Source organism: Desulfurococcus sp. (assembly GCA_026626905.1).
Taxonomy (GTDB): domain Archaea; phylum Thermoproteota; class Thermoprotei_A; order Sulfolobales; family Desulfurococcaceae; genus Desulfurococcus.
This window is the reverse complement of sequence record JAPNUX010000006.1, coordinates 57,672-140,980: the sequence shown is the minus strand read 5'-3', so window position 1 is coordinate 140,980 and position 83,309 is coordinate 57,672. Positions and strand designations below refer to the sequence as shown.

Annotated in this window: 86 protein-coding genes, 2 tRNA genes and 1 pseudogene (1 of these 89 only partly in view); 43 read left to right on the top strand and 46 right to left on the bottom strand. The window is 46.7% G+C overall.

The window, feature by feature from the left end; genetic code table 11:
- Positions 1-138: 138 nt before the first annotated feature.
- Together OWQ48_05820 and hypA are read right to left on the bottom strand one after the other, a co-directional pair.
- Entirely contained in the window at positions 139-864 is a 726-nt protein-coding gene (locus tag OWQ48_05820; protein MCY0868726.1) for a P-loop NTPase, read from the bottom strand.
- A 2-nt stretch (positions 865-866) separates the two neighbouring features.
- Positions 867-1,253, bottom strand: a complete 387-nt coding sequence (gene hypA / locus OWQ48_05815; GenBank protein MCY0868725.1) for a hydrogenase nickel incorporation protein HypA — start codon at positions 1,251-1,253, stop codon at positions 867-869.
- A gap of 88 nt (positions 1,254-1,341) precedes the next feature.
- Here hypA and OWQ48_05810 point away from each other — a divergent pair, with 88 nt between their 5' ends.
- Entirely contained in the window at positions 1,342-2,628 is a 1,287-nt protein-coding gene (locus tag OWQ48_05810) for a hydroxymethylglutaryl-CoA reductase, degradative (GenBank protein MCY0868724.1), read from the top strand.
- A 60-nt stretch (positions 2,629-2,688) separates the two neighbouring features.
- Here the strand turns inward: OWQ48_05810 and OWQ48_05805 are convergent, their stop codons facing one another.
- Positions 2,689-4,050, bottom strand: a complete 1,362-nt coding sequence (locus OWQ48_05805; GenBank protein ID MCY0868723.1) for a bifunctional hydroxymethylpyrimidine kinase/phosphomethylpyrimidine kinase — start codon at positions 4,048-4,050, stop codon at positions 2,689-2,691.
- 66 nt (positions 4,051-4,116) lie between these two features.
- Between OWQ48_05805 and OWQ48_05800 the strand changes: the two genes are divergently transcribed.
- Both OWQ48_05800 and OWQ48_05795 read left to right on the top strand, forming a co-directional pair.
- Entirely contained in the window at positions 4,117-4,908 is a 792-nt protein-coding gene (locus tag OWQ48_05800) for a sulfide-dependent adenosine diphosphate thiazole synthase (GenBank protein MCY0868722.1), read from the top strand.
- Positions 4,909-4,962: 54 nt separating this feature from the next.
- Positions 4,963-5,277 carry a hypothetical protein gene (locus OWQ48_05795; GenBank protein ID MCY0868721.1) on the top strand — a complete coding sequence of 105 codons (315 nt, stop codon included), beginning with the start codon at positions 4,963-4,965 and terminating at the stop codon, positions 5,275-5,277.
- A 10-nt stretch (positions 5,278-5,287) separates the two neighbouring features.
- Here OWQ48_05795 and OWQ48_05790 read toward each other — a convergent pair whose 3' ends face one another.
- A complete protein-coding gene (locus tag OWQ48_05790; GenBank protein MCY0868720.1) occupies positions 5,288-6,808 on the bottom strand; it encodes a PKD domain-containing protein in 1,521 nt (506 codons plus the stop codon).
- A gap of 115 nt (positions 6,809-6,923) precedes the next feature.
- Here OWQ48_05790 and OWQ48_05785 point away from each other — a divergent pair, with 115 nt between their 5' ends.
- Positions 6,924-7,508, top strand: a complete 585-nt coding sequence (locus OWQ48_05785) for a DUF996 domain-containing protein (protein ID MCY0868719.1) — start codon at positions 6,924-6,926, stop codon at positions 7,506-7,508.
- A gap of 246 nt (positions 7,509-7,754) precedes the next feature.
- Here OWQ48_05785 and OWQ48_05780 read toward each other — a convergent pair whose 3' ends face one another.
- On the bottom strand, positions 7,755-9,353 hold the full coding sequence (locus OWQ48_05780) for a CTP synthase (protein ID MCY0868718.1): 1,599 nt from the start codon (positions 9,351-9,353) through the stop codon (positions 7,755-7,757).
- A gap of 60 nt (positions 9,354-9,413) precedes the next feature.
- Here OWQ48_05780 and OWQ48_05775 point away from each other — a divergent pair, with 60 nt between their 5' ends.
- From OWQ48_05775 to OWQ48_05760, 4 genes are all read left to right on the top strand, one after another.
- Entirely contained in the window at positions 9,414-9,947 is a 534-nt protein-coding gene (locus tag OWQ48_05775; protein ID MCY0868717.1) for a phosphoribosyltransferase, read from the top strand.
- A 144-nt stretch (positions 9,948-10,091) separates the two neighbouring features.
- A tRNA-Leu gene (locus OWQ48_05770) sits at positions 10,092-10,176 on the top strand.
- Between the two features lie 42 nt (positions 10,177-10,218).
- A complete protein-coding gene (locus tag OWQ48_05765) occupies positions 10,219-11,043 on the top strand; it encodes a BtpA/SgcQ family protein (protein ID MCY0868716.1) in 825 nt (274 codons plus the stop codon).
- Between the two features lie 272 nt (positions 11,044-11,315).
- Entirely contained in the window at positions 11,316-12,251 is a 936-nt protein-coding gene (locus tag OWQ48_05760) for a transcription initiation factor IIB (protein ID MCY0868715.1), read from the top strand.
- Positions 12,252-12,399: 148 nt separating this feature from the next.
- Here OWQ48_05760 and yciH read toward each other — a convergent pair whose 3' ends face one another.
- Positions 12,400-12,705 carry a stress response translation initiation inhibitor YciH gene (gene yciH, locus OWQ48_05755; GenBank protein ID MCY0868714.1) on the bottom strand — a complete coding sequence of 102 codons (306 nt, stop codon included), beginning with the start codon at positions 12,703-12,705 and terminating at the stop codon, positions 12,400-12,402.
- Positions 12,706-12,795: 90 nt separating this feature from the next.
- Between yciH and OWQ48_05750 the strand changes: the two genes are divergently transcribed.
- The gene (locus OWQ48_05750; GenBank protein ID MCY0868713.1) at positions 12,796-12,945 is read left to right on the top strand and encodes a DNA-directed RNA polymerase subunit P; all 150 of its coding nucleotides are present in this window, start codon (positions 12,796-12,798) and stop codon (positions 12,943-12,945) included.
- Here OWQ48_05750 and speB read toward each other — a convergent pair.
- Positions 12,942-13,799 carry an agmatinase gene (speB, locus tag OWQ48_05745; protein ID MCY0868712.1) on the bottom strand — a complete coding sequence of 286 codons (858 nt, stop codon included), beginning with the start codon at positions 13,797-13,799 and terminating at the stop codon, positions 12,942-12,944. The two genes, OWQ48_05750 and speB, sit on opposite strands and share 4 nt — an antisense overlap.
- Before the next feature lie 148 nt (positions 13,800-13,947).
- Here speB and glyS point away from each other — a divergent pair, with 148 nt between their 5' ends.
- Genes glyS through OWQ48_05730 form a run of 3 tightly spaced genes read left to right on the top strand, consistent with a single transcriptional unit; the run spans position 13,948 to position 16,537 of the window.
- A complete protein-coding gene (gene glyS, locus OWQ48_05740; protein ID MCY0868711.1) occupies positions 13,948-15,702 on the top strand; it encodes a glycine--tRNA ligase in 1,755 nt (584 codons plus the stop codon).
- 58 nt (positions 15,703-15,760) lie between these two features.
- Positions 15,761-16,153: a hypothetical protein gene (locus OWQ48_05735; protein MCY0868710.1), complete on the top strand. Its 393-nt coding sequence runs from the start codon at positions 15,761-15,763 to the stop codon at positions 16,151-16,153.
- 12 nt (positions 16,154-16,165) lie between these two features.
- Positions 16,166-16,537, top strand: a complete 372-nt coding sequence (locus tag OWQ48_05730; protein ID MCY0868709.1) for a hypothetical protein — start codon at positions 16,166-16,168, stop codon at positions 16,535-16,537.
- Here the strand turns inward: OWQ48_05730 and OWQ48_05725 are convergent.
- Genes OWQ48_05725 through OWQ48_05715 form a run of 3 tightly spaced genes read right to left on the bottom strand, consistent with a single transcriptional unit; the run spans position 16,521 to position 19,358 of the window.
- Complete coding sequence (locus OWQ48_05725; protein MCY0868708.1) at positions 16,521-18,110, bottom strand: radical SAM protein; 1,590 nt, start codon at positions 18,108-18,110, stop codon at positions 16,521-16,523. The genes OWQ48_05730 and OWQ48_05725 overlap by 17 nt on opposite strands.
- Positions 18,111-18,144: 34 nt before the next feature.
- The gene (gene endA / locus OWQ48_05720; protein MCY0868707.1) at positions 18,145-18,723 is read right to left on the bottom strand and encodes a tRNA-intron lyase; all 579 of its coding nucleotides are present in this window, start codon (positions 18,721-18,723) and stop codon (positions 18,145-18,147) included.
- A complete protein-coding gene (locus OWQ48_05715) occupies positions 18,690-19,358 on the bottom strand; it encodes a DUF47 domain-containing protein (GenBank protein ID MCY0868706.1) in 669 nt (222 codons plus the stop codon). The genes endA and OWQ48_05715 overlap by 34 nt, the downstream gene beginning before the upstream one ends.
- A gap of 202 nt (positions 19,359-19,560) precedes the next feature.
- On the opposite strand from OWQ48_05715, the gene OWQ48_05710 reads away from it, so the two are divergent.
- A complete protein-coding gene (locus OWQ48_05710; protein ID MCY0868705.1) occupies positions 19,561-19,995 on the top strand; it encodes a hypothetical protein in 435 nt (144 codons plus the stop codon).
- Here the strand turns inward: OWQ48_05710 and OWQ48_05705 are convergent.
- Positions 19,988-20,581: a UbiX family flavin prenyltransferase gene (locus tag OWQ48_05705; protein ID MCY0868704.1), complete on the bottom strand. Its 594-nt coding sequence runs from the start codon at positions 20,579-20,581 to the stop codon at positions 19,988-19,990. The genes OWQ48_05710 and OWQ48_05705 overlap by 8 nt on opposite strands.
- A gap of 115 nt (positions 20,582-20,696) precedes the next feature.
- Here OWQ48_05705 and OWQ48_05700 point away from each other — a divergent pair, with 115 nt between their 5' ends.
- The gene (locus OWQ48_05700) at positions 20,697-20,981 is read left to right on the top strand and encodes a hypothetical protein (protein MCY0868703.1); all 285 of its coding nucleotides are present in this window, start codon (positions 20,697-20,699) and stop codon (positions 20,979-20,981) included.
- An 18-nt stretch (positions 20,982-20,999) separates the two neighbouring features.
- Here OWQ48_05700 and OWQ48_05695 read toward each other — a convergent pair whose 3' ends face one another.
- The 3 genes from OWQ48_05695 to OWQ48_05685 form a co-directional block, all read right to left on the bottom strand.
- A complete protein-coding gene (locus OWQ48_05695) occupies positions 21,000-22,073 on the bottom strand; it encodes an L-threonylcarbamoyladenylate synthase (protein MCY0868702.1) in 1,074 nt (357 codons plus the stop codon).
- Between the two features lie 15 nt (positions 22,074-22,088).
- Positions 22,089-24,536, bottom strand: a complete 2,448-nt coding sequence (locus OWQ48_05690) for a tRNA(Met) cytidine acetyltransferase TmcA (GenBank protein MCY0868701.1) — start codon at positions 24,534-24,536, stop codon at positions 22,089-22,091.
- Between the two features lie 106 nt (positions 24,537-24,642).
- The gene (locus OWQ48_05685) at positions 24,643-26,883 is read right to left on the bottom strand and encodes a CDC48 family AAA ATPase (protein MCY0868700.1); all 2,241 of its coding nucleotides are present in this window, start codon (positions 26,881-26,883) and stop codon (positions 24,643-24,645) included.
- 105 nt (positions 26,884-26,988) lie between these two features.
- Between OWQ48_05685 and OWQ48_05680 the strand changes: the two genes are divergently transcribed.
- From OWQ48_05680 to OWQ48_05665, 4 genes and pseudogenes are all read left to right on the top strand, one after another.
- Positions 26,989-27,735 (top strand): KaiC domain-containing protein, encoded by a 747-nt coding sequence (locus OWQ48_05680; GenBank protein MCY0868699.1) that lies wholly within the window; start codon positions 26,989-26,991, stop codon positions 27,733-27,735.
- 216 nt (positions 27,736-27,951) lie between these two features.
- Positions 27,952-28,449, top strand: a complete 498-nt coding sequence (locus OWQ48_05675) for a transcriptional regulator (GenBank protein MCY0868698.1) — start codon at positions 27,952-27,954, stop codon at positions 28,447-28,449.
- A 21-nt stretch (positions 28,450-28,470) separates the two neighbouring features.
- Positions 28,471-28,668, top strand: a pseudogene (locus OWQ48_05670) (hypothetical protein).
- Between the two features lie 82 nt (positions 28,669-28,750).
- Positions 28,751-29,023 (top strand): hypothetical protein, encoded by a 273-nt coding sequence (locus OWQ48_05665; protein MCY0868697.1) that lies wholly within the window; start codon positions 28,751-28,753, stop codon positions 29,021-29,023.
- A 1-nt stretch (position 29,024) separates the two neighbouring features.
- Here the strand turns inward: OWQ48_05665 and OWQ48_05660 are convergent, their stop codons facing one another.
- Complete coding sequence (locus OWQ48_05660) at positions 29,025-29,741, bottom strand: TatD family hydrolase (protein ID MCY0868696.1); 717 nt, start codon at positions 29,739-29,741, stop codon at positions 29,025-29,027.
- The gene (locus tag OWQ48_05655) at positions 29,738-30,277 is read right to left on the bottom strand and encodes a hypothetical protein (GenBank protein ID MCY0868695.1); all 540 of its coding nucleotides are present in this window, start codon (positions 30,275-30,277) and stop codon (positions 29,738-29,740) included. The genes OWQ48_05660 and OWQ48_05655 overlap by 4 nt, the downstream gene beginning before the upstream one ends.
- Before the next feature lie 216 nt (positions 30,278-30,493).
- On the opposite strand from OWQ48_05655, the gene OWQ48_05650 reads away from it, so the two are divergent.
- Positions 30,494-31,168 (top strand): HAD hydrolase-like protein, encoded by a 675-nt coding sequence (locus OWQ48_05650; protein ID MCY0868694.1) that lies wholly within the window; start codon positions 30,494-30,496, stop codon positions 31,166-31,168.
- On the opposite strand, the gene OWQ48_05645 is transcribed toward OWQ48_05650, so the two are convergent.
- From OWQ48_05645 to OWQ48_05635, 3 genes are all read right to left on the bottom strand, one after another.
- Positions 31,158-31,460: an ArsR family transcriptional regulator gene (locus OWQ48_05645; protein MCY0868693.1), complete on the bottom strand. Its 303-nt coding sequence runs from the start codon at positions 31,458-31,460 to the stop codon at positions 31,158-31,160. The two genes, OWQ48_05650 and OWQ48_05645, sit on opposite strands and share 11 nt — an antisense overlap.
- Positions 31,461-31,599: 139 nt before the next feature.
- Entirely contained in the window at positions 31,600-31,959 is a 360-nt protein-coding gene (locus tag OWQ48_05640) for a hypothetical protein (protein ID MCY0868692.1), read from the bottom strand.
- 28 nt (positions 31,960-31,987) lie between these two features.
- Positions 31,988-32,941: an iron-sulfur cluster loop gene (locus tag OWQ48_05635; protein MCY0868691.1), complete on the bottom strand. Its 954-nt coding sequence runs from the start codon at positions 32,939-32,941 to the stop codon at positions 31,988-31,990.
- Between the two features lie 209 nt (positions 32,942-33,150).
- Between OWQ48_05635 and OWQ48_05630 the strand changes: the two genes are divergently transcribed.
- The gene (locus OWQ48_05630; GenBank protein MCY0868690.1) at positions 33,151-33,630 is read left to right on the top strand and encodes a hypothetical protein; all 480 of its coding nucleotides are present in this window, start codon (positions 33,151-33,153) and stop codon (positions 33,628-33,630) included.
- Here OWQ48_05630 and OWQ48_05625 read toward each other — a convergent pair.
- The 3 genes from OWQ48_05625 to iorA are packed head-to-tail and all read right to left on the bottom strand — an operon-like array spanning position 33,627 to position 36,336.
- Positions 33,627-33,827 (bottom strand): hypothetical protein, encoded by a 201-nt coding sequence (locus tag OWQ48_05625; protein MCY0868689.1) that lies wholly within the window; start codon positions 33,825-33,827, stop codon positions 33,627-33,629. The two genes, OWQ48_05630 and OWQ48_05625, sit on opposite strands and share 4 nt — an antisense overlap.
- On the bottom strand, positions 33,814-34,416 hold the full coding sequence (locus tag OWQ48_05620) for an indolepyruvate oxidoreductase subunit beta (GenBank protein MCY0868688.1): 603 nt from the start codon (positions 34,414-34,416) through the stop codon (positions 33,814-33,816). The genes OWQ48_05625 and OWQ48_05620 overlap by 14 nt, the downstream gene beginning before the upstream one ends.
- A 6-nt stretch (positions 34,417-34,422) precedes the next feature.
- Positions 34,423-36,336, bottom strand: coding sequence for an indolepyruvate ferredoxin oxidoreductase subunit alpha (iorA, locus tag OWQ48_05615; GenBank protein MCY0868687.1), 1,914 nt, complete (start codon positions 36,334-36,336; stop codon positions 34,423-34,425).
- Between the two features lie 150 nt (positions 36,337-36,486).
- Between iorA and OWQ48_05610 the strand changes: the two genes are divergently transcribed.
- Positions 36,487-36,831, top strand: coding sequence for a hypothetical protein (locus tag OWQ48_05610; protein ID MCY0868686.1), 345 nt, complete (start codon positions 36,487-36,489; stop codon positions 36,829-36,831).
- A gap of 5 nt (positions 36,832-36,836) precedes the next feature.
- On the opposite strand, the gene OWQ48_05605 is transcribed toward OWQ48_05610, so the two are convergent.
- Positions 36,837-37,520, bottom strand: coding sequence for a hypothetical protein (locus tag OWQ48_05605; protein MCY0868685.1), 684 nt, complete (start codon positions 37,518-37,520; stop codon positions 36,837-36,839).
- 124 nt (positions 37,521-37,644) lie between these two features.
- On the opposite strand from OWQ48_05605, the gene OWQ48_05600 reads away from it, so the two are divergent.
- The 6 genes from OWQ48_05600 (at position 37,645) to OWQ48_05575 (ending at position 43,683) form a co-directional block, all read left to right on the top strand.
- A tRNA-Lys gene (locus tag OWQ48_05600) sits at positions 37,645-37,718 on the top strand.
- 234 nt (positions 37,719-37,952) lie between these two features.
- Positions 37,953-38,834, top strand: coding sequence for a metallophosphoesterase (locus tag OWQ48_05595; GenBank protein ID MCY0868684.1), 882 nt, complete (start codon positions 37,953-37,955; stop codon positions 38,832-38,834).
- Between the two features lie 219 nt (positions 38,835-39,053).
- Positions 39,054-41,012, top strand: a complete 1,959-nt coding sequence (locus OWQ48_05590; GenBank protein MCY0868683.1) for a serine protease — start codon at positions 39,054-39,056, stop codon at positions 41,010-41,012.
- 86 nt (positions 41,013-41,098) lie between these two features.
- On the top strand, positions 41,099-42,235 hold the full coding sequence (locus tag OWQ48_05585) for a zinc metalloprotease HtpX (GenBank protein ID MCY0868682.1): 1,137 nt from the start codon (positions 41,099-41,101) through the stop codon (positions 42,233-42,235).
- A 48-nt stretch (positions 42,236-42,283) separates the two neighbouring features.
- Positions 42,284-43,000, top strand: coding sequence for a transmembrane electron transporter (locus OWQ48_05580; protein ID MCY0868681.1), 717 nt, complete (start codon positions 42,284-42,286; stop codon positions 42,998-43,000).
- 80 nt (positions 43,001-43,080) lie between these two features.
- A complete protein-coding gene (locus OWQ48_05575; protein MCY0868680.1) occupies positions 43,081-43,683 on the top strand; it encodes a hypothetical protein in 603 nt (200 codons plus the stop codon).
- Between the two features lie 13 nt (positions 43,684-43,696).
- Here the strand turns inward: OWQ48_05575 and OWQ48_05570 are convergent, their stop codons facing one another.
- Genes OWQ48_05570 through OWQ48_05535 form a run of 8 tightly spaced genes read right to left on the bottom strand, consistent with a single transcriptional unit; the run spans position 43,697 to position 54,626 of the window.
- Positions 43,697-45,571, bottom strand: a complete 1,875-nt coding sequence (locus OWQ48_05570; protein ID MCY0868679.1) for a glycoside hydrolase family 57 protein — start codon at positions 45,569-45,571, stop codon at positions 43,697-43,699.
- A 44-nt stretch (positions 45,572-45,615) separates the two neighbouring features.
- Complete coding sequence (locus OWQ48_05565; protein ID MCY0868678.1) at positions 45,616-47,127, bottom strand: glycogen/starch synthase; 1,512 nt, start codon at positions 47,125-47,127, stop codon at positions 45,616-45,618.
- A gap of 25 nt (positions 47,128-47,152) precedes the next feature.
- On the bottom strand, positions 47,153-49,087 hold the full coding sequence (locus OWQ48_05560) for a DUF1925 domain-containing protein (protein ID MCY0868677.1): 1,935 nt from the start codon (positions 49,085-49,087) through the stop codon (positions 47,153-47,155).
- Positions 49,088-49,098: 11 nt separating this feature from the next.
- Entirely contained in the window at positions 49,099-50,643 is a 1,545-nt protein-coding gene (locus OWQ48_05555; protein MCY0868676.1) for an alpha-amylase, read from the bottom strand.
- Positions 50,640-52,073: an alpha-amylase gene (locus OWQ48_05550; protein MCY0868675.1), complete on the bottom strand. Its 1,434-nt coding sequence runs from the start codon at positions 52,071-52,073 to the stop codon at positions 50,640-50,642. The genes OWQ48_05555 and OWQ48_05550 overlap by 4 nt, the downstream gene beginning before the upstream one ends.
- A 4-nt stretch (positions 52,074-52,077) precedes the next feature.
- Positions 52,078-52,563, bottom strand: a complete 486-nt coding sequence (locus OWQ48_05545) for a winged helix-turn-helix transcriptional regulator (protein ID MCY0868674.1) — start codon at positions 52,561-52,563, stop codon at positions 52,078-52,080.
- Positions 52,564-52,622: 59 nt separating this feature from the next.
- A complete protein-coding gene (locus OWQ48_05540; protein MCY0868673.1) occupies positions 52,623-53,885 on the bottom strand; it encodes an ABC transporter permease in 1,263 nt (420 codons plus the stop codon).
- 15 nt (positions 53,886-53,900) lie between these two features.
- Entirely contained in the window at positions 53,901-54,626 is a 726-nt protein-coding gene (locus OWQ48_05535; protein MCY0868672.1) for an ABC transporter ATP-binding protein, read from the bottom strand.
- 79 nt (positions 54,627-54,705) lie between these two features.
- Between OWQ48_05535 and OWQ48_05530 the strand changes: the two genes are divergently transcribed.
- The 4 genes from OWQ48_05530 (at position 54,706) to panB (ending at position 58,043) form a co-directional block, all read left to right on the top strand.
- Positions 54,706-55,383, top strand: coding sequence for a hypothetical protein (locus OWQ48_05530; protein MCY0868671.1), 678 nt, complete (start codon positions 54,706-54,708; stop codon positions 55,381-55,383).
- Positions 55,358-56,251, top strand: coding sequence for a Fis family transcriptional regulator (locus tag OWQ48_05525; protein MCY0868670.1), 894 nt, complete (start codon positions 55,358-55,360; stop codon positions 56,249-56,251). Before OWQ48_05530 ends, OWQ48_05525 begins: the two co-directional genes overlap by 26 nt.
- On the top strand, positions 56,244-57,176 hold the full coding sequence (locus OWQ48_05520) for a 2-dehydropantoate 2-reductase (GenBank protein ID MCY0868669.1): 933 nt from the start codon (positions 56,244-56,246) through the stop codon (positions 57,174-57,176). The genes OWQ48_05525 and OWQ48_05520 overlap by 8 nt, the downstream gene beginning before the upstream one ends.
- Before the next feature lie 63 nt (positions 57,177-57,239).
- Positions 57,240-58,043: a 3-methyl-2-oxobutanoate hydroxymethyltransferase gene (gene panB, locus OWQ48_05515; GenBank protein ID MCY0868668.1), complete on the top strand. Its 804-nt coding sequence runs from the start codon at positions 57,240-57,242 to the stop codon at positions 58,041-58,043.
- Here panB and OWQ48_05510 read toward each other — a convergent pair.
- Together OWQ48_05510 and OWQ48_05505 are read right to left on the bottom strand one after the other, a co-directional pair.
- On the bottom strand, positions 58,030-59,292 hold the full coding sequence (locus OWQ48_05510) for an ABC transporter permease (protein ID MCY0868667.1): 1,263 nt from the start codon (positions 59,290-59,292) through the stop codon (positions 58,030-58,032). The two genes, panB and OWQ48_05510, sit on opposite strands and share 14 nt — an antisense overlap.
- Before the next feature lie 5 nt (positions 59,293-59,297).
- Positions 59,298-60,032: an ABC transporter ATP-binding protein gene (locus OWQ48_05505; GenBank protein ID MCY0868666.1), complete on the bottom strand. Its 735-nt coding sequence runs from the start codon at positions 60,030-60,032 to the stop codon at positions 59,298-59,300.
- Positions 60,033-60,119: 87 nt separating this feature from the next.
- On the opposite strand from OWQ48_05505, the gene apgM reads away from it, so the two are divergent.
- From apgM to OWQ48_05485, 4 genes are all read left to right on the top strand, one after another.
- Positions 60,120-61,397, top strand: a complete 1,278-nt coding sequence (gene apgM, locus OWQ48_05500) for a 2,3-bisphosphoglycerate-independent phosphoglycerate mutase (protein MCY0868665.1) — start codon at positions 60,120-60,122, stop codon at positions 61,395-61,397.
- Between the two features lie 15 nt (positions 61,398-61,412).
- Complete coding sequence (locus OWQ48_05495) at positions 61,413-62,300, top strand: kinase (protein MCY0868664.1); 888 nt, start codon at positions 61,413-61,415, stop codon at positions 62,298-62,300.
- Entirely contained in the window at positions 62,239-63,015 is a 777-nt protein-coding gene (locus tag OWQ48_05490; protein ID MCY0868663.1) for a 4-phosphopantoate--beta-alanine ligase, read from the top strand. Before OWQ48_05495 ends, OWQ48_05490 begins: the two co-directional genes overlap by 62 nt.
- Before the next feature lie 75 nt (positions 63,016-63,090).
- Entirely contained in the window at positions 63,091-64,041 is a 951-nt protein-coding gene (locus OWQ48_05485) for a hypothetical protein (GenBank protein MCY0868662.1), read from the top strand.
- Here OWQ48_05485 and coaBC read toward each other — a convergent pair.
- Entirely contained in the window at positions 64,013-65,242 is a 1,230-nt protein-coding gene (coaBC, locus tag OWQ48_05480) for a bifunctional phosphopantothenoylcysteine decarboxylase/phosphopantothenate--cysteine ligase CoaBC (protein MCY0868661.1), read from the bottom strand. The two genes, OWQ48_05485 and coaBC, sit on opposite strands and share 29 nt — an antisense overlap.
- A gap of 84 nt (positions 65,243-65,326) precedes the next feature.
- On the opposite strand from coaBC, the gene rimI reads away from it, so the two are divergent.
- The 5 genes from rimI (at position 65,327) to OWQ48_05455 (ending at position 70,289) form a co-directional block, all read left to right on the top strand.
- Positions 65,327-65,902 (top strand): ribosomal protein S18-alanine N-acetyltransferase, encoded by a 576-nt coding sequence (gene rimI / locus OWQ48_05475; protein MCY0868660.1) that lies wholly within the window; start codon positions 65,327-65,329, stop codon positions 65,900-65,902.
- Between the two features lie 36 nt (positions 65,903-65,938).
- Entirely contained in the window at positions 65,939-67,234 is a 1,296-nt protein-coding gene (gene asnS, locus OWQ48_05470; protein MCY0868659.1) for an asparagine--tRNA ligase, read from the top strand.
- 76 nt (positions 67,235-67,310) lie between these two features.
- Entirely contained in the window at positions 67,311-67,940 is a 630-nt protein-coding gene (locus tag OWQ48_05465) for an endonuclease III (GenBank protein MCY0868658.1), read from the top strand.
- Positions 67,941-68,038: 98 nt separating this feature from the next.
- Entirely contained in the window at positions 68,039-68,899 is an 861-nt protein-coding gene (locus OWQ48_05460) for a class I SAM-dependent methyltransferase family protein (protein MCY0868657.1), read from the top strand.
- Positions 68,883-70,289, top strand: coding sequence for a transglutaminase-like domain-containing protein (locus OWQ48_05455; GenBank protein MCY0868656.1), 1,407 nt, complete (start codon positions 68,883-68,885; stop codon positions 70,287-70,289). Before OWQ48_05460 ends, OWQ48_05455 begins: the two co-directional genes overlap by 17 nt.
- On the opposite strand, the gene OWQ48_05450 is transcribed toward OWQ48_05455, so the two are convergent.
- From OWQ48_05450 to OWQ48_05415, 8 genes are all read right to left on the bottom strand, one after another.
- Positions 70,231-71,388 carry a PhoH family protein gene (locus OWQ48_05450; protein MCY0868655.1) on the bottom strand — a complete coding sequence of 386 codons (1,158 nt, stop codon included), beginning with the start codon at positions 71,386-71,388 and terminating at the stop codon, positions 70,231-70,233. The two genes, OWQ48_05455 and OWQ48_05450, sit on opposite strands and share 59 nt — an antisense overlap.
- A gap of 275 nt (positions 71,389-71,663) precedes the next feature.
- Positions 71,664-72,035: a thioredoxin family protein gene (locus OWQ48_05445; GenBank protein MCY0868654.1), complete on the bottom strand. Its 372-nt coding sequence runs from the start codon at positions 72,033-72,035 to the stop codon at positions 71,664-71,666.
- A 52-nt stretch (positions 72,036-72,087) separates the two neighbouring features.
- On the bottom strand, positions 72,088-73,467 hold the full coding sequence (gene serS, locus OWQ48_05440) for a serine--tRNA ligase (protein MCY0868653.1): 1,380 nt from the start codon (positions 73,465-73,467) through the stop codon (positions 72,088-72,090).
- Positions 73,468-73,538: 71 nt separating this feature from the next.
- Positions 73,539-73,898, bottom strand: coding sequence for an iron-sulfur cluster assembly protein (locus OWQ48_05435; protein ID MCY0868652.1), 360 nt, complete (start codon positions 73,896-73,898; stop codon positions 73,539-73,541).
- Positions 73,891-74,193 (bottom strand): hypothetical protein, encoded by a 303-nt coding sequence (locus tag OWQ48_05430; protein MCY0868651.1) that lies wholly within the window; start codon positions 74,191-74,193, stop codon positions 73,891-73,893. The genes OWQ48_05435 and OWQ48_05430 overlap by 8 nt, the downstream gene beginning before the upstream one ends.
- A 7-nt stretch (positions 74,194-74,200) precedes the next feature.
- Entirely contained in the window at positions 74,201-75,205 is a 1,005-nt protein-coding gene (locus tag OWQ48_05425) for a ribose 1,5-bisphosphate isomerase (protein MCY0868650.1), read from the bottom strand.
- Positions 75,202-76,146: an initiation factor 2B gene (locus tag OWQ48_05420; protein MCY0868649.1), complete on the bottom strand. Its 945-nt coding sequence runs from the start codon at positions 76,144-76,146 to the stop codon at positions 75,202-75,204. The genes OWQ48_05425 and OWQ48_05420 overlap by 4 nt, the downstream gene beginning before the upstream one ends.
- Positions 76,147-76,178: 32 nt before the next feature.
- On the bottom strand, positions 76,179-77,036 hold the full coding sequence (locus OWQ48_05415) for an ATPase (GenBank protein ID MCY0868648.1): 858 nt from the start codon (positions 77,034-77,036) through the stop codon (positions 76,179-76,181).
- Between the two features lie 298 nt (positions 77,037-77,334).
- Between OWQ48_05415 and OWQ48_05410 the strand changes: the two genes are divergently transcribed.
- The gene (locus tag OWQ48_05410) at positions 77,335-78,795 is read left to right on the top strand and encodes a hypothetical protein (GenBank protein ID MCY0868647.1); all 1,461 of its coding nucleotides are present in this window, start codon (positions 77,335-77,337) and stop codon (positions 78,793-78,795) included.
- Between the two features lie 12 nt (positions 78,796-78,807).
- Here the strand turns inward: OWQ48_05410 and OWQ48_05405 are convergent, their stop codons facing one another.
- From OWQ48_05405 to OWQ48_05390, 4 genes are all read right to left on the bottom strand, one after another.
- Positions 78,808-79,254, bottom strand: coding sequence for a metal-dependent hydrolase (locus OWQ48_05405; protein ID MCY0868646.1), 447 nt, complete (start codon positions 79,252-79,254; stop codon positions 78,808-78,810).
- A complete protein-coding gene (gene rpiA, locus OWQ48_05400; GenBank protein ID MCY0868645.1) occupies positions 79,255-80,001 on the bottom strand; it encodes a ribose 5-phosphate isomerase A in 747 nt (248 codons plus the stop codon).
- Between the two features lie 69 nt (positions 80,002-80,070).
- A complete protein-coding gene (locus tag OWQ48_05395) occupies positions 80,071-80,811 on the bottom strand; it encodes a DNA polymerase sliding clamp (protein ID MCY0868644.1) in 741 nt (246 codons plus the stop codon).
- Positions 80,812-80,946: 135 nt separating this feature from the next.
- Positions 80,947-81,621 (bottom strand): hypothetical protein, encoded by a 675-nt coding sequence (locus OWQ48_05390; GenBank protein MCY0868643.1) that lies wholly within the window; start codon positions 81,619-81,621, stop codon positions 80,947-80,949.
- A gap of 118 nt (positions 81,622-81,739) precedes the next feature.
- On the opposite strand from OWQ48_05390, the gene OWQ48_05385 reads away from it, so the two are divergent.
- Positions 81,740-82,699, top strand: a complete 960-nt coding sequence (locus OWQ48_05385; GenBank protein MCY0868642.1) for a deoxyhypusine synthase — start codon at positions 81,740-81,742, stop codon at positions 82,697-82,699.
- Positions 82,696-83,309, top strand: the start of a protein-coding gene (locus OWQ48_05380) for a tRNA(Ile)(2)-agmatinylcytidine synthase (protein ID MCY0868641.1). It continues 742 nt past the right edge of the window; only the first 614 of its 1,356 coding nucleotides appear in the window; the start codon lies at positions 82,696-82,698; its stop codon lies off the right edge, out of view. Before OWQ48_05385 ends, OWQ48_05380 begins: the two co-directional genes overlap by 4 nt.

The following is an 83,309-nucleotide window of genomic DNA, read 5'->3' as shown; positions in this document are numbered from 1 at the left end:
AAAACCTTAAAGATCTAGCTGAGAAGCCTGCTTCCTGGATTGCATCTCTACCTAAATTCGGCCCTCGCATAGCAGAGGAGATCGAAAGACAGTTAAGAGAAATAGGGTTGAAAACTAACTCCGTTATACATGAGACAGCTAAGAAGCAGTGAGGAGGGCTTGAATGATGCCATCGAGGATTCTTTGATCCATGCACTCGCCGACCCTTCTCGAAGCAATACACTCCTCGATGCCTGGGATGAAAGGTATATAGCCTAAGTAGCTCGCTTTCTTCAGCATAGGGTTGCCTCGGAGCCCTCCATAACCCATATTCTCCACTAAGCCAATCCAGTTGTAGCCGGCTTCATCTAGTAAAGTGATTAACCTCGAAACACTTCTAAGAGCCAGTTTACTTGGGGTTGCAACAATGATTGGTTTAATGTAGCTTCTCAGAGAATACAATAGATCCAGGTGTTCATCACTGATGCCAGGCGGGGTGTCTATGAAGAGGATGTCGAGATCACCCCATTTAACTATAGCTAGAAGCTCTCTCAATACATCTCCAGTTTCACCGCCCCGCAATGGTAGAGGCTTCTCGCCGGTGAAAGCTGCAATGCTAACATACCTCATACTATCCACGTTGTACGGCTCTATACCTTTCTCCTCCCGGTATCTTATCTCCTCTGGCTTCAAGCCAAGGAGTACATGGGTTGATGGATTCACTATATCTGCGTCAAGGAGGCCCACGCTAAGCTTTCTTGAAGCGTAGAGTGCTAGGAGAGTTGAAACTGTCGTCTTACCGACACCACCCTTGATGCTTAGAACAGCGTAGGCTCTTCTAACCCGCGATATATTCCTTGATATACTGTGAAGCCGTGGATCCACGCTCAACCCGGTACCACCTCAGCTATAGAGACTCCTCTACCCTTGATTATCGTGAAGTCTCTGCTCCCGCATTTAGGGCACCTCGTAAATGCATGGATGGACTCAGGGATGAAGTGTACTGCCTCCCGCTCAGCATCACTCAACTGGTTTAACTCAATTCTCCAAGTATACCCGCATGTATTACACTTTAACTCAGGTTCCTCCTCCTCTATAACAAGCTCGCCGAGCTCCAGATTACTCATTGAAGCTATCTCCTTTAAGCTAAATGTCAAAACCTCTCTATCAATACTCTGGAGTACTCCAAGCTTGAGCCTCAGCCTTCTAACAGTCTTAAAGCCTTGGTCGAGAATATAGTATACTATTGACTCTGCTAAAGCCCACTCGTGCACCAAGACTACACCACCTCACAACTTATTTACATTACCAGGTGACACTATAATAATTGTTGCAAGATATCAATGTATAGGTGTACTAGGCATGAGTGAGAAAACCAGTAGGATCCCGGGGTTTTACAAGCTACCCATGCATGAGAGAAGGAGAATTATAGGAGAGTGGGCCGGGCTCTCTAAAGAGGAGTTGGAGGCTCTAGGCAACCTTGGAAATCTACCTGAGAAGATAGCTGACAGCATGATAGAGAATGTTGTAGGAGGCATGACCTACCCCTTCGCTATTGCAACAAACTTCCTGATTAACAATAAAGAGTACTTGATTCCAATGGTTATTGAGGAGACTAGTGTTGTAGCAGCAGCAAGCAATGCTGCCAGAATGCTCAGGTATAACGGGGGAATTAAGGCTTCAGCTGAAAGGCAGGAAATGATCGGTCAAATACACTTAGTTAAAGTGAGCTCACCTAAGCTGAAAGCAATGAGAATTCTCGAAGCTAAGAAGGAGATATTAGACTATGCTTCACAGCAGGATCCAACACTCTTAAAATATGGCGGCGGGCCACGGGACCTTGAAGTGAGAGTTGTAGAACACCCTCTACTAGGAGGAGTAATAATAGTGCACTTAATCGTGGATGTAAGAGACGCTATGGGAGCTAATACCGTGAACACTATGGCTGAGGCTGTAGCTCCTCTTCTAGAGAAGCTTACAGGAGGCGAGGCAAGACTGAGAATTATCTCAAACTATGCTGTCTACAGGATTGCGAGAGCCTGGGTTGAAACACCAGTAGAGGAGGTTGGAGGCTTAGATGTAGCAGTAAGGATTATGGAGGCGTCAATACTAGCTGAGATAGATCCTTACAGAGCTGTAACACATAACAAGGGTATAATGAACGGCGTGATAGCCGTAGCCCTCGCTACAGGACAGGATCACAGGGCGATCGAGGCTGGAGCACACGCGTACGCAGCTCGCTCAGGAGTATACAAGCCCCTCAGCCACTGGGAGGTCACAGGAGATAAACTACTAGCTGGCACTCTCGAGATACCACTACAGGTAGGCGTGGTTGGAGGAGCAACAAGAGTACACCCAGTGGCTAGAATAGCCTTAAAAATACTTGGAGTTTCAACTGCAAGAGAACTAGCTGAAGTCATGGCTGCAGTCGGCTTAGCCCAGAATCTCGCAGCTTTACGAGCGCTGGTCACAGAGGGAATACAGAAAGGTCACATGAGGCTTCACGCTAGAAACCTAGCTATAACGGCCGGGGCTACAGGAGACCTGATAGACAAGATTGCTGAGAAAATGATTAGAGAGGGAAAGATTAAATACGACTACGCAAAAGAACTCGTGGAGAAAGCCGCTAGAGGCGAGCCCCTGGACTAGAAGAAGGGGGAATTTACACTAGATTTCATCGTAATCCATCGCGGAGCAATGAGAGGCGGTTTAAGATAGTATGTCAAGTATTTTTCTAACTACTTCTACAGCACTCTCCCCGAGAATCCTTGCCATAGCCTCCTTCCCAATATCCCCGGTATCGTAGATTATATCAGGCTTCTCACTTATTCTAAAGGCCTCCCTGATGATCCAGGGTATTGAAGCCCCTTCTCTAGCCTTAATATCAGGGGGTTCTCTACTTCTATCCACATATACTACTCTATACCCCTTCCTGATAGCTCTTTCAATGAATCCTTTATCATGAGCGATGTTCACGGCTGCTCTCACAGAGGGATTATACTTTACTGCCTCTAAGATGGCTCTTGCGAGATGGCTTGAAGCACCTGGTTTAACAGGCCCTATAGGCTTAATGGTATCACCGTATCTGACTATTCTTCCTGCTACTGCTATAACATCACTTGTACTCCTAGCGTATCTGGGAGCTATTATTCTAGCTATATTCATTCCCACCTCAGGTACCAGGGGTTTTATCACGCTGGCGTTTGCTACTACGATCTCTACGGCTTCCTCAACGTCTACTATTGCCCAGTACTTCTCTGCCGGTATTTCAATCCATGCTGCAGGATTAATGGGACAGTATCCCCCACCAATCTTAAGTCCGTAATCTATTGCTACTGTTATAAACTTCTTTGCTAACTCCACTGACTCAGGAATACTCAGCCCTTTAGCTAACCCGGCTGCTATAGCAGCTGAGTAACCGCATCCACCGCCGTGAGTACATCCTTCTCTAATCCTCGGCGCCCTGTACTCTCTGAAATCTCCCCTCCAGTAGAGAATGTCCACTGATTCATCTCCCTCGAGATGACCGCCTTTGACAACTACGGCTTCAACACCGGTCTCAACAGATATTTTTCTCGCGGCTTTTCTAGCATCCTCGAGACTTTTGATTTCAAATCCAGCTAGAACTTCAGCTTCAAGCTTATTTGGCGTGACAACTCTAGCCAAGGGTAGTAGCTTGTCGACTAATGCTTCCACTGCATCCTCCTTAAGAAGTCTAGCCCCGCTCTTAGCCACCATGACTGGATCCACAACCAGGGGAAACCTGTACCTCCCCACAGCTCTTGCTACAGCCTCAATGATCTCCTTGTTGCTCAGCATTCCTGTCTTACCTGCATCTATCCCTATATCCTCCGCTACAGCCTCAATCTGCTTGTAGACTATATCAGGTGGTATATCGTGTATAGCTGTTACCTCACGAGTGTTCTGTGCTGTAACACTAGTTAAAGCGACTACTCCGTAGACTCCTAGCGCAGTGAAGGTCTTAAGATCCGCTTCTATCCCGGCTCCACCGCCGGAGTCGCTTCCAGCGATTGTTATAGCAATAGGAATAGGCTTAGTTCCTCCTGGCATACACGATAACCCTATAATTCATAATTTAATAAAAGACTTATAAGGGAAACAGCATGGTCAGAGTATATGGTGAACTACGTGGACCTCGAGAGTAGTATAACTAGAGTTATATGGGAGGAGGTATCGAGAGATTGGGTCGACTTCGCTAGAAGTGATGTCATAGTAGTTGGAGCCGGACCATCCGGGCTAGTAGCCGCTAAGTACCTGGCTGATAATGGATTGAAGACCCTCGTGGTTGAAAAGCGTTTAAGCTTCGGGGGAGGAATAGGCGGTGGAGGAATGCTCCTTCACAAGGTAGTCGTGGATGAGAGAGGATTAAGTATACTAGAAGACTTCAAGGTTAAGTATAAGCCGTCGAGTGTTAAAGGGCTATACATTATTGATTCAACTGAACTTATCGCTAAGCTATCCACAGGGGCTTTGGATGCAGGTGCTAGAATAATACTCGGGGTTTCAGTTGAAGACTTAATTGTAAGGTATAATCCTTTTAGAATCCAGGGAGTAGTACTCCAGTGGAGTGCAGTGCAGCTGGCAGGGCTACACGTGGATCCATTATTCATAGAATCCAGTGCTGTAATAGATGCTACAGGACATGATGCCGAAGTACTTAGAATTACGGCTAGAAAGAACCCTGAAGCTGGCTTGAGAATACCGGGTGAGAAATCAGCTTACACGGAGCTAGCAGAAAGAAACGTAGTTGAATACACGGGTAAAGTACTCCCAGGATTGTATGCTACAGGCATGGCTGTTGCATCACTACACGGATTGAATAGAATGGGACCTATATTTACAGGCATGCTACTCTCAGGGAGAAGAGTAGCTGAACTCGTAGTTAAAGACTTAGCAAGACTACCCTAAGTAGCCTGTAAGACTAAAATAAGCCGGCATTAAAGTATACAGACGGTGGAGTCTTTGAGCCAGGAGGATTTAGAGACAGCACGCTTCTATATTCAATCTAAGACCGGGTCTATGGTGACCAGGATACGTAACATTGTGAATCAATCAATGGATCTAAGATGCCGCTTACTAGCTGTCGGCTGCATTGTAGAAAGCCATCCCGAGGATACTGCACTCTTAGAGCGAGAGCTAACGGAGATGTACCGTGAGCTCGAGTTTCTCCGGGAGATACTGAGGCATCTAGAGCTAGATATGGAGGAGCTAGTAGTGCACGCCAGAAGACTTATTGAAATAGTAGAAGGTAGTAAACGTAAAGGGAGTATAGAGTAGCTTACCTCAATTAGATTTTTAACGAGGTTGCACCACGCTTCGCTTCCCTGCTTCTATCTACGGCACCCACCAGCTTCAGTGATACTATCTGCAGAGGGAGGCTAACCCTCCACGCTGCACCACCTATCATGCCTCCACCCAGGAATCCAATGATATTTGGGAGTATAGCGTATACGAAGATTCCCGTGAGAGCCTGCCCCACGCTTCCGACCTGGCTGGTCCACACTCTGAGGAATACTGCTGTTAGTGGTCCTGATAGCAGTATTCCACTCCATAAGCCTAGAAGCCATTTAACTGTGCCTCTAAACCCTGGGTGAAGGTATGCTACTGCGAGAAGAGGGGTTGAAGCTGCTAGAGTTAGCGTAAGCCAGTGTCTTAAAGCTATAAGGGCTCCGGCTACCGCGATTATCACGGTGATCAATGCTGCCAGATGGGCGGCGAGGGGTACGAAGAAACCTAGTCCCAGCCCTGCCGCGATGAGTGTTAGAGTTGAGGCTACCACCGGTGTTGGATTCACGCCTTCTATAATCCCTGCTGAAATAGTATTCAGTACATCCACGGTTGCATTGTACACGTAGGGTCCTGTGAAGGCTAGAAGTAAAGCTACAAGAGCTTCCCTAACTGAGTCTACAAGTCCCCTGGCATCCCCTGCCACTGCTGCATGGAAGAGTCTGAATGCAAGGAATAATCCAAGACCACTCATAGATACATTTAATACGGCTTCATATAGACTCCACGCCTCGCTATTCTCTTCGAGTCTAGGTGATGTTGTAAGAAGCTGGAGATTAAACGGCATTGTAAGAGCCTGCCAGAATGAGCTGGAGAAGTCCGCTACAGGTTTAACTATCACGTTGAACGGCCACGGGGGCTCCCACGGTGGCTCGGAGACGCTGACCGCGATACTGTTAACTCCCCTCTTATTTCCGCTAGATGCTTCGACTGTAACAGTGTAAACACCACTCGAGCTGTAAGAATGCTCTACTCTTATAGACGGGCCTCCAGTATAATTCTCTACTACCCCATCACCCCATGAAACAGTGTACTCGACTTCCACAGGGGCAGGGTAAACCGTGATATTCAAGTAGACTGCTTCACCAGTATAGAACCCTTGCTTCGGCAGGTCTAAATGCACATAGAGGATACTGCCGGGAGTCCAGGTTTTAAATCCAGCTAGATAGAGGCTTGCCAGCCCCAGGCCTATTATGAGAAGGCCGCTTAAAACCTGCAGAGACCCTTCCTCTATTCTTCCCGACACCACGTATAATCCTCCCACCATCATTAATCCTAGCGAGATAGCAGAGTAAACCCAGCCGTAGGGCTGCGCTAGCAGTAGAGTAATATTGTCGCCGTAGAGTCCGCTTAACAATACCTCAGAGAACCCAGCTATGAGGAACCCTGTTAAACCTGCTAGAAACCATCTCCCTGCATCCCTATGCCCGAGCACCCGTTTAACAATAGAATACACTATAACTGTAGAGCTTGAAGCCCATAGAATCCACTCGAGGTAGCCTAGAATCGTGGCTGTATTCATCTAAAGCACCCTTCAAGAAGTGGGGGTTCGTGTTTAATAATCAGGGCTCCACAAGCATATACGATCATACTTATATACCTAAGTTAAGGAAGAATATTTAGTGAAGGTGGAATTCTTGGAGTTCGACACGAGCAAGATACTTGCTGGTATAGGGTCAATACTACTAGCTATATCCTTCATTCAACCACTAATCCTCTTAATAATAGGCGCAGTACTACTACTCATAGGATTAAAGGGGCTCTCCGAAGCCTACGGGGAGAAGAAGATATACGATAACTCTCTCTATGCAGTCATAATAGCTATAGTAGGATTAGTTGTAGCAATAGCAGTACTAGTGGTATTCTACGCTGGATTAATTGGCGCAATGTTCCTCGGTGGAATGATGCATCCCGGCGCAGCATTAATAGGGGGTGGCTTAGGAGCTATTATGGGTATCATCCTAGTTTTAGTAGTTCTCTGGGTATTCTCAATAGTTGCTGGAATATACTTTAAGAAAACAATGGATCTCCTCAAAGAGAAAAGTGGTGAAAAACTCTTCGGCACAGCTGGGCTTCTCATCCTTATAGGAGTTATACTCATGATACTTATAGTGGGCACAATAATACTGCTAATAGCGTGGATTCTAGCCGCGATAGCATTCTTCACGTTGAAACCACCAGCAAAACAGGAGGCACCGCAAGCTCTCCCACAGATAGCTTAGATTATTTTCAACTTTTATCTCTCCTCCTTTACTATTTTGCAGTTCTAAAGCAAGTTAACCCTTAATAGAAAAACGTAATCTTCAAGTCGCACTACTTAGAGGCTACTAAAAGAGTATTCAACTGTGTATTGGGTTTCAGGCTGAAATTATTAAATGAATATTACTATATCTCTAGAAGTACTACGGATATAAGCACTATGATCACCAAACATGTTAAAGTAGGTTTCCTCATGTACATTAGAGTCGTCAAGTGGCTTTTAGTAATGACTTAACGAAGTACATGTAGACTGGGCTTGGATTTAACGGTGTGCTTTTGAACTCCGGGTGTGCTTGTGTACCGAAGTAGAATACCCTGCTGTTCTTTAACTCTACTATCTCAGGGTAGCCTTCTTCACTCCACCCTGATATCCTTAACCCGGCTTTCTCGAGTATATCAATGTATCTAGGGTTTACCTCGTATCTATGCCTATGCCTCTCGTAGACTTCTCTTCTACCGTAGATCTCCCATGCAAGGCTGCCTTCTTCAACTATTATCTTTCTAGCTCCAAGCTTTAATGTCCCGCCTAACTGGCTTATACTCTTCTGCTCTGGAAGGAGATCTACTACAGGGTGTGGTGTACTGGGGTCTATCTCGGTGCTGTTAGCGTTCTCGAGTCCAGCCATGTTTCTTGCTGCTTCAACAACCATGAGCTGCATTCCAAAGCATATGCCTAGAAGCGGCTTGCCGGCTTCACGAGTAGTTTTAATAGCTTTTATTTTCCCCTCACTTCCCCTTCGCCCGAATCCAGGTAGTACTACTACGCCGTCGGCATTTAGAATGCTCTCCACTGGGGTTAACATGGCTTCTATCTCCGATGCCTCGAACCACTCTAGTTCAATACGGGTATTGCTCCATATCCCTGCGTGCCTTAGGGCTTCAACTATACTGATATAGCTGTCTCTAACCTTAGTGTACTTGCCTACCATTGCTACTCTCACTCTACGGGTAGCCTTAGAGTACTTCTCTACCATGTTTTTCCATGCTTCTAGATCAGGCTCCTTGTACTCGAAGCCTAGCTTAGATGCAAGGTACCTTGTTAAGCCTTCACTGTGGAGTATTAGTGGAACCTTGTAAACTAAATCCACGTCTGGATTACTGAAGACTGCCTGCGGAGGGATGTTCCCGAATAAAGCGATCTTGTATCGGGCTTCATCATCAAGTATTCTCGTCGACCTAGCTATCACGATATCCGGCTGTATACCTATACGCCTCAACTCCTGTATACTATGTTGTATAGGCTTAGTCTTAACCTCGCCGCTAGGTAGCACTGGGGCTAGAGCAACATGCACGTAGAGGGTGTTGGAGGCTCCCTCCTCGAATCTCATCTGTCTTGCAGCCTCGAGGAATGGGAGGCCTTCTATATCTCCTACCGTTCCCCCGATCTCAACGATCGCTACATCAGCTCCTAGATCTTTCACGGTACTCCTGATCCTCTCCTTTATCTCATTGGTTATATGGGGTATTATCTGAACGCATTGCCCGAGGTAGTCTCCTCTTCTCTCTTTTGTTATAACACTATAGTATACTTGTCCTGAAGTAATATTATTCCTCTTTGAGAGCTCGACGCCGAGAAATCTCTCGTAGTGCCCTATATCCAGGTCTGTTTCACCACCATCCTCTGTCACGTAGACTTCGCCATGCATATAGGGGTTCATGGTACCTGCGTCAACGTTCAGATAGGGATCTATCTTAATAGCTGTAACCCTGTAGCCAAGGGATTTTAAGAGAAGGCCTATTGAAGCTGATACAATACCTTTACCTAGGCCTGAGAGCACGCCACCAGTCACAAATATGTATTTAACCACTGTGCCCTTCCTAACATTAACTATAAGTATAGTTTAAAAATCTACTTGAGGTGCTATAGCTTGACTCGGAAGGTTAAAGTAATGTATGTATCCTGGATTACAGTTCACAGAGAGATACTGAAGCTTGCTGCAAGCATCTCTAGATCCTACAAGCCTGATACCATTATAGCTATAGCTAAAGGAGGGTTAATACCAGCGAGAATACTAGCAGACCTACTAGATGTCAGAGAGATAGGGTTTATTGAAGTTAAGTTCTACAAGAGGGTTGGAGAGGCACGGGAGAAACCCTACATAACGTTTACAGCTTTCCCGCCGCTAGATGGTAAGAGAATACTTGTCGTCGACGATATAGTTGACTCTGGTAGAACCCTTCAGGTTGTAGCAGACCTGCTAAGCAGATTCAAGTATGCTGACTTGAAGTTTGCTTCACTATACGCTAAACCTTGGAGCACGCTCCTACCAGACTACTATGGGAGGATAGTTGAAGAGTGGATTGTATTCCCCTGGGAGATATGCGAGACAGTGAAAGAAGGGTTGAGCCTTGAGGGAGTAGATGTAGTAGAAGTACTCGAGTACTGCGAGAGCATGAAGTAGAAGATGCAGCGGAGACCTCTGCCATGAGTTGCTCAAGTAGCATACAGGCTTTAGAAGTACTCTAATCCACGCTGCCATTGGTTTAGGTTGAGAATAGCTCTTAAACTGTTTTAAAGCCCTCGTGTAGATTCTAGATTATGGCTTGCGGGGGTGCCCGAGCTTGGTCAAAGGGGTCGGGCTTAGGACCCGATGGCGTAGGCCTGCGTGGGTTCAAATCCCACCCCCCGCACCTCGCTAGTCTTAAATTATGATGAAGCAGAGGGTCTCGGCCGTGGTGGACTACATGTTTCCTGGTAAGTTTGCTATTGGAGTAGTACACCTTCCTCGTCTTCCTTCTACTGTATTCAGGGTTGAAGGACTCGGGGATATAATTGATGGCGCTGTACGCGAGGCTAGACTGCTTGAGGAGGCTGGATTCCATGGGGTGATCATTGAGAACTTCGGGGATCACCCGTACGATAAAAGGGTGACCGACCCGTTGACTATATCATTCATGAGCGTGCTTGTAAGAGAGGTTGTTAGAGCAGTATCCATACCTGTAGGCGTTAACCTGCTGAGAAACTCTGGTAGGGAAGCCTACGCTATTGCTACTGCATCAGGCGCTAAGTTCATTAGAGTAAACGCTTTAATCGAGGTCTTAGTAACGGATTCAGGGGTAATAGAGCCTGAGGCCCCTCTTCTCAAACCACTAAGATTAAACTATCCTGGTATAGCGGTTTTCGGAGACGTAGTCTGTAAGCATGCTGCAAGCATGAATGCATCACTCTTAAAGAATCTCTCCGAGGACCCAGTGAAAACACTAGTCGAGGATCTCGTTGAGAGAGGTGGCGCAGACTACGTGGTTGTAACTGGTGCTAGAACAGGAGAGCCACCGGATCTCCAGCTGCTTAAATCTGTTAGAGAGTACTCTAGTAAACCAGTTGTTGTTGGAAGTGGCAGCAACCCAAGCAATCTTAAAGCTCTTATGTCTATTGCAGACGGTGTTATAGTCGGCTCCTACCTGAGGATTAATGGGAAAGCTGGTGCTCAACTAGACCCAGCTAGAGTTAAAGCCTACATGGATGCTTTTAAAGATGTTACTACCGGGACTACCTGAGAGAAATTTTTATCGCAGCTGACTTCTTCTATAGCTTCACTAGGCAGCTTTCAGCTGGAACTTTACAGCACGTATGTAGGGGTAAGCCTGGATGAGTAGTGGAGGCAAGGCTAGTCGTGTAAACCTTTACATCACCATGATAAAAGATGGCTGTGAAAGCAGGTGTTATCTAGGGAATAACATTACGCTTGGAGTACTACATGGAAACGTAAGGTTTATAAACAGGTATTCATAAATTATGCAAATACAACTAGGTGCGGGTGTTTTTAAACATGTTTACAGACTCCTCTACTCAGACTTCTGAAACATCCCATAAGGATAAGATTAAGTGTCCTCAAGATAAGATAGTATATGATGCAGTCCACGGCGAATACGTGTGCCAGGAGGATGGTGTTGTAATAGAGGAGAGAGTCATAGATGAGAGACCAGAGTGGAGGGCCTTCACTCCCGAGGAGAGAGGAAGACGCTCTAGAACAGGAGGCCCTGTAACAGCTGCTGTACACGACATGGGGTTTGCGACCTCAATAGACTACACGGACCGCGATGCTGCCGGTAGAAGTCTAACAGAGAAGAGACGCGAGCTAGTTAAACTAAGGAAGTGGCAGGCGAGGACGAGAATACTCACGAGTGTCGAGAGAAATCTTGCTCAAGCAATGAACGAGCTGGATAGGCTATCCGACCTGTTAAACCTGCCTTCATACGTGAAAGAAGAGTCTGCTAGACTATACCGTGAAGCTGTTGAAAAAGGCCTGGTTAGAGGTAGAAGTATTGAGAGCGTTATAGCGGCGACAATATACCTGGCTTGCAGAGAGATGAAGGTTCCACGCTCTCTAGATGAAATAGCTAAGCATACAAGAGTGAGTAGGAAAGAGATCGCTAGATGCTACCGTCTTCTCCTCAGAGAGCTGGGAATAAAGGTGTCAACAACAGACCCCTCAGACTACGTTCCGAGAATAGTTCACGGGCTAGGCCTCCCCGGCCAGGTAGTCAAGATAGCTATCGAGGTGCTAGGAAAAGCTAGAGAACGAGGTGTAACAGGAGGGAAGGATCCAGCAGGTCTTGCTGCAGCAGCCGTGTACATTGCATCCGAGAAGCTGGGGATTAAGAAGACCCAGAAGGATATAGCTGTGGTAGCAGGAGTCACAGAGGTCACTGTGAGAAACAGGTACAAGGAGCTCAGTGAAGTCCTAGGATTAGAATACGAGTAACCACTCTATTCCCACCTTTTTAATTCTTAGCAGGGCTCGAAGAATCCTTCAATGTGTAGAGAAATACGAGCAGAGGGTTAATTAAACCAGGTGATTTAAATTATATTAAAAACCGTAAAAACTGTTTTTCGTGCAGCTGATTAAACTCCTAATCTACAACTAGAATGCTCTCTACAGGTATTCCTAAATCCTCTGTTAATATCTGTTTTACTCTATGCCTGTGGTCTCCTTGAAGCTCTATCCTCCCCTCCTTAAATGTCCCGCCTGTAGCCAGCTTAGTCTTAAGGATTCTCGCGATCTGCTTGAGGAGCTCTTTGTTGTCTGGTAAGCCCTCTATAACTGTGACGGCTTTACCGAACTTCCTGGTGTCAAGCCTTATCTTTACGAGATTCTGCTCTAAGCTCAACTGCTCGAGGAGTTCTGAAGGTATATCTTCACCCATATACTCACTCATCCTCTACTCTATCACCAGTCTAAACTAATATTTATATTTGAGGTTTTAAACCTTATGAGCGATTAAGGTGTTGTATTGGGGTGTAAGCTTATGGCGAAGTATAAGTGTGGTAGGTGCGGCTACGTCTTCAGCGAGGAGGAGATGAGAAGGATCTTTGGTAAGAGAGTTAAATGCCCTAACTGCACGTACGAGATAGTATACAAGGTGGCAAGGCCGTACAGGCTTGTAAGAGCAATCTAGCCTAGCTTAGAGGAGAGTGCTGCAATCTCAAGTACCAGCTTGCCTGCAAGGATGCTTGTGACATCGTTAATATCTACTAGCGGGTTTACTTCGACTACATCGAATCCCACTATCTTCTCCGACGCCCTGGCAACCTCTTCTAGTAGTTTAAGCAGCGTGAGAGGTGTAAGGCCGAATGGCTCTGGGTTCCCGACACCGGGAGCGTAGGATGGGTCGATGACATCCATGTCTATACTAATGTAGACTCTACCCAGCTCTCTAAGCTTCGATGGTAGCTGTGTCACCGGGTGGATCTCCAGGTTGCCGTTTTTACTCGCATAATCTAGCTCCTCCTTGCTATATGCTCGTGAGCCGATATGGACTACTCTAACCCCTTTCTCTACGAGTCTTCGGAGAAAAGTGGCGTGGTTCACTCTAGAGCCCAGGTACTCGTCTCTCAAGTCGAGGTGAGCGTCGAAGACTACAAGTGTATCAAGTGAATTCATTAAGGCTTCAACAATAGGGTACGTCACCAAGTGCTCGCCTCCAAGGAACCCGAGAAGTAAGTCAGGGTATTCTCCTCTAACACCTTCAACAATAGATTTCACTACTCTGAGAGAGGCTTCAGTATCACCTGGTGGAAGCACCATGTTGCCTAGATCCTTGAAGCCGGTATCCTCGAGTACTTTGCCGGTGGATAGGCTGTAGAACTCTATATTGCAGGCTGCACTCCTGATGGCATCAGGCGCGAACCTTGATCCAGGCTTGTATGTCGACGTGTAATCCATTGGAACACCGAGTAGCACTCCAATAGTGTGCTCGGGCTCTATGCAAGCGAACTTCACTGAATTCTGCACCATGAGCCTCCACTCCAATTCTAAGCCACCTCCACGGTGGAGTGACCTAGGAGAGTAAACTTATTAAATCACGCTTTAATCTTACCCTCTAATTCTAGAGTCAGCTGTGAAAGCATCTAAATACTCGCTAAGCCACTAAAGATATCTTTGATTAAAGGGGGTTGCTTTGAGCAGTACTGGTGGAAGAGACATCTACGATAGTATAGTAGAGTTAGCTAAGAAGCGGGGGATATTCTGGGGTAGCTTTGAAATCTACGGTGGAGTCGCCGGCTTCTATGATCTAGGCCCTATTGGAGTCCTATTGAAGAGAAACCTGGAGAACACTTGGCTTAGACTCTTCGCGTATTCAAATGACCTTGTTGTCGAAGTTGAAACACCAATAATCAACCCGAGAGTAGTCTTCAAGGCAAGCGGGCATGAAGAAAGCTTCACAGACCCTGTGGTTGAATGCCTTAAATGCGGTAGAATCTATAGAGCTGACCACTTAATTAAGGAAGTAGCAGGCTTGGAGGTAGAAGGGTTAAGCCTTGAAGAAATACATAGAATAATTGTTGAGAAAAACATCAAGTGCCCTGAATGCGGTGGAGAGCTAAGCAGGCCTTCAAGCACACTACTACTATTTAAAACTGAGATCGGCCCCTATAAGGGTGAAGTAGGCTATCTGAGACCCGAGAACGCTCAAGGAATGTTCATAAACTTCCAGAATATTCTCAGAGTCGTGAGATACAGGCTTCCAGTAGGTGTAGCTCAGGTAGGCAGAGTAGCTAGAAACGAGATCTCCCCGAGACAAGGCCTCTTAAGGCTCAGAGAGTTCACTATAATGGAGATAGAGTTCTTCTTCGACCCCCAGGAGGCTTCAAGAGAGGCATCCGAGTACATAGAGAGCTTGGCTAACATAGAGCTGAGAGTACTGACAAGCGAGGCGAGATTAAGAGGGGAGGAAGAGCCAGCAAGACTTACAGTGAGAGAACTAGTGGAGAAGAACATTGTCAAGACACCCTGGCTAGCCTACTGGATGGGGCTTGGAGAGATATTCCTAGAGAACCTAGGTATACCCAGTGATAAAGTGAGATTTGTTGAGAAGCATCCTCACGAGAGAGCACACTACTCAGCTCAAACATTCGATCAAGAAGTCTACACAAGTAAGTACGGGTGGGTTGAAGTAGCAGGGTATGCTTATAGAACAGACTATGATTTAACTAGGCACATGCAGTATAGTAAAGCAGACTTAACAGTTTTCAAGAAGTACGAGAAGCCCATTGAGAAAACTGTTCTAAAAGCATATCCGAATCCAGCTAGGATATCTGAGCTCTACAGTGATATTAAAGGAAGAATCCTAGAAGCCCTCAGCAAAATGAGCCCGGAGGCTATTTACAGAGAGCTAGAGGAGAAAGGCTATGTAGAGGTAGAGGGGTTAAAGATACCTGGCGATGCATTCATAGTTAAGCGGGAAGTAGAGAAAATCCATGGGGAAAGGATTACTCCGCATGTTGTTGAACCCTCCTTCGGCGTCGAAAGACTCCTCTACGTGGTTCTAGAGAACAGCTATACTGTAAGAGAAGGGAAAACAGTCTTAAGGCTTCCACTAAACATAGCACCCTACCATGTAGCTGTCTTCCCGCTTGTATCAGGCAGTAAGCCGGAGCATGCTAAGATCACTGAGATTGCTAGAGAAATATACAGGAAGCTTGTAAGAAAAGGCTTTAGGGTAGTATACGATGAAGAGGGTAGTATAGGTCGAAGGTACGCTAGGATTGATGAGATAGGTGTCCCCTTCGCGATCACAGTAGACTATCAGACACTAGAGGATGGAAGTGTAACAGTAAGGGATCGTGATACAACACTCCAGGAGAGAGTTAAAATAGAGAAGCTTGAAGAATACCTTCTAAGCAAGTATACTTCTGCAGTCAGCCTACCTTAACTTGAACCCGCTTCTCTCATTTTTAAGCCAGCTAGCCTAATAGTATTCATGAATAGTGATGGCTATGAGCCAGGGTAGTGGAGCAGAGGGAAAGGAAGAGAAGAAAGTTGATATATCCAAGCTAGTCTCCATAATCCCCCCGGCTTCGGAACTGATGAAAAAAGAGAAGAAGCTGAGCGAGAAAAGAGTTAGAGTCAGGATCGATCAGTCTCTTAAGGACCCGGTAGCCCGCATACCCTCAGCACTGACCTCAATGCTCGGGATAAGAGAGGGAGATGTAGTAGAGGTAGTTGTAGCAGGCAGGCGGAAGTTCACTTTCAAGGCTACAGTATTCGAATCCCAGGATGAAAACGTGGTTCACGTAGCTCCCAGAGACCTTAACAACATTGAAGTACTAAGGAGCGGGGTTGCAGACAACAGTATTGCAACAGTGAGGAGATCCTCTAGTTAGGAGTGAACAGTAATGGATCTCGCCAGGCTTGCAACATCAATGAAAAAGCTTGTCGACGACTACGAGAAGCTAATAGACAAGGCTATAGCTCTTAAGGGAGCAGACAGAGGAAGGTACGAGGTATTCATTAGTGAAGCTACTACTCTGCTGCAGGCATCAAAGAGCATTCTACCTGAAGCTAAAGCTGTTGCTGGCTCCTATAGCTCTAGCGATGTACTCGTAAAACACATCTCAACATACTACAGGATGATAAAGTATGTTAGCATCAGGTACCTCATCGACCTTATGAAGGAGACACTGCAGGATTCGAACCTAGAGCAGGGGGTTTCAGCGAGAATGCATGTTCTTCTAGCAGGCTTCGAGAACCTTAAGGACACTCTTTAATCCTTACAATCTTCCCCTTCACGTATCTCTCGCCTGTACCTATCACCTCAACCACGGCCAGACACCCATTCAAGCCCGGTCTTCTCGCCGGCCCGAGGAAGACCACAGGGCCGTGTCTTACAGGATACCCGTAGAGCCTGCCTTCACTTAACATGATGTATGCTTCAATATGAGCTCCCAGCATCTTCTCTTTAGTTCTCCTGTTTAGTCTAGCTACAACCTCCTTCAATCTCTCAATGTATTCTTCAACACCCCTAGTACTAGGCGGGATACCTGAGAACGCTGTATGCGGTAGTGGCGTATACTTGTAGAGTGTCACCTTCTCAACACCGCTCTCTTCGAGCTCCCCGACAACCTTAATTGTATCCTCGTAAACCTTCCTGCTAGCTAGAGGTAGGCTGTGCATTAAGTATACGTATGGTCTTAGACCGTGTCTCCTTAGAAGTCTAACAGCGTTTAGTACGTGTGCTACACTTATAGGCTTTCCTAGCACCCTGGAGTTATAGACATCATTACCTGTCTCTAAGCCTATATGTACTGTGGTATCCTTCAAATACCTGCCTAATACTTCGGCAACCTCCTCACTGACAAGGCAAGCTTTAATGTTCTCGATCATGACTACAGCTCTACCCTCAGAGACCTTCTTCAATCCTTGAAGACTCGAGAGTAGATCCTCGATAGCTTCTACATTAGCTGGCGGGTTGCAAGGATTAGTGAGCGGTTCTTTCACCAGCAGGTCTCTTCCATAGTCCAGGAAGTCAGGGGCACTCAAAACTATTCTTCGCGCGCCATGCTCTAGGAGTTCTTCAATCTCCTCTACAATGCTAGAGATGCTTCTGGATCTAGCTGGCCCGAACATTGATGGAACACTACAGAACCCGCATCCAGGTGGTATGTTCGCAGGGCACTCTAAGCGCTTTAAGTTATCGGTGCTCCTGCAGTTGCCACAGAAAATACAGTTTAAGCCGTAGCTTCTTACCATGGGTCTCGAGTAGTTGCTGCATCCTCTTACTACTTCAACATATATCCTGTAGATTTGAGGGTGCTCTAAGCTCTTGTCAACCATGACCCAGGGCTTCACGCTTGAGAGTACATCTCTGGGAGTGTGTACATGACTGCTTGTTAGGTATGCTACACCACTATCTTTAAAAGCGAGAGCTGGAACACTCCTCGCACTACATTTATCCTCCATCACGCATTCCATGAACTGTTTTAACGGTATCTCGGCTTCACCAACTATAACGTAGTCGACTCCACTAATATCGAGGAGTCTCGAGTACTCGAAGCTAGCAGGCCCTCCAACCGTGATCTTTACTGATGGATTAGCTGATTTAGCACGCTTTACAAGCTTCCATAAGGCTCCGATATCGCTGCTCATCACAGATACAAAAACGTAGTCGAATCCAGCTAGAATGCTTTTATCAGCCATAACTCTCTCGTAGGGTAGAAGCATGGAATCATATCTCTCTTGAAGCATGCCTGCAATAACTCTAGGCCCAGCCCCCACTGCATCGAAAGTAGAGTACCTTCTACCAGTGGATCTAGCTAAAGCATCTACAACTAGTATCCGCATTTAGACACCAATGGTTAGAAACCAGTGGTTAGCCCTAAGGCTTCCACCATTCAAGCATGTGGTAGAGCACGCTGCTACCAGTATAGATAGCTATCACGAGGTTCTTTCGCACAGAGTGTAGAAGCCTCCCCATTCTAACAAGCTCTATGGGATCCACGTGTTCTTCAGCCCTGTAGACTTGAACCCCGAATGGTGCATGATCTACGCCGGGCCCCCGCCTGTAAACTAGGTAGTCACATCCGAACTTCAGTCCTCTCCGAGGTATAAGCTTCTTCTCACGTAGATCCCTGTAGACAGCGTAGAGTTCTATGAATCTCGGGACTCTCTCAACACCCAGCCGGCGGACGTCTTCAGCGTTAAGAATAGACCCCTCATACAGTACTTTTAACCGCTTCTCCTCAACTAGGTAGAGGGCTTCTATGAGTGAGAGCTCTAAGGGTGCCGTGATGCTTTCATCCCTAGGCTTGGAGACACCTAGGAATGAACCGTAGTAGCCGTTCCAGTAGATTTTTCTAGCACAGGAGAAGTCTGGGATTACAACACGATTATAAAGGACGTAGCCTCGGCATTCAAGAGGATTTACTTCAGTGCTGTCTTCACTAGAGCCAGGTATCGTATCTCCTCACCTAGATACTTTAAGAGGTCGCTGAGCTCTTCAACATACTCGATCAGGTCTTTTAGAACCATTAATCCTGACACTGAGCTTGAATACTCCTCGTAAACCTTGAATATAGACTCCCTGAATATCCTGTCAACATCTTCCTCGAGCTTCAATATGCCTTCAACATCCTCTATGGCCTTCCTGGGGTACGAGGGGAGCTTTGCGAACGCGCTTCTCGCCAGCTCTACCTGCTGCCTAATATCCTGTATCATTGAGCGTAGGGTTTCCAGGAGATGACTATTTATCTTCACGTTGTTCTTGTATGCTACAAGTAGCCTGTAGGCAACGCTGTCAGCGTGCTGGATGAATCTATCTGCGACTCTAACCATTTCAATATAGCTCCTTGAGTACATCATGACTTCGCTGTTCCTTACCAAGTACTCCATTAGCATTATCTTCATTTCTTCACCCTTATGCTTATTCAGCCTCATCTCCTCATACGTTTCCTCGAGGTTTGAGTCCCCGCCGTAGTGTTCAAGCATTGATGCAAGCATTGAAACCTGCTCTCTGATCAAGAGCACCATGTTACTCAACTGCTCCATAGCTGTTAACTCGGCAATCGAGCCTGCTGCTGGCTCCTCGCTCATCCCTTCCTCACCACGCTGACTCAATTAAATCCATCAAATGAAGGGTATTTAAGAATTTAAGCATAAGCATCACTGCAATTATCACTGTCTAATATCAGCATGAACGTTACCTCCAGCCTAAAAGAGGGATTAAGTAAGCTACATGGAAGTGGAATACAACCTTAAAAGTGTTCCCAAGCATAGCTACTATGGGTGTATCTCTTTGAACTACAGTGATAGGCGTTCAAGGAGCGAGCACCAGGACCACAGCTATCCACCTAGACGTGAAGGCTTCCACCACCATGATAAACCCAGGGGGAGCAGCACCCAGCGGTATGAGGAGAGGCGTGTTGAACCACAGCCAATAGGTGAGAAGTGTAATCCTCTATGCCCTCTCTTCACTTGCACTAGGAATGCATTAATGGTGACATTTAAGCCTGTAAGGGGTAGAACCCTCAGGGTTGCTGTATGCAGGCTTACAGGGGAGGAGTGTATTGGCGGTGAATGCCAGTACGCTTCCTGTAGGCTTAACGTCCTACTACCCGACGGCAGGTGTGCTAAAGCCCTGGAGAAAAAGGCAAGGCATTTAAGCGATGAGGATATGTTCAAAGAGATCAAGCGGATAGAAGACTACGATGCCCACGAGTTTATCAGGTAGTCTCCCTCGTATACCTCCTGTAGAGATTGTGCTCAACACCCAGGGCATCAAATATCTTTCCTACAATGAAGTTCACTAGGTCATCTATACTTCTAGGCTTAATGTAGAAGCCGGGTGATGCAGGGAGGATTATGGCACCATGTACCGATAGCTTGTAGAGGTTGAAGAGGTCTATTGCGGAGAGAGGTGTCTCCCTAAAGACTACTATCAGCCTGTTTCTCAAGCGGATTACAGCATTGGCTACTCTAGTCACAAGATTATCCTGGATACCATTAGCTATCTTACTTACAGTATTCATTGATGCAGGAACAATAACCATACTCGCATTCACTAGGTTGCTGCTGCTAGCTATTTCAGAGGATAACTCGCTCTCATGAAATACAGCGTTAACACCCTTCACGCTCTTAAGGTAGGCTTTTAAATCCACGTTCTCTTCTATCAAAGCGACTTCTTCAGCACTAGAAGTATATACTACGTAAACCATTCTATACCTGCTTCTAGCTAGCTCTATGTTCTCGAGGAGTCTTAAAGCGTAGATAATGCCGCTGGCACCGGTTAAAGCTACGATCAATGAGGGGTCAGGCATTACTCCTCAATCCTGCGCGGGCTCATCACGAGATCAGGCCTTTCGAGCCCTATCATCGTCACGGATTATATAGGCTTCAGCCACTTAAAAATAATGGGGCTAAGCCTTGCTCTACGTGAAGGGTATTCCAGTTAAACGATTAAATAAGCTGGTTAGCGAGTTAAGGGAGAAAGGCTTCTGGGCTGAAAGACACTCGTACAGTATTAGGGTAATGAATAAAGAGGTATTCGTGGCTTCACTACACTTATATCCAGGGTTCAACGAAGCTGTCCTAAGGCTTATAGATGCTAGTTCGAATTCAGCCTCAGTAATCGCGGATACTATTGAGGGAGTACTAAGAAAACACCTACCTGAGTACACTGTAAGAAGAGTTTTCCTGAAACCTGCCTTGACAGTGTGAACGTGGAGAGGGCGTTAGTTAACGTATGATCAGGGAGGAGGCTTTTCTAAGCCTGTTCATGACTGCTAGCCCAATCCCTGTTTCAGGGAACCCTTCTACTACAACTACTCTGCATCCAGCTTCATCAGTACTCCTGAGAATCTTGAAGAGGTTCCTAGCGACCTCGTAGAGATTCCTCCTCGAGCCTATAGTGAATACTTCTCTAACACCTTCTAGTTGCTCGTAGAAACATCGGGTTTCAGATGACGCTATAATGCAGATATCGCTTGAAGCAGGTGCATGGCTTCTCAGAGCGCTAATTACCTTACGAGCTATGAGCTCTGGGGACTCCTCTGTAGCTTCAACTAGGATTAGAGGGGCTTCAGGAGCGTAATGCCTGTACTTCATGCCTGGAGCTAATGCTATCTCAGCCTGCGTATACCCTCTAGCAAATACTGGGATATGTATCTTCTTGCCTAGAATTCTCTCGATATCCTCTACGGGGAATGCGCCTGGACGGAGGAGTACTGGGGGATCCTCTAGAATATTTAACACTGTTGATTCAACACCTAGAAATGTCTCCCCGGCATCTATGATAGCGTCAATCCTACCCTCGAGATCCCTTAATACGTGTTCAGCGGTAGTGGGGCTCGGCCTACCTGATAGATTAGCACTTGGCGCAGCGATGGGGTAGCCTGTTAATTCTATGAGCTTTAACGCTACAGGGTGAGCGGGCATCCTTACTGCAACAGTATCTAATCCTCCAGTGGTTATCTTGGGTACTGAGGGATGCCGAGGAAGCACGAGGGTTAAAGGGCCAGGCCAAAGCCTCTCAGCTAGCTTGAATGCATCCTCAGGTATCTTTACAGCGACTTTTTCAAGCATCTCCATGGAAGAGATGTGTATTATTAACGGGTTGTCGGGGGGTCTCTTCTTCACCTCAAAAACTTTAGAGACGGATTTCTCGAAGAAGGCTACTGCTCCAAGCCCGTAGACGGTCTCCGTCGGAAACGCGACTAGCCCCCCTCTAAGTAGAATCCTAGCTCCTTCTTCGATCACTCTTATATCAGGGTTAAGTGCATCAGTCTCTAAGACTACTGTCATGGTAGCCATCCCTTAAGTTGAATGTTAAAGGCTGCTTTCATTTAATTCATAATGGTAGTCGGTGACACCTGGAGTGTACTCATCGGGGTCTAAGCCGGTCAGATACCTGAAGTATATACAGGCGATCTCATGGCCTTCTCTCTGGAGTTCTTTTACCGGTATACGTGTTATCTCATGGATTTCATCCCATGAGAGTGACTGCAGTGCCCTGGTGAGCAGCACTATCTCCTGCTGTCTAGTCAGCTTTGGCCTCGCTTCAGGGCTTAGCAGCCAGTGGAGTCTCGCTATCTTGAACATTAAGTCGGGTGCAGCTTCGAATGTCATAGGTCCAAGGCAGTAGGTCCACAAGCGGTCTAATGCCACTGGTGTTAGAAAGCCTTTAGGCTTCTCACGGTATAAGAAGGGCTCGGTATCCAGGAGTATCAATGCTATCTCAGGTTCAAGCTCCCTGTAATTTATGAAGAGACTGTTAAGCAGCTTAAGCTTAAACTCCCCTCTAGCCTTCTCAACCATCTCTCTCGCTTTCTCGCTGATCGGCTGGAGTACTAGTATAGTGTACTCGCCGCTAACAGGGTTTCTATCAGGACTTATGTGAACTGGTATATACCCGTTTTTAACCCAGAACTTCAGTAGTTGCCCGCTAACCCCGAATCCTGAGCCAACCCAGTCTAATCCTAGTTCCATCGCTTCCTCCTTAATCCTGCTTAAAGCCCAGCTACCAATACCCATTCCTTGGACAGCTGGATGTGTTGCAATCCTAACTATACGCCATCCTCTAGTTTCAGCGAAATCCACGTATCTTAAATGCTTGAGGAATCTATCCGGTATAATGTTACCAGGGATCCTTGACCCTTTTAGTAACTCTACTGCCACCTCCCTCTCAATAGGTCCCTCGAAAGCTATTTGAACCGCGCATACTATTTTACCCGTCCTAGTCTTCACTGCTCTAACAACGTGGTGGGGGGCGTCTGCTATCATGCCTAAATCATCAGGTTCATTACGGTAGTGTGCTAGAACATATATTCCGAAGAGCTGTCTAAGCTCCTCCTCTCTGTTAAAGAGATCCTCGGGCTCGTATTTCACGTAGATTAGATCCCCTTTTCTAACACTCTCCAAGTCTGCTTCATCTAACTCCGCTGGCTCGGCGTCTAAGAGTAGTGTCTTGAACTGCCAGTTCTCAATAGGGTCATTGTAGTTGTATCTTATAGGCTCCTTCATTTCATACTCGTATAGAATCGTATTTGCATCACTCTTAATTCTCTTAAGGAATCTTACAGAGAAGCCTCTTCCAGCCCCCTCATATCCGTGTATTGTTGAAGAGAAGACTAGTCTTCTATGGGATTCCCAGATCTTATATAGTAATGGCACGGGTATACCGGCTGCTTCATCTACTACTACTATATCACCTTTAATCTTAGGTATAGCTATTGGCTCCCAGTACTCAATGCTAAATCGTTCTCCTCTTAGCTCTATTATATCTCCTCCTTTCTTGATCACCTCGTACTTGTATCCCAGCTTATCTAGAACCTTCATGGCGAGCGTCATAAGAGACTGGATATTACTTGGTTCAGGCGCTGTCACCAGCACGCGCGGCTTAGGCTTAACTCTTCTCAGTAAGTGCACTAATCCAACAGCACCTATACCTATAGCGCAGCTCTTACCTCTCCCCCTGTCAGCTGTGAGGACGAAGACTCTCTTCTTACCTGGCTCAGGCTTCTCGTACAGCTTCTCCATGATCCCTAGTACACTAACTTGATCCATGGTTAAAGCATGCTCGTATACCTCTCTAGGGAAAAAGGTATCCTTTGGCAGGGTTATACTTCTCTCATAAGGCTTGTACTCGCTCTTCAACTCTATTCTCTTCAGGACTTTATCTTTATCTGAATCGTAGATTCCAATGCCCTCGAACTCCAGTAGGTGCTTTTTAACCCATTTAATGAAGATGTGGCGGGGTTCAGGGTATTGTGGTACAGTAAGATTCATCTTGAAGATCGTCTTTGCAGTATCCCATTCATCCCATGGAGGCGTGAGAAAGATTACTAGTCCTCCTCCTTCTACTATACCTACCAGCCTTCCAAGGTCGTTTGGCTTTAAGTCGTGTGTTAAATCCATGACTAGAATAGAGACTGTAGTGCCCAGATACCTGTCGCTCTTCTCGTATACTGTGAACTGGAAGTCCACGTTCTTTAAGTCTTTAACCCCGTTCTCCACGATACTGCGTAGTTCAACTGCATCATTGAATTCATCGTGGTATACGTAGAGCCCTGTGATCTCCTCTCTACTGTTAGTGAGCTTACGCCTCCTCTTAACGTAGAAAGATATAAGTCTTACTGTAAGGGCTGCAAGCTTCTTTGGGTTGGACCCTGATATAACCACCATTCCCCTTATACGGTACCTTAAGAGTAATTCTTCAACTCTACCAAGCTGTGTGAGAAACTTTAGAAACGATGCTGGAATAGATGTTTTACCCAACTACATCACCTTCAATACTTATCTAAGCTGTCTCCGAGTACTCTAAGTCAATATAGAAAGGTATATGGGGGCCTGCTATACTATAAACTAGTCTAGTGTACAGTGGCTACCCGTACGTCAGGGATACCTTCCTATAGGGCCCGCTTCCACTGATCCTCTTCAGCTCTCTAGCTAGATTCTCATACATCTCTATATCGCTCCTGCTTAGTGATGGAGGTATCTTCTCAAGTGCTTTCAGGAAGTGCTTGTAGCTTACCTTAACGGCTTCAAGGCTTCCTGACTCAGCGTACTTCTCTCTTAAAGCTATCATTGCAGCCTCCCTGCAGACTGCTGCTATGTCAGCACCAGTATACCCTTCAGTCTTCCTTGCTAGCTCCTCGAGGTTCACGTCTTCACTTAACGGCATTTTTCTAGTGTGTACTTTGAATATATTGAGCCTGGTCCTCTGGTCTGGTGGCGGCACGTAGATTAAGCGGTCGAATCTACCCGGCCTTAGTAGTGCTGGGTCGAGTAGGTCGGGTCTATTAGTTGCAGCGAGAACCACGACTTTCCTTAAAGGCTGGATGCCATCTAGTTCTGTCAGCAGCTGGTTGACGATCCTGTCTATGACGCCGCTGGGGTCTACTCCTCTACTACTAGCTATGCTGTCTATTTCATCGAAGAATACAACTGATGGAGCAACCATTCTAGCCCTCCTGAATATCTGTCTAATAGCTTTCTCCGACTCTCCAACCCACTTGCTTAGCACCTCGGGCCCCCTGATAGCTATGAAGTTAGCGCCGCTCTCGGTGGCAACTGCTTTAGCTAGTAGTGTTTTACCTGTGCCTGGCGGGCCAAATAGAAGTATGCCTTTAGGTGGCTCTACATTCATCTTCTCGAATACTTGAGGATACTTCATAGGCCACTCAACCGCTTCACGTAGCTCCTGCTTAACCTCCTCTAAGCCGCCTATGTCATCCCAGCGTACATTAGGGACTTCTACGAGGACCTCTCTGATGAGTGAAGGCTGGACATCTCTCATTGCAGCCATGAAGTCCTCCATTGTCACCTTTAACTTCTCAAGCTTCTCGGCTGGTAGTAGCTGTCCCTTCTCAATTTCCACGCCTTCTTCTCTCATGAATCTCCTTAAAGCGTACATTGCAGCCTCCTTAGCTAGCATTGCGATGTCTGCGCCGGTGTATCCATGGGTCATCTCAGCTATCTTATCTAAGTCGACGTTCTCAGCTAGCGGCATGTTCCTTGTGTGTACAGCTAGTATCTCTCTCCTAGCTCGTTTATCAGGCATTGGTATCTCTATCTCTCTATCGAATCTACCAGGTCTTCTTAAAGCCGGGTCTAGAGCGTCAGGTCTATTCGTAGCTCCAATGACTATAACTCTCCCTCTCTCCTTTAATCCATCCATTAGAGTGAGCAGCTGGGCTACAACTCTCTTCTCAACCTCGCCTGTCACCTCCTCGCGTTTAGGTGCTATGCTATCTATTTCATCAATGAATATTACTGCAGGAGCATTCGCTTGAGCCTCCTCGAATATCTTTCTTAACCTCTCCTCGGATTCCCCGTAGAACTTACTCATTATCTCCGGGCCATTAATTGTAACAAAGAATGCTCCTATCTCGTTTGCTAGGGCTTTAGCTAGCAGTGTCTTACCTGTGCCTGGTGGCCCGTAGAGTAGTATACCCTTCGGCGGCTCGATACCGAGATGCTCGAAGAGCTCCGGGTACTTCATGGGGAGCTCTACTATCTCTCTTATCTTCTGTTTAACCTCCTCGAGGTCTCCTATATCCTCCCATGTAACCCTTGGGATACCTTCAGTGAGCACTCCAGGGCTGACAGGCTCGTTTCTAACATCGATCTGCGTGCGCTCTGTGACGTATACTACTGTTGAAGGCTGAGTGTTGATTACAGAGAACCTTATAAGCATTCCGTAAACCGGGATCTCTACTATATCTCCTCTCTTAACCGGCTGACCTAGTATCTTCTCTCTAACATAGTATGTTAAATCCCCGTAAACAAACAACTTGTGGACGGGGGCGAGGACTACCCTAGTAGCAGGCTCCACCGAGATGGGTCTTACAGTCACGTAGTCTCCTAGTGAAACCCCGATCTTCCCTCTCACGTAGCCGTCGACCCTTACAAGCCCGGATCCCTCGTCCTCCGGGTACGCCTGCCAGGCTTTCACGATCTCGCTTCCCTTCGGCCCTATAATCTCAACGAAGTCTCCTGGTGTTATCCCTAGCTTCTCCATAACTCCTCTATCAATCCTAGCTATCTTTCTACCTACATCTCTCTGCTTAGCCTCACCTACTCTAAGCTTAACAGACTTTTCAGCTTTCCTCTGGCTGCTCATGCTAACCCCCTTCTAGTATTCAGCTATGTAGTGGCATGCTAATAAACGAGTCTGATTGTAAGATTATTAAAGCGGCCTGCTAAGTTATTTAATATGGTGGTATTAATGGTTGAGAGAGTTAAGACAGGTATACCAGGACTCGACGAGATCCTGAATGGCGGTATACCTAAGAGGAATGTAGTACTATTAAGCGGTGGACCCGGCACAGGTAAAAGTATCATGGCTACACAATTCCTGTGGGGTGGACTGCAGCTTGGTGAGCCAGGCATATACGTAGCGCTAGAAGAACACCCAGTGCAGATACGCATCAACATGAGGAACTTCGGCTGGGATGTAAGACAACATGAACAAGAGGGTAGATTCGCGATCATAGACGCGTTCACAGGAGGTGTAGGTGAGGCGGCTAAACGCGAGAAGTACGTGGTAAGGGATCCCGACAGCGTTGAAGAGTTAGTAGACGTGTTGAGGACAGCTATAAGAGAAGTAAATGCTCAGAGGGTAGTTATAGACAGTGTTTCAACGCTATACCTGCTTAAACCATCCATAGCTAGAAACGTTGTCCTACAGCTCAAGAAGGTTCTCTCAGGCATGGGGACAACAAGCCTCCTAGTCTCACAGGTCTCGGTGACAGAGAGAGGATTCGGCGGGCCAGGCGTAGAGCACGCGGCCGATGGCATCATAAGACTAGACTTGGATGAAGTAGATGGAGAACTCGTTAGAAGCATAATAATATGGAAGATGAGGGGTACAAGCCACAGTATGAAGAGGCATCTAATGGAGATAACTGATAAGGGTGTAATCATCCACCACGATAAAGTCTTCAAGGCTAGAAGAAGCGTAGGAGAAGAATAACATGGAATCCTCGAGCTTAGCCTCCACTTTACTCACCAGCCTATTTTAATCCTTAAATACGACTAGTTCCCCTGTACAAGGGATTAAACCAGGTAAGCTGGTTTAACTATAACCTGCATACAGGCTCTAGACGTTGCAGTTGGTTTACTTGTTAACCCACCATTAACGTAAGATTAATTAGCAGGTGTGCATATTATATACTAGACTGGTGGTATAATGGAGGCTCCTAAAGAAGGAGAAACCCGTGAAGAAAGCATGGAGGAGATTATAGTTGATTTATCAAATATACCGTTAAAACCAATAGGTAAACGAGAGATAAGCCAGCTTGAGATGGCGCTTATAATAGGCACCCTCTACAGACCTGAAATCATCGAGTTGATCAGAGATCCAGTGGAGAGGTCCACATGGGTTGACAGTCTTGCTGTAGCTGCTAAAGCATACGCGAGAATGAAGGCCGGCCTCACTGTAGGGCAGATCGCCGAGGAATTAGGGAGAAGTGAGGCAGCAATTAGAGGACACTTAACCATGAAGACGAAGGCAGGAAAACTAGTTCACGAGACGTACGAGAAGCTCAGGAAAGGAGAGCTGAAACTAGTAGCACCGTTCATCAAAGCTCCTGCAGCAGGATACGAGGATCAAGTAAAAGCGTTAGAGGAGATGCTAGAGAAGCATAAGGAGAGGATCAAGGAGCTCGAGTCAGCTCTAAGTGAATGAAGTAAGTACAAGGATGCAGTTCAAGCCCTCGAAGCCAAGGTGAAAGAACTCCAGGATCAAGTTAAGCGGAGAAGCGAGGAGATCCAGGGAGTCAGGTCAAGACTAGAAGATAAACTAAAAGCTCTCGAGGATAGTGTTAAAGCTCTCAGAGATGCTGTGAGCGAGCTTTCAGGAAGTATTCAAGGCATCCTAGAGGAGCTGGAGAAATCCCTCGGCTAGAGAAGAGTGAAGCTTGATACCGGTATCACTGGAACCCTTACTTTTTAACATGATTGTAATCAAGGAGTATTATGGGGTTTAATTGAGTGTCGTTATAGTTAAAATGGATAGAAGTGGAAGAGTCGTTGACTATACAACTAACGCTACTAGAATAGATTCCAGAAAGTTCAATACTATTCTATCCAAGGCTGTAGACATAGCTAGAATCCAGATACTAGCATTCGAGCGTCTTGGCTTACACAGCGTGAAAAACGTAAGCGTGGAGACAGATGAATTCACACTAATGATTGGGCGCGGGGAAACCGGGAACCTCCTAGTTGTCACGCTGAAAAGTGAAGCTGAAGCCTCAGCCTAGCCTACGAGAATATTTTCATATAGTTCCTCCAGACGGCTTCCTCGACTTCACTCGTACTCTTTTCCAGCATTGACGCCAGGAGCTTTATTGACTCGGGTATCATCTCTGGGGTAAGCTTTAACCCATGGTACTCGTAGGGTGCATCACTCTCTGTTAGAATATTGTCCAGGGGTGATAAACTGATTATATCTCGATGCTTAGCTTGAATTCTCCAAGCAGGGTTTAAACCAATATAGTAGCCGGCTTCAATAATGCTATTTAATACGTCCGTGGGACCCGTATACCAGTGGAAGTAGGCTTTCTCAATGTCCCGCTTGTACACTTCGTTGAAGACTTCTCTCCAAGCACCAGCTGCATGGAGATTTAATACTAGCTCGTACTCTCTAGCGTAATCTACTATTACTCTAAAGAGCTCTAACTGCTTGTTAAATGTCCCAGCGGTAAACCGCTTGTCTAATCCAACCTCGCCGAGACACCTTACATCTCTCCTCACAGCTTCTTCTACTAGGGTTTTAAGCTCGTCAACTCCATAATTATCAGCGACCCATGGGTGTACTCCAACACAGGGTTCTACGCCTTCATATCTTTCTCTCAGCTCGAGGGTCCTTCTGCTGGACTCCGGGTCGTCGGAAACGCATACAAGAATATACTTACCGAGGTATCCTGTAAGGATATCCTCGCTGATCTCGTGGCAGTGGATGTGCATGTCAACAATCAATGCTTATCACCTTCGAGTAGCTTGATCATTATGCTGATGAATTCCTCCTGGAGCCTGTTTTCAGGTATATTTAGAAGCAGGCTTATCTTCGCTTTATTTAACTCGTCGCTTGCAGGGTATACTAGATTCACTAGCTTTGATGCAGTCTCTGTGTTCTCCACTACGATTGGAGTGTATCCTTTCAGCCTTAATAGGAGGATTAACAGCTTAGCATACCCCCTTAACTCTAACTCTCCTGGAGCCTCCTGGCTGCGATGCACATAGTGGTCACCGCGGTCCTCTAGGCTTCCTGGAAGAACTATACACTTACCTCTAGGCGTGATCCTCCATAAAGTGTAGTTAACGCCAGCCCAGTGGAAAACCTGCATTGAGCTCCCCTCGCACAGTACTCTTAGTGAAGCTGCGTGCTTGAATAATACGAACGGCTCTTCTTCATCGAAGTATACCACATTACCTTCAAGCCTATACCTAGCCTCCCTGCAGGAGCCACTATCTAAGGGAATGCATACCTCTATAGTATCCAACTCCTCAAACACCTTTACAGCAGTAGGGCTAGTCTAGTTTAAATCAAGATAGCTTAAATAAGGCCTCATAGAGTAGTATTAACTGATGATGATATTGCCGAATACCGTAGCCTAGATGAGGTATCTCCCGAAAACTGAGAAAACAATATTAACCCAGAAGTACTCCTCCATTTCAACAGACGAAGTAAGCTAGTGCTCTAAAGCTAACGGGTAGCCATGGTGGGCTTTATGAGTCTGAGGCTCGTCTTACTGGACTATGATTTAACCCTAGTCTATAATTTAATGGATTTCTATGAAGCCTACACAGGCGCGCTGGAAAAATATGAAGGAGGCTCTATATCTTTCAGCGAGTTCCTCTACCTCCTTAATAGTAACAGGCTCTCAGAGCGGATTCCGACTGGAGTCCAAGAAGAGGAATTCTGGCGTTACTTTAGAAGGATATATGTTTCAAGGCATCCATATCAAATGCCGGGGGCAAGTGATCTTCTAAGACTACTTAAAGCCTTATCAGTTAAAATTACTGTTGTCTCAGGGCGTGAAACCAGCAGCGAGTATATATGGAGGGATCTAAGAGTACTAGGATTAGATGACTACGTTGACGAAGTATACACCTCGCTGGATATAGAGCGACTGGGCGGCTTCGAAGAATACCTTTTCGATAAATCATGGCTTATCTCGTATATACTGGGAAGGCATGGGTTGAAACCCTGTAATGCTCTCTGCATAGGGGATTTTACAACAGACCTATACAGTTGCAGGAAGCTTGGGATTCCATTCATAGGTGTAAGCTTAGATGATTACAGGAGTATGCTGTTAAAAGCTAGTGGCTCAGGAATAGTAGTTAAAAACCTCTTGGAGGTGCTCCAGTGGATTCCTGTGATCAAGGAGACTATTAGATGCTGATATACTTACCGTCATCTGTCATATACGCTTTCCCATCATTCATCAGAGAGTTTAATGCTCTTCTAATCTTATCCTCACTGGCTATTCCCGAGAGAATCAAGTGTATCTCGCGGAGATTCATAGGCTTATAGCTAATCAGCTCCCTGATTATCTCCTCTAGTTGATCTTCGTTTGGAGCTGTCATAAGGACTACTTCGTCATCCTCGTGAAGGATCTTTAATCTCACTCTTCTTGAAAGCTCTTCAATTTCATCCTCGGTTAAACTATTCGAATTAATCTTCTGGCGTGACATGACTCTCAATCCCGTAGCTGGTGGTTTCTGATAACAGTCACTCTAAGGTATTTTATACCCTCTTAAATAAAACTCTCCTGCATTCTAGAGGCGAGTGGGTATAAGGCTAGCTACACTATCTGTGGTCTCTAGGCGGGGACTACTCCTCGAGGATTTTCTCGAGGGGTTTAGGGCTGCCTGGCTGCAGGCTCTTATACTTCTCTTGAACACGCTTCATCAACCATGGTGACAGGCTGTATGCTCCATTCCTGTAGTACAGTATATTCTTTTTAACTAATTCTATGAGGACACGTATTATCTCTCTTTCAAGCTCCGCGGGATCCTCTACCCCAGGAACCAGGTCTCTCTCCCCTTCTCTAATCCTTCTCTTAATCTCCTCGCGTAGATCCACTATTGCTATAATTTCACCTACACTTATATGCTTGAGGAAGTAGCTTAAGACTAGTCTCTCAAGTCTGCTGAGTTCCCTCAACTCGGGAGGATTGGCTGGCGAAGTCATCGTTCATCAGCCTCTACTACAGGCTACGCTAGTAGTACCATGTATTATAGTAGCTGTGCTCTCTAACCATGAAGCTCCTATTCCGTCTAGCTCTACAGAACCCTTTAAACAAGCATTGATCACACTTTGGCTCCCCGTCTCTTAAGCATACTCTTCTACCCATAAGCCAGAAGTAGTCGTCTACAATACTGGGGTCTACTCCTGATTTCTCTGATATCAGCTCGTATCCTCTTCTCACAGCCATCCTGAGGAGAATATCCTCTTCCCGTGTAACTTCAACCCCGCTTCTAATCTTGCCCCATAGACTACCTGACACCATGACTATTCCAAGCCTATACGCTATCCTGGAGAGATGATTATCTACTGGAATCCCCAGCCTACCCGCTGTATTGAGGATCCCCCTTCTAGCGAGAAACTTTGCTAGAAGCAGAGACTTCTTTTCAACAGGGTCCTCGAAGGCTCTGAAGACTCTCAGTAGATCTATTAATCCAGGCTCGCTCATCGTACCATAGAGTCTCCCCTTCGACTCCTCGAGTATTCTCTTCACTTCACCCCCATAGAGCCTAGTGATCTTTAAGCCTAGATCCCTGAGCAGGAGTGTTCTAACCTCGAGGTCAGGTGGCCGTGCACCTCCAACACTAAGCCATGATTCAACCTCTTCGAGCCTAATGCTAGCTAGACGAGCTGGATCGAAGAATCCAGGATCCTCGCTGAATTTTCTTGCTCCAAGCCTGTAGAGTAAGTCAGCCCCATGGTAGAATCCATCCTCTAACTCGGCTTCATAGGGTCTTCCAGGCCTGCTTAACCTGTGATCCATGGCTACCATGACAGTAAAATATCTTAAAACATTCTCAGTGCTCTCGTTGCATGGAGGATAGAATCTCGTATCACAGAGGTCGAGGGTTTCAAGCTTCTCCTTATTGTTCTTTAAGACTCTTGAAACCCTATCTACTACTGCTGTATCAATTCCTAGGATCTCCATGAAACCATCCCCTGCTAACCTGGAATTTAAATAAACCCTGGTGGTTAAAGAGCATTCATGACTAATGGTATTCTAAAAGATTAGTTAAGCAGCATTCACGAGTAGCCTTATTTAAGTTCACTAGTGAAGAGAAATTAATGTATCTAAGCCTAGACCCTCTGGTATAGTATGGCCATCTCCAGCTATGATGCAGTGAGAGTTGATTAAGCTTGGAGCATGAGGGTCAAGATACCAGGATTCTTGTTGGATTTATACGCGAGGATGTTGTGAGAGCAGATAATATAGTTGTAAACGGCGAGTTCTCAATTGGATTGGCTGTAGGAGACGTGATCATAGTTAACGGTAGAGGTAGAATTAAGCTGGCTTCAGGTAGAGAGTGTATTATTACGAGTGAAGGTGGCCCTATATTCATTGAAGCCCTTTACTGCGGGGTTGCAGTAGTGGTAGGTGGCCCTCACCCAGTAGTAGTCAAGTACTTGAAGGCCGGGAAAACCTATACATTTAAAGCTATTATAAGAAGGCTTGTTTCCGGAGAATGGGTTTCATCAACGCAAAGTAGTGTTGGAAGAGCCAGTGTTAATACAGTAGTATTCATGGATCCCCATGTCTACATCATTGAAGTAGAAAACTTGGATAGAGTAGTCTACGGGTATGAGGAGCCCGGCGTGGAAAGCAGTAAATACTCTTAAGGCTGCTCACTATACTTAGAGACCTTCATTCTAGCAGTAATTACTTTTTCTCTCAGCAGGAGTAAATCCGTGTATAGCTGGTAGAGTACTCCAGGTGACAGCTCGCTTCTAGGCTTCAGTAGGCGAACCCTCTCCTCCAGCCTGTTGATTATATCTAAGGCTTCCTCCAGCACTTCGAGGACGCTATCCTCCTGCATCTCTTAATCCATCCTCATACGACTTCCTGAGCAATATTTTGTTTACTTCTACCAAGCGCCCTTTAAAGGTCTTCTCAATAGCGTACTCGACATCATCTAATCCTATATATTGGGAGAGCTCTCTATCAACTGCGAGAGCATACCCTAGTAGTGCTACATTAGAGGATATACTGGAGCCTACAACCTCAATGCTCGCTTTATCAGCATTATAGAGGAAGTATCTCACTCCTTTCCTCAACAACTCAGCGGCAATGCTCTCACGGGTTGGATACTTTGAGAGAGGTGGCGGTAGGAGTACATCATTCAATACAATTGTAGTATTCCTGTTAGCGTAAGTAAGACTTCTAGCTCCTTCAAGCATCTCCATAGCTATGATTACATGAGCTCCCCCGGAGGGTATTACAGGGCTATCGCCTTCCCCTATTCTCACGTGCACTGTGACACTACCTCCCCTCTGGCTTAACCCGTGTACCTCCGCTATTGTGACATTTAGACCTCTACGCATTACTGCGAGACCTATAAGCCTGCCCAGTGTTATCAAGCCCTGCCCGCCTACACCAGTTAACAGTACGTTGAACTTAGTCTTCATGCTGCATCACCATAGTTTAACCCATTCAGGGCTGGGCTTGTTTCCTATAACTATAGCGTTGAAGGGGCATATCGATGCACATAGACCGCACCCAGCGCACAAGTCTTCTAGTATAATAGGCTTCCTGGATCCAGGTGGCACTACGAGAGCCGGGCAGGCTGTAAGATTGACGCAGGCCATGCATCCAGTACACTTATCCTCAATAATAGTGTATACTGGTAGTGTAACCTTTGCTCTCCTAGCCTCCCTCAACACGACTAGAGCACACTTCATTCTCGATACTATCGCTATCCTCTCCCCTTTCAAGTAGTCTTTGAATGCCTGTGCGAGCTGGTTTATAGACTCCTTGACATTCAGTGGATTAATGGTGATAGTCTTGAATCCCAGGCTTTCTAGTACCTCCTCAGGCAGGATCCTCCTGGTCTCAGCGCCAGTTGCTGTAATACCAGAGCCTGGGTGGGGCTGATGTCCTGTCATCGCTGTCACAGAGTTATCTAGTACTAGAGGTATGACCTTCGAGTTATTGTAGACTATGTTTACAGCTGGAGGTATCCCAGCATGGAAGAATGTCGAGTCACCGATGACAGCTATCACTGGGTCGTCAAGCACCTTCCCGAATCCATGGGCTACCCCTAGGCTGCCACCCATCTCGAATGAAGTCATCTGCGTTTCAAAGGGCTTCTGGTATCCAAGCGTATAGCACCCAATATCCCCCGTGAACACTACATTGCGTATGCCGGCTTTGTTGAGAGCTGTCTTAACAATGTAGAACGTACTCCTGTGAGGACACCCCGGGCAAAGGACAGGAGGACGCGGAGGTATCGGGGGTTCAAGCACGGCTTCACCGATACTCTGCCATGGAGGAGCTATGCTGACACCTAGGAAGTCGGCTATAGGCTTAAATACCCTTTCAACTGAGAGCTCTCCGTCGCCTGGCACCATGTTTTTACCGTGAACTCTTACCTCTAAGCCTTCATCTACGACTATATCCTTAACTTGAGTCTCGACTACAGGGTCTAACTCCTCTACTACTAGGACTTCTCTTGCATCTCTGAGGACGTCAACTATAGGCTTGAAGGGCAGGGGTACTGGGAGCGACACCTTAACAAGTGTTACATCACTAGGCATACCCATTAAGCTGAGAGCTTCTTCTACATGCGAGAAGCTTATTCCACTAGCTATAATGGCTTTCCTCCCGCCGGGGTTTACCACGCGTATGAATGGCTCCCTACCCTCGTTTCTCCTTACTTCATCCCATACATGCATCATCCGAGCCTTCAGCTTTCTCCCGAATGCAGGTATAAGAACCCATCTCTCGATTCTCCTATCGAAGACCCCCCTGCACTTCTTCTCGTAGGGTATATCAGCCTCAATCTCCACCGGTTGTCTTGTATGGCTGATTCTAGTTGTTGATCTAAGAATCACTGGATGACTGTACTTGCTGCTAAGCTCGAATGCTGCTCTCGTCAACCGGTAGGTGTCTCTCACGCTACTCGGCTCTACGACAGGGATGTGCGCTAGCATCCCATACCATCTATTATCCTGCTCGTTCTGACTGCTGTGCATGCCGGGGTCGTCGGCTGAAACTACTACAAAGCCTTCTTTAACCCCTGAGTACGCGCTGCTCATCAGTATATCTGATGCAACGTTAACTCCCACATGCTTCATTGCTACAAGGCTTCTAACACCACTTATTGCAGCCGCGTAGGCTGTCTCAAATGCCACCTTCTCGTTAACACTCCACTCCACGTAGATACCGCACTCGCCAGCCACCTCACTTAAAGCCTCCAGTATTTCCGTTGAAGGCGTACCCGGGTAAGCTGCCGCCAGGCATATGCCTGCTTCGAGAGATGCTCTTGCAATCGCCTCGTTACCCATTAGTAATACCTTCTCTCCTCTACTAGCGAGCAGGTAGCTCATAGGGAATCACAATATTTACATACAATTTATACAAGTATATATATCTATTTAAGCTAGAGTCTAAGAGCCCGGCACGCTGTCCAGTGGGATTCAAGCCGCGAAAAGATTTATATCTTAGTATCCCACTATAAGGTATAATGGGTGAGAGAAATGGTTAGAAGGAAGATATATGAAGACGAGGATATAGTAGTTGAGATAGCACCTAGAGATGCTGAACTACCGGAAGCCGTGTACGAGGCTATTAAGAGAAAAGGTCGCCCGGTATTCTTCCAGGAGCTGGTGAAGGAGTTTAGCGGTATAGCAGGCGAAGATAGAATGCGTAGAGCTGTAAACCATCTATTAGCATTGAGAAGGATCGTAGAGTTTCCTGATGGAAGCCTTGGAACACCTGACATGAAGTGGGAGCCGACGGGTGTAAAGCGTAGAAGACGCAGAAGAATGCCAAGATTAATGGATACGGACTCCGGAGGAGTCCTCTACAGGGTTGCACCTTAGAGTAGTCAGCTAGACCTACCCCTCTTGGATGCAATGCCCTTTAAAGACATGTTTTTATTTTTGCTCTCATTACACTTCTCTATTGATAGAAGAATACCGTACCTAGAGCTAAGCTCGCATATAAAGTCCTCGGGCACTAAGGCTAGCGACCCCTTCTCCGTTCTAACAATGAGAGCCTTCTTAAGGACAGGTTTTACTTCAGCCTCCTCTACAGCGAAATCAAGGAATATTGGCAGGCGTGTTGTATTAACATATCCTCTCTGACGTTTAATACCATACTCGTCAACAAAGATCTCCCCTATCCTCTTTCCATCCATGCATACTCCATGCTGATTACACTCGATAATCTTAACGCTTTTAGATGAAACAATAGATTCAATAATTCTTGATGTACTCGTTGCATCCACAGTTACTCTACTGCTTGAAGCCTCGGCTGGAGACTGACTTGGTGAACCCTCAGTAGCTTCCCTTCCGCCCTTAGCCTCCCTGCTCTTCCTTAAAAGAATCTCTCTTATCTCATCTATATCCCCTTCCCCGCTAACACTACTCTCAGGTTTCTTAGCCTCCTCTGAAACAGCTTTCTTCTCAGCTACTCTAGTGTTAGCATCCTGGCTACTCTTAGACTGCATGTAGTCCACGAGCCTTCTATTACGGATCCTCCGGCCACCCTCCGGCACGCTTGAACTCATCCTCCCTCCACTTTAATGCGAGAAGCGAGCTTCCAGAACCCCCTGCTACAGGCACACTTGAAGAAAAATAGATGATAGAATTTATAAACTGGCTTCCACCTATATGGCTTTGAAGCCTGAAGAAGGGCCCGTAGCTCAGCCTGGTAGAGCGGCGGGCTCTTAACCCGTAGGACCCGGGTTCAAATCCCGGCGGGCCCGCATTCCTCCTAATTCCTCCATAGCCATCTCTAGTCTCTCAGCCTGTTCAAACACTATTTAATGGTTGATCCTTCAATGGGCTTCATGGTTTTCCAGGCTCTAAGAGTAAAGCTTAATAAACCCTATAGTGAGAATCAACGACTAGAAGCAATCAAAAAAGACTGAAAGTTTGACATCTAATATATCGAAGCAATCAGAAAAGACTGAAAGGGTTTAATTGTGTTGAGGCCATTGGTGAAGGAACTAGATATAGGCCTGTACATTGTTGCCGGAGCACCCTTTATATACGTGCAGGAATACAGGATGCTAGTAATGGCTGATCTTCACCTGGGGTTTGAAGAGGCTGCGGCAAGAGGGTTGACTTATAGTGCTAGGGGTGGCAGCAGCTACGCCGGCGTCTTCCTCCCTCGCATTCAATTAAAGCGTGCCTTAGAATACCTTAGGAGGACTACGTCTCGTATACCTGTCGAGAGACTAGTTGTCAACGGCGACTTAAAGCATGCATTCGACAGGCTGCTTAAACAGGAGAAGAGCGAGGTGGCAGCACTCGTTGCTGAGGCACGGAGCATGGGTATCAGGGAAATTGAGGTTGTGCGGGGCAACCACGATAACTTCATACGTCCTCTTCTAGAGAAGCTTGAAGTCAGCTTCGTGGACTCGATCGACATTGCAGTTAGAGGGGGGAGACTGCTCATAGTACACGGCCATAGTGAAGTAGAAGTCTCAGGCTGGGATTACATTGTAATAGGTCACGAGCATCCAAGCATAAGATGCCTGGGGTCTCTTAGGCTACCAGTATTCATGAAGATACCCTTAGAGAATGGAGGTACTCTCATAGTGATGCCGGCTACAGGACCTTACCATCCAGGAGTCAGTGTGACACTAGATAGAAGCAGCTATCTCTCACCAATAGTAAAGCGGCATGGACTCCTTGATAGAGCGAGCTTAATAACATGGCTTGACCTCGGGTCAGCTGATTCGGGAACACCGAGGCTTGTCGAATCGCTTACTGCAACCGGGTTGATTGATGCCGACAGCTTCACGCTAGACGGCTCTGAAGTCATAGTATTAGAGTTTAAGGATGTAAAGGTAGCCGGCTTGATCTGCTCCCTTTAATAGGTCTCAGTTAATCGACCCTTCATCAACAGTCAGGCTATGTCGGCTTCAGCATCGAAGCATTTAATGCATCCACGAGTTTTTATAGCATTCTCAAACACCACTATTACTACAATTTGATACATAAATGTAGGGGATTTCCCGCTGGAATGTGTGAGTCTACGCAAAAGCTTTAATACACTGCAACACCCTTCCCGAAGGCGTAGTGAGGGGTTAGGTATGAGGGGCTCTCATCTAATTACAATATTAACGCTTATACTACTGGCATTAACACCCCTAGCTTCCGCCGACACTAGCTCCTGGCTATTAAACTACAGCTATGTTAAATCAATCGACATCTACGCGCCAGCTGTATCGGGTAGTGGAGGAGGCGTGCTAACCAGGATTACTTTAACGATAGCATATCCTGGTGAAGGCAGAGTATTCTTCTCCGCGCTCCCTTACACAGAGCTAGATACCCAGGGTGCAGCTAGAGTAGCCGCGTACGTGGCTTCAGTGCTAGCTAATATATCATTCGAGAGGTACGACTACTATGTTGTCGTGGAGTCTAGTGTTCCAGTGATAGGCGGGCCTAGTGCTGGAGCCTTGATGACAGTGGGCTTCCTCTCACTCTTAACGAATACTAGCCTTACACCAGGTGTCACAATGACTGGAATGATAAACCCGGACGCCACAGTAGGGCCTGTTGGAGGATTAAAGGAGAAGCTTGATGCAGCTGCATCAGCAGGCTTCAAAGTATTTCTGATACCTCTTGGTCAACGCTACTATCAATACCCCGTCGTACAGGAGGAGAAGTATCCATGGGGTATCGTGAGGAGGATAGCATATGAGAGGGTAGACCTTGTTGAATATGGTAGAGAAATCAATGTAACTGTTGTTGAAGTAGGCTCTATACTAGACGCCTACACGTACTTCACAGGATCCAACATTACGTTGAAGCCTGCTACACCTGCATACTCCGCTGCCAGCAGCATAGAAGCCGCTAGCATTAGTAGAGTGCTAGGGGATCTAGAAGGCTTAGTGAACGAGACGTACAGCATGACTCGTTCAATCGACCCTTACCGTAGAGCACTCCTACTAGGAGGCCTCGAGAGCGTGGGGAACACTCTCGTCAAGCTTGAGTCCTTGAGGAATTCCAGCCCTGCTTACGTCTTTACAAGCGCGCTAGAGATGTATCCTTCAGCTGTATACTACAACCTCCTCTCCAAGCTACTTGCAGGTAGCCTTAGTATCGGGGATGTAGCTGGGATTGTGAATACCTCGCTCGCATCTATTGGAGGGAGGCTGGAATCCCTGGGCAGTATAGTGGATCCCAGCTCGCTGGTCACAGCTTCCTACGTGAAAGCACTGTACTACAGGGCAGGCTACTACTATGCTAATGCTCTCTCATCCAGCGATGAATCAAGTAAACTAGAGTATCTAGCTTACGCTCTATCATTCCTGAAGCAGGCGGAGATAATGCTTAATACCACCTCATCCACCGGGAGTGGGTTTAACACGGGTCTTAAAGCTACAGTGAGCGTAGTAGGGCTTCAAGCTCTCTCATCTACAGTCTACTCCTACATCAATGCTATTATAAGTGAGGCAGGTGGAGATACCAGTACGCTGAGCGAGGCTGCAGACTACTATAACCTCCTCAACATGCAGGTAACTAATGATACAGCTGCGCTACTAGGCTTCACTATTAACGTTATCGCCGGCTCGGTAATCGCGGTCCACAAGGTCTTCGATCAAGGGAATCTCAAGAGTGTTGTAAGCTCTCAAGCCGAGGTAATAAATGCTCTACCTGGAAGAGCATTTAAGCCGCCGCTCGTAGAGCTCCTGCTTGAAAGCAGTATTGAAGCGGTTAACCTAGGCGACTACTCATCAGCCCTCAACACTTACTCTAAAGTAGCCTCGATATACCTGACAGCTACGCTAGTCTTGAACACTAGTTGCACATATATCTCCCAGCAGTCAGAGGTAGCTACCCCGGGGAGTCCGGTCTCCACGCCGACACAGCAGGTTCAGACAGGTAGTTCTAGCAGCCCGGCCACTAGCACTGAAGGAGAGTCAACATGGAGACCCGGAGGCGGCGTCAAGCTATACGTGATCCTAGCTTTCATAGCTGTCACCGTCATCTCAGCTATCATAGCGTTAAGACTTGCTAGAGCTGGAAGAACTACTTCGAAAGGCTAGTAGCCTAGAATGCCGTACTCCTCGTAGCTGATGTGGTTTAAAAAGGCTGATATTTCATAGATGATGCTGGATAATGGGGATTGGGAATGCTGTGGCTGTATGATCCATTCACACTACTCGCTTTAATACTAGCGTACGCTATCGGCTTCGTAGCATTAATGAGTATTGCTGGATACATAGCTCCGAGGGTAGCGTGGAGATTTGCTGGCAGGTTCACTCTCAGGGCTTCAATGCTTATTGTAGGGTTACTAATAGTGGTCTCAGGCCTGGCGGGATTAATCCTTATAATCTACTCCCTAGCTAGCGTGGCAGGCTTTGATGTAGTCTTAACATCAGGGTTCATAGTATCCCTGGCTCTATTCCTGCTCATAGCCAACCTAATATCATACCTGCTATCCCCCTTCCTCATAAACCTCATGTATGGTGCTAAGCCGGATGAACATTTACAGGAGATTGTTAACGAGGTCTCAGCACGCTTAGGTCTCAGTAAGCCACCTAAAGCTGTCATCGTCAACTCGCCTCCGAATGCCTTTGCTTACGGTAGTATCATCTCGGGGAGGTACGTTGCAGTATCCAGGGAGCTCGCTGAAATGCTCAGCAGGGATGAGCTTGAAGCTGTAATAGGACACGAACTAGGACACCACTTGCATAGGGATAACGCTATAATGCTCTTCATGGGGCTACTACCAAGCCTAATATACTTCATGGGAGTCTTCCTCATAAGAGCCGGCTTAATATCTTCGACAGCAAGACTCTCATCAAGGAGGAGGGAGGGGGCCTCTGGAGGCCTCCTACTCCTGCTGGTAGGAGTGGCTGCTGTAGTATTAAGCTTCGTTATCCAGGTGCTGGTCTTAGCCTTCAGCAGGCTGAGAGAATACTATGCTGACACGAGTGGAGCGAGCGCGTCATCTCCTCGCAGTATGCAGCGTGCACTAGCAAAACTCCACGTGTACTACGAGGGATTCGCATACGCTAGAGAAGTGATCTCAACAAGCAAGATCAAGGCTTTATTCATATATGCTCTCACAGAGGCCGTGGCGAACCCGCTATACCACTACGGGATGCCCTCGAGGAGAGTAGACTGGAGCCATATAGACATAGATGAAGTAATAGAGGAGTTGAAGAAGAAGGAGGTCAGCAGTATACAGGAGTACCTCTCAACACACCCACCAACCCCTAAGAGGCTACGCTTCCTGGATAAACTTAGATTAGGAGAGTGGTGAAGTAGTAATAGAATATCACGATAGCTTTTTCCACAGTCCACCTCGAGCATGCTGAGGAAGGGAGGATTAAGGTTGAATAGTTTAACTCTAGACGCCTCCACGATTATAGCGATGGCTCTAGCAGACTCCATAGACCCCTGCTTCTTCGCATTGTACACGGGTATTCTTGCATCATACTCCATGGGTGATATAAGAAGGCTGGCTAAGGTAGCTATGATATTTATACTATCGGTATGTACCGGATACTCTATTCTAGGATTCATACTACGTAGTATACTGAGAGAATTCTCATTAAAACCAGTATATGTCTCTCTACTACTAGCAGCCTATGGTTTGATAATCATATCCCATGGACTCTACAGCTATGTGAAGCAGAGGAAACCCAGTGAAGCGGTCTGCAGGGATGACATGGTTGAATGCAGGCTGGCTAACAGGTTAGGCTTACGCAGCCTTATAGAGAAAGGTAGCTTAGTCTACGTAGCTTTAACAGGACTTATAGCATGCTTTACACTGCTGCCATGTAGCGCAGGAATGTACGTGGTTTACAGCGTGCTGATGAGGGAGGCACCTATAATCCTCTGGATACCCTACACGATACTCTATGTTGCAGTATTTACGATGCCACTAGTATTAATTACACTAGCTTTCGCAGGCCTCTCAAGACTAGCATTCTACGAGAGGATCCTGAGACATCAGGATGCAGCTAGAATAGCTGGGGGTATACTATCAGTAGGTATAGCAATTTACATATACTTCCACCATTAAATCTATAGTAGAGTGAATACACTAGGTTTTAATACAGGAAGTTGTAGTATGAGGTGTCTTAGACTCATGGTGCATCACTGATGACCAGAGTGATCTTAGCGGCTAGTGTTATGCTCCTCTCAATAGTAGCGCTTGTTGTAGCCGAGTCAGCAAGCGTAACAATATACATGTATGGTGTCAGCTGGTGCCCTCACTGTAGAAACATGAAGACGTTCCTCGGAGAAAAATATCCAGGTATCTTCACTTACTGTGAGGTGGATACTGTGGAAGCCTGTAGTAGAGCTTTCACGGAGTGGCTTAAGGAAACCGGGCTTCCAGGTTACGTTCCGCAAACCCTTATAGTTAAGAATGGAAGGATTACAGCTGTAATTATAGGTGAAGTTCTCAATGAATCATTCATAAACAACCTTGTATCGCTTGAACCCGGCGAGAGCATACCCGTGTACCAAGGAACACAGTTATACGGCATGCTGAATACATCGAAAATAAACACCACGCTAGTACTATACACTCCATCTTCACCATCCGAGAATACTAGAAGCGGCATTACAATGGTTGAAGCACTTGTGATTACTATGCTAGTGGCTATAATCGTGGTACCTATCGGCTATACTGTATTAAAGAGGATGCCTAGAAGGCCAGGCCAGCGGAGAACAGATAAGACTTCGAGGAAGAAGCGTTAAGTGGAGATTTCCACTAGAATGGGCTTGGAGGTATACGCGGATGCACAGTGATCTCCTTTGTGAAAGTGTAGAGAGTATAGGATGCTGAGACAACACTTATTGTGAGAATAGCGGGACCGTAGTCCTCGAATACTACTTCAACTACAGTGCTGGCTGTAGTATTACCAGGTACTTCAACAATCTTCTCATTAAAGCACTGCCTGTCCGGGCATGAAACCTTAACAGTTACTTTCAACGGGGATTCAAGCTTATTCTCTAAGTCTACTTTAACTTGCACTGGCATGCCGGCTAAAGCCTGGCCAGGGATACTTATGTTTCTTACCTCTAATCCCTTAAGCCTGGGTTCAATATGCTTGACGGCTTCATTCAGCCATGTATCAATGATCCTAGGGGACCAGAACTCTGCCCACCAGTAGTCGCTGTCTAATGCGTGCCAGAGAGCCCATCTAGCCTTCTCGCTGAACGAATCTCTCCCATTGATCATGGATTCATAGGCCTTTATCTTCTCGTAGGCTTCAACAGCTTTCAGCCAGTACTCCTCATGCTCCGGCTTTTCTCCCCTCCACTTTTTGAAAGAGCACAGCCAGGTGTTCGTTGGAATCTTAGTAAGTATCCTTGTAGCTGGTACCTCCTCGTGTATTTCTCTTAGGCTTGCTAGCTTAATAATTCCTGCATCAACAGCTGTCTCAAGGTATACTAGTAGCTTATCATAGTAGAATGCCGTAAGCGGGGGATTGCTCGAGAAAGTCATCCAGTTCTCACCGTCGAGTGCTAGAGTCATAATTCTACCAGGTGCCGAGATAGCTTTTCTCGTGATCAGGAATGCAGCTTCATAAGCATTTCTCAGAGCGTGAGCCTCGCTCTTAAAATTATTCTTGAAGCTAAGTATATTGCTGAGCTCGTTATCCCTGAAGTAGGATACTATGTGCTTACCGCTATCTTTATTCAAGGCTATGTAGGGCTCGTATATGCTTGCCTTCCTGCCTTCAGCACCCTCGAAATGACATTTTTCATCCAGGATCGTGTACTCTATCTCGTTATCATAGTATATGTCTACCATCCTCATGGAGAAGGCCATTTCAGGAGTCCATGCACCAAGCGGTTCTACACCGAGGACCTCCCATGTCACCTCTACACCGTGCTTTACCTCATCGCGTACTACATCCTCCATTCCTAGTACATCTATGAGGAATCCCCCTATTGTGTGAGCATATATACTTGTTAAGACATCAATCTGCCCTCTTCTGAAGGCATCTCTGTATCTGTCGATCACGTTTTTAATAGCTGTAGCCTTCTCATCACCTGGAGATATCCTCTCGCCGCTCTCGAACACTACACCCTGCTTTACAGCTACATCCCACTGCTTGAGGAGACTGGGGCTTAAATTAAATGTTGCATGATAGTCTCCATGTCTCTCAAGCATTTCAACATGGTAGCTGTAGGGTGCTTTACCATAAGGCTTCAGGATGTCGCTGTAGAGGTATGTATAAGCCCATGGACTGTGAATAGTGTTATCCGGTAGATAGTTGGGTGCCTGGTGATTATGCCAGACGAACGCTAGCTTCTTAACTGCTCGCTGCTCCCCTGAGTATACCATGTAGCTTACTTCATCAATTATTGAACCTGCTGATCTAGCTGTGATCTTGTATACACCAGGCTTCTCAGGAGTATTGAATACAATTATGCTGGCGGCGAGCTCACTATCGGCATGCACTTCCCCGCTAAAAACCACGTTCTTCTCGCTGATAACTTCCACCGGGATTTTCCTACCTCTCTCACCTTGAGCTAGGATATGTAGTTTCGCCTCTTCACCAGGCTTAAATACAGGCTTATTTAACACTAAGTATAATTCAACTCCGTTTACGATCTTAGATGGTATAAGAGACATAGAAAACGCCTCCACTAGCATTACAGACAGCAGGATATCACAGACTATTTAAATCCGTAAAGGCCGACTAGCTTTTCAGCTGATTTATCCCACGTAAACTCCTTAGCGAAATCCACACATCTTCTTCTAAGCTTCGCTGAGATCACGCCGCCGGCTTCAATGACCCCCACTACGTTCTTTAAAGCGTTAATCATATCCTCTCTATCTAAGGGTGTGAATAGAGCGCCTGTCCCGCTTACACCATGCTTTCTTACATCTAATACTAGATCCCTGAAGCCACCTGTATTCGATGCTACCACGGGTGTTCCGGACACCATGGACTCCAAGACTACTAGGCCGAAGGGCTCATACCTGCTTGGTGCTAGGAGAGCTGAGGCAGCATAGTATAAGAGTAGTAGGTGCTCACGGCCCACGTAGCCTGGGAGAACCCTCAGGTTGTCGGGGAATAACAGCATGCTTTTAATGGCGTCTTCTAACAAGTCCCTTACACCTGGGAGGGGGATTACTGCGAGAACAACTCTAGCGTCAGGTATTTCTGCTGTAAGCTTATCCATGGATTTGAGCAGGAAGTCTACGCCTTTCTGCCTAGTGGCTCTACCCACTAGTAGTATGAGTGGTCCATCACGCTTAAAGGGTTCTCTAAAGGATACCTTGTACTCTCCTAACAGCTTATTAACAATACTGTTTGCTTCAGGATCAGGGTTTTCAACTCTGATTGCAGGCCATAGCTCTCTCAGTAGTTTTTCTCTAACAAGCCTCCGTGTTTCATACTCGAAGGGGTCGCGTTCACCTATGATCTTTGAAGCAACCTCTAAAACTTCATTCCATGTCAGTGTTAACGCATTGAATACATAGTCAACTTTCTCCTCGCTGCTTAACCCAAGGGTTTTCACGATATCCTGCGCGTAGCCTCTACTAACAGTTAATACTTTATCACTTGTTAAAGCAGCCAGCTTCTCGATCCATCCACCTGAGAGCTCGTAGTATTCACGTAGACTTCTAACCCCGAGGCTTCCTCGGATATTATTTGATTCCTGCAGGCCTACTATGCTGGTTAAATCCTGTAGTCTCATAGATTCATGTGAAAGAAGATGTATATGGTAGAATATCGTAGTGGGGAAGTTTCTCTCAGTGGACTCCGCGTTAATTGCTAGAAGAGCGGGAAAGCTGTGCCAGTCATGGCCGTGTACTACTCTAGGAGCCTCTCCTCTCAAAGCTCTGTGAACATAGTATTCCCTCATAACGCGCGCGAAGATCAAGCTCTTTACATGCAGGTTCCAGGAGTATACTACCTGCTCTTCGAGCACCCCGCCTGTAACCACATAGTGCTTCACTGGGGCATTATACTCTCTTATAGAGTATTCTTCGCCGCCGACTACAATCCTGTAGACTTCGCCTCCAAGGCTTGTAGTTCTACTTAAACCATGGCTGGGAGTGTATACTTCTACATCAACCCCTCTCCTAGAGAGGGCTTCACTCAGCCGTGGTGGTACTTCTGCTAGCCCACCGACCTTTCTAGTGTAGACAGACTCGAAACTCAGCATCCAGACCTTCAAGGTCTCCCACGCCCTCTAGGCGTGCTTAAAGCCTGATTCTCCAGGAAACTGTTGCCGTGTACTCTTCACCAGGCTTTAAGCTAACTGGTTTAATGAACATTACACTGAGGCCTTGAGGCATCTCCATGAACCCCTTCTCAGTTCTAGCGAGACTTGAAAGCTGTGAAACCCATATTTCATGTGGCTCTGTGATCTCGAGGACTACATCAGGGTAGACAGCTGATTTAACCACTATGCTTCTAGACTCGTAGACTCCCGGCTCTGATACATCTCTGCCAGTACCCTCCACTACGTAGTAGGGCTTGCTTTCGCCTTCCCTATCAATCTTCCATGCTACATGGTACTCTAAGCCTATTTTAGTAGTGATTTCTCCTCCACTTACATTAGTGATCTTGTAGGTGACCTCATGTCCATCCTCTAATACTCTTACTTTTTTCTCAGCTAGCACTCTTGCAACTTGTATCCCATAGCTGTAGAAGCCTCCTAGGGCTCTTAGGATTACTTCACCTTCCTCCCAGCCTGGTGAAACATGGAACCTAGTTAGTGCTAGGTCGCCTGCATCCTTGAACGGAGTATTATTAATCCAGTCGTTGAGGCCTGTATCCATGCTCCACAAGTGTATCCTCCAGCTTACTCTCCTATACCAGTCAGGGTTGAAGCCTGGCTTATTTATGTAGGGTTCACTATACCTTGTCATGGTATCCTGCAGGTTATGCTCTAGTTTTCTCAGCTTAACATCGTACTCGAAGAGCGTGCCACCGTCGCCTGGCTTCACATACAGGTTTAAGCTGGGGGTTTCTAAGAGTAGCTCTAAATCCCCATCGTAGTCGAAGTCTATGAGACTCTTCTTGAATCGAGTACCATGGAAGTACCCTGTGTTCTCCTCAGCCCATGCTTCAACCCTGATAAGCTTCTCGTAGATTGCTTGTCTTAGGTGTGCTAGGTATATACCTCCGAATAATCCATGCCAGTAGGCATCATTACACTGGGAGAGAAGGTATTCGAGCAACATGTTCTCGGGGATTTCTTCTACTCTACTCAGCTTTCCTCTAACCCACAGCATCTTCTTATGCATATTATTGCTCTCCCTGTATTTAACAAGGAAGTTTCTAAAGAATCCTCTACTCCACTCCAGCATCTTATCATAGCTCCCTGTGTCCAAGTATATTAATCCTCTAACACCATGCTCTCTCAGATACTCGCTTGGATGTATAAAGTTCACTCTATCCCTGCTCCTTCTAGCTAGCTCGAGAAACGAGTTAAGCCATCTCCTACTCCGCTCCGGATCCATCCATTCACCGAACTTCTCTGCGTCACTACCCCATAGCACTAGCCTGGCTGTATCCCCCTCCTTACCCTTGCCAGCCATGTAGTCTAGTACTCTTTCAGGAGGCTCCCATGGTAGCACGTACCTAATCCCAGCATCAATGAAGAACACCTTCACTATCCTTCCATCATCCTCTGTATTCCAAGCGTAGTAGGCGTATTCCTGCGGGTACCCTGTTTTCAGTAGCGTGGAGTCATCGATGATAACATATTCTAGCCCGAGCTTACCTATCACCCTGGGAATACTGGGCTCCCAAACCCTTTCTGGTAGCCAGAAGCCCCGCGGTTTAAAGCCTGATAGCCTCTCGAAAACCCTAATATACTCGCGTATCTGGAGCTCTTTATCGCTTTCAGGTATCAACGGTATAATCGACTCGCCGAGGCTGCCTGCCACGAACTCTACAACGCCTAGATCGCCTAGCTTAAAGAGATTGTTAAGCCAGTCGGAGTGATACTCGTTTAAGTATAATAGGAGTGGGCCGCTCACGTGCACAGTGAACTTCAAGTCGCTGAATGATCTAAAGGTCTCTAGTAGTAGCTTATAGCTGTTTTCGAATATTCTCTCGCTCACATACTTAAGCTGCCCTGTCGGCTGGTGGAAGTGTAGTAAGAAAACGAAGTTTACTCTCGGCATATCCTACCCCTCTACTCTACTAGTTCGAGTAGTCTTCTTTTAACAGCTGCTAATATCTCGCTGTAGGACATTACAGTTCTACGCAGATTCCTTATGTCCTCGGCGACATCTACGAGTCCAAGAGTGCCCTGTAGCCATGCTTCAATATCACCTTTATTGAAGTGGTGTAGTAGTGATTCCGGGGGTACTCTGTCAAGTAGCTCTATGAATTCTCTTATTGAGCGGGCTTTCAAGCCAGTGTACTCACCTGATGGTAGAGTAAAATAGAAGGCTTTATCATCTGGTAGTATCAGCCTCCCGAGAACTCTCCTCCTATCAGCTTCAACCTCCCGTCTAACCACGTCAGCTAGTACTCCAAGAGCCTCCATGTAGAGCCCGTAGGCTATACTAGCATTCTTATAGGGGGAGAAGTATGCGTGTACATCCCCTATTGAACCGAACTTCGTCGCCATGTAGTACAAGTGATCACTTATCGTGAGGAGCTTCCACAGCCTTGACACCTCGGGTTTATCAATAGCTTTAACGAAGGGTCTAAGGGATGCGAGAGCTTCGAATGCTCTATGCTGCATTTCATTGCCCAGCCAGGCACTGATATCTCTTTCATCAGCCCAGCTGATGGGAGACCACGGGGGTACGTCTACTACGTCTCTCGCAGGGTACTTGTCGGCGACCTCGCTTGGGGTTGAGAAGCTTAAATGCTGGTGCTTCAATATCTCGCCTGGAAGCCATCTAAGGAACTCGTGGATTCCCGTCTCAGGCCAGTGGTGTTCACCAAACGTCTCGTAGTCTAGCGCTATGAATAATACGTCGCCTGGCGTAGCTGCAAGCCATGCAGCATACTTATCGGCTGTCAGCGGGTATTGATCCCATCCTCTATCACTGAATCTAAAGCCTATATCATCGCTCAGCCGGTAGTTCCTCATCAATACTTTTATGTTACAGCCGTAAGCCTTGTACAAGTAGTTAGGGCTCCTCCACCCGAGAACCCTCTCCACGCCTTCTGTGAGTAATACTTTATACCCCATTGAATCAAAGAGGCAGGCTATATCATTACTATACGTGAACTCTGTGTTCTCGATGGAAGATGGCTTGTATCCTATAACTTCTTCTATTAGTCTTCTATGCTCGTTCACCTGGTCTACGAGCTCCTCTATCCCGTAGTACGGCATGAACGCTACCATGCTATGATAGTATGTCTGTTCAATGAACTCAACCAGGCCTGTCTCAGCCAGCTTCCTCATTAAGTCTACTACCTCAGGCTTCCACCGTTGGACATGCTCAATGAAGACCCCACTCACGCTGTAGCTAGCCTTAAACTTCCTGGGAGCATCCTTATACCTCTCTAGGTTCTCTAGGATTATGCGTGTAGCTGGAATATAGCACTTCTCGGATGCTCTCTCCACTACAAGTTTATCAAGCTCGCTGTCGAATAAGGCATCCTCTAAGTCCCGTACCTCTAGTCTGCCAGCTAAAGCCTTCTCGAGAAGCTTTAAGTGCATATCCCTCCTAAGCCTGTAAGGCTGGTGAACCTCGAACATGAAGACTACATCTGTCACAATACCACCTCATTCAGGTACCTCTCAGCTTCCATTAACCCGGCTATAGGTATGGAAACCCATCCAGGCCTATAAAGAGACTCGTAAAATACTTCATAGACAGCTCTCTCAACAATCCAAGGGTAAAGAAGCCTCCTGAAATCTTTGAGTAGACTGCTTTTAGATACCCCTACAAGCCTAGCTGAATCCACGTCCGCTAGATACGAGTACACCATTGCCTTCACGTGAGTATACCTCCATGGAGCTGAGGGGTCGCTGGTTATCATTAAACGTGAGACATCGTCAACGCTTCTACCTGAATACTGCATTAATGCTGCATGCGAGAGATAGTGGAAGCTTCTCACCATGGATGCTATATCCCTTAGAACAGGCTCCTTTATAGTTCTCTCTTCAATCCTTCTTCCAGGCTCGCCTTCGAAATCAGTTATAACGAAGTCCTCGCTCGGTGATTCAACGTATATCATCTGAGCTAAATGGAGATCCTGGTGTATTCTAGCCTTGAGAAGCCCCTGGTACTCGCTTAGAGCTGAGAGAGCACTATCCACTATACTACTACTCTTATCAAGCATGCTCCTCCAGTAGTCTAAGCCTGGTGGGCCTGCTTCACTACTAGTTAGCTCGTCGAGTCTTCGAAGACTCTCGGATAGCATTCTCTCCACGCGGTGACTCCACAATTCTATATCACTGCTTGTAACAGGCTCTACACCAAAGAATCCTTTACCATCCCTGTTTAAAGCCTCGTGGAGACCTGAGATTACTACACCAAGCTTTGCTGCCAGCCCGGTTCTCACGCTGCTACTACCTCTCAGATACTCTAGGAGGGCATTGTAGAATGGGTATCCTCCGTCCCCCACTCCCTCAATATACTTGGATACAACGCCTGTGACAACATCTCTATGCTTCACGAAGGCCTGTACCTCCGGGGCATGCTTGTATCCTTCACTACTAAGCTTTCTCAGCATCAACTCCTCGATGTTTACTACTGGGATTAACCTGTAGCTTTTAACCACCAGCCGCTCTCCTTCTCTAGTTGTATACTGGCATACAGCATTAGTAGACTCTAAGGTGAGTGGTCTTGCATCAGTGATCCAGTTGGGTTTCAGCGATGACCGCATGTACTCTATTTCAGCCCAGCCGGCTTCAACTATAAGGGATAGGTATCCTGGGAGGTATTCAGCTTCAACAAAACACTCTCCTTTAATACAGAAGCCTCTAGTATTCAAGTGGTCTGGGATTCCGCTGACTCTAGCTAGCGGGAGGTGGAATATAAGGCCTTCAGCTTCGAGCAGGAAGGCTGCTAAGTCTTCAGCGATAATCTTATCTACAGCCTGCACTCTCCTCCAGCTACCCTTCCAGGGCCACCATCTCGCTTGAGGTAGATAGTTTTTCTCCAGGTATTCTAGTAGCTCGCTCTCATCTACCGAGCCCACAACACTAACCCTCTAGGGCTTCAAGCACGGCCTTAATATACTTCTTTAAGTCTTCGAGACTCTTTATTGCTCCACTCTCGATCAGGTATGCTAGGTACTCGTCTCCAAGCGAGTTTCTAGCCCATGCTGGCAGGTATCTTCTAACATGCTCCATGAGGATCTTCTCGTCTACTAGTCTGCCGTCAATTATAGCTAGTAGCTGCTCGTAGCTCCTGAAGCTTAATGGTACTGCTACCCCACTTGAGGGATCAGTGACTATGTATGGCTCAGCCTCACGTGTCCTCCTAAGAGCCTGCATAGACCTCTTAAGTTTCAATCCTACTTCAGTGGTAACATAAAGGTCGTCTCGACGGGCTACGAGCCCTGCTGCCTCTAGTTCTCTAAGATATCTTCTCAACGTGGAAGTGGAAAGACCGGTCTTCGATGCGAGATCCCCGATCGTCACACCGTTCTCGTCGATGAGCTCCACGAGCTTGAAGTATCTATCCATGCACACACCTCGTCAACAAGATTGTATATTATAAAGTGTTAGATATTTAAGCTAACCGCCTAGTAGCGTGCTAGTAGAAGCTTCTCTCTATCCATGAACTTCAATGAAACAGCTATCGAGATTAACGAGACTAGGAGAAGTATTACCATGCTTAAAACTGCTCTCCCCGGCTCACCGTAAATATAGCTCTGTATCACTAGAATACTATGAGTATACGGGATCAGCATTAACGGATAGAGTATACTTGGTGGAAGCTTAGGGAAATCAATGATCCACCCGGCAATAAAGAATACTAGTCCTATTGATGAAGCTATTCCTGCTATATTACTAGCAGTCCTCAACCCTCTAACTCTCGCTATGAAAGGAGTAGCAATAGCCACTGTCACAAGTATCGTTAGGAATGTTGTAGCTACATGAAGGCCTATGAGCACCGGGTCTACTGCTATAAGCATGCTTCCCCCGTAGGCTATCACCATGCTTGTAAACCATGCCAGCACGCCTCCTAAGTCAGCTATGGATGCTATAGAGCCTATAACAGAAGCTGCGAGAAGCTTAGAGGAGAAGATCTCTGATACTAGGGCTGGACTAGCCAGTAGCATTTCGATAGTCTTCCTCTCCCTCTCACCGATTATCCCGTCAATAACGTATGATACAGCTGGAGTTACAGCAAAGGAGAATCCCAGGACCAGCAAGCGAGCTATGAAACCCTTGAATACCTCCTCCATGCCGGCAGGTGCACCACTAGGAGTGACTAATACTACTCTACCAACCACAACAGGGTTCCTGAAAGCTTCAGGTTCAATATAGCTTAGGTTTGCGAGTCTCGCTAGAGACTCTAGCTTCGCGTACGATAGCTGCGCTGAATAATAGCTTATAATCCCGCTTGCTACACTTTCAGCCTGCTGCGACGCCTGCACGTTAGCTCTTCTCAGAATCTCTACTGAAGCCACTCTATCTACACTTGAAGCGTTCTCTGAGAAGCCTCTAGGTATCACGATGATGAGATCTATAGCTGGGTTTTCGAGAGCGCTATTCCTATTCGTATAGTTATATACCGTGTAGCCCTGTCTCTCAAGGTGATCAGCCAGCATACCTGCCAGGCTGCTCGAGTTAACCGTTATATTCAGCAGCGGCGACGTGTAGGTTGATTGATCCTCGTCTACTATAGCTATGTAGACTGGCTGCTGAGCTGTGAGGAATACCACGAGAACCCCGATTGCAGGTAGTGAGAGCAAGGGGAGGAGAATTGTTGTTAGGAGAGCTTTTTTATCCCTTGAGAGCTCCCTCAACTCCTTCCATAGCAGGATTTTAACTCTACTCAAGCTAGGAGTCGTAGCTCACCACTCCCCGCTTACGATTCTAGTGAAGACCTCCTCTAGGTTTGATGCCTCGTACTCCTCTATTAGCTTCCTCGGCTCGCCTTCAACCACTATTCTACCCTTGTATATTAATCCAACTCTATCGCAGAGATACTCTATTTCAAGCATGTTATGGCTGCTTAATAGTACAGCTGACCCTGTCTCGCTGACGTACTGCCTGATAACCCTGCGTACAGCTACACTAGCGTGTACGTCGAGCCCGCTTGTTGGCTCGTCGAGTATAGCTAGCTTCGGGCGCCTCATGAGTACTACCCCTAGGAGTAGCCGGCGCTTCATGCCGTGACTGTAGTTGACGGTCTTCTCGTAGAGCCTGTCACCTAACCCGGTTATCCAAGCCCCGTACTCGGTCATGGATTTAACATCACCACTGTAAAGCCTAGCGTAGAATTGAAGGTGCTCGAAGCCTGTTAGCAGTGGATAAGTGCCGGCATCCTCGGGAAGATAGCCTATTAGTGCTCTAGTCTCCTCGAAGTCCTTGTAGGGGTTGTAGCCGTAGACAGTGATAGAGCCACGGGTAGGCTTAACTATCCCAGCGATTATTCTCAGGAGAGTGCTTTTACCAGCACCATTAGGGCCTATTAAACCGTATACTTCACCCGGCTTCACAGTGAAGCTAACTCCTCTCACAGCGTAAACATCCCTATCGTATACTTTATGGATATCGCTTGCTACAACAGCCTCCATTAAACCCCCAGCTGTTATTAAGCTTCAGCAAAGTTTTTAATCTCGCAGGATTCTAATCTCGATTTTAAGGTGCCTACTCTTGCTTTCAAGTGGTGAAGCTAAATCTAGTATCAGCGACTTTCTAGCGAGGTATGGAGAGAGGGCTCTGCTAGTTCTACGGATAGCCTATAATATTGCTAGGGACCCCAACGTAGACCACAGGTTAGGTGACTTCAGCTACAAGCACGTAGTCTCAAAGCTCATGGAACTCGGGCTCGTGTATAATCCAGCAAACATCCTGAGAGTCATGGAGAGAGAATACGGGATAATAGTGAAATCCTATGCCTCTAAGAATCAGACGTGGTGGAGATTCAGGGATCTAGACGCAGTGAGAGAAGTACTCGAGGAAGATATACTAGCAGACTCATCAGAGGAGCCTAAGCTAAAGCTAACCATGATAAAGTATAGGAGTCTAGAGCCGTTGAGCATGCTTAACTTCCTCCGCAGGCTTGCACTCAAGGAGAAGCTGAATAGTGCTGAGAAAGAGATTTTCCGTAAGCTTGTCTTCAACGAACTCGAGAAGATAGCTGGGATACTCGAGGAGATGAAGTACCATGAGGAAGTATTCTCTAGTGAGATCAAGATTCTAAGCGAGATAATAAGGCTGGCAGAAGTAGTAGCCGGGAAGCTTGATGCAAGGCATGCAGGTAGGAGTACTGATAGTTTAAGGGAAACTGTAAGAGCGAGAGGGGTTGTATCAGAGAATGATAATAGATGAAGCAGCATGTAGGATAGCTGTAGTGCTAAGAGGCATCCTAGCCCACAAGCTAAACGAGTACGGGCTCAGCCAGTACAAGATATCCCAGGTTCTCAATGTATCCCAGCCCATGGTTAACAAGCTCTTGAGAAAGCCCCTCGAAGAATACTATGCAGAGCTGGAGAGAATGGGTGTTAGCAAGGAGGTTGTAGAGCACTATGTTGACGTACTCCACAGTCTAGCTCTTAGAGCACCTAGAGATAGATTCGAAATGGTGAGCTACCAGGTAATTAATACTCTAGCATTGCAGGTAGCATGCATTAAGCATAGCGATGTATTCACTTCATGCTTATCTCGGCTGAACCATCCCGTGGACCCAAGCTTAGAGTACTATAGGATAGCACTAGCAAGAATAACCAGTATCAAGGGTCTCCGAGAACTAATCCCGGAGGTCGGCTCGAACCTCGTGTATGCTCCTAGACCTCCCGCAGGCATCTCCGAGGTAATAGGGTTAACTGGTAGGATAGTTAAGACTCTGGAGGGTGTTGTAGCTCTAGGTGAACCCATGTACGGGGGTAGCAGGCACTTATCGAGGATCCTATGCTTGGTGTCCAGATTCAACCCGGATAAAAAGGTGGGATTTATTGTAAGCTATAAGCCATCACGCGTCGAGAAGCTTAGGGAGATTGGGTTAAAACTCGTTTTAACAGGGCCTCACAGGGACCACCAGGATTTCTGGGCAAGTATTGAGAGAGTGGTGGAGGCACGACCTGACGTCATAGTGGACTTGGGAGGTGAGGGCTTGGAGCCAGTAGTATACGTTTTCACGGAGAGCTTTGATAAACTCGAGAATATATTACTAGGCATTATAGGCGATACACGTGGATAGCGATATATGTATTATAGGGGGAGGTGCTGTCGGGGCAACTCTAGCATACTTCCTCTACCGAGCGGGGGTCACCAGTATACCCGTATACTATAGGAGCTGGGATACAGTCAGCAGCATAGTGGAGCAGAAGGGTATTAGAGTGAGTGATAGAGTTAGAGGAAGCGATGTAGTTGTGCCTGTGACGCCTAGACACTATACTACACCTATTGATAAATGCAGATTCATACTCAATACTGTTAAAGCCTACAGCGTTCAGGAGACACTAGACCTCATGAGCCGGCTCCTCGAGAGTAGTGGAGTAATTATTATGCTCCAAAACGGCTTCGGCAGCTTAGAACTAGCTGAAGAGAAGTTCGGGTCGAGGGCTGCGGGAGGAGTAGTCTACTTTGGAGCTGAGAGGGTTTCCGCAAACCACGTAGTCTACCATGGCGGGGAAACCATTATAGCTGGCTGCAGGCTAGGACTCTGCACTGAGCTAATGGAGTTGAACAGGATCTTCAGGCAGAGTGGATTAGACTTCAGAGTTGTATCAAACCTAGACTACTACAGGTGGCTTAAGCTTGCATTAAACGCTGTCGTCAATCCAATAACAGCCATAGCTAGATCCAGGAACAGTATTGTTCTCACTAAGCCTGGGCTAGAGCTGGCTTCACTAATTCTAGCTGAGTTCACGAGAGTCGCGGAGAAGCACGGCTACAAGTTCAACACGGAGAAGCTGCTCGAGCATATTACAAGCGGTGTAAGAGCAACGGGAGATAATATCTCCAGCATGGCTCAAGACGTGTTAAAAGGCTCTATAACGGAAGTAGACTACATTAATGGATTTATTGCTAGAGAGCTTGGAGAAGAACTCTCAGTCAACAGGATTATCACGCTAATAATACACTTAATAGAGCAGGGTACTCGGGCTACTTCAAGCTCGTAGTTAATTTAATTTCAACTCTTCATAATTAGATTAAAGTCGATGAAGGCACGCAGGGGTGTCTGCATGGATCGAGTGACAGTTAGGGATATCGTTAAAATGAAGGGAAGGGAGAAGATAGCTATGATAACAGCATACGATTACATGACAGCTAAGCTCGTAGACCAGGCAGGTGTCGACGCCATCCTGGTGGGAGATAGTGTTGGAATGGTTGTCCACGGCTTCAACTCAACTATACCTGTATCAATGGATATGATGCTCCTACATGTTTCAAGTGTCGCGAGAGCAAGGCCTCGAGCACTAGTCATCGGGGACATGCCTTTCTTAAGCTACGAGACCAGCATCGAGGATGCTGTACGGAACGCCGGCTTAATGATGAAGGCTGGAGCTGATGCCGTGAAACTCGAGGGGGGTTCAGAGATGGCTGACGTAGTGAAAGCACTGGTAAGAGCCGGCATACCTGTAATGGGGCATATAGGACTCACGCCTCAAAGATCATTTCTAATAGGTGGCTACAGGAAGCGTGGTTTAAGCGAGAAGGAGCGAGAGAAGATACTGGAAGATGCAAGAGAGATCGAGAAGGCTGGCGCGTTCTCAATAGTAGTAGAGTATACGGCTGCAGATGTAGCCGGCGAGGTCACAAGGACTTTAAGCATCCCGACAATATGCATTGGGAGCGGCCCCTTCTGCGATGGCCAGGTATTAGTAGTGAACGATATACTCGGGTTAACTGAGAATCCACCTCCATTCGCTAAAGTGTACGCTGACCTCAGAAGCATTATAGTAAACGCTGTCAGCAGCTACGTAAGGGATGTTAAAAGCGGCTTGTTCCCTGAAGAGAAGCACTACTTCTACTCTAAGAAGACCTAGTTCTCCTCCTTAATGATATACTCAATCCTAGCACAACAACATCTCTGTTAAACAAGTATACAGCCAAAGCTATCAAGAATACTGTTGCAGCAATAGAAGTAGAGACTGAGATCACTGCAAGCTCATAGCGGCCTGAAAGCACTGAGTTAACTACTACAAGGGGTATAAGAGTAATGGATGTACCAGCGAGTACTGCTGTCAAGCTATTCAACGGGATCCCGAGGAACATTGCAGCGAAGCTGATACCCATAAACAGTAATACTACTGGAGTGGAGAGGATGCCGGCTGCTCTTTCATCAGTTATAACCGCACCGATCACAACACCTATTGCACCCGAGTACACTAACCCTAGTACTAGCACAGCGATCACTACTAGAATATCGCTTAATCCTACGATACCTAGCAGGAAGGATGGTACACGTGAATCTTCCCCGCCGGGTAGGGGGGCACTGCCTTCAATCGAAGAGAACATTAAGAGCATTCCAGTCATGTAGACTACACCGGTGATAATCGAGGCTACTACAGCGCCAGCCATCTTCGCTAACACCACGCTTCTACGCGGTATTGGCTGCGCTAGAAGCATCTCGAAGGCCTTCTCAGCCTTCTCGACAGCAGTTGCCTGGGCAGCATATGTAACGTTCAAGCCTATGACAATACCTAGTAGCATTGGCACCATGGTGAAAAAGCCTACTAGCGTTGAGAACTCGGCTTCTGAGAGGACTCTACCATACATGATCACAGACCCCTCTACTACAACCCGTGTACCCGGCTGGATGGTGATATTGTATAGCTGGCCGACTGCTACTGGTAGGAGCTCTGATATAGTAGAAGCTATGTTCTGCAGGATGAGTAATCTAGCTTGACTTGAAATAGGAGAAATGTCTTCTACTCTAACCTCACCCTTCAATACTGCTACTCTTCCAGGCGATGTAGCATTCTCCGTGAAACCTCGTGGTATTAGTACTGCGACTCCTGTCTCCTTTAGTGCTTCAGGTAGACTACTATAGACTTTCACGCTGCCATTACTGTACTCTACGAGCGTGTCAACCAGCTTGCTGACTAAAGCTGTATTCTCTTCAATCACCAGGCCTGCTGAGAGCGAGCTAGCCTCTCTCACAGACTCTACTCCCGTCTTGATCACGCTGCCTAGTGAAGGATAGAAGACCATTAATATCACTAGTGAGGCAATGAAAACCGGGTTCTTCAGGAAGCTTTTTACCTCCCTTATAACAAGCTGTTTTAACACCACTGGGTTCAAGCCTCCCCTTCAGCCTTCAGCTTTACAAATACTTCTTCAAGGTCTCTTCCAGCATACGTGTTCTTCAATTCCTCGACGCTACCCTCAGCTATCAATCTCCCCTTGTAGAGCATCCCCACTCTATCACAGAGCTTCTCCACCTCAAGCATGTTATGGCTGCTTAATAGGACTGTCACTCCATGCTTTCTACTGTATTCTCTAATCAAGCTTCGAGCATAGATGCTTCTCTCTACATCTAATCCTGCTGTGGGCTCATCTAGGATCATGAGCTTCGGCCTGGAGGCTAGCACGACACTCAAAGCTAGTATTCTCTTCATGCCCTTACTATAGGTTTTCACAGGCTTCTTAAGGCTTTCCTCGAGGCCGGAGATTTCTGCAGCTTCATCAATCCTCTCCTCGAGCTCCCTCCCCTTAAACCGTAGTGATAGCATGAAGCGAATGAAATCTAGGCCTGAGAGATCTCTGTATGCTCCAGCCTCCTCGGGCAGGTAGTTAATGAACCTCCTAGCCTTTAAGGGTTCTCTTACAACATTAACCCCGTATACTAGCACTTCGCCTGAGGTAGGCTTGAGTAGCGTGGCTACTATACGGAGAGTCGTAGTTTTACCGCTACCATTAGGACCTATTAAACCGTATACTTCACCCGGCTTCACAGTGAAGCTTAGGCTTCTAACTCCTATGCTTCCGTGAGCATAGATCTTTGTGAGCTTGCTTACTTGAAGGGCATTCATGATACTACCACTCCTAACACCTATAATTTTTTACTCACAGTATATATTCTACAAGCAGCTATTACTACAACCTGGTGGTGAGTATTGCTGAAGTACAAGCTACTCTACCTAGTTCTAGATGGAGCTGGAGACAGCTTAAACGACCCGGTGACGACACTAGAGGCGAGCGTGAAGCCCGGCTTAGACTGGGTGGCTAGAAACAGTAAGTGCGGCTTAATGTATACTGTTGGGAGGGGTGTAGCCCCTGAAAGCGATGAAGCCGTTATCTCTATACTAGGATACGACCCCCATGAAGTCTACACTGGGAGAGGGCCTCTAGAAGCCCTTGGAGCTGGATTAGAGTTCAAGGAAGGCTACGAAGTAGCTTTCAGAGCTAATTTTGCAACCATAAACCCTGAGACCATGGAGATTATTGATAGAAGGGTTGGTAGAAGCCTTACATCACAGGAGGCAAGAGAGCTTGCTAGAGCACTGGATGGATTGGAGGTAGGAGTCCACGAGGGCTACGCGAGAGTTGTAGCTACCATTGGGCATAGAGCTGTAGTGGTATTAGGTAGCAGGAGGAGCAGGCTTTCCGGGATGGTGAGTAACAATGATCCAGCGTATAGAAGGCAGGGTTTAGTAAGCATTGCTGTGCAGTCTCCCTCGAGGAGAATTGAAGAGATCAAGCCTCTCGATAACACAGTTGAAGCGAGAATTACAGCTGAGATAGCTAACGCCTTCTCTAGGAAGGCTGTTGAGATACTGGCAGACCACCCGGTTAACTTGGAGAGAACTAGGAGAGGGCTGCCTCCAGCTAACGCTATTCTCCTTAGGGATGCAGGCGACAGGCTGCCGAAGGCTGTTAAACTCCCAGAGAAGTACGGTTGCAGGTTTGCTGTGCTAGCTGAAATGCCCGTGGAGGTAGGTATTGGAAGAGCTTTCGGAGCAGACACTATTCTAATGGAGCCGCCGTCAGGGGACCCTGCAAGCGACTATGAAGCCAGGTTGAAGGCAACTCTTAGAGCTCTTAGAGACTACGATGTAGTATATGTTCACTTGAAGGGGCCTGATGAGCCAGGACACGATGGAGACCGGGAACTTAAGATTAAGAGGATTGAAGAGATAGATAGGTTCTTCGTGCAACCTCTTCTCGACGAGCTTAAAGAGAGATTCGCATTAATTGTTACAGAGGATCACGCTACACCACCTAGTGTTAGATCCCATACAGACGACCCTGTACCAGTAGCATTCTATATGCCTGGTATAGAACCCGATGGATTAAAGAGGTTCACGGAGAAGGAGTGTAGTAGAGGTAGTCTCGGCATCATAGAGCATGGATGGCTTCTCCTACCAATGATTATTGGCAACTACCTCTCGAAGTAGCAGCCCGGTGGTTTCTTGAAGAAGATACTTGTACCCCTTCATGTTTCAGGGTTATGGATACCCTTTAAGTCACGTGATCTCGTTGAGACGGGAAGCTATGGTGCCGGGTTAAACCTAGATTTATACGTGGAAGCTTACGCTGAGATTGGAGAGTGCGGAATATACTTGAATAACATGAGGGTTCTGGAGGAGCAGTCCGGGAGAATATGCAGGGATAGTGGTTTAAGCATCCTGGTGAGAGCTCAATCCCCTGTTGGCTTAGGCAAGGGCTTCGGGGTGTCAGCCAGCCTGCTTATAGCTCATGCTTTAGCAGCATTTCATGCGAGAAGACTTCCCTCGCTAAAAGCTCTCCAGGAAGCACACGTTGTTGAAGTAGAATACTCTACAGGGCTTGGAGATGTTCTCTCAGAGTACACTGGTGGATTCGCTCTACGCTTGAAGCCTGGGGCTCCAGGCATAGGGTTAGCTCATAGAGTCCTGCTCCACGAGAAGCCGCTGCTAGTAGTAGCTGAACTCCCCTGGAGTGAGCCTACCGGGAGGATGCTCTCTAGGATTAGTAGTGGTTTATACGAAGAAGCCTATACGTTCTTCAGGAGAGTAGTGGAGACAGAGGATCTCGCCGACTTCTTCCACTACTCTCAAGTCTTTACGAGAAGGATATTCGACTATAAGCCTGTAGATGACTTGCTGAAAAAAGCAAGAGGCGTGATCTCATACTATCTTAAAAAGGCCGCGTTAATCGTGTGGGTTGAAAGAGAGAGTGCCAGCAACGTAGTAGAGCTACTCGAGGAGAGAGGCTTAAAGGTTTTCAAGTCAACGATATCTGATAGAGGTGTTACAGTTGATAATACCTCAGAATCACCCGAGAAGGGAAAGCCTGCTTATAAGGGAAAGACTGGTTGAAGGCTTCAGGAAGGGGATTGTCGCCCCTGAAGGCTTAATCGCTCATGGTAGAGGCGAATGCTTCGACTACCTTCTAGGCGAGAGAACTCATGGATTCGCTTTAAAGGCGGTAGAAGCTGCTGCAGCCTTCCTGCTCCTAGCTAAGCACCCAGTGATCTCAGTTAATGGTAACACAGCGGCTTTAACACCACGAGAGATAGTAGAGCTAGCCGAGGAGACATGTGCTAAAATCGAGGTAAATCTCTTCTACAGGACGAGGGAGAGAGAGGAAGCTATAGCACAATACCTTATAGAGCACGGAGCTAGAGAGGTACTAGGAGTTGGTAGTGATGCATCAGCAACTATACCAGAGCTCTTCAGCGAGAGGAGGCGTGTAAGCCCTCGTGGAATACTTATAGCAGATGTAGTTTTAGTCCCATTAGAGGATGGGGATAGAACAGAGGCTTTAAGAAGAATGGGGAAAACGGTTATAGCAGTAGACTTAAACCCGCTTTCCAGGACAGCGCGTGCAGCCTCAGTGACTATAGTGGATAACGTAGTGAGAGCTATGCCGCTACTAGTTAGAGAGGTCAGAAGACTTAAAAGCATGAATAGAGACGAGCTGAAAAGTATTACTGGAAACTACGATAACAATAAAGTGCTCCAGGAAGCCTTGAAAGTCATTCTAGAGAGGCTTAGAGAACTCTCAACATCAACTCTAACACTTACACCATAAACTGTAACCCTATAGCATGAGTTCAACTCTAGTTTTAATTTCATTTCACCATGATATAATCTTCTGGGAACAGTCTTGAAGACCTGCCTGTTAACCGGGCTTGTAGGCTTCGAGTTCAACGGTCCCAGCGTCCACGCTGTTACCCGCTCGCTAACAACTCTCTTCTCCCGCCGGTATCTACCAGACCCAGAGTTAGATGATAGCTGTAATAGCATTGATGTAGAAGTAATGTGGATTGATGGAAGAGGCTTTAACGTGCTGGCTGCATGGTATAGCCGTGAACTCCTTCACCAGCCGGATAGGTATATCATTGAAGGAGGGCCTGCTGAACCATATACTAATGAATCTCCTGTTTTCTTTGTTCTTCAAGCGCTTGCACGAAGACTCATCATTAAGGGGCAAGTCCTATTAACAGACTCTGTAAGCATATACCTGCCTAGTACTGGTGAAGCTGTTCTCCTACTAGGCTATCCTCATACAGGTAAAAGCACGATATCAAGCATAGCATTCTCAAAAGGCTTCACAGTATTGTCAACCGAGAACACTATCGTAGATGTTGATGAGAAGGGTTTACTAGTGAGGTCGGGTTCCTCTACGCTGGTATTCGATCCTGTAGTCAGAAGACTCTACGGGGTTGAACTACTATCACACGAAACCACTAGGCATGGCTATGAAGTTGTTGATGCTGGAAGCACTGAGAGATCTAGTCTCCTTCGCAGAGGTGTAAGAGTATCCTCTATATACGTTCTCCACACGAACTTCTCGAGTAGTGGTGTATCGCTCACGCCTGTTAAGGGAAGGAAAATAGGTAAAACTCTATGGTATTTTGCTACCAGTGTATTAAGAGGCGTGGATTTCTACGAGCCTGCACCCCTGGATATACCTATGGATTACCCAGTGAAAAATAACTTGCTCCGATTCCTGGAGAATGCTCAGAGAAACTATAATGGCAGGATGCTTGAAGTCTACGGATCTCCTCTCGAGGTCTTCAACGAGATTATTGCTCGCGAAGCCTCTCAGCGATGAAGTCGCCTATGAGCCTGGCTACTTCAGGCTTAAACCTGTAGCCTTTCTCTACTACTTTCTCCTTGCTTGCAATAACCACGTCTAGTAGCTCCTTGCCGAAGCCTGCTCCCTCAGATAGAATATTATTGCCTACTGCTAGATCAGCATTGTAGTCTCTTGCTTTAAGCAGAGTTTTCTCGATGAGATCCTCTCCTCCACTAGTCTCAGCTGCGAAAACCACTGTCACCCTAGGCTTACTGGCTACATGCTTTATGACTTTAGGTGTCTCCTCTAATCTCAACTCTAGGACGGGGTTCTCCCTGGTTGATACCTTAACAGGTGATTTCACTGCCGGCTTATAGTCTGCTGGAGCAGCTGCAAAGACTGCTGCATCATACCTGCTACTAGATGTAAGCTCTCTAACTACTCTAGCCATATCTTCTGTTGTTTCAACTGGAATCCTGTTAACCATGTAGGGTGGGTTGACAGCTAGGGGCCCGTGGACTAAGTCTACTCTAGCACCCCTGCACGCTAGCTCTCTAGCTACTATCACCCCCATTAATCCACTACTAGGGTTTGTTAAGACTCTCACGGGATCCAAGTACTCTCTTGTCGGGCCGGCTGTAACAAGTATTCTTCTCCCCTTTAAGTCTACTCCTCTATTAACTACAGCCTCCACGCAGTGGGATAGGTCGTCTACCGGGGGGAACTTGGCTTTATCCTCCTCTATCATTGGAGGTATTACTATTGCACCATACTCCTCTAGTATTTCAAGCGCGCGCTTATACTGCGGTGAGTTCATTAAGCGTATATTCATTGCTGGCACGAAGATAGTCTTCTTGCCGGAGCCCATCATTGTCACTACTGTGAGCGTTAAGAGCTCGTCGAGTACTCCATAGGCTATTTTACTCATAGTGTTAAGAGTGGCTGGTGCTATAACTACTGCATCACCCCAGTGCGCTAGATCTATGTGCTCTGTCTCCCCGCTCATCTCGTAGAGGGGTTTCTCGCCGATCGCCCAGTGAACTAAGTCAACACCTATTAGTCTAAGTGAGCTCTTAGTCATTACAGCTCTAATTCTTCCCCCCATTCGTATTAGTCTCCGCGCTAGATCAATGGACTTATATATGGAGGAGCTTGCAGTCAACCCTAAGACTATCCTCCTACCCTGTAGCGGCTGGTAAGCATATCTTCGCAGCTCCTCTACCATGGAGAATCCCACATCGTTTATACCCCGAGTAACTTAATATATAATCTTGCTATAATTTGCAGATTGAATTTCAAGGGTGACTTCAGGGATTCAGCTATGAGTAAAGAAGATCATGCATATCACGTTGATACACTGCTAAATACAGCTCTTGAGAAACTGCGGAGAGAAGCACCAGGCTATAAAGTTAGAAACGCGGTTGAAAACGATATTGATAGAATCATAGAGATCAACATGGTGTCGCTACCTGAACACTATCCTCGCAGCTTCTTCATGGACCTCTACGAGAATTACAGTAAAGCATTCTATGTTGCTGAATCTCCAAGCGGCGAGATCGTGGGGTACGTGATGACTAGGATTGAGTGGAAGCCTGGCTTTACGCGTAGACTTCTAGCGAGAAGCGGCCATGTAGTCAGTATAGCAGTTCTAAGCGAGCATAGAGGACGGGGTCTCGGCTATGCTTTAATGGCTCATGCAATGCACTCAATGTACTACCACTATAAGTGTAGTGAAACTTATCTCGAGGTAAGAGTTTCCAATACGCCGGCAATATCTCTCTACGAGAAACTAGGCTACAGGAAAGTGAAGATTGAGAAAGGATACTATCTTGATGGAGAAGATGCATACGTGATGGCTCGGGGGCTTCCAGCCATCTTAATTAATAACTCTCCGTGAAGAATGGTGACTTAATAGAGCACTGGTGAGACAGGAATGACTGAGAGTATAGCTGGCATAATGAATGACAGCAGGGTTGGTGAGCGCGTCTGCGTGAGAGGCTGGATATACAGGAGGAGCGTGGTGGGTGGGAAAGCCTTCGTTAGAGTTAGAGACTCTACTGGAGTAATCCAGGTGGTTGTAGACTCCTCGAAGCTCGGCGAAGAACTCGTCAGAGAGTTAAAGAACATAGGCTTAGAGGCTAGTGTCTCAGCATGCGGAATCCTCGAGAAGGAGCCGCGTGCTCCAGGAGGCTACGAGATAGAAGCTGACTCCTTTAGGATCATCGGCTCCAGCAGGGACTTCCCGATTAAAGGCGGCGAGGGACTCGAATACTTGATGGATAACAGGCACTTATGGCTTAGAAGCCCTCGCTTCGCGAAGATCTTTAAAGTTAAGCATACAATCATTCAAGCCGGGCGAGAATACTTTACATCCAACGGCTGGTGGGAGGTTAACCCGCCTATACTAACAGCCTCAGCCTGCGAGGGGGGTGCAACACTCTTCCCAGTCCAGTACTTCGAGCAAACAGCCTACCTCAGTCAAAGCGCGCAGCTATACCTTGAAGCCTTAATCTACGTGCTCGAAAAAGTCTGGAGTTTAACCCCTAGTTTTAGAGCCGAGAAATCTAGGACACGCCGTCATCTCGCAGAGTACTGGCATCTCGAGCCGGAGGCAGCATGGTATAGCATGGAGGATATGATGAAGGTTGCCGAAGAGCTAGTCGCCTACATAGTCAGGAGAGTTGTCGAGGAAAGAAGAAGCGAGCTCACCGACCTAGGCAGAGATATTGAGAAGCTTAAGCCTGCAATGGAGCCACCATACCCGAGGATAAAATACGATGAAGCAATCGAGATCCTCCAAAGCAAAGGGGTTCAAATAAAATGGGGTGACGACCTGGGAGCAGACGAAGAGAAGATCCTCTCGGTAGAATTCGATAAACCCTTCTTCATCACGCACTTCCCGAAGCAAATTAAAAGCTTCTATATGAAGCTTGATCCATCGAATCCTAACGTCGTCTTGGGATTCGATCTTCTAGCTCCTGAAGGCTACGGGGAGATAATAGGAGGCGGGGAAAGAGAAGACGACTACGATAGACTCTACAATAGGATAATTGAGCAGGGTTTAAACCCCAGCGACTACAAGTGGTACCTCGACCTGAGGAAATACGGGAGTGTACAGCACAGCGGCTTCGGTCTCGGGGTAGAGAGAGTAGCCATGTGGATCATGGGCTTAGAGCATATAAGAGATACACTACCGTTCCCAAGGTATAGGGGGAGGATTTATCCCTAGGGAGTTTAATGCTAGGATTGGAGACCTAGTCCTCGAGAGACTGCGGAAAGCCCACTTGCTCAGACAGGAGGAGTTCGTGGTTTCAGACGAGAATATTGATTCAAGCAGTCTATTTGAAGTACTAGTTGCAGTAGTTCTAAGCCAGAACACAAGTGATAAGAACGCTGTGAAAGCGCTCATCAGGCTCAGGGAAGCTCTCGGAGGTAAGATAACACCTTCAGCACTCCTCTCAGCGAGCCTAGAGGTCGTCGAGGATTCCTTGAAGCCTGCCGGAATGCACAGGAGGAGGGCTAGAGTGCTTAAAGAGCTCGCAGAATACTTCAGCAAGCCTGGCTTCAGCGAGGAGTTAACCAGCAGGATTACACGTGAAGGCAGCGTTGAGAAGGCGCGGGAACTCCTAGTGAAGCTCCCAGGAGTCGGCTATAAGACAGCCGACGTAGTACTCCTACGCTTCTTCGGCAAGCCTGTTTTCCCCGTGGACACACATATAGCCAGGATAACCAACAGGCTGGGCTTCACCTCGAGTAGAAGATACCTGGATATATCGAGATTCTGGATGGAGAATACTTCACCATCCAACTACCTTGATTTACACCTCTACCTTATAACACATGGTAGAAGAGTATGCAGGGCTCGAAACCCCCTCTGCAGTAAGTGCGTTCTCAGAGATATCTGTAGCTATACAGGTAGAACTCGATCAGCATAAAAGCTTATGATTCTAACCTGCCTGCTACTCCAATATTTTAATCCTTCAACACACAATGCTATTCGTCACCAGGAGAAACAACTCTTAAAGTGCAGTCTATGACCAGAGGCTCCCTGGTGAAAGAGCTCGCGAGGAAAGTGCTTGGAGAGGAAGCTGCGAGGAAAGTATGGAGAAGAGTAGAGTTCATTGGAGATTTAGCATTAATTAGAGTGCCGTTAGGCTTAGACCCAGAGGTTCTCAAGCCTCTTGGAGAAGAGCTACTCAAACACTTCAACTTCGTTAAGAGTGTCTGGGCTGCTATTCCAGGTGTTAAAGGAGAGTACAGGCTTAGAGACCACGTGCTACTCGCTGGGGAGCCTAGGAGTGAGACTCTCTACAGGGAGCATGGCTGTTCATTTAAGATAGATATAAATAAAGTCTACGTTTCTCCTAGTCTTAACTACGAGCATATTAGGATTGCCAGGCTCGTGAAACCCGGCGAAGTAGTTCTCAACATGTTCGCTGGAGCTGGGCTATTCAGCATAATAATTGCTAAGCACGCTAAGCCGAGGAAAGTATACAGTATTGATATAAACCCCTATGCTTACTACTACATGGTGGAGAACATAAGGTTGAACCACGTGGAGGACATCGTCGAACCCATACTCGGGGATGCAGCTGTAGTCGTGGAGTCAAAGCTCGCTAACTCCAGTGATAGGGTTTTAATGCCGTTTCCGGAGCTAGCTCTCGAATACCTTGATAAAGCATTAAGGGCTTTAAGAGACGGGAGAGGCTGGATACACGTATACCTTCATGTCAAAGCGTTGAAAGGCGAGGACTACAGGGTTAAAGCTAGAGAAATACTCGCGGAGAGGCTAACAAACCTTAAGGTAGGAGAGTACAGGATTACAGGCTTACGGAAGATCAGGAATGTGGGGCCACGCTTACACCAGGTGGTAATAGATGTTGAGATACCATGATACACTAGCACTTATAGCAGTAGCAGTCATAGTGGTAGCACTCTATACAACAGCACCTTCTACCTCAATCCAGCAGGCTCAAAGTCTTCTCCACACTAAGTGTGCAACCCTCTACTTCCTTAACGCCATAGACATCTATAATTCAACAGTAAATGATACCTTGATCCTTGAGACTCCAGGTAATATTACCTTAGATGAAGGATTCCAGCAGACAGTGGAAGCCCTGCTAGCATATAATGTCGTCTTCAATGACTCCTCTAAGCAGTTCACTTTTAATACCTCTATAGGCCGAGGATTCTTCGGGTTCTTCACATCTAGGATAACAGTCTGCTACCCGGATGGTAGTAGTCTCCTAGAATACTATAAGTTAGCATTCAGAAACCCTATGTACTCGCCGAGCCTGAATGCAAGCATGCCGAGTGATCTCGTGGAGAAGTATGTTAGACAACCGTACAGTAAGATTGCTGAGGTTGTAGTACCAGCTTTCGAGAAATGGTTTAATGAAACCCATGGGATACCGGTTTCCTCGGCAAGTAGTCTAGGATTAGCTGTTAATGCAGCCTACTTCGTATACCGAGAGTACTTCACTTATAATGGTTCATCAATACCTCGGTCAATAGATGAAGTCATCTCGACAGGACAAGGGGACTGTGATGATCTATCGAGAGTTCTCGTTGAGCTATTAAACTACTATCATATACCGGCTTTAATCGCTTACGGGTACGTCTACATACCAGACATTAATGAGAGCGGGGTATTCACCACTAGTATAGAGAATGTGACCTACGTGTTCCTCTATAACGGTCCACACGCATTTACAGTTGCCTACATCCCGAGCCTCGGATGGCTGTCTCTCGATTTTCTAGCCGGCTCCCTACTTGAATACCCCTTCGTGTTTGAAGGTTACACTCGTGAAACCCTTGTCAACGAGACAAGTGTTGAGGAATTAGTCAACCTGCATAAGGAGATAGATGGGGTGCAGGTCCTCGCAGTCTTAAATGAAAGCGAGTATTTAAGCCTGGTTGCGAGAAGCGAGAGTGCCGTCTCAAGCATCCAGGGGTATGTAGAAGAACTTGCTAGGAGGTACAAGGGTCTAGTGGAGACAAGCACTCAGACGCTTCAAACACAGACAACTGAGAGTACTCCTATTTCGAGCACTACGTTCACGCCGCCACCCACATCTACCTTTGAATCCCCGAGCAGTCCTTCCATGGGTGAATGGAGTAGTAGAGGTACAGGAACACAGTACAAAATAGTGGTACTAGCAGCTCTCCTGGTAGCTGTAGCACTCATATTAACTATACTACTGGTTCTCCCAAGGCTCGTGGAAGCTACTTCTCCTTTCTCCTTCTACTCTTCTCTTTCTCAGCTTCAACCTCAAATGCTCTAACACCGACTCCTAGAAGCTTCCTAGTAACGCTTTCAAGGAATCTGACGTGCACTCCTTTCTGCCCCACGAAGGCTCCATATCCCTCACTAGCTACTTTAACCATGAGGTCTGGTCCAGCGAAATCTACATCAAGGATGTGCTTGTATACCCAGCTTACCGGGTGTACAGCTTTTATCAGTGGTTTAAAGTCTAGTGTCATCTCGACTGCTCTCAGCTTGTAGCCTGTATCCTTCTCAATACTGCTGATTCTCTCCCCGCCTTTACCTATAAGTCTAGCCATGAAGCCTTCTTTGACTATTATCAGGGCATCAGGGGCAGCCTCGCTTTTGATATCATACTGCTTCTTGAACTCCGTGAACTCTACTATAGTAATTAGATCAGCGTCGGGAGCTCTAATCTTAGCTGTATTGAATATCTCTTTCTCGGCTTCACTGAGCTCCCTGGATCTCATCTTCGACTCCAATAGCAGTTTAATTCCTCGTCTAGCTCCAGGTCTAACGATATCTTTTAAGCCGAGGTCTATTACCCTGGCTGTATCCTCACCTAGTAGTATTTCTCTCAGCATGCTTACTGAATCCCTGCTACCCGTTGTCCTCTGGAATACCGGGTCGCCTGCAATTATTAGCCTGCTATTCCTTCCTATCCTCATAACTATCTCTATCGCGCCTTCTACTGGAATGCTTTGAGCATCATCTAGGAAAACTATTGAGTCGTCGAATGTCCTGCCTCTAAGGTAGTGTGAGTCCGCTATAACCAGCATCCCCTTCTTCATTAAGTCCTCGATAGTGCTCCACTCTATGAAACCTGATGTTATATCACGAATATACGTTGAAGCCAGCTCGTAGTACTCCTCGCCTAGATCTGCTGCTGTTAACTCTCTACCACTTACTACATCAACCACCGGACGTGAGATAATGAACCTCTTGTATCTACCGCTCATCACAGAGTCTAAGCCGTATAGTATGCTTAGGAGACTCTTACCTGTACCAGTAGGCCCGAATAAACCTATAATCTCATAGTTCTTATCGCTTAGAGCCTTCACGAACTCCTCCTGGCCAGGGGTCTGCGGGGAGATCTTACTGAATACTCCAGCAGACATGCCTATACCACCCTGAAATCACTACTCACGAGTTTAAATGCAATAATTAAAAGAGCATTTTAACTCTCACTGGCACTAGAAGTAGCAAACGTCTCGCTAAACCTTCTTTACACTACTACACTGGCTTTACGGGTGACAGGAGGAGTGCAGCCCACGAGCTAGACGCTTCTACGAGCAGTAGTGAAGCCTTAAACTCCAGTACCTCAAGCTTGATCTACAGGCTCTCGCGTAGCATGGAAGTTAAGGAGACTCCGATAGTAGTAAGGTTTTACCGCTTAAAATGCGAGAACAGCGTCCCCTATCCCGCCGCCATCATAGAGCTTGGTGCCAACGATTCCTGCCTCTTCTCTCTTAGCTGGCTGAACCCCTACTTTCTCCATTATTGCTGATTTTAGATCGCTTATGGATGGGGCTCTACCTATGAATCTAAGCTTACCGTTAATGTATATTTGCGGGAGATCCATTACTTCAGCTTCCAATGGATCTGTAAACCACACGTGCTCTGGAATAATTTCAACCCACACGCCATATTTATCGAGTAGTTCCTCGGCAACATAGAAGACTCTTCTTAAAGCTTTATCACTCTCCTCACTGAAATCAAGGCGTACTTCAACAATAACCTTGACTACTTTTTCAGCAACATTCATTAGCAACCCCCGTTAGAAATCTCGATGATGTAAAAGTTTTAAAGAGAGAGGGCTAGTTCTCCTTCTTCCTAGAGGGGTGAATGTAGTCTCTCGGAGCTTTCTTGAATACCTCGAGGTATTTTCTTAGTGCTCTAGGAATGGTTACTGTTCCATCCTCATTCTGGTGGTTTTCAAGAATGGCTGTTATAGTTCTCGTGCTCGCTATAGCTGTACTGTTAAGTGTATGCACGAATTCTTTCACCATACCCTTCCTGCGCACCATCCGGATCTTCAGTCTATAGGACTGCCAGTCTGTTGTATTACTGCAGCTAACCATCTCCCTGTATAATCCTTGAGCCGGCATCCATGTCTCCAGATCGTACTTCTTGGCTGCTGGTGCCCCTAGATCCCCGCTTGCTATGTTGACAACTCTATAGGGTAACTCTAAGCCCTGGAATAACTCCTCAGCGTTCCTAATTAACTCCTCCATGAGATCCCAGCTCTCCTCGGGTTTAGCGTAAACGTACTGCTCGACTTTATGGAACTGGTGGACTCTGAATATGCCTTTAAGATCCCTGCTTCCAGCACCAGCCTCCTTCCTAAAACAGGGTGATACACCAGCATACTTCAGTGGTAAATCATCCTCCGGTATCTCGCTGAACGCGTGGAGGGCTGCAAGAGAGTGCTCTGCTGTAGCTATCAAGTATAGATCCTCATCTTCAATCTTGTATATTGCATCCTTGAATGTAGCTAGATCTATGACTCCAGACATGATGTTGCGGCGAAGCATGTAGGGTGGTAGGACAAGCCTGTAGCCCTTGCTTGTCAGATAGTCTATAGCGTACATTAAGAGAGCCATGTCAAGGAATACTATATCGTCGAACAAGTAGTAGAATCTACTTCCAGCGACCTCGCCAGCCTTAATTGTATCGCCTAGCTTAAGCACGTTCTCGAGCATATCGGCGTGGCCGACTGGCTTCCAGTCTATTAGCTCGTAGTCTACTTTAAACCCGTACCTCTCAGTCTGCTGCTTAAACTGCTCAAGGTACTCTCTCCATACTCTTGGTTTACCCCAGAATCTAATAGGGACATTATATGAGTCGTCTGGGCCTATAGGAGTGGAGTCGTGGACTATATTTGGTAGCTTGAGTAGCACCTCCTCCCGCTGCTCCTCGAGCTCTCTTAGCTTTTTCTCCAAGTCTTCTAGCTGGGCTAGAAGCTCCTTCGCTTCTCTTACTCTAGCACTTCTCTCAGGCTCCTGAAGCCTGGGGATCTCCCTGCTTATAACATTATGCTTATGCCTAAGCTCCTGCACCTCGGTTAGTAGTTTACGCCACTCGGCATCCAGCTTGTATGCTTCATCAACTATGCTAGGATCAATATACCGTTTTCTAACATGCTCTTTCAACTTCTCCGGGTTCTCTCTCAGCAAGGCTAAAATACTCCAGGACATAGAGGGATCCCAGCCTAATTAGAGAAGTAATATAGTATCCTCTTTGCTTTAAAAATATATGCTTCTATACTCTACTCTCTAGACTCTTGCATGCTCTTCTCGTACTCCTCTACTATATCGTAGCCGAATCTCTCCTTGAACATCTCTCTACCTTTCTCAGTCATCATGAGAGGTGTCCAGGGAGGCTCATATACTAAGTTTATGTCAGCGTCAACACCAAGCTTCTCTTTTAAGGCATCTATGATCATTAATGGTAGTGTCGTGGCGAGAGGGCAGAACATTGTTGTTAGAGTCATCGTTATCTTCACGTTCTTCTCGTTCACCACCTCGATATTATAGACTAATCCGAGATTGTATACATCTATTCCTATCTCAGGGTCAGCTATAGTCTCCAGCACCTCGATTACCTTCTTCTTCAAGTCATCACTCACTCCACCCACCTCCACCAGGCATTATCCTCCTAAGGTACATTGATTGAAGCTCCTGCGGGGGTATTCTAGCAATTTTAACTGCTACATCGTGTAGGGTTCTCACTTCATCCTCAGTAGCATAATCCAGCGGTATTCCTTTCTGCTGGTTGCGCTCCCATTCGGAGATTAAGCGATCCATAATTGAGGATACCTTGGGGTCAGAGTAGAAGGCTATCTTGTATACCTGCTCGGATGACTCATCAATTAATGCTATAATCTCTCTTTTCAACTTGGATACATCAATGCCTCCTTTCATAAGCTATCTACTCCAGTAGATCCTCCCACTTCAAGCTACTAAATGATGTTAGCCCCTCTTTAATCTTCTCTAGTGCCCATCCAAGCCTCTCCATGAGCACTAGTATGGCTGCTTGAGGCGGTATTACTCCAATCTCTGTCACGATAGCATCAATGTACTCTGGCGGCGTGACATCGAATGAAGGATTCAGCACTTTGACGCCTGGATGGAGCTTCAGCCATTCTTCTGAGACTACCTCTCTGGGGTCTCTGAACTCGATTGGAACTAGCTCTCCTACAAGTGTTACCGGCGAGAACTTGTATGACTCAGCTACAACGTAGACGCGTACTCTAGCTTCCTTCGCTATAGATGCAACCTGGCTGGTGCCTATCTTATTGACTACTGCTCCATTACTAGCTACAGTGTCAGCTCCCACTACAACATAGTCTACATCATTCATCACGTATCTCACAGCGCTGTCGGGTATCTGGATGACGGGCACGCCGTTGCTGAGTAGTTGTGTAGCTGTTATCCTACCCTGGTAGAATGGCCGTGTCTCAGTACTGTATACTTTCACTATTCTTCCCTGACGGTATGCTTCTGTGAGAGTATTCACGGCTACAGTACTATGGCAGTGGGTTAGCACAATAGAGTTCTCCTTGATTCTCTTAGCAGCTATCTCGCTGATCTTCTTCACAGCGTTAAGACTCTCCTCGATAAACCTTTGAGCCGAGCCTATAATAGCGCTTCTAGCCGACTCAAAGTCATCTGAGCTCTTAGCCATGCCTGAGAGAACATACATTACAGCGTTTGGTAGGCTGACAGCTGTAGGCCTAGTTGACACTAGTATGTCTGCCACTCTTCCAATATACTTCTTGAATACCTGGAGGTCCTTGGGGCCGCTGTACTCCTCAGCAGCGATCTTCAATGCCTCTGCGGCTGCACGCCCGATCTTACCTGCCCCGCGTATCCTCATGGTTTTTATTCCATCAGCTATCTCTAGGACTCTCTCGGGGATCTTCAATTCGCTCAACTTGCCCGCCTCCTTACCTCTGATACTATGCTTTCAAAAGGCTTTATCATCAGTGGATAAGAACCATATATCTCACGGATAACTACTGGTATGGCTTGAGGAGCGAACAACCCTTTCTCTGTCACGATAGCATCAATGTACTCTGGCGGCGTGACATCATATAGTGGTGCGAGAGCTGTGTAGTTCTCGGGAAGCTTCCTCCTCTCATCCTCACTCATTAATAGCCTCCAGTCGCCTTCAGGTAGCTTGAGTAGCTCTCCGTAAATTGATTCAACACTGAACTTTAGTGTCGGAGCTACCACGAATACTCTAACTCTCGCTTCGCGAGCCTCTAGGGCGATGATACTGGTACCCACCTTACTGACCACGGCTCCATTAGCGGCTACAGCCTCAGCACCTAGTACAGCTTTATTAATATTCTTCATGAAGAAGCGTACAGCTGAGTCGACTATCAGGTATACTTCAAAGCCTAGTTTCTCGAGGTGCTCAGCCATCAGTAAGCCTTCAAGACCGGGCCTGGACTCAGTCACGTAGACTTTCACGCGGGTCTTGTTGCGGCTGAGGGCTTCGAAGAGTCTTCTGAGAGTTAAGCTATTACTATTAGTTATTACTGCTTCCCCATCGCTAACACGTCTAGCAGCTATCTCGGCTGCTAGTGTAATGCTCTCATTGTATTTTTCAACCAGGCTACTAATGTAATCCTTAATACCTCGCAATCCATTTTCAATGAAGTATTCACCGATTAATCTAAGAGTGTTTAGTGGAGCCATGGAGCTCGGTCTATCCCTTACTACACTCTCATATACTTCAAGGAAGATCCTGGCGAACAGTTTCTCGTCCCCGCTGGCTGCAGTATTCATCAGCGTGGAAGCGATCTCGAATAGAATCTCGGATCCTGTGGCTCTCGGAACTACCCCGTGAAATCCAGAGCTACCCTGCAAGTATAACACCTGCTAATAGCTAGTTCTCCATATTATTGATCTCCTATAATTTCAGCTAGGCTACTTATAAATTCATTGAACTCGCTGCTCCAAGCGTAGGGTATGCTCGCCGTGTAGCGTGGTTTCTTCAAGATATCCACTACACTGGCAACCTCTACGCTCCAAGCCGGCCTTCCGAATGCGAGAGCTCTAACAGCCTGACGGTATCTTGAACCATCGTACAATAGTAGTCTCGTCGGTGCTACAACAAGGACTAGATCAGCATTTAACGAGGAGTCCAGAGGTGTCGAGGAGTTATTGTAGCTCTCAGTCACCACGAAATCATAGTCTCCGAGATCCTCGTAGATACCACCCAGCTCGCTGTGGAGTTCTGTATTGCCGAGAATTCCTGCTACACTCCTACTCTCTACTTCATGGAAGACTGTACTCTCAGCTCTGCTGAACTTGTCTATCAGGGAGTCCAGGATACGGCGGGTGAAATCACCCAGCTTCTCGACATTGTCTCTAACAACATAGTACTCGTCAATACTTTTCGGATGGCTTACTCGCAGTAGAACAGCCTGCGAGACAACACTACTCATGGAATCCACGTAGAATCTCACGGAACCCTGGAATCTCAACAGGTCTAGGGGCATTGTCAGCAAGTCCACGGGGTTTACAAGACGCAGCTTATCTAGTAAGCCGAGTTCCCGTGCAACCACATATGCGTCGTGGCCGACGAGTAACCCAGCCTCTAGAGAAAAAGATATAGTTTCAGCTTGATACCACCCGCTGTGCCCAGCTATAGGCTTGAAATAGAAGACTTTATGCTTCTTCTTCAACTCTCCTGCGAGAGCTCTAGCTACAGTTGTTTTACCAGAATCCTGTGGTAGCAAGCCGACTACAAGCACATGCAATTAATTCAGCCTCGAGCTCCTTCTACACCCTCATAGAGTATATAGGGCTTGAAAAGCACTCTTCAATTTCATCTGGTTTATCTTAGATAGCCAAGCCCTCTTACCAGTCCTCTACCTTCTACATTAAGCGTATAGAAGGCTCTCAGAGCCCTCATAAAACTATACTTCAGGAAGCCCGGGGTTCGAGATACTATAGGGTGAGGGTCGACGCGTGGTAGACTATCCTATAAAAACTTCACCCCCTATATTCTATATATCAAGGGCGATACATATGAGTGCAGCTAAATCTATATTGGCTGTTTCACTCTTATCTCTAATACTAGTGCTCGCTTACGGGAATTCAGTCTCAGCTCAAGTCACACCCAGCGCTGTAGTATACATTTACCTACCCGACTCGAATCATCAAGTAGTCCTCAACATTATAAGAGAAGTATACGGCAACACAACTCCAGTAGGATTCTACCTAGTGGAACCCCAAGAGAATTTAAGCCCCCTCTACTACTTGTACTGGCTGACTACAGGTGTTAAGCCGCATGAAGAAACTGTCACGTACAGGGATGTCAATCAGTCGAGAGTACTAGTATTATGGAATAATACTGCCATGGTGAACAATCCTCTAGTAGACCCCTCCATCAATTCATACTCATACAACCCACTCTACAATCTCACAGGCAAGTATATTCCACCCAGGCTCCTAACTCTAAGAGCTAATGAAAGCATCTACTGGGATGATATAGGCGTGAGCATGCGTGTAAACCTTACTGGCGGCGTGCTAACAATAGAGGTTGGAGAGTACATATGGCAGCTGAATACCTCTCAGAGTAGAGAGCTCACACCTCCCAGAATATACGTTCTCGAGAACAGCACGGGGAGAGTGGAGGCTGGGAACTACACTATGACGTTCTACGTGATCCAGGCAAGTGAAGGGAACATCACTCTATTCTATCCAGGTAGTATTATGATCGGGGTGGGCATGGGTAGCGGTTTAAAGAGCGTTATTGCAGACACTGTAGCATGGAATCTAGTACTAGATTACAGCAGGCTCTTCCTAGAGCTACCTGAGGATGCAGCATCCTGGTGGCTTAATCAAACCATGCTGTCTCTAATAGATGTCTTAAAGCTAGCTTTAAGTAATCCTAGCACGCCAGTGGTACACGTGTATGTGCCTCAGCTATCAGTCTTAAAGAGCATTACAGGAGGGAGTATACCGCAGAAATACTTAGATACAGTATACGAGGGCTTTAGAATGCTTCTTGCATCAGTTAGAGCCAGCCGAGGGAACGCTTTAATAGCAGTATTTGATCCTGGAGGTAGTACTAGTGGATGCGGGTATCTAGCTCTAGTAGGCAGTGGAGTACAGCAGGTGGATTTAACGCTTACGAGCAGCCAGCTAGTCTCCCTGCTTCTAGCTAGTAGCTCAATAACCCCGCTAGGGTATAGTAGCGTGTTGAAAGCTATCTCAGAGAGAGATATTAACATCTCAGAGTTGAATACCAAGATATACGAGTTGAACAACACGATTTCAACGTTAAACCAGACAGTCAGCGAGTTGAATGATAAGCTAGCCACGTGCTCCTCAGAGAATATTCTTCTTAAAGCCAATACAACCAGGATTAACGAGGAACTCAATAGAATCCGAGAGCTCCGTGATCAAGCCCACACGTATGCTACTATAGGGTTAGCGGTCACACTTACAGTAGCTGTAGCACTAGGATTACTCTCACGTCAAGTCGCTCGGAGAAAACACAGCTAGGATTCTTTCCCGCTAAACTACAACTCCTAGCTCTCGGAGCCTCAAGTATATTAGTGCAGCAGCTCCAGCCGACAACAGCATGTTTAAAACTGGATTATTACTCCTCGCTACTCCTAAGGCTACTGAGAAATCCGAGAACGGGTAGAAGATGAACACTTTCTGATAGTTCAGCATATCTGAGAGAACATGGGACAGCCATCCAGCTGCTAGTGCTGAAACTACCAGGAGGCTTTCATGTCTCGGGGAACCCGTGAACCATGATACTAGCAAGACTATAGTAACGAGCACAGCCATAGCGAAGATGTTGTGAAGAGTCTTCCTATGCTTAAACTTCAAGTCTATATCTGGGATAGAGGCTCCTATGCTGGAGACCACTGCTGCAATCATAGATGACTCGAGATCCCAGCCTAGGTACATTCCCACAGCAAAGCCTAGCAGTACATGAGTATCCTTTCTCACTTAAGCCACCTGCCCTCCAGTGTATTCTCCCGCCGGCTTTAAAACTCTCACGGATACCGGCTCCCCTACTACAACCATATCAACCAGCTGCTCTGAGGGGAAGATTCCTGTTTCCACAACACCATGGATAAGCTTTAAGGTGTTGTGGAAGGCTAGGGGGTTCTCGACTGGCTTAACCAGGTGGTAGTCTACTATAAGGTTGCCGTTATCTGAGACTATAGGGCCGTCTTTACCTGAACCTGCACGTATCACTGGTTCGCCGTAACCCAGCTCTTTGAGTTTCCTTAGAGTGTACTTCACAGAGATAGGTATAATCTCTATTGGGATAGGCTTCGCGTAGAGGTAGCTGGCCCCAGTGTACTTCGTGTAATCCACGATGTATACTCTCATCTTGCTTCTCAATGCAAGCGTCTTTTCTCTCAGGAATGCCCCACCTCTTCCTTTTACAAGGTCGAGTCTCCTGGATACTTCATCGGCTCCATCAACATACACGTCTATTTCATCAACTACGGCTGGATCAGCTATACTGGTGAAACCCATGGATGCTAGAGTAATAGCAGTATCCAGTGAGGATGGCACGAGCAGTCTACTCCTTAGGAAATCCCTGCATTTCTCAATGAATACCTTGACTGTTGAACCCGTACCCACACCTATTATCACGGATTCGCTGAAAGCTGTGCTCAAATAGCGGCACGTGTACTCTGATGCGTTTAGTTTAGCCTCATTTATACTACTAGGGGAGGTCATAGAGGTACACTCCCAAGCGGGGGAGCCCGAGGGTAAAATATGCGTGTGCTGAAGCCTCCTGCAGTAGGACTACCCTTCTTCTATGGGTGCTAGGAGGTATGTGACTCTGCCGGAGCCTATCTTGAATTCCAGTTTAAGGGGAGCTTTATCTGACAGCTCAAGGAGCACTGTATCCGAGATGCTTGTAAGGCCTAGTACTGTTGACAGCTTCGCAATATCATACGTGGATTTCGATGGTTTTTTAACGTCTAGTGATATAAGGGCTAGGGAGCCTAGGGTTAGCTTCACTTCGACTTTCCCAGTTCCTTTCGCCCTGAATACTAGCATATCGCTTGAAGAAGCATCTATCTCAACCACGCTGCTAACGCTTTCAGCATCCTCCAGTATCTTCTTGATACTTGATGATGTAAGCTGTGCTGAAGCATTAAACTCTAAGTTGAATTCGGGTATCTCGGGTAGTGAGACCTCGAGGTTTCTAAACCTATATACTCTCCTTGCTATAGCTCCCACTGTAAAGCTAACGTAGTCCCCACTGCTCTCCACGATTAAGTTTTCACCTTTCTTCAGGTTCTTCAACACCTTCTTGAGATTACTGGTTGAAACCCCTACTATTTCCTCCTCGCTAACATTGTACTCGAGGAACATGTCGCTGGGGAGTAGGACCTCAATGTATGATGACTGATCTATGTCGAGGGCTTTCAGTGAAACACCCTCACCTGTAATCCTTAATGCTACTTCGTCGGCTAGCTTGCCGACAGCTCCAATTATCTCCTTGAATACTTTAGCTTCAGGTAAAACAAGCCTGGCCATGGCATTCAGCCTCCATAAGGTAATATTATCATGATATATTTAACTTTTATAGCTCGAAGGAGGAACCATCCTAGCATCTGAAAGCCTGCTCTTCCACTCTGGACTCGTAAACTTGAAGCTGAGAGTAACTTTTCGTTAAAGCCTGGATGGAAGATGGAGAGGTTTTACTTCGAATACATCCATTACATACCTGATGTTAACGAGGAACTCATTGAATTCCCTAGCATTAACGTAGAGCACCCCCTCATAAACTCTTAACGGGGGTGTCTGGAGGGTTAGTATGACTGGTATAACGCTCCTCGCGTACTCTAGTATTCTATACTTACTCTTCAAGTGGTCATAGTATTGTATTATTTTAGCTACGCGCTCTAAGTGCCTGACTCCAGCTTCTATAAGCCTCCCTCTAGTGTTATGCGACCAGTGCTTGCAGTCCACGATTACAGTGAGCCCGCTGGCAGGGTCTACTCCAGTAACATCTACTTCAAGTCTCACGGGTGCTGTTAGAGTCATATTTGATTCAACAAGATATTTATTCTCGCTCATAATGTAGGCTGCAAGCCTCTCGAAGTCCCTCCAGCTGACTACTCTACTAATCCTCTCAACACTAACACCCTGCTCTAGTAGCTTGAGAGCTAGCTCCAAGGGTTTCACGGCTACTACTATTCTACCATTAATATCCACTAGGCCGCTATACTTCTCTAGGATTTCACGGAGCCTCTCCTCCGAGATCCCGTGTAGTGATGAAAGCTCATCTATAAGCATCCTCCTAAACTCAAGTATCTTGAGTAGGATGCTTCTCTCAACACTCATCATGAGGGTCTACCACTTCTAAAGTATTAATCCTGCGAGATAATATTGGCTTAGATAGCATGGATTACTTGACAGGAAGCACGGGTGGGGTTTATTGAGCAACTTAAACCTGGATGAGATGAGGTTAAGTCTCTTAAAGGATGCTGTGAGAGATGTAAGAGTCTCAAGTGATATAAGTGTCTGCGAGCTTGTAGAAAAGCTTGGAGACTCCCATGGATTCATGGCTGGACACATCTATAAGGCATCACGGATACTCTACGAGATGATTACTGATGAAGATGCAATTAGGTTCCTCGCTTTCACTGGTAACATAGTTTCAACCGGGATTCGAGGCATTCTAGCCCAGATGCTGAGGGAAGGCTTCTTCCACGCTGTTATAACAACATGCGGGGCAGTAGACCACGATATAGCTAGGGGGACCGGGCACTCGTACTATAAGGGCGACTGGTTCTACGATGACGCCATGCTTAAAGCCCTGGAGATACATAGACTAGGCAATATACTGATACCATTAGAGAACTACGGGCCTGCAATCGAGAAGTTCGCTAGAAGACTGTTCGAGGAGTTAGTTAAAACTAAGAAGAAGTGGAGTGTGAGCGAGCTCCTCTACGAGGTAGGCAGGAGGATCAGCGATGAAAACAGCATTCTCCGAGCAGCTTTCGAGAAAAGTATACCTGTCTTCGTCCCAGGCTTACTTGACGGCAGCTTTGGATCCCAGTTAGTATTCACGCAGGCTTCAATAGGCTTAGAAGTTGACTTAGTAAGCGATGAGAAGAAGATTGCTGAAATGGTATTCTCATCTAGAAGGCTTGGAGCTCTGATCATAGGGGGAGGGATAAGCAAGCACCATACAATATGGTGGGCTCAGCTAAAGGAGGGATTAGACTACACAATATACGTGACCACTGCAGTAGAATACGATGGAAGCCTTAGCGGAGCGCATCCGAGGGAAGCGGTAAGCTGGGGTAAAGTAAAACCATCCAGTAAGAGCATTGTAGTCTACTCTGATGCAACCATAGCCCTACCGTTAATAGTGGCTGGAGCACTCTGCTTAATGAAGAAGAGGGCTGGTAGTTGAGTGGAATTAGAATACACGTGGGGCTAGATGACGTTGACTCACCTCTAGGAGGCTGTACAACTCATCTAGCCACTAGAATAGCATTCAAGCTTGCTGGTATGAGTGGAGTAAGATTCCTGGACTACCCGAACCTAGTTAGGCTTAACCCGGCTGTACCCTGGAAGACCAGGGGTAATGGTGCTGTAGCCTTAAGACTCGAGGTTGCGGATGAAGGAAGATTGAACGATATAGTAGGCTTCCTGGAGTCAGAGGTAGACGAGTACATCGCTGAGTACCGTAACCCGAAGCATCAACCCTCACTAGTAGTTGTTAAAGGCAGTATACCAGGTTACCTAGAGGTCTACGGTAAGAGAGCACTCTACGACTTCATCCCCTTAAGCCTTGCTTTAAGAGTAGTTGAGAAGCTCGGGGAGGACATCAAGGTATACGCTCCTGCCGGTAAGAGAGGGGTAATAGGGTCTCTAGCAGCAGTAGGGAACCAGATGCTCACCGGAGACTACACGTATGAGCTGCTAGCCTACAGGCTGCGAGAGCGCATTGGTAAACCAAGAATGATTAACGAGGAGAGTATTATTAGAATGGATGCGCTAATGAAAGGGAGAACTATTCT

Coding starts and splice junctions, on each gene's coding strand:
- OWQ48_05455 (MCY0868656.1), top strand. CDS start 68,883: ATGTTGAGATACCATGATACACTAGCACTTATAGCAGTAGCAGTCATA.
- OWQ48_05450 (MCY0868655.1), bottom strand. CDS start 71,388: ATGTCTGCTGGAGTATTCAGTAAGATCTCCCCGCAGACCCCTGGCCAG.
- OWQ48_05535 (MCY0868672.1), bottom strand. CDS start 54,626: ATGGAGGCTGTTGTAGCAAGCGATATCCATAAAGTATACGATAGGGAT.
- OWQ48_05730 (MCY0868709.1), top strand. CDS start 16,166: ATGGATCTCGCCAGGCTTGCAACATCAATGAAAAAGCTTGTCGACGAC.
- OWQ48_05610 (MCY0868686.1), top strand. CDS start 36,487: ATGGTTAGAAGGAAGATATATGAAGACGAGGATATAGTAGTTGAGATA.
- OWQ48_05790 (MCY0868720.1), bottom strand. CDS start 6,808: ATGAATACAGCCACGATTCTAGGCTACCTCGAGTGGATTCTATGGGCT.
- OWQ48_05395 (MCY0868644.1), bottom strand. CDS start 80,811: ATGGCCAGGCTTGTTTTACCTGAAGCTAAAGTATTCAAGGAGATAATT.
- OWQ48_05695 (MCY0868702.1), bottom strand. CDS start 22,073: ATGGCTACCATGACAGTAGTCTTAGAGACTGATGCACTTAACCCTGAT.
- OWQ48_05760 (MCY0868715.1), top strand. CDS start 11,316: ATGTTTACAGACTCCTCTACTCAGACTTCTGAAACATCCCATAAGGAT.
- OWQ48_05605 (MCY0868685.1), bottom strand. CDS start 37,520: ATGAGTTCAAGCGTGCCGGAGGGTGGCCGGAGGATCCGTAATAGAAGG.
- asnS (MCY0868659.1), top strand. CDS start 65,939: ATGACTGAGAGTATAGCTGGCATAATGAATGACAGCAGGGTTGGTGAG.
- OWQ48_05735 (MCY0868710.1), top strand. CDS start 15,761: ATGGCTATGAGCCAGGGTAGTGGAGCAGAGGGAAAGGAAGAGAAGAAA.
- OWQ48_05725 (MCY0868708.1), bottom strand. CDS start 18,110: ATGCGGATACTAGTTGTAGATGCTTTAGCTAGATCCACTGGTAGAAGG.
- OWQ48_05685 (MCY0868700.1), bottom strand. CDS start 26,883: ATGAGCAGCCAGAGGAAAGCTGAAAAGTCTGTTAAGCTTAGAGTAGGT.
- rpiA (MCY0868645.1), bottom strand. CDS start 80,001: ATGACCTCCCCTAGTAGTATAAATGAGGCTAAACTAAACGCATCAGAG.
- OWQ48_05385 (MCY0868642.1), top strand. CDS start 81,740: ATGAGGTTAAGTCTCTTAAAGGATGCTGTGAGAGATGTAAGAGTCTCA.
- yciH (MCY0868714.1), bottom strand. CDS start 12,705: ATGAGTGAGTATATGGGTGAAGATATACCTTCAGAACTCCTCGAGCAG.
- OWQ48_05805 (MCY0868723.1), bottom strand. CDS start 4,050: ATGCCAGGAGGAACTAAGCCTATTCCTATTGCTATAACAATCGCTGGA.
- OWQ48_05750 (MCY0868713.1), top strand. CDS start 12,796: ATGGCGAAGTATAAGTGTGGTAGGTGCGGCTACGTCTTCAGCGAGGAG.
- OWQ48_05460 (MCY0868657.1), top strand. CDS start 68,039: ATGACCAGAGGCTCCCTGGTGAAAGAGCTCGCGAGGAAAGTGCTTGGA.
- OWQ48_05390 (MCY0868643.1), bottom strand. CDS start 81,621: ATGAGTGTTGAGAGAAGCATCCTACTCAAGATACTTGAGTTTAGGAGG.
- OWQ48_05620 (MCY0868688.1), bottom strand. CDS start 34,416: ATGAAGACTAAGTTCAACGTACTGTTAACTGGTGTAGGCGGGCAGGGC.
- OWQ48_05645 (MCY0868693.1), bottom strand. CDS start 31,460: ATGTCACGCCAGAAGATTAATTCGAATAGTTTAACCGAGGATGAAATT.
- OWQ48_05505 (MCY0868666.1), bottom strand. CDS start 60,032: ATGAATGCCCTTCAAGTAAGCAAGCTCACAAAGATCTATGCTCACGGA.
- OWQ48_05810 (MCY0868724.1), top strand. CDS start 1,342: ATGAGTGAGAAAACCAGTAGGATCCCGGGGTTTTACAAGCTACCCATG.
- OWQ48_05675 (MCY0868698.1), top strand. CDS start 27,952: ATGGAGGCTCCTAAAGAAGGAGAAACCCGTGAAGAAAGCATGGAGGAG.
- OWQ48_05715 (MCY0868706.1), bottom strand. CDS start 19,358: ATGAGCGAGGAGCCAGCAGCAGGCTCGATTGCCGAGTTAACAGCTATG.
- panB (MCY0868668.1), top strand. CDS start 57,240: ATGGATCGAGTGACAGTTAGGGATATCGTTAAAATGAAGGGAAGGGAG.
- OWQ48_05580 (MCY0868681.1), top strand. CDS start 42,284: ATGCTGAGGAAGGGAGGATTAAGGTTGAATAGTTTAACTCTAGACGCC.
- OWQ48_05625 (MCY0868689.1), bottom strand. CDS start 33,827: ATGCAGGAGGATAGCGTCCTCGAAGTGCTGGAGGAAGCCTTAGATATA.
- OWQ48_05570 (MCY0868679.1), bottom strand. CDS start 45,571: ATGTCTCTTATACCATCTAAGATCGTAAACGGAGTTGAATTATACTTA.
- serS (MCY0868653.1), bottom strand. CDS start 73,467: ATGTCCTGGAGTATTTTAGCCTTGCTGAGAGAGAACCCGGAGAAGTTG.
- rimI (MCY0868660.1), top strand. CDS start 65,327: ATGAGTAAAGAAGATCATGCATATCACGTTGATACACTGCTAAATACA.
- OWQ48_05635 (MCY0868691.1), bottom strand. CDS start 32,941: ATGGAGATCCTAGGAATTGATACAGCAGTAGTAGATAGGGTTTCAAGA.
- OWQ48_05545 (MCY0868674.1), bottom strand. CDS start 52,563: ATGGATAGATACTTCAAGCTCGTGGAGCTCATCGACGAGAACGGTGTG.
- OWQ48_05680 (MCY0868699.1), top strand. CDS start 26,989: ATGGTTGAGAGAGTTAAGACAGGTATACCAGGACTCGACGAGATCCTG.
- OWQ48_05800 (MCY0868722.1), top strand. CDS start 4,117: ATGGTGAACTACGTGGACCTCGAGAGTAGTATAACTAGAGTTATATGG.
- OWQ48_05705 (MCY0868704.1), bottom strand. CDS start 20,581: ATGCCTGACCCCTCATTGATCGTAGCTTTAACCGGTGCCAGCGGCATT.
- OWQ48_05650 (MCY0868694.1), top strand. CDS start 30,494: ATGAGTCTGAGGCTCGTCTTACTGGACTATGATTTAACCCTAGTCTAT.
- OWQ48_05585 (MCY0868682.1), top strand. CDS start 41,099: ATGCTGTGGCTGTATGATCCATTCACACTACTCGCTTTAATACTAGCG.
- OWQ48_05445 (MCY0868654.1), bottom strand. CDS start 72,035: ATGAATGTTGCTGAAAAAGTAGTCAAGGTTATTGTTGAAGTACGCCTT.
- OWQ48_05590 (MCY0868683.1), top strand. CDS start 39,054: ATGAGGGGCTCTCATCTAATTACAATATTAACGCTTATACTACTGGCA.
- OWQ48_05560 (MCY0868677.1), bottom strand. CDS start 49,087: ATGCCGAGAGTAAACTTCGTTTTCTTACTACACTTCCACCAGCCGACA.
- iorA (MCY0868687.1), bottom strand. CDS start 36,336: ATGAGCTACCTGCTCGCTAGTAGAGGAGAGAAGGTATTACTAATGGGT.
- OWQ48_05430 (MCY0868651.1), bottom strand. CDS start 74,193: ATGAAAGGAGGCATTGATGTATCCAAGTTGAAAAGAGAGATTATAGCA.
- OWQ48_05640 (MCY0868692.1), bottom strand. CDS start 31,959: ATGACTTCGCCAGCCAATCCTCCCGAGTTGAGGGAACTCAGCAGACTT.
- OWQ48_05575 (MCY0868680.1), top strand. CDS start 43,081: ATGACCAGAGTGATCTTAGCGGCTAGTGTTATGCTCCTCTCAATAGTA.